Source organism: Candidatus Tectomicrobia bacterium (assembly GCA_016192135.1).
GTDB lineage: Bacteria > UBA8248 > UBA8248 > UBA8248 > UBA8248 > 2-12-FULL-69-37.
Window position 1 is genome coordinate 54,507 of record JACPUR010000013.1, and the last position, 115,343, is coordinate 169,849.

Here is a 115,343-nt window from a genome sequence, read left to right on the forward strand (position 1 = left end):
TCCACCCGGGCGGTGGGGCGGAGCTGGGCGTAGATGAGGGCCGTGCGGGCCTCGTCGCGCACCTTCGCCTCGGGGTGGCCCAGCAGGTGAAGGCCCGCCGCCGCGTCGCCGAGAAAACCCGTCACCAGGATCTGATCCCCGAGGCGGGCGCCGGAGCGGAGGAGGAGCCGGTCGCGCTCCACCGTCCCAACCATGAAGATGTCGATGAAGAAGGGCCCCTCGGTCCGGCTGACGTTGCCGCCGAGGACGGCGACTCCCCACCGCCCCGCCCGGGCGTTGATCCCCTCGTACACCTCGTCGAGGAAGGCGACGGGCGTGTCGGCGCGCACCCCGAGCGAGATGAGGGCGTAGCGGGGCGTCCCTCCCATCGCGGCCACGTCGCTCGCGTTCACCGCGAGGGCCTTCTGCCCCACCGAGATGCCCGACGCCCCCTCCGGGAAGTGCACCCCCTGGACCTGCACGTCGCAGGTCATCACCCAGCACCGGCCCTCCCCCGCCTCCACCACGGCGGCGTCGTCGCCGTTGCCCACGACGATGTCCGGCCCCGCCGAGGCGGCGAGCTTGCGGCGCAGCCGGCCGATCAGGGCGAACTCCCCCATCCCGCCCGCCGCGCCCTCCGGAGGCCCCGTCACCCGCGCGCCTCCTCGATGCGCCGGCGGATCTCGCGGGCCGCGCGGCCGGGATCGGGCGCGCCCATCACCGCCCCGATCACCGCCACCCCCCGCGCCCCCGCCGCGATGACGGGGGCGAGGTTCTCCGCCGTGACGCCCCCGATGCCGGCCGCCGGCACCCCGCCCGCCCGGGCGAGCACCTCCCGCAGCCCCTCGGGCCCGATGGGGGCCCGGGCGCCGGGCTTGCTGCCCGTGGGGTATACGGGGCCTACGCCGATATAGTCCGCCCCCTCCGCCGCGGCGCGCTCCGCCCACTCGGGGCGCCCGGCCGAGACGCCGAAGCCCAGCCTGCCTCCCGCAACGGCCTTCGCCCGCGGGAGCGGGAGATCCTCCTGCCCCAGGTGGACCCCCGCCGCCCCGCACGCCAGCGCCACGTCGAGCCGGTCGTTGATCGTCAGGGCGCAGCCCGTGCCCTCCAGCGCGGCGCGCAGCGCGTCCGCCAGGCGGAGGAACTCCGCCCCTCCGGCGTCCTTCTCCCGGAGCTGGATGAGGGTGGCGCCCCCTTCCGCCGCGGCGCGCGCGGCGTCCGCGAGGGGCATGCCCGAGGCCCGGGCGAGGATGGCCCGGTCGGTGATGACGATGAGGGTGGGATCGAGCGGCACGGCGCGCCTCCGGGCGCGGGGGAAGGGGCCTTTCCGGGGCCCCGCCGGGCTCCCTTGAGAGGGACGGCCCGGGACACTACACTGCCTCCGCCGCATCGCCGCACCAGGAGGGCCGATATGGCCGCGCCCGATCCGAGCGTCCTCCCGCCGGCCCCTCCATTGTTAGGGGAAGAGGCGCCCGCCGCGCAAGCCGGGCCCGTGGAGACGTGGGCCTGGGAGTGGCGCCTTGCCGTCCCGCCCGGGCGCCTCTGGCCCTTCGCCTCCGACACCGACCGCCTGAACCGCCTGGCGGGCCTGCCCCCCGTCCGCTACCGCTTCGAGCCCCGGCCCGGGGGAGGCTCCCGCACCCTGGCGGAGATGCGCCTCCTCTTCGGGCTCGTCCGGCTTCGCTACGAGGAGACTCCCTTCGAGTGGGTCCTGAACCGCCGCTACGCCGTGCGCCGCACCTTCGCGCGGGGGCCCCTGCGGGAGTATGTCGCGGCCAGCGAGCTTCATCCGGAGGGGGAGGGCACCCGCCTCGTCCAGACCGTGGCCTTCCGGCTTCGCTGGCCGCTTCTCCGTCCCCTGCTTCCCCTGGTTGAAGCGCATGTGCGGAGGCGGTTCGGCCGCGCCCTGGCGCGGGCCGCCGGGGAAGCCGCCGGCCCGCCCCCCGTAGGCCGCCGGGAAGACTCCGCCACCGAAGAAAGAGTCCTCCGGCTGCTGGCGGCCGCCCGTCCCCCCGTCGAGGGGGAGCCCGCGCGCCTGCTGGCCCGCCACGTCGCCTCCGCGCCCGACGGCGAGGTGCGCCTCATCCGCCCCTTCGCCCTGGCGCGGCGCCACGGCCGCCCCCGCGCCGAGATGCTCGAGGCCTGCCTGGCGGGGGTCGAGACGGGGGCGCTCAACCTGACCTGGGCCGTCCTGTGCCCCCACTGCCGGGGCGCCCAGCAGCGCGCGGGCTCCCTCGCCGAGCTCGAGCGGGAGAGCTACTGCCCCGCCTGCAACGTCCGCTTCGAGGCGCAGTTCGATCTCTCGGTCGAGGCGACCTTCTCCTCCGTCCCCTCCCTCCGCGCGGTGAAGGAGGAGACGTACTGCACGGGGTCACCCCAGAACACTCCCCACATCCTCCAGCAGATCCTCCTCCCCCCGGGGCGGGAGCGCGCGGAGGAGCTGGAGCTTCCGCCCGGCACCTACCGGCTCCGTTCCCCCCAGAGCGCCGGCTACGCCTCGCTGCGCCTCCACCCCGAGGGCCCGCCGGGCGGGAGGCCGCTGGAGGTCGAGGTCTTCCCCGGCGGCATCCGCCCCCCTCAGATCGACCTCGCCGCGGGCAGGCTCCTCTTCCGCTGCCGCAACCGGGGCGAGGCCGATGCCCTGCTCGTGCTCGAGCGCACCGCCTGGGCCGACGACGCGGCCACGGGAATCGATGTGGCCTTCTTCGAGCGCTACCGCCGGCTCTTCGGCGCGGACGCCTTCCGCCCGGGCGAGGGCCTGGCGGCCCACAACGTGACGCTTCTCTTCACGGACCTCAAGGGCTCGACCGCGATGTACGAGGCCATCGGGGACGCCCCGGCCTACGGGCGCGTGCGCGACCACTTCGGGATCCTGGAGGAGGCCATCCGGACGAACGGGGGCGGGCTGGTCAAGACCATCGGAGACGCGGTCATGGCCTCTTTCAAGACGCCGGGAGATGCCGTGCGCGCGGCGCTCGCGATGCACGCCGGGATCGGCCGCTGGAACGCGGAGCACGGCCGGGAGCCGCTCGTCCTCAAGATGGGGGCTCACGCGGGCCACGCCCTGGTCGTCACCTCGAACGGCCGGCTCGACTTCTTCGGCCGGATGGTGAACATCGCGGCCCGGGCGCAGGAGGCGAGCCAGGGCGGGGACATCGTCCTCACCCCGCCCGTGTACGAGGACCCGGAGGCCGCCCGGCTGCTCGCCGAGACCCCCCACCGGGCGGAAGCCCTTTCCCTGCCGCTCCGGGGAATCGAGGGCAGCTTCCTCCTGCGGCGCGTCCGGCCGCTGGGCGGATGAGGAGGTTTCTCCCTCCCCCTAGGTTTTTCACCGGATACGTCCGGCCCCCGCGCTTGTTCTATAGTTGATGAATTGCTTCGTCGAATGACGGGCGAACCATACCTTTCCCTCCAGAAAAGGAACCGGCCATGGGCTTCCAGCAGCGTCTTTCGCTTCTTTCCTACCTGGGGCTGATCCTCACCCTGGCGGCGGGGCTGATGCTTCTGGTCTCGGGGCCGGGGCACCGCCTGGGCCTATGGCACTGGCGGACGGGCTTCTGGCTGATGACCTGGGTGGGGACGGCCGGCATGTGGGGCGCCCTGATCTCGGTGGCGGGAGGCCTCTTCGCCATCATAGGTGCGCGGAAGAAGCGGACCGCCGCAGCCCTCGCGGGGGCGGTCATCGGCTTCTTCCTGATGGGATGGCCGACCCTCCGGCAGCAGCGGCTCGCCGCCAACCCGCGCATCCACGAGGTCTCGACCGACACGGAGAAGCCGCCCCAGTTCCAGGCCGCGCTGGACCTGCGCAAGAAGGCGGGTGCCGACAATCCGCCCGAGTACAACGCCAAGTTCGCCCCCCTGCAGAAGAAGGCCTTCCCGGACATCCAGCCGGCCTACCTCCAGGGCACCCCCAAGGAGGCCTTCGAGCGGGCCCTCGCCGCCGCCCGGGGCATGGGGTGGGAGATCGTGGCCTCCGACCCCGAGTCGGGCCGCATCGAGGCCGTCGCCACCACCTTCTGGTACGGCTTCAAGGACGACGTGATCATCCGCGTCCAGCGGGAGGGGGAACGCAACCGGGTGGACGTGCGCTCCAAATCCCGGGTGGGGGGCAGCGACTTCGGCACCAACGCCAAGCGCGTGCGCGCCTACCTCAAGGCGCTGGGGGGGAAGAAATCTTGATTGAGGCCGTGAACAACGATGCCTCCGCCAAAATCCGGCCAAATGGGCAGAGGACGAATACAATACCGCCCACGTCTAATGTGCACATGTAGGGGCAGGGCTCGTCCCTGCCCTGGGTGAGAAGCGGATCTTTTCCAACTGACCGTCATTCGACCGCGGCGACCGCCAGCCCTATCTATCTCAGCCGTGAGACGGCGTGCGGGTCATTGCCAAAGGCCTACACGCCCCCCCGAAAAAAGCACCGCCGACGCTCCCCGCACGGAGCATCGGCGGACTTACCGAAAACGCCCCGCCCCCGAAAGGGAGGTGCGAAATCGGACACCCGGAATCTACCCCACCAATCGCGCGAGGGTTTTATCCGGTTCCGCCAATGTTAAATTATTTTCCGGCGGGGGAACGGGACTCGGGGAGAGGCTGGCAGCCCCTTGATTTTACCGAACTTGCGCGGCCGGCGGGCCCCGGCCGCCGCCTTCCCCGCCCCCGTCTAGTAGTCGGGCCGCATGGCCAGGCCGAGCCGCTCGGCGAGGCCCTGGAGGAGGCTGGCGAGGCGGGCGCGGTCGCTCCCGATGGATTTGACCGAGATGCCCATGTTCCACTTCCCGGCGCTCCCGCGCGCCCAGACGACCTCGGCCACGCAGTTGCGGAACACCTCGTCCCCGGCCTGGATGGAACAGACGAAGGTTTCGCCCATCTCGGGCCTCCGGGCGCTCGTCACGCAGAACCCTCCGGCGCTCACGTCGTCGGGGATGAACGGAAGCTCGGACACCGAGGGCGCGTCGATCACCACCGGGATCCGGTGCCTCCCGTGCTCCCGCCTCTCCTCTCCGGCGCTCATGGCGAACCTCCTCTCCGGACGGGGGCATCATACCCCGCCGGCTGGATATCGTCCTCCGGGCGCTCCCGCCGCCGCCCCGGCTTCCCGCGGCTCGAGGGAAAGATGGGCGTCATGAGCTCCCTCGCCCGTTAGCTCTCTCGCATGGCGGAAAAAAAAACACAAAACCGCGCCCGGCGGGGGCGGGCGGAGCCATCCGGGAGGCTCAGCGGGCCTTGCGGTCCTGCCCCCGGCGGATGGGGATGACGGGGGCCGGGCGGGCGGGGGGACGGGCGGGACGGCCGCGGCGCTGGAAGAGGGAAGCCGCGATCGAGAGCGCGCCGGCCGCGGCGCGCGACGCGAACCATCCGGCGGCGCGCAGGCCGTCCCCCACGGCGCGGAATGCCTCCTCCCCGCCCCGGCCGCCCAGGGAGGCCCAGCGCGAGGTTGTATCCTTGGCCGCGCCCAGGGGGCGCAACACCTGCCGGACGACCTGGAGGGCCGCCCACCGGAGGAAGACGAGGAACAGGCCCGACAGCAGGATGAAGACGATGAGCACCTGGAGGCCGCGGACGGGGTCGTCCACCATCATCACGCTCAGGCCGCCGATGCCGTAGAAGGCCAGGCCCACCAGGGCGAGCGAGACGGCGATGGCGCCTCCCGAGCGCGCCATCAAACGCAGGAGCAGCATCTCCATTTTCCTCCGCGGTGCGGGAATGCCCCTGACAGGGGAGTGAAAGCATACGCCAAAACGCCGGGCGCTCCAATCCTCATTTCGGCCGGGCGGCCTTGGAAGATGATGAATGGCGGAAAATGACGCGATTTGCGCGAAATTGGCGCGATTTGGTGCAAGTGGCCGCGCGGCCGGATGGAGTATGCTTCCTCCGGGGCGCCGGGCTTCGCCGGGGGGCGGCGCGATTCCCTTTGGTTCGAGGAAAACGCCGATTTTCGAAAATTCCGGCGATTTCCGGGGAATTACGGGGAATTCCGATGTTTTTCCCGCCGGATTGACGCCCCCGGCCGGTTTGTGGTCTTTCTCCCCCCTGGGGAAACCGAACCGCTACACCCGCTACCCGAGGGAACCCCGGCCGTGCTCGACATCCGCCGTATCCGCACCGACCCCGAGGCCCTCGCCCGCGCCCTTGCCCGGCGCGGGGGGGCGGTGGACCTCGCCCCCCTCCTCGAGGCGGACGCCCGGCGCCGCGACCTGACCCACGAGGTCGAGAGCCGGGTGGCCGAGTCGCGCAGGCGGAGCAAGGAGATCGGGGAGCTCAAGCGCAAGGGCGCCTCGGACGACGAGATGCGGGCCTTCCTGGCCGAGAATCAGCGGCTGGCGGAGGAGATCAAGGCGCGCCAGGGGCGGCTGGCGGAGGCGGAGCGGCAGGTGGAGGATATCCTCCTCGGCATCCCCAACACGCCCCATGAGAGCACGCCCGACGGCCGCTCCTCGGAGGACAACCCCGTCGTCCGCGCCTGGGGGGAGAAGCCGAGGTTCTCCTTCGCCCCCAAGGCCCACGACGAGCTGGGGGCGGCGCTCGGCATCCTCGACCTGAAGCGGGCGGCCAAGATCGCGGGCGCGCGCTTCGCCCTCTACCGGGGGGCGGGGGCCCTGCTGGAGCGGGCGCTCATCAACTTCATGCTCGATCTCCACACCCGGGAGCACGGCTACACCGAATGGCTGCCCCCCTTCATGGTGAACCGGCAGTCCATGACGGGGACGGGCCAGCTTCCCAAGTTCGAGCAGGACCTCTTCCGGGTGGACGACGGGCGCTACTTCCTCATCCCGACGGCGGAGGTGCCCGTCACGAACATCCACCGCGAGGAGGTGCTGGAGGGGGCGGAGCTCCCGCTCAAGTACACCGCCTACACCCCCTGCTTCCGGAGCGAAGCGGGCTCCTACGGGCAGGACACGCGGGGCATCATCCGCCAGCACCAGTTCAACAAGGTGGAGCTGGTCAAGTTCGCGCGGCCGGAGGAGAGCTACGCGGAGCTGGAGTCCCTCACCCGGGACGCCGAGGAAGTGCTCCGGCGCCTGGGCCTCCCCTACCGGGTGTCCGCCCTTTGCGCGGGGGACCTGGGCTTCGCCTCCGCCAAGACCTACGACCTCGAGGTGTGGCTTCCTTCGCAGGAAACCTTCCGGGAGATCTCCTCGTGCAGCAACTTCGAGGACTTCCAGGCCCGGCGCGCCCAGATCCGCTTCCGGCCGGAACCGGGGGCCAAGCCCGAACTGGTCCATACCCTGAACGGCTCGGGCCTCGCCGTGGGGCGCACGGTGGTGGCCATCCTGGAGAATTTCCAGGGGGAGGACGGCTCGGTCGCCATCCCCGGGGCGCTCCGGCCCTACATGGGGGGGTTGGAGGCCATCCGGAAGGCGTAGGCCCGCGCTTCCCCCCCTGCCCGGAGGGCATGGGGGCCGCCCGGCGCATGGGGAGTTCGGGATGGCGGAGAGGGAGGGATTCGAACCCTCGGAGCCGGTCTCCCAGCTCACTCGCTTAGCAGGCGAGTGCCTTCAGCCGCTCGGCCACCTCTCCGCGATAGGCTGTGCCGCCCCGGAAGGAACACCCCGGGGCCTTCCTGCAGCTTGGTGGATATCGCCCTTCTTCGCCAAGGCTGATCTCGCTTCGGCTTGCCTTGACGTAAGCCAGCCGAAGCTCGAAGAGGGAAGGCTGGCGGAGGGAGAGGGATTCGAACCCCCGGAGCTTTCGCTCAGCGGTTTTCAAGACCGCCGCCTTCGACCGCTCGGCCATCCCTCCGCGCTTCGAGCGAGGAAGGAGGTGGGATTCTAGCATGGCTCCCCGCCCGGGGCGAAAGGCGGGGGATCGAGGAACCGTCCGGGGACGCGCCCGGGGGCCGGGTCCCCTCCTACTCCACCACCCACAGGTCGCGGCGGTTCGGGATGAGGCGCTCGTGGCCGCGCTCCGTCACCACCAGGCTGTACTCGAGCTGGAAGCCGCCGTAGCCCATCTCGTAGTAGGGGACCTCCACGTTGATCACCATCCCGGGCTCGATGACAAGCGCGTTCCCCCGCATGAGGTCCGGCACGCGGGGCTCGATCCCGATGCCATGGCCGAGATCGGAGCGGAGGACGTCGTAGCCCTTGATGCCCCGCCCCGCGACCGTCTCCACGCCGGCCCGCCAGACGTCCTCGTAGGTCGCGCCGGGGCGGACTTTCTCCAGGGCGGCCTCCATGCCGGCGGTGATGGTGGCGTAGATCTCGCGCTGGCGCGGCGTGGGAGGCCCCAGCACGGCGACGCCGCCCGTGTCCGCATGATAGTGGTCCAGGACCATGCCCGCGTCGAAGCGGTAGGTGTCCCCCTTCCGGAGCCTGTAGGCGCCGGACTGGAAGAAGTCCCCCGCCCTGCGGCCCCCGGCCGAGTTCCAGAACTCGATCGCGCCGCCCCGGCGGGCCACCGCCTCGCTGTAGACCTGGAGAAGTTCCGCTTCGCTGACGCCCTCGCGAAGCCGGGCCATCACTTCGGCGACGGCCTCCTCGTTGGCCTGGGCGGCGCGGCGGAGGCGGGCCAGCTCCTCCTCGGTCTTGATGAGCTCGATCTCCTGCCAGATGGCCCGCGCCGGGCGGAAATCCGCCTTCGGACAGGCGGCCCTGAGCTCCGCATCCAGGCCGACGTTCAGCCCGCTCTCGTCCAGGCCGATGGTCCCCCCGCTCAGCCCTCTGGCGTCCAGCGCGCGCGCGAGGAGCTCCGGCAGGGAGCGGGCGTTTCGGGCCTTGTCCTTGAGAATGGCGAGCAGGCACTCCTCGTCCGGGTCGGGCCGCAGGTCCTCCGGCCAGGTGATCTTGGAGGTGCCATAGGTCCAGATCTCCGGCATCCACATCTCTTGCCGCCGCTCCGCCAAGTAGGACGCCTCCCCGATGGACGCCAGGAGGGCCGCCCGGGAGGCATCGCGCGGCAGAAGGGCGAGGACCTCCTTGTCCTCGTAGATGCGGGGGGTGTGCCCGCCGTAATTGGAGGCGTAGGTGACGTGATTGGGATGGGTGGCAATCAGGGCGTCGAGTCCGTGCCTCTCCATCAGGGCGATTGCGCGGGGCTTGTTCAGAAGCATCGCGGCTCCTTCCGGGGTGGACAGGATGGCTGGGGGCGCTCCCTGGCCGGGGGGCGCGCCCTGGATGCGGTTCCCGAAATCTACCCGAACCCGCGGGGATTCCGCCAACCCCGCGGGGCTCGGCGGGCTTTCCCGGGGCTGGCAGGCGCCCCCCAAAGCCCGTACAATGCGGCCGCGCATTTCCTTCGGGAAAGGGGATGCGCGGCCGCCCGCCGCACCGGCGCCCCGTTCTTTCTCTCCCATGCCGCCGCTTCCCCGATCACGGAGGCAATCGAATGAGGCTGTTCCTGGCGCTCGTCCTCACGCTCGTGGCCGCGGCCGCGGGCGCCCAGGGGCTCAAGGTGGAGAACCCGGCCCATCCGGTGGCCGTCATCAAGACCAGCCAAGGGGACATCCACCTGGAGCTCTTCCCCCAGGAGGCCCCCCAGACGGTCGAAAACTTCGTCGGGCTGGCGGAGGGCACCAAGGAGTTCACGGACGCGAAGACGGGCCAGAAGGCGAAGCGGCCCTTCTACGACGGGCTGGTCTTTCATCGCGTGATGAAGGACTTCATGATCCAGGGCGGGGACCCCAACGGCAACGGCACGGGCGGGCCGGGCTACCGGCTCAAGGACGAGATCAACGCCGACGCGCTGGGCCTCGGGAAGATAAGCGCCGTCGACAAGGAGGGGAACCTGCACCCTCACCTCCTCGTGCGCTCCCAGGAGGACTTCAACCAGATGATCCTCATCCCCCTCCTGCGCAAGCTGAAGATCGCCAAGCAGGAGGAGTTCGAGAAGCGGAAGGACGAGATTCAGAAGGAGCTGAACCAGCTTACCATCAAGGCCACCTACGAGAACATGGGCTACCAGTACAGCCCGAAGCTCAAGTCGCGGCAGCCCTCCAAGGGCGTCATCGCCATGGCCAACGCCGGCCCGGACACCAACGGCTCGCAGTTCTTCATCAACCTGGCCGACACCCCCTGGCTCGCCGGCAAGCACACCGTCTTCGGCAAGGTGGTCCAGGGGATGGAGGTGGTGGAGAAGATCGGGGCGGTGGAGGTCGGCCCGAACAGCGCCCCGAAGCAGGAGGTGAAGATTCTCTCCGTGCGCGTCAAGAAATAGGGGCGGAAGCCGGGAGCGCGCCCTTCGTCATCCGCCCGCTCATCCAGGAGAATCTTCGTGAAGCGGCGGGTCCTGCTGGTGGATGACGAGGAAGACGCCCTGGATATCCTGTCGGATATCATCTCCAGGATGGGTTACGAGGTCCACACCGCCGCCACCGGCCGGTTGGCGCTGGAGAAAGCCGGGCAAGCCAAGCCTGATCTGATGCTCCTGGATCTGCAGATGCCGGACATGAACGGGTTCGAGGTGCTGAAGGCGATCCGGGAGGCCGGCATGGACTTCCCCGTCGTGATGCTGACGGCCCGCCGCGAGGAGCAGGCGGTGGAAGCGGCCCGCGCTCTCGGCGTCTCGACATACCTTACGAAGCCCGTCCAATTCGGCGAGATCAAGAGAGTCCTCGCCTCCGCGCTCGGGGAGGCTTCCTGAGCCCGCCGCGCATCTCCCGCCGGCCCTCCCGCGAGCGGGGGAGCGCCCCCCGTCCTTACCGGCGGGAGGCTGCCTTCCGCAGGGAGGCGAGTTGCGCCCGGGCGCTCTCGGCCGCCTGCGCGTCCCCCATCTCCGCATAGACGACTGCGAGGTTCTCGAGGGCGAGAGCGATGGCCGGAGCATCCGGCTTGGGCTGCCGTTGGAGGATCGCGAGCGAACGGCGGAAGAGCGAGACCGCCTCGGCATAATCGCGTTCGGCGAAGCGCAGGCCGGCGAGGTTGGCCAGGGCCGCGGCGGCCTCGGGACCCGCCTCTCCGGGGTGCTTCTCGAAGATCGCCACGGCCCGACGGTAGAAGGGCTCCGCCTCCCGGAGCCTCTCCCGGGACTCATGGAGCCAGCCCAGGTTGTTCAGGACCATCGCCACGTGGGGGTGATTCTCTCCGTCCGCCCGCTCGTAGATCCGGAGCGAGTCCCGGAGGAGGCGCTCCGCCTCCCCCGCCTCCTTCTGGGCGAGGCGGATCATGGCGAGGTCGTTCAAGATGGAGCCCACCAGGGGGTGGCCCGGCCCGAGCTTGCGCCGGTAGTCCTCCAGCACCTCCTCCCCCAGCGCGAATGCCTTGACGAGCTCGCGGCTCTGGTAGAGCCGTACCACCACCGTGTGGGCGGGGGAGGGAGAAAAGTGCGCCCCGGGGCCGTCGGCCTGCGCCGAAGGCGCCGTCAGGGCGGCCATGAGAACCGCAGCCCCCAGCCGCCGCAGGATCATCGGGCGTCTCCGGAAGCCGGGGCCCCGGAACATCCGGGGCCCCGGAAGAAGATTTTACTTCACACTCTTGGCGAGGAGGGACACCGCGTCGGTGGCCTTCTTCATGGAGTCGGTATGGCCGGCCGGCTTCTTCTCCGCGACCGCCTTCTTGTGGGCGGCCTCGGCCTCGTCGAGGAGCTTCACGGCCTCGGCCTTGTCCTTCCCCTGCGCCTTGGCGGCCAGGGTGCGGCCGGCGCCGATCAGCTTGGGGCACGCGAACGCCAGGGCGTTCGGCGCCGTGAAGCCGACGACGAGGGCCGCCAGTGCGGCGATTCGAAGCATGCGCTGAACCATCGGATTGCCTCCTGTGTCTCTGGGCCCCAGGGAGGCGGACTCCCCGGCGGTCCGTGGCTATGCAGACGCCGCATCCCCGTGACGCGGCCGTTCTTTCGGCTCGCGTAGATAACACGAGAGGGCGGGCAAAGGTTCTCTGCGGGGGGAAAACCGTTCCCGGGAGGGGCGGCTTCCGGGGTGCGGGCCGGGCAAGAGGACTTTTGGAGCAAATCCTCTTCACATCTCCCGCCGGCCCTCCAGGGAGCGGGAAAGCGTCATCTCGTCCGCGTACTCCAAGTGGCTCCCCATCGGCAGGCCGTGGGCGAGCTGGGTCACCCGCACCCCCATCGGCTTCAGGAGGCTCGCGAGATAGAGGGAGGTCCCCTCCCCCGCCATGTTCGGGTTGAGGGCCAGGATGACCTCCTTCACCTGCTGGGCCTTCACCCGCTCGACGAGCTGGGCCACCGTCAGGTCCTCCGCCTCAACGCCCTCGAGCGGCGAGATCACCCCCATCAGGACATGAAAGCGCCCCCGGAAGCCTCCCGCGCGCTCGACCGCGAACACGTCGGCCGGCTCCTCGACCACGCAGAGGACGGAGGGGTCGCGGTCCCCGCACACCCGGCAGCCGGTCCCGCCCGCCTCCCCCTCGACCAGCATGGAGCAGGTGGGGCACAGCCGGACCCGCTCGCCGAGCGCGCCCAGGGCGGAGGCGATCCGGCGCGCGGCCTCGGGGTCCTTGGTGAGGAGGTGAAAGACAATCCGCTGGGCGCTCTTGGGGCCGACGCCCGGCAGGCGGCGGAAGGCCTCGATGCAGGCCTCGATGGCGGGGAACCGGCTCAGCGGCAAGGTCGTCCTCCGCGGGCGCGGGCCCGCCCTCCCTTCACCGCCACAACGAGAAGGCCAGCGCCAGGAACAGCAGGCCGGCCGCCGCCGCGGCCGCGACGGCCAGGCCGCCCCGCCCCAGGTCCGGCCGGTGCCCGCAGCGCGGGCAGCGGTGATGCAGGAAGACTTCGCGGGGACCGCGGAAGCCGCAGCGGCCGCACAGGGCCGTCTCGAGCCGGGCCCCGCACGTCGGGCAAACGGGCTCCCCCGCCAGCACGGGCTTGCCGCAGCGCCCGCACTGGAGACCCGAGGAGGCGTGGCGGGCCATGCGAAGCCGCGCCGGCTACATCATCCCGGGGATGGAGAGACCCCCGGTGATCTTCTTCATCTCCTCGGCCATCATTTCCCGGCCCTTCTTCACCGCCTCGTTGCAGGCGGCGCGGACGAGGTCCTCCAGCATCTCGACGTCCTCCGGGTCCACCACCTGCTTCTCGATCTTGATGGAGAGGATCTCGCCCTGGCCGTTCGCCGCCACGGTGACCATGCCTCCGCCCGAGGACGCCTCGACCCGCCGGGCCGCCATTTCCTCCTGGACCTTCTGCATCCGGTCCTGCATCTGCCGGGCCTGCTTCATCAGGTTTCCGATACCGCCTTTGAACATCAGTCCTCTCCCTGGAAGTCCTCCGCCGCCCGGGGAACCCCCGCGCGGCGGCCCCGGTATGGCCGGTCGTCCACGATCTGGCCGTTGAAAAGGTCCACCACCTCCTGGATCGCCGCCTGCTCCTCCTTCCGCCGCGCGTCGTCCCGGGCCGGCTCCGCCGCCGGGGCGACGGGGGAGGGCGCCTCGACCGCTATCCGCACGGGCCAGGGGGCGTGCCGCGCGAAATGCGCCTCGATGAGGGGCAGCGTGTCCCGGACCAGGTCGATGGTCTGGGCGTGGCCGTTGGCGGGCGCGACCCGGAGGCGCAGCCGCCCCGGACCCTCGAACTCCAGCTGCGCGCCCTTGAACAGCACCTGGCGGGCGGGTTTGAGCGAGTCGACCGCTTCTCCCCATATCCGCCTCGCCTCGGCCGGGTCCCATTCCGGGGAAGCCACGGCGGCGGCCCGCTCGCGCGGAGCGCGCGCGGGGGCGTCCGCCCCCCCCGGCGCGGGATGGGGCTCCGGCCCCGCGGCGGGGGCCGGGGGCCGGGATTCCTCCGCCCGGAAGGCGGGGGGCGGCGGGGGCGGCGGGGGGGCCTGGGGACGGGCGGCGCCGCCGGGGACTAGGGACTCCAGACGCTCCATCAGGCGCCCCAGGTCGGCCAGCGGCTCGATTTGGCACATCCGCAGGAGGGCGAGCTCGAGGGTCATGCGGGGATGGTCCGAGCCCCGGAGCTCCGCCTCCGCCCGCTGGAGGATGGCGTAGGCCTGGTGCGTCTCGGCGAAGGAGAGCCTCCCGGCGATCTCCCGCCGGGCCTCCATCTCCTCGGGGCCGGCGTCGAAGAGCTCCTCCCCCTCCCCCGCCGCCTGGAGCACCATGCAGTCGCGCAGGAACTCGAGCAAGTTCGCGCAGAAGAACCTCAGGTCGTGCCCCGCCTCGAAGATGCCGGCCAGCCCGGCGAGCGCGGCCCGGGCGTCGCGGGCGGCAACGGCGGAGGCGATGCTCTGGTAGACCTCGGACGAGGGGACCCCCAGCACCTCCTCCGCCGCCTGGGCCGTGAGCGTTCCCTCGCCGGAGTAGGCGAGCGCCTGGTCCAGGATGGACTGGGCGTCCCGCATGCTGCCCTCCCCCATCCGGGCGATTAGGCGCAGGGCCCCCTCCTCGGCCTTGATCTTCTGCTCCTTCACGATGCGGGCGAGCTGGGCCGCCACCTGGCCCAGGGAGATGCGGCGGAACTCGAAGACCTGGCACCGGCTGAGGATGGTGTCCGGCACCTTTTGGAGCTCCGTCGTCGCGAAGATGAAGGCCACGTGGGGAGGCGGCTCCTCGACCGTCTTTAATAGGGCATTGAACGCCGGCCCTGTGATCTGGTGCACCTCGTCGATGATGATGACCTTGTAGCGGCCGCGCAGGGGCCGGAACTGGAGCTTCTCCTGGAGCTCGCGCACGTTGTCGATGCCCCTGTAGGTGGCCCCGTCGATCTCCAGGATGTCCGGGTGGGCGCCGCGGGCGATCTCCTGGCAGGAGCCGCAGGCGTTGCAGGGCTCCGGCACGGGCTTGTCCGAGGACTCGCAGTTGAGGGCCTTGGCGAGGATGCGGGCGGTGGTGGTCTTGCCCACCCCCCGGGTGCCGCTGAAGAGATAGGCGGCCGCCACCCGGCCCGCCGCCAGCCCGTTCGAGAGGGTGCGGCGGACGTGGTCCTGCCCGATCAGCTCCTCGAACCGCTGGGGCCGCCATTTGCGGGCGCTGCCGATGAAGGCCATGGAGGGAAGCCCTCGGGGAGGGGGACACGGGCCCCGCCAGAGGGCCCGCCCCCGGCCGAGCCTGCCGCCCGGGGGGCGGAGCAAAGGCGCGCGGCGCGGTCGACCGGCCAGGCGACCTCGTGGCACCCGGGAGTATCTGCTTACCGCTGCTTCCTTCCGGATCTGACGGAGTTCACAGGCTCCCGCCGCACGAGACCCGGCCGGCCGGCCGCGCCGCGCGCCCATCCACATACTACCCCGCCCCCATTCCTTTGGAAAGGGGCGGATTCCCGCGTGATTTCTCTTGAAAATCGGCCCAAAACCCCTCTTCGCGGCGCGTTTCGGGAGCGGTATGATGAGGTGGAATCTCCCGAAAACCTCCCCAGGAGCCGCCATGCCCGCCCTCCGCCCGCTTCTGTCCGGATTCGGCGCCGTCGGCCTCGTCCTCGCCTTTTCTTCTCCGGCCCGGGGCGCCGATCAGGCCTGGAACATCCCGTTCTCGCAGGAGTTCGAAGGAGCCGGGATCGAGTGGACGCTGTCGCCCATCCCGACCCGGGGGGCCGCCCTCAACCTCCTCGTGGGCCGCCCCCGGGGGGAGGCGCGGGGGGCCGTCCTCTTGTTCCCGGGAGGGCACGGCGCCGGGATGTTCCGCGAGCGATGGGACGGTTTCTGGCTGGGGGGCAACTTCCTGGTGCGGAACGCTCCCCGCTTCGCAAAAGAGGGCTTCCTGGCCGCGGTCGTGGACGCCCCCTCGGACCACGCCTCGGGCATGAGCGACGCCTTCCGGACCAGCCCGGAACACCTGGCGGACGCCGAGGCCGCCGCGAACCATCTGGCAAAAGCGGGGGTCAAGGACATCTTCCTCGTCGGCACGAGCCGGGGGACGCTTTCCGTGGCCTACCTCGCCACCCGCATCAAGCACCCGGCCGTGAAGGGTTTTGTCCTCAGCTCGAGCATGAACTCCATCTCGAACTTCCCGCTGGAGGAGATCGCCCTGCCCACCCTGGTCGTCCACCACGCGCAGGACGAATGCAGGGCGACCGCCTATTCGGCGGCCCAGGCGGCCTATGGCCGCCTCAAGGCCCCCCGCAAGCACTTCGTCACCGTCTCGGGCGGGGACACCCCCGTCTCCGGGCCCTGCGAGGCCCGGAGCGCGCACGGCTATCTGGGGAAAGAGCGCGAGGTGATCGGCGCCATCGTCCGGTGGCTCAAGGGAGAGGCGGCACCCGCGCGGATCGATCCGTGACTCAGCGCGCGGCCCCGACCAAGCGCCGGACGCCCTCGACGACATCCTCTTTCTGCGGGATGTGGAGCTTTTCCAGCCTGGGCGAGTAGGGGACCGGCGTCTCCTTGCCGCAGACGCGCGCGATGGGCGCGTCGAGGTAGTCGAAGGCCTCCTCGCCCGCGATGGCCGCCATCTCGGCCCCCCATCCGCAGCGCCGGACGGCCTCGTGCGCGATGAGGAGCCTGCCCGTCTTCCGGATCGAGGCGAGGATCGTCTCCTTGTCGAGCGGGAAGAGGGTGCGCGGGTCCACCACCTCGCAGCCGATTCCCTCCTTCGCCAGCTCTTCCGCCGCCTGGAGGCACTTCGTCACCATGGAGGACGTGGCCACGATGGTGGCGTCCCGCCCCTCCCGCTTCACCTCGGCCACGCCGAGCGGGATGGTGTATTCCCCCTCCGGCACCGGGCCCTTCACCGTGTAGAGCCCCCGGTGCTCGATGAAGATGACCGGGTCGTTGTCCCGGATCGCGCTCTTGAGCAGGCCCTTCGCGTCCTTGGGGGTCGAGGGCATCACCACCTTGAGGCCCGGGACGTGGACGAACCAGGCCTCCAGGCTCTGGGAGTGCTGGGCGGCGGCGCTGCTGCCCCCTCCCCCGTGCATCCGGATGACGAGGCTCGTCCGCGCCTTTCCCCCGAACATGTAGCGCACCTTGGCCACCTGGTTCACGATCTGGTTCATGGCCACGGTGGCGAAGTCGATGAAGTGCAGCTCGGCCACCGGCCGCAGGCCCACCAGCGCCGCCCCCAGGGCCGCGCCCACGATGGCCTCCTCGGCGATGGGGGTGTTGCGGATCCGCTCGGGGCCGTGCTTCTCGAGCAGGCCGAGGGTGGCCTTGAAGGAGCCGCCGAACTGGGCGATGTCCTCCCCGAGGACGAAGACGTCCCCGTCCCGCGCCATCTCCTCGTCGAGGGCCTCGACCAGGGCCTCGCGGAACATGATCTCGCGCATGGGAATCTCTCTCCCGGCTCAGAGGACTTTTTCGTAGACGTCCGCCATCAGGTCGGAGGGCTCGGGGGGCGGGCTCTTCCGGGCGAACTCGACCGCCTCGTCCAGCTCCTTCCGGACGCGTGCATCGAGCGCCTCGTCCTCCCTCCCGGCGAGCCACTTCCGTTTCTTGAGGAAGGCGGCGAAGGCGGGGATGGGATCGCGCTTCTTCCACTTGGGGAGCTCCCGGTCGTGCCCGTACACCGTCCCCGGGTCCCCCAGGTAATGCCCCCAGAAGCGGAAGGTCTTGGCCTCGATGAGGCTGGGGCCCTCCCCCGCGCGGGCGCGGCGGATGGCCTCGCCGGCCGTCTCGTGCACCGCGAGGGCGTCCATCCCGTCCACGACGATGCCGGGGATCCCGTAGGCCTTGGCCCGCTCGGCCACGTCCCGGACGCTCTGGTGGACCGCCTGGGGGGTGCTCTGGGCGTAGCCGTTGTTCTCGCAGACGAAGACGGCCGGGAGGCGCCAAGTGGCGGCCAGGTTGATGCCCTCGTGGAAGGCCCCAATGTTCGTGGCGCCGTCCCCGAAGAAGCTGACGGCGACTTCCTTCCTCTTCTTCAGCTTGAGGCCCAGGGCCGCGCCCGCCGCGATGGGGATGCCGCCCCCCACGATGCCGCTCGCCCCGAGGGCACCCAGGTCCTGGTCGGCGATGTGCAGGGAGCCGCCCTTCCCCTTGCAGCAGCCGGTCGAGCGCGCGTAGAGCTCGGCCATCATGCCCTTGAAACCGAGCCCCTTGGCGATCATGTGGCCGTGGCCCCGGTGGGTGGAGGTGATCAGGTCCCGCTCGCCCAGGTGGGCGCAGACCCCCGCCGCGACGGCCTCTTCCCCGATGTAGGGATGGATGAAGCCGGGCAGCTCGCCCGCCTGGAAGACCTCGATGGCGCGCTCCTCGAACCGGCGGATGCGGAGCATCGTCTCGTAGATCCAGAGCGCCTTCTCCCGCGTCAGTCCACCCATGCGCTGAACCTCCCCCTCTCGCGGCCGGAACGGCCGCCCTCCCCGTCATGGCACGATGCCGGGATTCTGCCAGAACCGGGGAAGCCCTCCAATCCGCGTCCGCCGGGGACGCGGGTGCCCAGCGGCGGGAAAATGCGGTAATTTTCCGGCGGAATAGGAAGATTGCGGTGAACCGTTTGGCGCGGCAAAGGCCGAGGGAGAAGAGGATGGACGAAGCCCGGGACCGCATCGTGGCCCATATCGATCACGACCCGGACGCGGAGGCGCGCATCCGGCGGGCCACGGAAGTACGAAAGGCGCTGGGGATCTTCGGCCGGGACGGCCAGGACCCGCCGGGATTCTGGCGGTTCGCGCCCGTGCACGCCCAGGCCATGTTCGAGTACTGCCACGGCATCGTCTGGGGCGGGCCCCTCCTGGGCCTGAAGGAGCGTGTGGTAGTCGTCCTGAGCGCGCTGGCGGCCCTCCAGGCGGAGGACGAGGTGGAGTGGCACGTCCGCGCGGCCCTCAACCTGGGCTGGACGCGCGAGGAGATCGTCGAGATGCTCACCCAGCTCTCCCCCTACATCGGGATCCCGAGGGCGAACCTGGCCTTCAAGGCGGCGCTGCGGGCCTTCGAGAAGGCGGGCTGCGCCATCGAGGCGGCGCCCGGGCCCGAGGACGCGGAGGCCGAGGCGGCGGGCGACCGGATGCTCTCCCAGGTGGACCTGCACCCCGGCATCAAGGAGCGCATCCAGAGGGCGCTCGCGGTGCGCCAGAAGATCGGGATCTACGGGACGGGCGGGCAGGCCGACGACGGCCTCTACCGCATCTCCCGCGCCCACAACCATTCCATCCTCGAATCCTGCTTCGGGATGGTCTGGAACACGCCCCTGCTCGGCATGAAGGCGCGGGAGCTCCTCGTCATCGCGGCCTCCACCGCGAACCAGTGCGACAACGAGCTGGAGTGGCACGTGCGCAGCGCCCTGAAGGCGGGGCTCACCCGTGAGGAGATCGTCGAGTCCATCGCCCAGTGCTCTCCCTACATCGGGCTCTCCAAGACCAACCAGGGGCTGCGGGCGGCGAGGCGGGCCTTCCAGGCGCTGGACGCGCGGGGCGCATAAGAGAGAGGGCCGCCCCTCCCGGGGCGGCCCTCTCTTTGTTTCGTTGTGCCCGGGCCCCTCCCCTCCCTACTTCGCGGGGATGACGGGCAGCAGGAGGTAGGAGGGCCGGTCGGGCCCGGCGTGCAAGGTGACCTTCTTTCCGAACACCTCCGCCGGGCGGTCCCTCGGGTGGTCGTGGCGGAAGGGCCCCACCCCGGAATAAACCCGCCCCCGGACCGGCATCGGCGGATGCTCGAAGCCGGGCCACACGTAGTCCCGGCCCCGCACGCCCAGCCCGATCCGGCAGCCCTGGGGCACGACGATGCTCGTCGGCCAGATCTCCACGTCCAGCTCGTACACCTGGCCCGGCTTTAGGGGCTGGACCTCGTCGTGGGCGTGGCAGGGCCGGTAGGGGAGGCTGCGCTTCTTGTCGAGCTTGCGGCGCGAGGCCCGCAGCCAGCCGTGGCCCACGGCGGTATGGGGGTCGTTCGAACCCTGGAAGGTGATCTCCCGCAAGTCCGGGGTGAACAGGCGCAGGACGAGGAAGATGTCGGCGTCCTCGGTTTCGGAGGAGACGAACAGCTTGGCCGCCGCGGGGCCGGTGATCTCCGTCTCCTTCCCGAACGGCTCGGTCAGGAAGGTGAGGCCGTCCCCCAGGGCCTCGTAAGCCGCCTTGGCGTTGCCGGAGGGCTTGGCGGCCGAGAGGCCGAAACCGTCCGGGTGGAGGTGGTACTTCGTCCACTTCGTCCGGGCGAGGGGCCACTCGCCCTCGGCCCTCTGGACGAACTTCTCGCCGGGGTGGCGCACCTGGAGCTGCACCCGGGGCTGCTTCTCCCAGCCGTTCCTCTCGCCCTTGAGGAAGTGGCCGAAGAATTTCTTCTGAAGCTCCACGCCGTAGTCCGTGTAGAAGTGGGTGAAGTGATCGAGGCCGTGCATCTCGAGCCATTTCTGCTTCGTGCCCGCGGCGAGGAAGCCCTCGGTGTTGCCCCTGGGATGGAGGCCCACCCCTCCCCAGTTGCCCGCCGAGAGGAGCGGCACGCTGATCTTCGAGTAGTCGGGGATCCGGGCCTTCCAGTAGTCGTCGAGCAGGGGATGGCCGAGGAGGTCCCTGCCGAAGTCGCACCGGTTGGCGCCGAGCTCCTCCTCGGTGAGGGTTTCGGGCCCCTCGGCCCATTCCCCGTTCATGCGGCTGCGGTCCCCCCGCGCCCCCCGGCCGTGCTGGCGCGAGAGCACGGTGTCGCGGTACCAGGTGTCGCCGAACTGGGAATAGATGCCGCCGTGGTAGGCGAAGTCGCGGTAGAGGTCGGCCGCCCCCTCCCACACGCACATCGCAGCCAGGTGGGGGGGCTGGAGCGCGGCCACCTGCCACTGGTTCATCCCGTAGTACGAGATTCCGTTCAACCCCACCTTCCCGGTGCTCCAGGGCTGCTTCCCCGCCCATTCGATGCAGTCGTAGAAGTCCTTCGTCTCACGGGGCGACCATATCTCCATGAAGCCCGGGGAGCGCCCCGCCCCGCGCGAGTCCACCCGCACGCAGGCGTAGCCGTCGGGCACCCATTTCTCCGGGTCCACCAGCTCCCAGTTCTGGTACTTGTTCGACGAGCCCGAGAGGGAGAGCGGGTGCTTCTCGTTCAGGACTTTCCACTGGGCGGGATAGCCGTCCTGGAAGTGGAGCCACTTGGCGTAGGGGCCGTAGGAAAGGATGACGGGGAATTTCCCTTTTCCGTCGGGCCGGTAGACGTCGCAGCGCAGGATGAGGCCGTCGTCCATCCGGATGGGAACGTCCCAGTCGATCCGCATCCCGTCGCGCACTTCGCTCTTGAAGGTGTCCATATGCCCTCCCCGGAGATTCAGGCCCCTGGCGTCTGTCGATTCGATGATGGCGAGTGAGCGGGGGGCTTCCGCGGGCTCCCGCCGCATCCCCCCTTCGCCGAAAGACAATCATGAAGACGGATGGTGGTCAACGAGCAGGGGGCTTCCCCATCCGGCATCCGGGAGCCGCCGGGGAAGGCTCGATGCGAAGCGGGGCTTTCAGGGGACCGTCGCGAGGAAAGCGGTGTATCCCTCCCGGCGCAGCCGGTCGAGCATTGCCCGGGCCTCGCTCGCCTCCCGGAAGCCCTGAAGCTGCACGTGGAAAGACCGGCCAGGGCCATCGGCGGAGGCCACCACGCGGATATCCTTCCACCGCGCCCGGAAATTCATCGAGAACCTGCGCGCGTCTTCCTCCCGGCCGAATTTGCCGAGCATGACCACCCACCGCTGCGCCCCGGCCGGAGGAACCCGAAGCGGGGTTAATCGCACGGGAGCCACTCCCGCCTCGACCATGCCCAGTTTCTCGGCGGACGCCCGCGACAGATCGATCACGCGCCCCTCGATGAACGGCCCCCTGTCGTTGATGCGGACGCTGACCGCGCGCCCGTCGTCCAGCCGCTCGACCCGCACGATGGTATGGAAGGGGAGGGTGCGATGGGCCGCGGTCATCATGTGCATGTCGAACCGCTCGCCGTTGGCCGTCCTCTGGCCGTGATGGGGACGGCCGTACCAGGAGGCGAGGCCGGAAAGCTCATGCTCCGGAGAAGAGCGGGAGTAAGGCTCCGGCCGGGACGCGCATCCGCTCGCCGCCATTCCCAGCAGGAGGAGCCAGATCCGCCAGCGCAGCGCTCTTCCCTCCCGGGGACCCGAGGCCATCGCCTATACACTCACTCCCTTCTGGACCAGAATCTCCCGGTAGCCTCCCTTCAAGAGGCAGAAGTCCAGGACGCGAAAGCCGGAGAATACCTCCATGATCTCGGCGTTCTTGTAGGGGTGCCGCTCCGGACGCCCCGCGCCTCCCGGCAGAGGTTCGATGCGATCCTGATCGAGAATCCGGAAACCCTTGCAGGAACCCGCCCCGCCGGGCCGGAGGCCCCCGAATAGGGACAGGATCATCCCGCCCGGCTCCAGCATGCGGTGGAGGAGCTTCACGAGTTCCCCAGCCCAGGCCGGGGGCATATGGTCGAGGCTGTCCCAGCAGATGACGCCATGGACCGACCGCGGCGGGTATTCCAGCCCGGCCAGGACCTTCCGCCAGCCCTCGGCGGCGAGGGCATCGGCATCGGGCGAGCCCGCGCCGGGAGGCGCGGGGAGCTCCCGCTCCCCCAGGAAATCGTTTACCAAGACCCGGCAGCCCTGGCTTCCGAGAAAGAAGATGTTGCCGCCGTTGACGCGCCCCAGGTCCAGGACCGCCGGGCGGGGAAAGCGCGCCAGGACATCCACGAAGACCTTCAGGGACTTTATCGCCCAGGCGCCCGGCCCGTCCGCGGCGGCGCCCGGTCCGGGATCCGCCGGGGCCTCCGGCCTGAAGGCCTTCTTCAGCAGGAAAAGCTCATTCGGGATGCTGTTCTTGTGGCTATAAAGATTCCGGAACCGCTCCACCTCACGCCCCCGGTCAGTTCTTCACGGCCCCTTCCAAGGGACGGTGGGCGCCGTTCTCCCCCTTCGGCTGAAGCTGGACCGGCTCGCGATCCTTCTTCTCCTTCCCGGCCGGCGCCGCGCGCTCGCCCGTCATGTCCACCGAGCCCTTGAACTTGCCGCCGTCGGCAATGGCCAGCCGGGGCGCGCGGATGTCCCCGACCACGGAGCCGGACTCCATGATCTCCACCCGCTCCTTGGCGTTGAGGTTCCCCTCCAGGCGCCCGATGACGGTGATCTTCTTGGCCTCGACGTCGGCCGTGAGATTGCCGCCTTCGCCGATCACCAGGTGATGGTCCTTGAGGTCGACGTGTCCCTCCACCCGCCCTTCGATGATCAGGTCCTCGCCTCCGCTGAGCTCGCCGCGGATGACGATGGTCTTGCCGATCTTGGCCTGCGGCGCCTGCTTCTCCGCCCGGCCCCTTTCCACAACCGGCGCCGCCGCGGCGGGCGAGGAATGCTGCTCCAGTTCTTTCTCGCGGCTGAATATGCTCATGGCCTTCTCCCGAGTTTGAGTTCACTGACCGGATGCGGATAAGAATTCGAACAAAGCCTAGCACACTCAGGAGAGTACCTGACGGAAAAGACGGGGAGATCCATGGTAAATGCAAAGGATTTTTACCGCTTTCGCTTTTTGCGACGAATCTTATGTAAATGTTGCGTCAATGAAGCGTTAATATCTGTCCCAGCGCACCACTCGCGCCGCTCTCGCGGCGCGCTCGATACTCAAAGGCGGCGTTCATGATTACGGCTCTCGACTATGGAATCTTGTTCCTCTATTTCGCCGGGATGATCGCGCTGTCGGTCTTCCTCGGCCGCCGGTACGCCGGCCGGAAGGATTACTTCCTCGGGGGCCAGCGCATCCCGGACTGGGCCATCGCCGCCTCCATCATGGCCACCCAGGCCAGCGTCATCAGCATGATCAGCGCCCCCGCCTTCGTGGCCGTGCGCCCGGGCGGAGGCCTCATTTGGATTCAGTACGAGTTCGCCCTCCCGCTCGCCATGATCCTCGTGATGGCGGTCCTCGCCCCCTACTTCTACAGGGCCAAGATCATCACCGTGTACGAGTACCTGGAGCGCCGCTTCGACGCCCGCACGCGGGCCGTGTTCAGCCTGGTGTTCCAGCTCAGCCGCGCCCTGGCCACGGGGGTCGCCATCTATGCCGCGGCGATCCTGCTGTCCATCATCCTGGACACCCCGCTGTGGGCCTCCATCCTGCTGATGGGGTCCATCTCGATCGTCTACACGACCATCGGCGGCATCTCGGCCGACATCTGGAGCGACGTGATCCAGCTCGTCCTCCTTTGGGCGGGGACGTTCGTCGTCCTGTGGTTTGCCGTCGCGGCGGGCGGGGGCTGGACGGAGGTGATCGCCCACATCCCGGCCGAGCGGTTCCGCGCGGTGGACTTCGCCTCGCATGGAATCGGCGACGGCAGGACGTTCGGCTTCTGGCCGATGGTGCTGGGAGGTTTTTTCCTCTACGCCTCCTACTACGGATGCGACCAGAGCCAGATTCAAAGGGTGCTATGCGCGGAATCGGAGCGGAAGGCGCGCCGCGCCCTGTGGCTGAACGGGCTGTGGCGCTTCCCGCTGGTGCTCTCCTACTGCCTGGTGGGCCTGGTCATGGCCGGCTTCGTGGTGAAGGAGCCCACCTTCACGGCCTCCATCCCGGAGGACCACCTCGACTACATGATCCCCCTCTTCATCAAGCACTACGTCCCGCCGGGCCTGACGGGGCTCATCCTGGCGGGGATGTTCGCCGCGGTCATGTCCAGCATCGATTCCGCCTTCAACTCCCTCTCGGCCGCCAGCGTCCAGGACGTCTACGTCCGCTACGTCAACCCCAGCGCCACGGAACGCCAGTGCCTCTTCTGGTCGCGCGCCGCCACGGCCATCTGGGGCGTCCTGTGCACGGGGCTCGCCTTTTGGGTGGGGAACCTGGCCCCGACGGTCATCGAGGGGATCAACAAGATCGGCTCCGCCTTCTACGGGCCGACGCTCGCCGCCTTCTTGGTCGCGATTCTCAGCCGGCGGGCGACGGGGAACGGTGTGGTCTGGGGGCTTGCGTGCGGGGTGGGGCTGAACATCGTCCTGTGGGCCGGGTACGACGATTCCGTCTCCTGGCTATGGTGGAACGCCATCGGCTGCGCCGTCACGGTGGCCGTCGCCTCCCTGCCGGCCTTCAGAGGGCCGGGGCTCCCGCCCGCCCAGGCGGACCAGCTGACGATGAGCTGGGCGGAGATGCGGAAGGGCTTCTGGGAGGAACGGGCCATGTACGGGTCCCTGGCCTTTTACTTCCTGCTCATCATCCTCGTCTCATACGGCCTGTGGTTCCTGCAGCCCGGACCGGGCCGGTAGCCTGGGTGGGCCTGCATTGTGCCGGCGCGGCCGCCGTTTCATGTGAACGAAGCCTCTACCTGCCGGCCCCACTTCTCGCCGCTCTCCCAGCGGTCGATGAGATAGTCCTTGTGTGTCTCGAAGACCTCGGCCTGCTCCTCCACCAGGGTCTCGGCCTCCCGGCTGCTCATTTTCTGGGTGTGCGCGACGAAGGAACCCACGCGGGCGTAGTAGAGCGGGCTCATCAAGTCCACGAGCTTGAAGTGGTGATCGGGCAGGTGGTGGAAGACGGCGGCGAAGTCGTAGAGGATTCGCACCCAGACCTCATCCGGCAAGACGAAATTCCGGACGTTGCGGACGCGCGCCAGATGGTGAAGCAGCTTGAAGCTCTCCGGATCGATCAAGTCCCGCCACGTGCTCTTGAAGAGATGGAAACCCGTCTGGTAGGCGGAGATGAGCTTGCTCAGGCTGGCCTGGACCGCCTCGGGCTCCTGCGCCCACAGGTCCACCTGCCCGAAGGAATCCACGGGCTGGCTCCCCCGGATTTTTTTCCAGATGTGCTCGCTCACGCCCATTATGCGGAAGAGCGTGATCACGACCTGCCGGAACATGAAGCCCAGGTCCGTCGCCGGATCCTTGGCGTCATGCACCTTGAGGCCCAGATTGGCTTGGCAGATCTTGAAGCCTTGGGTGATGGCCATCGTGGTCATCCAGATGTCGATTCCGTAGCGGGCGACGTCGGTGTCCCACACGTCCTGCTCGGAATAATAGCGGGCCAGGGTGTCGCGGAAGCCGAAGTCGCCCCCGATCGGCTGGCGGATGCGCTTGCCGTACAACGCGCGGGTGAGGCTGTAGACGATGTTGTTCGTGATGGTCCCGTCATACTTGCTGCGGGCGTAGTTCGGCGCGACGAAGTCGTAGCCCTTGACGAGCATGGGATCGAGCAGATAGCGGATCCAGTCCGGGGTGATGCTCCTCAGGTCCGAGTCGAACACCACGCAACCCTGGGCGCCGAGCCTCTGGACCGCCTCGAAAATGAGCCGGAAGGCGGAGCCCTTGCCGCCGGGCCCGCGGTAGATGGTGACGATCAGCTCTTGCCAGGGAGCGAGCTCGACCTCACGGGCGACCTCCCGGGTGTCGTCGGTGGAGCCGCCGTCCGAGACGATGATCACGGCCCGGAGGCTCTTGTCGTATTCCTTGAGGCCCTTGCTGGCGGTGGAAACGACGTGGGCGATCGTGTCCACGTTGTTGAAGCAGGGGATGCCGATCACGACATCCGCCTTGCCTATCTGTTCCATCCTGCGCGCGACCGGAGGCCTCATCGCGGAATGTATCTTGCCGAATTTGCCCATTCGCCCCTCTCGCTGCGATTAACTTCCGGACAATAAAGGCTCCAGGTTCAATTCGCGGAACAAATCCTCCACGCCGGCCTTCCAGCCGGCGGGGCCGGGCGCGGGAGCCACCCGGACGCCGGGCACCGCGGCGAGCTCGGGCCTGAGCCCCTCTTTCGCGGGAATGGCGACGGCGCGGTCCGCCCAGCGCAGGAGCGGTAAATCGTTCGGGCCGTCCCCGATCCCTATCGTGAGGACGCCGCCGGTCTTCCGCCGGTACATGTCCGCGAGGCGGGCCGCCGCCGTTCCTTTATCGAAGGATCCCGTCAGGTGGTGAAACCGCCCCCCCCGGGCGTAGCGGAGCCCCTTGGAGCCCGCCCACTCCCGGACGGGGGCCAAGTCCTCCGCCGCCGTCCCGCCGGTCCGGATGAACGGAACGCTGGCCCGGCGATCCCGCATCCTGGGAATCCAGCCGGCCGGCAGCGAGGTCAGCCTCTGGAGCTCGGCGTCGTCCATCTCGAAATATGCGCGCAGAGGAAGGGCCAGCGCCCGCCGCATCTCAAGGAACGCCTCCCGGAGCGCCTCCACAGGCGGCCCGAGGGTTTGTACGCTGTAGCCCCCCTCCTCCCGGGAGCCGTCCGGCGCATCCGGGAAAAGGCCGGCCGGGCAGAAGAGGACGCCTCCCCCCTCGGCGATGAACGGATCGGCCAGGCCGAGGTTTGTTACGTAACCTTCGATCTCGGCGCCGGTCTTCGAAGAGGTGAGGATGAGGGCGGCGCCGCTCTTCCGCAGGTCCTGGGCGGTCTTGCGCGCCTCATCCATTCCGTAGGTGTCATGGTCGAGGAGTGAGCCGTCGAGGTCTGAAAAAACCAGGATTTTCCGCAAGTCGCATGAACTCCAGCGATAAAAAACAAGGCGGAGGCCGGATTTTCCACGAATGGGCGTCCAGCTTTCGCTTCCATGAGTGTAAAAAAAGTTTCCCGCCCCTGTAAAGACACCTTCTTGCGCTATTTGTTTGGATATCCTAGAATTCGCCCCGTCTTTAGCCCCGGGGCATGGCCTTTCCGGGGCATGGCCTTTCCGGGGCGCTCCTGGCCCACCGCCTTTTAAATACATGATCCGGCGCGACTGCCTGCTGCATATCAAAGCCGGTCCTTTATCTCCGCTGCCCAACGATGAGAGAACTCCCATGGCAGATTTCTTCCAGAACGGCGTCATCACCACCCTGAATAAAATCCGCACCGATAATGTGGAAAGGCTGGAGGCGCAGTTGCGCCGCTTCAATGAGGTCAGTCCCATCTCCTTGCTGCTCCCCTGCCTCTACAGCGAACTGGAAGGTCCCGCCCTCCGGAATATCGTGGACGTCCTCTCGAAGGTGGATTACCTCGACGAGATCGTGGTGGTGCTGGGCCGTGCGCACACCTCCGAGTTCCTCCATGCCATCGATTTCTTCTCCCCGCTCCGCAATTGCACGATCCTCTGGCTGGACAGTCCTCGGATGAAGGCGATCTTCAAGCTTCTCGACGAGAACGAGATCCAGGTGAACATACCGGGAAAGGGACAGGCGGTCTGGATCGGCATCGGCTACATCCTGGGCAAACGCCGGGCCGACACCATCGTCCTTCACGATTGCGACATCCTGACCTACGACAGCGGGTTCATCGCCCGGCTGTGCTATCCGATCGCCAACCCGAGCTTCGATTACGAGTTCACCAAGGGCTTCTACGCGCGGGCCTCGAACCGCCTGAACGGGCGGGCTTCCCGGCTGCTCGTCAACCCGCTGAGCCGGGCCCTCCGCCACCACGCGGGCCAGGGAGGGAAGCATCCCTTCCTCGACTACCTGGACAGCTTCCGTTATGCGCTGGCCGGGGAGATGGCCATCCGGCGCGAACTGGCCCGCATCAATCGCATCCCCATGGATTGGGGCCTTGAAGTGGGCACCTTGGCGGAAGTCTTCCGCAACTCCTCGACCAAGCGCGTCTGCCAGGTGGAAGTATGCGACGTCTATGACCACAAGCATCAGGACCTCTCCGCGGACGATCCGGGGGGCGGTCTCTTCCGCATGAGCATCGACATCACCCGTTCCATCCTCTACACCCTGGCGTCGGAGGGCGTCTCCTTCTCGGCCGGCTTCATCCGCTCCCTGACGGCCGCCTATCTCCGGAACGCGCAGGACGCCATCGTCCACTACCACGCGGTGGCGAGCTACAACGGCTTCCAGTTCGACCGCCATGCCGAAGAGACGGCGATCGAAACCTTCGCGGAGGGAATCAAGATCGCCTGCGAGGTTTTCCTGCAGGAACCTCTGGAGTCCCCACAGGCGCCCAATTGGAACCGGGTGGCCGCGGCGGTCCCCGGCCTCATGGGCCAACTCGTCCAGGCGGTCGCGGAAGACAACGCCAATCCCAGCGTGGAGATATTGACCGGGGAATTGAAGGAGCGGGTGTGAACCCGGCCGCGGCCCCATCGGCGCGGCGAAAAGGGGGATCGGTCCGTGCCCAAACGCTTGAAAAAGAGCCGCAACCTCTATAGATTCATTGCGGGACGCCGGCCGCGCGGTTCCTTCTGAGCCGTCCGGGGCGGCTGCCGCCACGCTTCTTTTCTTTTCGTTCCTGACCGCCTCCTTCCAGAGTCTCGCCGTGATGGCCAAACAATCCGTCCGGCCCCTTCCGGCCGGACATGCATAGCCGCTCGAGTGCCACGGGATTCTTCCAGGCCGGAAGAAACTGCTGGCGCGTGGAAGAAGCCTCGCGCGTCGCCTTCCTCGTCGACGCCGCGGCCTATTTCTCCGCCTTCGCATCGGCCGTGAGGCGGGCGAGCCGGTCCATCCTCATCTGCGGATGGGACATCAACAGCCAAGTGGAACTCCTCCGGAACGGCGAGGACAACGGCGGCTTTCCCAGCCGAGTGGGGCCCTTCCTCGACGCCGTCGTGGCCAGGAATCCCGATCTCCACGCGCACATACTGACGTGGGATTTCGCCATGCTGTACGCGCTCGACCGGGAGTTCTTTCCCGTTTTCCGGCTGGATTGGAGCACCCACCGCCGCATTCACTTCCAGCTGGACGGCACCCACTGCCTTGGCGCCTGCCATCACCAGAAAATCGTTGTGATCGACGACGCCGTCGCCTTCGTCGGGGGTATCGACCTCGCGCAGGACCGATGGGATACGCCGGAGCATCTCCCCAACGATCCGCGGCGGGTAACCCCGGGCGGCGTTCCTTACCCGCCCAAGCACGACGTCCAAATCATGGTGGAAGGCCCGCCCGCCGCCGCGCTTGGAGCGCTCGTGCGGGAGCGCTGGATGCGGGCGACCGGCGCCACCATCGCGGAGCCGGTCCCCGCCGCAAGCTCCAGGAGAGACATTTGGCCCTCGGCCTTTCCTCCCGGCATGGAGAATGTCCCCGTCGCCATCGCCCGCACCTATCCTGAATTCAAGTGCTGGCCGAAGGTGCGCGAGGTGGAGGCGCTGTATCTCGATTCCATCCGGGCGGCGCGCCGGGCGATATACGTCGAAAACCAGTATTTCAACTCATTCGCCGTCGGAGAGGCGCTGGAGAAAAGGCTCCGCGAGCCGGACGGGCCCGAGATCCTCCTGCTGCAATCCAAGGAAATCACGGGCTGGCTCGAGGGGACGACGATGGGGACCCTCCGGGCCAGGCTCATCCGGCGCCTCAGGGAGGCGGACCGGTTCGGCCGCTTCCACGTGTGTTATTCCGCCCTCCCGGACCCGGCCGTAGACCTGACGATTCACTCCAAGCTGATGGTGGTGGACGACTTCCTGGTGCGAGTGGGCTCATCCAACCTGAACAACCGCTCCATGGGCTTGGATTCGGAATGCGACCTCTGCATCGTCGCCGAGGACGAGCGGACCCGGAAGGCCATCGCCGGCATCCGCAACCGGCTTCTCGGAGAGCACCTGGGGGTCCCTCCGGAGAAGGTGGAGGAAACCTACCGATCGAGCGGCTCCTTGGCTTTCACCGCGGCCGCCTTGGGCGGGGAGAACCGGCGCCTCGTTCCCCTCGAGGTGAAGGCCGACGAATGGCTGGACACCGCGCTGCCCTCGTCGGTGGATCCGGAGCGGCCGGTATCGACGGATGAGCTGCTCGAATGGTTTCTGCCGAAAGATGAGGAAGGCAAGGCGGCTTATCCCCTGATCGGGTTCGGCGCCGCCGTGGCTGTCATGCTTGCCCTGGCCGTGGCCTGGCGGGTCACCCCGATGAGCGAGTGGCTGACCGTCGAGGCCCTCGCCGGCTGGACGGCCTATTTCAGGGCCGGCCTGCCCGAACTCCTCCTGATTCCGGCCCTGTTCGTCCTCGGGAGCCTGGTCATGTTCCCGGTGACCATCATCGTCGCCATGCTTCCCCTTATTTTCGATCCGCTCTCCAGCCTCCTCTATTCATTCATGGGCATCCTGGCGAGCGCCTCGGCGACCTATGCCGCCGGCCGCTTTCTGGGCCGGGACGCGGTGCGGAAGATGGGGCGTACGAAATTGAACCGCCTGAGCCGGGTGCTCGCCAATCAAAGCTTCACCACGATGAGCATCGTCCGCCTGATTCCCCTGGCGCCCTATTCGGTGGTCAACATGGTCGCGGGGGCCTCCCGCGTGCCGTTCGGATCGTTCCTGCTCGCATCGCTGGTCGGCATGTCCCCGGGCATCCTCGCCGCCACCCTCTTTTCGAACCAGCTGAAATCCGCCTGGAACAACCCCGGCCCGGGAAGCCTCCTCATGCTCGTCTTCATCGTGGCGGCCACGGCGGCCGGGAGCGTTTGGCTGCACCGGAGGCTCAGGCCGCAGCTTGAATCCTCCGGGGCCGGCGATGGGAGAGGCGCGTGAGGAGGGAGCACGGCTGCTTCTCCATCTCCTCCTACAACATCCACCGGTGCATCGGAAGCGACGGCGGAATGGACCCGGGGCGGATATCCCAGGTGATTGGCGAGATGGATTGCGACATCGTCGGCCTGCAGGAGGTGGACTCGCATCGAACGGACGGGGGCCTCTCGTATCAGATGGATTATCTGTCGGACGCGACCGGCCTCGTGGCCATCCCCGGACCCACCATCCAGACCCAGGACCGGCACTACGGGAACGTGCTGCTGTCCGCCCATCCCGTCCTGGACGTCCGGCGCCTGGATCTGAGCGTCCGGGGAAGGGAGAACCGCGGGGCCCTCGATGTCGATGTGGAAATTCACGGCCGGCGGGTCCGGGTGGTGGTCACCCACTTCGGCCTTTTCGGCACGGAGCGCCGGCAGCAGACCGCGCGCCTGCTGGAGTACCTTGGGACGGCCTGCTGCGGGATGTGCGTCCTGCTGGGCGACATCAATAACTGGCTCCCGTTCGGCCCGATGTCGCACCGCCTGAACTTCCACTTCGGGCGCACGCCGCTGCAGAGGACCTATCCCGCCTGGCTCCCCATCCTGGGCCTGGACCGAATCTGGGTGAGCCCGCCGCGGGCGCTCCTGGACATCAGTGTGCACCGCTCACGGCTCGCGCGGATGGCCTCGGATCACCTTCCGCTGAAGGCCGTCATCCGGGCGCTGTGACGCGGGAAGCGGGGATAGCGAATGCGTGAGGCGGCGAGGACAGGAGACATGAACGGATGAGCCCGCGCCGGAGCGCCCGAGCCGCTCCTCCCCGACGCATGAAAGCCCCGGCTCTCCCTCCGGGCGCCACCTACCGCATCCAGTTCAACCGCCGCTTCACCCTCGACGATGCCGTTCGAATCTGCCCTTACTTGCGGGAACTCGGCATCACCCACCTGTACGCCTCCCCCATCTTCGCCGCCCGCCCGGGAAGCGGGCACGGATACGACGTCATCGATTTCTCCTCCGTCAATCCAGAGCTGGGGGGCGAAAAGAGCCTCCGCCGCCTCGTCCGGGCGCTCGCGAAACGGGACATGAGCCTCCTGCTGGATATCGTCCCCAACCACATGTGCATCGCCCACGAGGGAAACCTTTGGTGGCAGGACGTCCTTGAGAACGGCCGCTCCTCCTCCTACGCCGAGTTTTTCGCCATCGAATGGGAGCCCCCCCAGAAGGAGCTCCGCCGGCGCGCCCTGCTTCCCGTCCTCGGGGCCTCGCTCCAAGAGGTGCTGCGGAATCGGGAGATCAGGCTTTTCTTCGGCGGCGGAAGCCTTTGGGCGCGTTACTACACCTCCCGCTTTCCGCTTGCGCCGGACACCTGGCCGCCCATTCTCGATCTGGCGGCCAGTAAGAGCCGGGCGACCCGCGGCGCCCGATTCCTGCAGGGCCTGAGCCGCATGCTGTCCCGGCTTCCCGATCACTGGAGCGGGCATCCGGAAGAGGCGAGGAAGCGCCGGGACGAGGCCGCCCGCGTCAAGCGGCGGCTCGGGGCGATCACGCGGCGCGGAGGCGCCCTTCTTCGGGCCCTGGAAGCCGCGCTGGAGGAGATCAATTCGGCGAAAGGCCGCCGCCTGCTCGCCTCGATTCTCGAGTCCCAGCCTTACCGGCTGGAGTTCTGGCGGGAGGGGCACCGCAGGATCAACTACCGCCGGTTCTTCGACATCAATGAGCTGGCGGGCCTGAGAGTGGAGCGCCCGGAGGTGTTCGAGGCCGTCCACGGCCTCGTCCTCCGGCTGATGCGCGCGGGGTGGGTGCAGGCCCTCCGGGTGGATCACGTGGACGGCCTCTACGACCCGGAGAAGTACCTTCGCGACCTTCGGCGCGCCATCCGGGCCGGCCGCCGAGCAGGCCCCCAGCGCAATCCTTTCATCCTCGTTGAAAAGATCCTCGCGAGGGACGAAACCCTGCCTCCGCGCTGGCCTGTCCAGGGCACCACCGGCTACGAATTCCTGAACCTGCTGAACGGCGTTTTCGTGGCGGCGGAGGATGGGGATGCCCTCCGGCGCATCTACGCGCGGTACGCGGGGGAGAGGCGCCCCTTCGGGAAAATCGTGCGCGAGAGCAAGAAGCATGTGATCGAAGCCTCCTTCGGAAGCGATGTGAACCGCCTCGCCCGCCTGCTGAATGAGGCGATTTCGGGCCATTCGAAGCGCCTCGGCCTCTCCCAGCTGGAAAAGGCGCTGTCCGAGCTCCTCGCCGCCTTCAGGGTCTACCGTACCTACGGGCGCGGCGGAAAGCTTTCGGCCGTGGACGCCCGCCGGGTGCGCGAGGCGGTGCGGGACGCCCAGGCCCATAATTCCCGCCAACGCGGTGTCCTCGCCCGCATCGGAAAGCTCTTGCTCGGCGAAGAGCGCCGGGCCGACCCTTCCCTGCGGAGGGAGTTCCTCCTGCGCTTCCAGCAGCTGAGCGGGCCGGTCATGGCCAAGGGCTACGAGGATACGGCCCTCTACCGCTACTACCCCCTCGCCTCGCTGAACGAGGTGGGCGGGGAGCCGGACCGGTTCGGCGGGCCGCTGGAGGAGTTCCACCGGGAGAATCTCAGCCGCCTTCGCCGCTTCCCCCATGGGCTCTCCGCCACCAGCACGCATGACACCAAGCGGAGCGAGGACGTGCGGGCCCGGCTCGACGTGCTCTCCGAGATTCCGGAGGAGTGGGAGGAGACCATCCGGCGCTGGCGGACCCTCAACCGGAGGTGGAAATGCCGGATAAAGGGCGCGGAAACCCCCGCCCCGGACGACGAGTACCTCCTGTATCAGACCTTGGCGGGGGCATGGCCCTGCGAATCCATGGACGAAGTGGTGCGGTGCGAGTTCACCGGTCGCATCCAGGCGTACACGCAGAAGGCCCTCCGGGAGGCCAAGCGGCGCACCAGCTGGCTCAATCCGGACGAGTGCTACGAGGAGGCGGTCCGGAGCTTCATCTCCGCCATCCTGAAGCGCGGCCGAGGGAACCTGTTCCTGGAAGAATTCCAGGAGTTCATGGCGCGCATCATTCGGCCCGGCCTCTATAACTCCCTCTCCCAGACCCTCCTCAAGATCGCCTCGCCGGGGGTGCCGGATTTCTACCAAGGCTGCGAATCCTTGAGTTTCTCCCTCGTCGATCCCGACAACCGCAGGCCTGTGGATTTCACCCGCCTTCAGCGCGTCCTCGCCCGCATCCGCGGCGCCGCCGATTACGCTGCGCTGGCCGGGAGGCTGGCCCGGGCGCCGGAGGACGGCCGCGCCAAGCTTTTCGTGACCTGCCGGGCGCTCGAGGCCCGGCGGAGGCACTCCGGCCTCTTCGCACGGGGCGCATATCTTGCCGTCAAGGCCGCCGGCAGGCGGAAGGGGCATGTGGTCGCTTTCGCGCGGACGAAGGGGAAAAAAGTCTTCGTAGCGGCGGCGGGGCATTTTTTCGTACAACTGGATGCAGCGCGCCGACCGCCGGTGGGGGAGGACGCCTGGGAGGATACCGCCCTGCGCCTCGGCCGGAGGCTCGGCTCGTCCCGCTGGAGGGACTGCCTTACGGGAGAGGAATGCAAGGCCGCCGGCGCCGGCCTCCCCTTGGCGGAGGTTTTCTCCCGGATGCCGGTCGCCCTGCTGGAGCGGATTTCGTAGTGCTGCGAATGGGAGTCATTCGTCTTCATCATTGCACCGCAAGAAAACGAGGAATCGCTCCATGAGCGACGCTCATAAGCCGCTCGGCGCAACCTGCCTGGGAGACGGCCGGTGCGAATTTTGTCTCTGGGCTCCGGCCGTGGAGCGGGTGGAGGTCCGGCTCGTGGGGCCGGACGACCGCATCCTTCGGCTTTTCCGGGAGGAGAACGGCTACCACCACGTCATCGCCGAGGGGGTGCAGCCGGGCGCGCGGTATCTCTACCGCCTGGACGGCGAGAAGGAGCGGCCCGACCCCGCCTCGCGCTTCCAGCCCGAGGGCGTCCACGGACCCTCGGAGGTGACGGACGCCTCCTTCGCCTGGACGGATGCCGGGTGGAAGGGCATCCCCCTGGGCGACTACATCCTCTATGAGCTCCACGTGGGGACTTTCTCCGGCGAGGGCACCTTCGGCGCGGTCATCCCCTTCCTGGACGGGCTGAAGGAACTGGGCGTCACCGCCGTCGAGATCATGCCTGTCGCGCAGTTCCCGGGAGAGCGGAACTGGGGCTATGACGGCGTCTATCCCTTCGCCGTCCAGAACTCCTACGGGGGCCCCGAGGGGCTGAAGCGCCTGGTCGACGCCTGCCACGCCCGGGGGCTCGCCGCCGTCCTCGACGTCGTCTACAACCACCTCGGCCCGGAGGGGAACTACACCCGGGACTTCTCCCCCCTCTATTTCAATCCGGCCTACCACACGCCATGGGGCGCCGCGCTCAACTTCGACGGGCCGGGGAGCGACGAGGTGCGCCGCTTCTTCATCGAGAACGCCCTGTACTGGGTCCGGGACTTCCGCTTCGACGCCCTGCGCCTGGACGCCGTCCACGCCATCCTGGACACCTCCGCCCGTCCCTTCCTGGAGGAGCTGGGCGAGGCCGTCCACCGGCAGGGGGAGGCCGAAGGCCGGAAAATCTATCTCATGCCCGAGAGCGACCAGAACGACCCCCGGCTCGTGACGCCCCGGGAGGAGGGAGGCCATGGGCTGGACGCGGTGTGGACGGATGACTTCCACCACGCCTTGCACGCCGCGCTCACGGGGGAGCGCGGGGGTTACTACGCCGACTTCGGCCGCCTGGCGGACCTCGCCAAGGCCTTCCGGGAAGGCTTCGTGCACTCTGGCGGCTACTCGCGCTACCGCAAGCGCCGGCACGGAAGGAGCGCCCGCCATCTCCCCGCCTTTCGCCACGTCGTCTGCGCCCAGAACCACGACCAGGTGGGCAACCGGATGCGGGGGGAGCGCCTGAGCGCCCTCGTCCCCTTCGAGAAACTCAAGATGGCGGCGGGGCTCGTGCTGCTCTCGCCCTTTCTCCCTCTCCTGTTCATGGGGGAGGAGTACGGGGAGACCGCTCCCTTCCTCTATTTCGTCAGCCATACGGATTCCGGCCTCATCGAAGCGGTCCGGAAGGGCCGGGCGGAGGAGTTCTCCTCCTTCGGCTGGCGGGAGACGCCACCCGACCCGCAGGGCGAGGCGGCCTTCCTGCGCTCGAAGCTCCAACACCGCCTCATGGACGAGGACATGCACAAGAAGCTGCGCGAATTCCACCGGGCCCTCATCAGGCTTCGGCGCGGGTCCCCCGCCTTGTCCCGCCTCCGCAAGGAAGACCTGGAAATCCAAGCGTTCGAGGAGCGGAAGGTGCTGCTCCTCCGCCGCCGGGGCGGGGGAGAGGAGGCGGCGGCCGTCTTTCATTTCGGCGAATCGGAAGGCTCGTTTCCCCTCCCCGGCGGCCCTTGGACAAAGAAGCTCGCCTCCGCCGACGCCCGGTGGGGAGGGCACGGGACGAAGATGGCCGACGGGGACATCGCCCGGGAAGGCGAAGGGCTGGGCCTCCCGCCCCACTCGTTCTTCCTTTTCACCAAAAGCCTTGCGTAGCACCTAGGGCCTCGGGAGCGCGGCCTCTCCCGCGCCGGAGACGGGCGGGTTTGTCGCTGGCGGGGATTTTCCTTAATATTCCTTCTCCATCCGGCCTCCGGGGAACCTCATCTCTCCCGCAGCCGCGCGGGGGCGAGGCCGCGGAATCGCCTGGAAACCTTTCGATCGGAGGCTATTGCCCATGGCCCGGTTCCACTTCGGTTACCTCCTCCCCACCCGCGGCGTGGTCGTCCAGGCGAAGGGAGCGGGAGCGGACTGCCGCCCCATCTTCGACCTCGCCCGGAAGGCCGAGGCGCTGGGGCTGGATTCGGTCTGGCTCGGGGACAGCGTCCTGGCCAAGCCGCGCCTGGAGAGCTACACCACCTGGGCGGCCGTCCTGGCCTCCACGAAGCGGGTGAAGGTGGGGACGGCCGTCCTCCTGGCCGCTCTGCGCCACCCGGTGATGCTCGCCCAGGCGCTCAGCACCCTCGACTGCATGGCGCCCGGGCGCGTGCTCCCCGGCCTGGGCGTGGGGAGGCCGGACCTCAAGTTCGAGTTCGAGACCTTGGGAGTGCCCATCAACGAGCGCGCGCGCCGCTTCACCGAGACGGTGGAGATCCTCAAGCTCCTCCTCCGCGATCCCAAGGCGGACTACGAAGGGAGGCATTTCTCCTTCAAGGGCGTCGAGCTGGAACCCCGGCCCATGACTCCGGGCGGCCCGCCCATCTGGATATCGAGCAACCTCGTGGAATCGGGCCTGAAGCGCGTGGCGCGCCTGGCCGACGGCTGGATCACCAACTCCATCACGGCCGGCCTCTACCGGCAATGCTGGGAGAAGATTCTCGCCTACGCCGGCGAGGCGGGCCGCCGGGCCGAGGCGGAGCGGATGCCCCAGTGCCTCTACGTGACCATGAACATCAATCCGGACGCGAAGAAGGCCGAGCGAGAGTGCGGGGAGTTCCTCTCCAAGTACTACCACAAGACCTTCGAGGAAGTGCGCAAGCAGCTCCTCGTCGTGATGGGGGACGGGCCCCGGGTCGAGGCGGAGCTCCGGGGCTACATCGAGGCCGGTGCGACCGTCTTCGTCGTCCGCTTCGCCGGCGGCAGCCAGGAGGAACAGCTCGAGAACTTCGTCTCGGAGCTCCTCCCCCGGCTCAATTAACCTCGCCCTCCGCGCGTTTCGCGGACAGGGAGGCGCCGATGGTCATCGAGAGCGGAACGGGCGTCTCCAAGGAGGAGATAGAGGGCCGCCTCGCCCGGGCGCGGGAGCGCATGCGCTCCCAGGGGCTCGGCATCCTCCTCGTCATCGGCCGCTCCTTCTACGACCGGATGGGGAGCCTGGCCTATCTCACGAACCACTTCCCCCCCTTCCCGCCGGGCGCCTTCAGCGAGAAGGTCCGGGGCATGGGCCACGGGTTGCTCGTCCTGCCCCTCGAGGCGGAGCCCGTCCTCTTCGTCGATCACCGCAACTTCCGCCGGGAGATGGTCCACATCCCGGACGTGCGCCCCGAGAGCAACATTTCCCTCGCCTGCGCGAATCAGCTCAAGAGGCTCGGCGCGGAGAAAAGCCGGGTCGGCATCGCGGGCGAGGACATCATGCCCGCCACCATGTACCGGGACCTGACCGGGGCGCTGCCCGAAGCCAAATTCGAGAACGCGAACGAGCTGGTGGACGGCCTGCGGGCCTCCAAGAGCCCGGCCGAGGTGGATTACCTGCGGGGGGCGGCCCGCATCGTCGAGGCGGGCTACGCGGCCATCTTCGCGGCCATCCGGCCCGGCGCCCGCGAGAGCGACCTCTGCGCCGAGGGCCACGCGGCGGGGATGCGGGCGGGGGCGGACTTCGTGCGCTACGTGCGGGTGCACAGCGGCCCCTGGGCGAGCTGGGGCTCGCGCTGGCCCCAGGCCACCCAGCGCCGCCTGGAGCCGGGGGACGTCATCCGCTTCGACTACGTGGGGGCGTTCGAGGGCTACGGCTTCGACGTGAACCGGACGGCCGTCGTGCCCGGCAAGAAGCTCGATCCCAAGGTCGAGGCCATGATCGAGCTGTGCGCCGCGGCCACCGAGGCGGCAGTCGCCACGGTGCGGGCGGGCGCCAGCGCGGCGGACGTTCACCGCGCCGCTTCGCATTTCCTGGACCAGAACGCGGGGGGCGCGGGCCGGTATCTCTATCCGATGGCCGGGCACGGCATCGGCCTGGAGACGGTGGAAGCCCCTCTCATCCAGCCGGACAACGGCGCCCGCCTCGCGCCGGGGATGGTGCTCTGCGTCGAGCCCACCTTCAACCTGCCCGAGGTGGGGGGCGCCAACGTCGAGCAGATGGTGCTCGTCCAGGAGGGCGGATGCGAGGTGCTGACGAAGACCCCCACCCGCCCCTGGCGGAAATGAGGCCGAAGGCTCCTCCAGAGGAAGCCCGCCATGACGTTCGATGTCCTCGTCATCGGCGGGGGCCTGAACGGCCTCGCCTCCCTCAACCACCTCCGCCGCCTCGGCGTCCGCAGGCTGGGCCTCATCGAGCGCTTCCGCCTCGGCCATGACCGGGGCAGCTCCCACGGCCAGGCCCGCATCACCCGGAGCACCTACGCCTCCCCCCTGTACGCCCGCCTGATGCACCTCCTCCACGAGGAGGAATGGCCCCGCCTGGAGCGGGAGGCGGGGGAGCGGCTCGTCCATCCCTGCCCCGGCTGCTTCTTCGGCCCCCCCGGCGAGGCGCTGGAGAAATACAAGCGCGCCGTCCTCCAGGCGCAGGCCCGCGTGGAGTGGCTCACGCCCGCCGAGGGCCGCAGGCGCTTCCCCCAGTTCCGCTTCGAGGATGCCGAGGGCATTCTCCTCGACCACACCGCGGGGGTGGTCGCCGCCGACGACGCCATCGCGGCCTTGATCCGTCTCGCCCGCGGCGGCGGGGCCCAGATCATGGAGGAGACGGAGGTCCTCTCCATCGACGCCTCGCGCCAGCCCCTCGAAGTGGCGACGGAGCGGGGGGTGTTCCGCGCCGAGCGGCTCATCGTGACAGCGGGGGCGTGGGTGGGGCGGCTCCTGCCCTTTCTCCGGCCCCGCCTCAAGGCCGCCCGGCAGACCGTCGGATATTTCGAGCCGGCGGGCGCTCGGGCGGACTACGGGATCGGCCGGTTCCCGGTCTGGCTCTACATCGCGGACGGCGAGAACGGCCATTACTACGGCATGCCCGAGTTCGGCCGGCCCGGAATCAAGGCCGCCCGCCACCTCGCCCAGGGCATCGACGACAACCCGGACGCCGCCCCCGCGCATCCCGATCCCGCGCGCATTGAGGAGCTTTGGGGGTTCCTGCGCGCCCAGCTCGCCGCCGTCCCGCGCCGGCTCCTGGCGTGGGAGCACTGCCTTTACACGAACACCGAGACGGAGGATTTCATCCTGGACCTCCACCCCGGAAATCCGCTCGTCGCCGTCGGCGCGGGCTTCTCCGGGCACGGCTTCAAGTTCGGGCCATTCACGGGCCGGGTGCTGGCCGAGCTCGTCCTGCACGGCAAGACGTCCATCCCGGAGTTCGAGGAGGCGAGGGGCGAGTTTTCCATCCACCGGCCCCGATGAGGCCCGCCGGCGCGAGGACCGGCCGGTCGCTCGGACCGGTGCGAGAAGCGCCGCTTTGGGTTTGGAGGCCGATTTTGCTAAAATAATTTCTTCAGCTTCTGCTTCGCCCAGGTAACGCCAGGGAAACAATCCTCTGGTAATTTTGCTTATCTCCGACTCTTCCCCACGCGCTCCGGCGGACGGGAAGGAACGGTTCTTCCCCTCGGCTCGATGAGGCCCAGATGAAGAAGTTCCTCCATCCGGTCGCCCTGCTGGCCATCCTCTGGTCCCTTCTCCAGCTCTACTGGGCGGTGTTCGGGATGTCGCACGTTCTCCTCGTCCGGCCCATCCACCTGAGCTTCGCCCTGGCCCTCGTGTTCCTGACCACGCCGGCCTGGAAGGAGGCGAAGACAGGCGCCTGGGACTATGCCCTCGCCCTCACCGCCCTCGCCTCGGCCGGCATGTACGCGGCGGAGTGGGATTTTCTGAACAACCGCATCCGTGATGTGGACCCGGTGCCCCTGCGCTACCTCATCGCGGGCGTCCTGTACCTTCTCCTCACCCTCGAAGCCTCCCGGAGGTCCCTGGGCTGGGGGGTCACGTCGATCGCCCTGGCGGCCCTGGCCTATAACTTCCTCGGCCACTTCATCCCGGGCAACTTCGGCCACCGGTCCGTTCAGTTCGCCCCCTTCGTGGAGTTCCAGACGATGGGGGTGGAAGGGCTGTTCGGCGTCCCCCTGGGCGTGAGCGCCGAGGTGGTCTTTTACTTCGTGCTGTTCTCGGCGGCGCTGGAGATCTCGGGTGGGGGGCGCCTGTTCATCGACATGGCCGTGAGGCTCACGGGCCCCTACCGCGGCGGCCCCGCCAAGGCCGCGATCGTGAGCAGCGGCCTCATGGGCACCATCAGCGGGAGCGCCACCGCCAACGTGGTGGGGACGGGGGTGTTCACCATCCCCCTCATGAAGCGGCTCGGCTTCGCGCCGCATTACGCGGGCGCGGTCGAGGCGGTCGCCTCCACGGGCGGGCAGATCATGCCCCCCATCATGGGCGCCGCCGCGTTCATCCTCGCCGACATGACGGGAATCCCCTACCTGAGTGTGGCCGCCGCCGCGGCCATCCCCGCCGTCATCTACTATCTTTCCCTCTTCTTCATGGTGGACCTCGAGGCGCGGAAGAGGGGGCTTGCCGGGATGCGCCGGAGCGAGCTACCCCTGCTGCGCGGAATCCTTCTCGAGCGCGGGCTGCTCTTGCTCCCCATCATCTTGATCGTGGGCTATATGGTGGCGGGCTACACCCTGATGTGGTCGGCGACCTCGGCGGCGATCGGGGTGGTGGTTCTGAGCTGGGTGCGCCGCGCCACCCGGATGGGACCCGTCAAGATCATCGAAACCCTCGAATCCGCCGCCCGGATGGCCATTCCCGTCGCCATTCCCTGCGCGGTGGCCGGAATCATCGTCGGAGTGCTCGTGGACACCGGCCTGGGGCTCAAGTTCTCGGGCCTCATCGTGGACGTCGCGGCCGGCCGGCTCCTGCCGGCGCTCCTCCTGGTGATGGTCGCCTGCATCATCATGGGCATGGGCATGCCCACCTCGGCGGCCTACATCATGGCGGCCACCCTCATGGGGCCGGCGTTCGAGAAGATGGGGCTCCTCCCCATCGCGGGACACTTGTTCATCTTCTACTTCGCGATTCTCTCCATGGTGACCCCTCCCGTGGCGCTCGCCTCCTACGTCGCGGCGGGGATCGCGGACTCGGGCCTCTCGGAGACCGGCTGGAAGGCCTTCCAGCTCTCCTTCGCGGCCTTCCTCGTCCCCTTCGCTTTCGCCTACAATCCGGCCATGCTGCTCGAGGGTCCGCTGACCGAGACACTGTGGGTGACCGCCACCTGCGCTTTGGGGGTGTTCGCCTTGGCCGCCGCCGTGACCGGCTATCTGGCCGGCCCGGCGGCCGGGTGGGAGCGCGCGGCTTTCCTGGCGGGCGCGATCGGGCTAATCGTCCCGGAGAAGACGACCGACTTGCTGGGGCTGGCGCTGCTCCTGTTGAGCGGCTGGATCCACGTCCACCGCGTCAGGCGGGCCGCCCCGGCGGGACACCGGATGGAACATCCCAAGGCGGCTCCCGCGCAGGAGCCGAGGTGAAGAATCCCGCCGCCGGCTCCGGCGGGAGGCTATGGCCACGGCCCGGCCGCGCCGGTTGCCGGGCCGGGCGGAACACCCATTCAGGAGGGGTTGTCGTCATGACGCAAAAAGCATGGAAGCGCCTTTTCGTGCTCCTGGCGGTTCTCGCTCTCTGCCTCGCCGGCTCCGGCCGATCGGAAGCCGCCAAGCGCATCCAGCTCGGGAGCTGGAACCCGGGGAGCGGCTGGTACATCTACGCCGCGGCGATGGCGAACATCATCAACAACGCCAACGTGGGAGTTCAGATGGACGCGCTCGCGAAGGGCGGCGCCATCGGAAATCCCATCAACGTGAGCGAAGGCAAGTATGACGCCGCCCTCACCTTCAGCATCGCGGCCAACTGGGCCTATCAGGGGAAGGTGGCCTACAAGAAGGCCTACAAGAACCTTCGGGGCCTCATCGGCGGAATGGACGAGTACTACCTCGGAATCGTCACGACCAATCCGAAGGTGCAGAAGATCAGCGACATCAAGGACAAGAAGATTCCCGTCCACTACGTGACCGTCCCCCGCGGGGGCCTAGGCCAATGGGCCACGGAGGCCATGCTCGAAGCCCACGGCATCAAGTTCGACGACATCAAGAAGTGGGGGGGCTCGGTCACCCACACCGGCTTCAACGTCATCACGAGCCGGATCAAGGACGGCCAGGCCGACATGTTCAGCCACACCGTCAACCCCGGGCACCCGTCCCTGACCCAGATTGCCATCGAGAAGAAGGGCCAGCTCCGCTTCCTCGGCGTCAACGACTCCGTGCGGAACCAGCTCATGAAGATCGGCTTCCTCAAGGAGACCATGCCCGCCAACACCTTCCCCGGGCAGACCCAGCCGCTCCCCACCTTCGGCTTCACGACATCCATGAACGTCGCGGCCTCGATGGACAACGAGACCGCCTACATCATCGTCAAGACGCTCATCGATCGAATCGGCGAGCTGCGGGCTTCCCACAAGGGGCTGAAGACCTTCAAGCCCGAGAAGACGGCCTGGCAAGAGGACCAGATGGGAACCCCCATCCACCCGGGCGCCGCGCGATACTACAAGGAAAAGGGCTGGCTGAAGTAGCCCCGGCGGAAGCCCGGCCTCCCCGCCCCGGGGCGGGGAGGCCGGGCGACTTTCCCTCACAGGAGGCGAGATGGGCTACCGGTTCGTGGATCTGACCCTGGTCATGGATCCGAAAGACACCTACGTCCAATTCCCCCGCGACGAGATTTACGGCAAGCCCGCGCCAGGCACCACCATCACGCCCATCGCCACCCTGGACGTGGATCACATCGCCAACTTCCGGTTCGAGACCACCACCCAGAGCTACACCCATTACGACGCTCCCGCGCACTTCTACCACGACGGCCTGAAGAACCACGAGGTGCCGCTCGACCATCTCTGCGGGGAGGCGTGCGTCATCAAGATACCGGGCAAGGGGCCGTCGGACACGGTGTCGGCGAAGGACCTCGAGGCGGCGGGGGTCGGGGTGCGGCCGGGGGACATCGCCATCGTGAGCACGGAGTGGACCGACCGCGCCTGGGGCTCGCGCGATTTCTGGGAGCACATGATCTACCTCACCACCGACGCCGCCGACTGGCTCATCGGGAAGGGCATCAAGGCCCTCGTGCAGGACTTCATGACCTGCGACTCGCCTCTCTACCCCCCTCCCGAGCGGAAATGGCCGGCGCCCGACTGGAGCCCCAATCACATCAAGTTCCTGAGCCGCGGGATCTGCCTCATCGAGTGGTGCACCAACATCGGCGCCATCCGGAAGGAGCGGGTCCTGCTCGTGACCGGGGCGCTCAAGCTCAAGGACACCGAGGGCGCGCCCGCCCGGGTGATCGCCATCGAGGAAGTCGAGGGCTCTCCCTCGCGCGAAGGCCTTCCCCCCCTTCCCCCGCTCGAGAATCCCTACAAGGACCGGGGCGCCTGGGCGAAGGGCGGCGGCGCGCGGCGCGCCGCGGGGGCGTGAGCATGGCCGATCAGAGCCTGCGCGGCTTCCTCCGCATGGTGGAGCGGGATTTCCCGGAGGAATTCATCCGCATCCGGGAGCCGGTGAGCCGGAGGCTGGACATCACCTCCACCGTGTTCGAGTTCGAGCGCGCGGGGCGCCAGCCGGTGCTCGTGTTCGACCGCGTGGAGGGCTTCGACATCCCCGTCGTCACCAACATCGCCGCGAACCGCCGGCTCCTCGCGGCGGCCCTCGGCGTGAAGCCGGACGCGCTCCCGGCGGCCTACCGCGAGCGGTGCCAGAACTACATTCCGGTCGAGGTGGTGCCCGACGCCCCCTGGAAGGCGGTGGTCCTCGAAGGGGACGAGGTGGACCTGACCCGACTGCCCATTCCCATCCATTTCGAGGTGGACGCCGCGCCCTACATCACGGCCGGGCAGCTCGTGGCCCGGGATCCGGAGACCGGGGTCGACACCACGGGCTTCCACCGGCTCATGCTGAAGGGCAAGAACCGCCTGGGGCTCTCTCTTCACTCCCGCCGCCGCATGTACGAGTTCCACCGGCGGGCGGAGAGCCGGGGGGAGCCGCTGCCGGCCGCCATCACTCTCGGCATCCATCCCATCCACTACATGGGCTCGATGGCCTACCACTACCCACCCGGCGTCCGGAAGTACGAGATCATCGGCGCCCTCTTCGGCGAGCCCTACCGCGTCTCTCCCTGCGGAATCCCGGGGATCGAGGTCCCCGAGGGGGCCGAGATCGTCCTCGAGGGCGAGATATTGAACGAGGTGCGGGAGCCCGAGGGCCCCTTCAGCGAGTTCACCGGCTACGCCTCCTACCGCAGCACCGAGAACGTCTTCGTGGTCAAACGCATCCAGATGCGCAAGGACGCCATGTTCCACAGCGTGGCCTCCGGCATGTCGGGGGACCATCTCCTCGTCTCGACGGTGAGCCGGGAGGCCGAGATCCTGAACACCCTGCGGCGGAACATGCCGAACGTGCGGTCGGTCCACGTCCCCCTCATCACGGCGGGGGCGCTCATGGCCGTCATCTCGATGAAAAAGACGGCCGAGGGCCAGCCCCAGCAGGCCATCATGGCCGCCCTGGGGACGGAGTTCTACTGCAAGTGCGTCATCGTGGTGGACGAGGACGTGGACATCTTCAACCTGTCGGACGTGATGTGGGCCGTCATCACCCGCACCCGGGCGGAGAAGGACATCATCTTCATCCCCGGCGCGATGGGCGCCATCCTCGACCCGACGTCCGACCCCGAGACCCACACCCTTACCAAGGTCGGGATCGACGCCACCAAGCCGGCGGGCCGGGACTTCGCCGAGCGGCTCACCATCTCCGAGGAGCAGCGCGCCCGGGTCCAGCGGATCCTGGAGGGCACCGGGGTGCGCTTCTAGGGTGTGCAATCCAGACACGTTGTTCCCTCCCGGAGGGGCCGGTTTTCTCACACTCTCCCCTTGGGAGAGGGCGGAACATCCAAGCGGCAGGCCGCTTGGGTGCTCCGGGTGAGGGATGATTCTCGGCGGCGTAGCCTCCCCTCACCCCTTCCCCTCTCCCGGAGGGAGAGGGGGGCAAAGCCCAGCGAACGTCTGTTGAGGAAGGGTGCCCCTGTGAACGACTTGCTTAGACTTCACTTCTAGGGAAGGAGCGGGGCCATGCCTGAGCGGAAGGTGAAGCTGTGGGTCCTCCTCCCCACCCGGGGGGTGCTGCTCTGGAACAGGGGAGTGCCCGAGGTGGGACCCATCGTGGATCTGGCCGTCCGGGCGGAGGAGCTGGGCTACGACTCCGTCTTCGTGGGGGATTCCGTCCTCGCCAAGCCCCGGCTCGAGGCTCTCTCCGTTCTCTCGGCTCTGGCGGTCAAGACCCGGCGGGTGAAGCTGGGGACCGCCGTCTTCCTCCCCTGCCTCCGGAACCCGGTGTTCCTCGCCTATCAGGTGGCGACGCTCGACGTGATCAGCGGCGGCCGGGTCATCCTGGGGGTGGGCATCGGCCCCCCCAAGCCCCAGGAGTGCGAGCACGAGTTCGAGACCCTGGGGGTGCCCTTCCGCAAGCGGATGTTCTACCTCCAGGAGCACATGACCCTCATGCGGAGGCTCTGGAGCGAGGACCACATCACCTTCGAGGGGAAGTACTACCGGTGCAAGGACGTGACCCTGGAGCCCAAGCCCATCCAGCGGGTTGTCCCGATGTGGATTGCCTCGGCCACGGTGGAGACGGCCTGGCGGCGCGTCGCCCGCTTCGGGGACGGCTGGTTCCCCAACCGGGTGACGCCGGAGGAGTTCCGGGCCACCTGGGCCAAGATCGAGGCCGAGGCGCGCTCCCTCGGGCGCGACCCGGGCGTCCCTGCCTGGTACATGACCACCTGCCTCGACGACAGCAAGGAGAAGGCGATGAAGAACGGGGAGGAGTTCCTCCTCGCCTACTACTACACCCCCTTCTGGGGGGACAGCATCGAGAAGTGGGGGGTGTACGGCACGGCGGAGGACCTGACCCGCCGCATCAACGCCTTCATCGAGGCGGGCGCCCGGCACATCTCGCTCCGCTTCACCCATAAGGACCAGATGGGCCAGCTCGAGCGGTTCACCAGGGAAGTCCTGCCGAATCTGAAGCTGGATTGAAAAGAGCCCGCCTCCGTTAGTCCTTCAGCCAGGCATCGAGGTCGATCTCCTCCGCCCCCGGGATGCGGAGGGAGCGGAAGCTCGTCTCCAGGGTCCCGAGGGGGACGGTGGCGTCCATCCCCATCTTGGCGGTCACCCCCTCGTGCGCGGAGGGGTCCAGCCGGCTCCCCCAGGCCCCGGGTACGACGACCAGGTCCTTGTCCGCCTGGAAGCGCGTGGCCAGGGCCCAGTCCACCATGGCGGGGTCGTGGGGGTCGATGTCCCGGTCCACGGCGATGGCGTGCTTGACGTCGTAGTGGGCGGCCAGGGCGGCCAGGAGGGCGCTCTTGGGCTCCCCCTCGTTCCGCTTGTCCAGCTGGACCACGCAGTGGTAGCGCCCGGCGCCCGAGAGAGGGAGCGCCACGTCGGTCACCGAGGGCACCGCCCGCTGCAGGTCCCGGAGGAGCCCCGCCTCGCGCGGCACCGCCCCCATGAGCAGGTGGTCCCGGCCCGCGGGCAGGATGGAGTAGAAGAGGGCCCCCTCCCGCATCGAGACGGCCCGCACCCGCAGCACCTCGCGCTCCCCGGCCGGGCTGTAGTAGCGGGGGAACTCCCCGAAGGGCCCCTCCCGGCGGCGCTCCCCAGCCGGGATCTCCCCCTCGATGACGATCTCCGCCTGGGCCGGCACTGGGATGCCCGACCACGGGGCCGGGACCACCTCGACCGCCTCCCCGCACAGGCCCCCGGCGATCTCCAGTTCGTCCTCCCCTGGGGAGAGAACCAGCTGGCTCGCCACCAGGAGAAGGGGATCGAGCCCCACCGCCACCGCCACCTTGAGCGCCTCGCCCCGCTCCCCGGCCCGGCGGATCATCCCCTTCAGGTGGCGTGGGAGGACGAGGAGGCCGAAGAGGTCCCTTTCAAGGCAGTGCATCCGGTGGATGGAGACGTTGCCCGCCCCGGTGTCCGGGTCGCGGGCGAAGAAGACGCCGGCCGAGATGTAGGGGCCGCCGTCCATCTCGTGATAGGTGGGGAGGGGGAGCGACTTCCTCACGTCGATGCCCCGCGTCTGGACGTTCCGCAGGAAGGGCGCATCGGCGGCGGGGCGGGGCGGGATGCGGACCTCCTGGCGCCGCTGGAGCTCGGGGAGGAGCCGGCCAGGCGGGACGCCCATCGCCTCGGCGTACCACTCCCGGCGGGCGCAGATGTTCGCCAGGACCGGCATGGGCGGGCCGTCCGTCGCCTCGAACAGCACGGCCCGCTCGCCGTCCAGCCTCTGGGAGAGGGCCGCCATCTCGTGGCGCAGGCTGACCCGCTTCCGCACCCGGAGGAGGCGGCCGGACGCGTCCAGCCGCTCCAGCCAGTCGCGGAGGCCGCGGACGGGCGTCATTTGACGCCGCCCTCGGACTTCGCCGCCTCGATGGCCTCCAGCACCCGCTCGGGCGTGAAGGGAAGGGTGCGGATGCGGGCGCCGGTGGCGTGGAAGATGGCGTTGGCGATGGCCGCCGCGGTGGGGTTGATCGCCGTCTCCGCGAGGCCCTTGGCCCCGTAGGGGCCGTGCGGGTCGATGGTCTCGAAGAACTGGTGCTCGACGGGCGGCGCGTCCAGGGAGGTGGCGATCAGGTAGTCGTGGAAGTTGGCCCCCCGGATGCGGCCGTCCCGGGGGGAGAGCCCCTCCATCAGGCAGAAGCTCATGGCCTGCACCGCTCCCCCCTCCACCTGGCCCTCGGAGCCCAACCGGTTGATGACCCGCCCGGGATCATGCCCCGCCGTCACCCGCAGCACCGTCACGATGCCGGTCTCGAGGTCCACCTCGACCTCGGCGGCGTGGGTGGCGAAGGAGTAGGTGGTGGAGGGGTTGCCGTACTTCTTCTTGTCCAGGACCTCCCCTCCGGCGAGCCAGGTGCCCCTTCCCTGGATCAAGCCCCCCGCCGCCTGCACCACCTCCTTCACGGTGGTCCGCCGGCCGGGGAACCCCTTGACGGCGATCTCCCGGCCCTCGACCGCGAGCTGCTCGGGCGCCGCCTCGAGCACCTCGCCCGCCGCCGCCAGCAGCGCCTGGCGGGCGTCCGCCGCCGCGATCTTGACGGCATTCCCGCCGATGAGGGTGATCCGGCTCGCGAAGGCCCCGAAGCCGAAGGGCATGCATCCCGTGTCGGTCGGGGGGACGTCGAAGTCCTCGACGGGGAGCCCCAGCTCCTCGGCGGCGATGTAGGCCATGACGCTCGCGGAGCCCTGCCCCAGGTCGGACTCCCCGGTCCATATCTCGACCTTTCCGTCCTCCTTGATGCGGACGATCCCGCTTGAGGGCTCGGTGTCGTCCGGCCCGAGCTCGACAGCGAACCCCTTGTTGCCCGAGACGTGGATGGTGCTCGCCATCCCCACCCCCCGGCCCCGCCCGCCCCGCTTCCGCTTCTCCGCCCAGCCGATGGCCCCGGCGGCGTAGCGGGCGGCGTCGGCCACTCCGCAGCTCGCGATCTTCCAGCCGTGGAGGGTGACGTCCCCTTTCTCGACATAGTTCCGGAGCCGCAGCTCGAGGGGGTCCATTCCCAGGCCCGCGGCCACGTTGTCGAGATGGCTCTCCCAGGCGAAGGTGGCCTGGACGTTGCCGAAGCCGCGCATCTGGCCCGAGGGGCAGACGTTCGTGTAGACGAGCCGCGCGTCGATGTCCACGGCGGGGGTGCGGTAGAGGTTGTCCGTCCGCAGCGCGACCGAGCTCATGATGGCCGGGGAGAGGGAGCTGTACGCCCCGTTCTCGGCCACGATCTCGACCCGCTTGGCGAGCAGCTTCCCGTCCTCGCGGAAGGCGGACTGGAGGCGGAAGTGGACCGGCATGCGCGGGCGCATGCTGATCAAATCCTCGCCCAGGGAAAGGAGGAAGCTCACCGGCTTCCCGGCCGCCCGGCTGAGCATGGCCGCGAGGAGGGCGGCTTTCACGTCGAGTTTCCCGCCGAAGGCGCCGCCGGGTTTGGTCTGGATCACGCGGAACTTCTCCGGCGCGATGCCCATGACGGGGGATAGCATGAAGGTGCGGATGACGAACACCGACTGCAAGCAGCCCCATACGGTGATCTCATCGCCGGGGCGCCACTCCGCGGCGCAACCCGTCGGCTCGATGTAGGCCTGGTGGGCGAGATGGGTGTGGAACTCGTCCTCGAAGCGGGCGTCCGCCGCCTCGAAGGCGGCATCCACCTCTCCCCGGGCGACGTGGAACTGGCTGGCGATGTTCCCGGGAATCGCCTCGTGGACGAGCGGAGCGCCCCTGCTGAGCGCGGCGAAGGGGTCCGTGACGGCCGGCAGGGGCTCGTACTCGACCTGGATGAGAGAAAGAGCCTCGCGGGCGGTGTCCTCGTCCACGGCGGCCACGGCGGCCACCTCATCCCCGATGTAGCGGACTTTCTCCCGGCAGAAGGCCGTCTCGTCCTTGTGGTTGATGCCGAAGCGGGCAGCTGGGGTGTTCTCCCGGGAGAGGACGGCGTGGACCCCCGGCAGGTGCTCCGCCTTGGAGGCGTCCACCCGGAGGATGCGAGCGTGGGGATGGGGGCTCCGCAGCGCCATGCCCGTCAGCATCCCGGGCAGGCGGAGGTCGGCGGCGAACTGGGTCGCCCCGGTCGCCTTCTCCACGCCGTCCACGAAGGGAAGGCGGGCGCCCACCACCCGCGTCTCGACCCGCTCCGTCATTCGCGCATCTCCTCGGCGGCGGCCGCGATCGCCTCGAATAGCTTCTGGTAGCCCGTGCAGCGGCACAGGTTCCCCGCCAGCCCCCGCCGGATGTCCTCGAACGACGGCGAGGGATTCCTGTCCAGGAGGGCCTTGGCCGCCACCACGATCCCCGGGGTGCAGAAGCCGCACTGCACCCCGCCCTTCTCCACGATCTGGCGCTGGATGGGGTGGAGGTTCGCCTCCGTTCCGATCCCGCGAACCGTGACAATCTCGCAGCCATCCGCCTGGGCGGCGAAAACCAGGCAGGCATTCACCGCCTCCCCGTCCAGGAGAACGGCGCAGGCCCCGCAGTCCCCCGCCTCGCAGCTCGTCTTCACCTCCACATGGCCCAGGTCGCGGAGAACGCGCAGGAGGGTGTCCTGCCCCCGGACGGAGGCCCGCCGGGCCTCCCCGTTCACCCGGAACGTGACTTCATACCTCTCCACCGGATGCTCTCCCCATGCCCGCTATCGCTCCGGAAGGCCCGCCGCCCGCCGCAGCAGGCGCCGGACCAGCACCTCGCACATGCGCTTGCGGTATTGGGCGGAGGCGCGCACGTCGTCGATGGGCCGGGCCTCCTCCCGGGCGGCGGCCGCGGCGACCCCGATTTCGGCTTCCCCCAGCGCCCGGCCCCGCAGCGCGGCCTCGGCCGCCGCGGAGCGGTAGGGGACGGGCGCCACCGCCCCCATGCCGATGCCCGCCTGGCGGCAGGTTTCCCCTTCCATCCAGAGCGCCACGGCCGCGCTCACCACCGAGATGGCCATCGCGCGCCGGAGCTGGAGCTTTTCATAGGCCGAGCGCCCGCTCGGCCCGAGGGGCCGGAGGGACACGGCGCAGAGAAGCTCCCCGGGCCGGATGGCCGTCTTGCGGTAGCCGAGGAAGAAGTCCTGCAGGAGCACCCGCCGGCCGCCCTGGGCGGACCGGAGCTCGGCCTCGCCGTCTTGGGCCAGGAGGGGCGGGGCCAGGTCGGCCGCCGGGGAGGCGTCGAGCAGGTTGCCCCCGATCGTCGCTCGGTTGCGGACCAGGGGGCCCGCGAACTCGAAGGCGCTCGCGCAGAGCGGCGGAGCCTCGCGGCGGATGAGTTCGGACTCGAGCAGATCGGTGACCGTCGTCAGCGCGCCGATCCGGAGGCGCCCCTCCCGCTCCTCGATGAAGCGGAGCTCCCGCAGCCGGCTGATGTCCACCGCGACGGCGGCGCTCCTGCGGCCGAAGAGGATGTCCGGCACCAGGTTCGTGCCCCCGGCCACGAAGGCCGCGCCGGGGGCCTGGGCCGCCTGGAGGGCCTCCTCGACAGAAGAAGCGCGGACGTAATCCACCTCGGACGATCCTTTCCTTCCGGACGCCTCGCGGCAGGCGGCCTGCGCCCACGGGCCTAGCGGACGATCTCCCAGCCCGCCGAGTACCGATCCAGCTCGGCCGCGCTGTAGGGGTCCACCTCGTGATCCCGCTCGGGGATCTCGACGTGCTTCTCCTCCCCGCAGAGCGCGGTGGTGAAATAACGCTGGCCGGTGTCGTTGATGTTCGTGACGATGTGCCGGAGCTCCGGGTGGGCGCGGGCGGCCTTGATGGCGGCGGCCACGTTGCAGCCCGAAGATATGCCGCAGAAGATCCCCTCCTCGCGGGCGAGGCGCCGCGCCATGTCCAGGGACTCCTGCGTCGTGGTGGTCACGATCCCGCTCAGGAGAGAGAGGTCCAGCGCGCGCGGCACGAACCCGTCCCCGATGCCCTCGATGCCGTGCGGGCCCCAGCCACGGCGGCTGAGCAGCGGGCACTCCTCGGGCTCGACCGCGAAGAGAAGCACTCTGGGATTCCGTTCCCGGACGTACTTCCCCACTCCGCTCACCCAGCCTCCCGTCCCTTGGGAAGCCACCACGGCGTCCACCCGGCCGTCGAGCTGCTCCCAGAGCTCCGGTCCCGTGGTCAGGTAGTGCGCCTCGTTGTTGTCGAGGTTGTCGAACTGGGCGGGGACCCAGTACTCGTCCGTGTTCGAGGCGCGGATCTCCTGGAGCTTCTCGAGCGAGAGGTCCACGTCACTCTCCCCGCCCGGAGTGAAAACGAGCTCCGCCCCGTAGGCCCGCATGAGCTTCTTCCGCTCGTCGCTCATGCCCTCGGGCATCACCACCACGCAGGGGTACCCCTTCACCGCCGCCACGAAGGCGCAGGCGATGCCCGCGTTCCCCGTCGAGCACTCCAGCAGGGTCATGCCGGGGCGGAGCTCCCCGCGCTCCTCGGCCTTGGTGATCATGTTGTAGTAGATGCGGTCCTTCAGGCTGCCCGAGGGGGAGTACCACTCGATCTTGGCGAAGATCGAGGGGCCGAGGCCCTCCGCCACGCGCCCGAGGCGGACGAGCGGCGTCCCGCCGATGGTGTCGAACATGTTCTCGCTGTACCGCCGGAACGAGTCCCACGGCCTGCGCTTCAGCCCCACCGTCAGCCTCCTCCCCCCGGCGGTCATCCTTTGAGGCGGGGGATGATCTCCTTCGCCACCATCTCGACCTGCTCCATCTCGTACTTATAAGGGACGAAGATGATTCGGTCGACGCCCGTCGCCACGTGCGCCCGGAGCTGCCGCACGCATTCGTCCACCGTCCCCATGACGGCGCTCGCGGCGGTGGACTCGCTCCAGTCGGCGTAGTCCCACTCCGTGCGGAGCCATTCGTTCATCGGCCCCTCCACCTCGGCCCGGGATTTTCCGATCATGATGGGGAGCTGATTCGTGCTTTCGAGGGCGTCCGGGTCCCTGCCCGCCTCGCGGGCGAACTTTCGGACCTTCTCCCACGACTTCGTGAAGCTCTCGGGGGTATAGAAGTAGGTCAGCCAGCCGTCGCCCTTCGTGCCCGCCCGCTTGAGCACCCGGTCCACGTAGCCCCCGATGAGCATCTTGGGCCGGGGCCGCTGGGCGGGCTTGGGGAACATCACCGAGTTGCGCAGGTTGTGGGGCGGGAGCTCTGCCCGCACCATGTCCTCCTGCCAGAGCCGGGTCATGATCTCGAGGTTCTGGTCCATGATGGCCCCGCGTTTCTCGAAGGGCACCCCGACGGCGTCGAACTCGCGCTTGTACCAGCCGGAGGCCAAGCCGAGGATGAGACGGCCGTTCGAGATGAGGTCGATGCTCGAGAGCTGCTTCGCCAGCACGACCGGGTTGCGCAGGGGGAGCACCAGCACCCCCGTGCCCAGCTTGATCCGGCTCGTCCGGGCGGCCACGGCGGTGAGCAGGGAGAGCGACTCGATGATCGGGAAGTGCGGCTCCACGCCGAGGAGGATATGATCCCATACCCACACCGACTCGAACCCCAGCTCCTCCATCCGGACGCCGTACTCGATGAGCTTCCGGGCGTCGGGTAGCTGGGGAAAGGCGGTGAAGTTCCGCATGGCGATTCCGTATTCCACGCCGCGCCCGGGCATTGGGCCTCCTTGCCGTTATTCCGCGCCACACCAATCGCAGATCGAGAGGACGAGGGTCTTGGTGGCGTCGATCAGGTCGTCCACGGCCACCCATTCGTTGTTGGCGTGCATCTGCGTGGTGGGCCCTGGGCCGAAGATGACGGTCGGGATCTTGCCGACTCCGCTGAGGAAACGGATGTCCGCCGCGCCCTGCCGGCCCGAGATCTCGGGCTCCTGGCCGGTGACCTCCCTGTAGCTCCGGGCTACGGTGCGGACGATGGGGTGGTCCGGCGGGATGGCCGCCGCCTCGGCGTAGTAGCCGACGAAGTGCACCTCGGGAGGATGATTCTTCATCCAGGGGTCGGCCTGAGCGGCCCGGGCGACCTGATCCACGAGGCTCCGTTTGGCGGCGGCGTGGTCCTCCCCAGGGACCGTGGCCATGCTCCCCTTGAGGAGGCAGGTGTCGGGGAAAGCGCTGGGGAAGCTCCCGGCCTCGAAGGAGCCGATCATGCAGGGGATGGCGTCGATGATCTTGGGATAGAGAGGGTGGGAGACGGTCTCGAGGCGTTTCTTCTCCAGATCGGCCACCGCCTGGACGATCTTGTAGCCCAACTCGATGGCGTTGACGCCCTCGTAGCGGCGCTGGATGCCGGCGGGCTTGCCCTTGATGCGGACCTCGAACCAGATCCGCCCGATGCTGCCGGGCTGGACGGCGTTGCCGCTCGTCTCGCAGCAGATGCCGGCGTCCGCCCGGTAGCCACGCAGGATGGTGTCCAGGGTGCCGTGGCCGCTCAGTTCCTCGTCCACCACGATATCGAGAATCACGTCCCCCTTGGGCCGGAGCCCTGACGCGATGAAGCACTCGGCGGCGGCGATGATGGCGGCCACCCCGCTCTTCATGTCCGAGGCGCCCCGGCCGTAGAGCCGGCCGTCCACGATCTCGGCCCCCAGGGGATCGTGGTCCCAGGCCTCGCGGGGGCCGTTGGGGACGGTGTCGGTGTGCCCGTTCAGGAGGAGGGATTTTCCCCCGCCCGTTCCCTTGATGACTCCAACCACGTTGGGCCTTCCCTCGTAGCCGCGGGTGACGGGGACGTACTCGGGGTGCTTCTTGAGGGCCTCCCAGTCCGGCTCCCAGACGTCGACCTTCAACCCCATCGCGCGCAGGCGGTCCGCCACGAAGCGCTGGACCTCGCCCTCCTCCCCCGTCACGCTCGGGATGCGGACGAGCGCCTGGAGGAGCTCGACGATGCGGCCGCGCCGCGCGTCCACCTCGGCCAGGAGCCTCCGCTTCGCTTCCGCGCTCATGTCCTCTCCGCGGCGGTCAAGCGGTGTAGACGCCATCGGGGTCGAGGCGGCGGAGGGCGGCCAGCTCCTCCGCCGTCGGAGGATTGGTGAACCCCGCATCGGGACCGACCGGCAGCTCGAATCCCGTGTTCGCCTGGACCTGATCCGGCGTCACGCCCGGGTGGAGGGCCTCCACCTTCATCCGGCCCGTCTTCTCGTCGAAGTCCAGCAGGGCCAGGTCGGTCACGACCTTGTACATCCCGCCCGCGATGAGGCCGGAGTCCTTCCGGCTGGTGCCTCCCCGGAGGGAGCCCGGGCTGGTGATGAAATCCACCTTCTCGACGAAGCGGCGCTTCTCCTGGGGCATCGCCACGATCATCTTGGCCAGGCTCGCGATGTCGTTCCCGCCGCCCGTGCCCGGGAGCCGCACCTGCGGATCGTCCGCCGGGCCGATGAAGGAGCTGTTCAGGTTGCCGAACTGGTCAATCTGCGCCCCGCCCATGAAGCCCACGTCCACGTAGCCCCGCTGGAGAAGAAGGAGCACCTCGGTGATGCCCACCAGCATGTTCGCCCGGCGGGTGCAGCGCTGCTCGTTGGTGGTGGGGGGAAGCTGGCCCGGCACGATGTGCGGTCCGATGGTGCCCCCCTCGAAGAGGATGGTGAGGCCTGGGGCGTGCAGGCGCTGGGCCAGCGTCGCGGCCAGGAGGGGGATGCCGACTCCGGCGAAGACCACCTGGCCCTCCTCCAGGAGGCGGGCGCTCATCACGCACAGGAGTTCGGAGGCGGTGTAGGGCTTCACCTCAGTCGGCATAGATGCTCCTCCCCCGCCGCGTGGCGTCGAGCAGCGGCTCGAGCCCCACGAGGTTCAGGTACTCGGTCCAATTCTTGGGACCGTAGTAGAACCGGTCGAGGTATTCCTTCACGCCCTTCTCGGGGTCCTTGCGGGTGAGCTCGGCGTAGAAGTCCATGTGGGTGAAGAGGGGCTCGTAGGCGCCGAAGCACTCGTGGGGGGCGCACCCGTAGGGCGCCTCCACCACGGCGTCCACCGCGAAAAAGGGGATCTTGGTCTGGTCCGGGGCGCGGCGGATCTGGTCGTTCGAGACGATGCGCTCCGCGGTGATGATCACCCGGTTGGCCGCCATAGCGATGTCGGTGTCCATGAAGAGCAGCCCGTCGATCTGGGCGTTGCCGTAGGGGTCGCACCGCTGAACGTGGATGAGAGCCACGTCCGGGTTGAGCGCGGGGACGAGCAGGAGCTTTTCCCCGGTGAAGGGGCAGGTCATCTCGCGCAGGTCCGGGAGCCTGCCGGCCACGTCCGAGCCCATCATGGAGCGCATCGGCATGAAGGGGATGCCCATGGCGCCCGCCCGGTAGCGCAGCCCGATGGACATGTGGCTCCACTCCTCGAACCGGGCCCGCTTGCTCTCGGTGTAGGCGCGCATCACCCGGGAGACGCCCCAGACGATGCCCTGGCTGAACCAGCTCGTGAGGATGTGGCGGCTGGCGCCCGAGGCGAAGAGGAGGTCGCCCTCGGTCGAGACGATGCTCCGCGAGACGGCGAGATCCTTCCGACCCGCCCGGATGAGGGCCCAGATCATCGCCATGGGGGTGCGGGAGGCGGTCGAGCCCCCCAGGGCGACGTGCTCCCCATCCCGGACGAGGGCGGCGGCCTCCTCGAGGGACATGACCTTCTCGCGGAGGCTGCGGTCCCGGGCCTGGGTCCGCCGGCGAAGCTCGAGGTAGGGGATGGTCACGCGAAACCTCGCTGGGCCGGAGCGGAAAATTCCGCCGAAAGCGGTCTATTGCTGGGAAGAAGTCCGGCGCAAGGATATCGTAATCAGGCCCGGATGAATGCACAATGGCAGAAAAAACAAGGGCAATCATTGATTTCCATAATAAATCGAGAAATAATGTCTAGGCAGAGGGCCGAGCAGGAAAGTAGATAACTATTTGTTTTTAAAAGTTTACTAGGAAAACGTTGAATGCTGAACCTGAGGCAGCTCGAGTACTTCTATTACGTTTCGAAATATGGCGGGTTTACCCAGGCCGCCCGGCGGCTTCCTTTTTCCATCCAGCAGCCGGCGTTGAGCGTGAAGGTGAAGGCGCTCGAGGAGAACTTGGGGGTCAAGCTGTACCAAGTCATCGGCCGCCGGTTCCGGCTCACCCCCGCCGGGGAGCAGCTCTACGGCGCCATCGTCCCCTTTTTCGAGTCCCTCGACGGGCTCGAACGGCACCTCAAGGGCGAGGAGCGGGGGCGGCTGATCATCGCCGAGGCGGCTCCCATGCTCATCCTGAAGGACCGCCGGGATGTATTCTCGCTCTTTCGGGCGCGCCATCCGGGGGTCCAGCTCTCCATCCTGGAGCGGCCTTGGGCCACCCTCCTGAACGGCGTGCTCGAGGGGGAGGTGGACATCGCCTTCGGCTCGGCTCCCGAGCTCCGCGGCGGCATCTCCTTCGAGGAGTGGACCGAAACGGATTACCTTCTCCTATGTCCCGCCGGCCACCCCTTGAGCGGCTCGTCCGCTCCGGCCTTGGCCGACATCGCCGCGCACCCTCTCGTCCTGCTCGACCGGGGAACCGCCGATCGCCACCACATCGAGTCCCGCTTCGCGGAACACAGGCTCAGCCCCAGGGTCGCCCTGGAGACATCCTCGTACAACCTCATCAATGACGCCGTCGAGGACGGCTTGGGCCTCGCCATCGTCAATGCCCTGTGGCCGCGGCCACCATCGGCCGCACCATTGGCGACCTCGAACGTCTCGCATCTCTTCGGCAAGAAGCAGATCGGGCTGTTCCGGCTGACCAGCCGTTACGTTCCCCCCTATGTCAGGTCATTCCTGTCCATTCTGCGGGAAGCCGGGGAATGAGCAAACAAAGGATTCCCGGGTCGCCCCGGGAATCCTTTGAACCGGTTCTCAGGCCAGGTTGGACAGGACGCTAGGCGTTCGCGTTCACTTTCTCCGCCACCTGGGTGAGTTTCTCGTCCGCATGCTTTTCCTCGCCCAGATTCTTTTTCAGATAATCCACCGCATCATCAAAGCCGAGCAATTCGCCCCAGGTGCACAAGGTCCCATACGTGGCGATCTCATAGTGCTCCACTTTCTGGGCCGCCGCGATCAGCAGGGCATCCGACACCTCGGACTCGGCATTGGCTTCAATGATCTCCTCGCCCTCCTTCAACAATCCCTTGATTCCCTCGCACTCATGCGCCCTGACACTTTCCTGCAACGACCCCAGGGCGCTTTCGATGCGCTGTACGTGCTCTTGCGTCTCCTTATGATGCTTCTCGAAAGCCTTTTTCAGATCGGAACTGGACGCCGCCTTCGTCATCTTGGGAAGCGCCTTGAGAATCTGCTTTTCCGCGCTGAGCGTATCGCGCAACTCGAACACGAAAGCATCCTGCAGATCGTTGAATGTCGCCGCCATTTCATTCGCTCCCTTCCGATTGGGGTCCAACGAAAAGTCAGGCATGAGGTGCCGCCGTTATGGCTCAATATGGAAGCCGTGGGCGGTTTTTCAACACGAATTTCGAACCAATGGAAACAGGGAAATTCCCCGATCGCCATCCGGCTCGCGCCCGTGAAGCGCCGGCCGCGCTCCTCCTTTCATCAGGCTTACGTGAAAAATCATGCCTTTGGGCCGAATAACCCTGCGGGGCCAAACAACCCTGGGGCGATCTTGATGTCCTGAATGCGCGGGTCACGGAAAATCGACTTTTTCTTGAAATTTTTTGGAAGCAGACAATGAAAATTTCGACGACCGAAGCGAAAATCCCCTTCTTTTTTAGTTCCTTCCGCGAAAATCCCGCGATTCACTTCTTTTTTTGTTCTGCCGGGGCCCGTTCCCCCTCAAATGCGCTCTCTTCGTGTGCGGGCGAGCCTCCCGGGCGGAGGCGCCTCCGCTTCAAGCTTTTCGGCGACGGCGCCCGGACAGATCCGGGACCAAGCGGCCCTGGAACGATGCGCCGGAGCCGCATGAGCATTCAGCTGATGGGTGCCGTAGGGGCGGTCTCGCTGGTGACCATCGGGATTTTCGCCTGGGTCAGCATCACCACTCAACGGGACCAGTTCGTCGACGAGACGATCCGCAGCGCCTCCCAATTCAGCGATACGTAAAGAGAAGCACCCGCCACGCCCCTATGGGGAGGAGTGGCTCCTGCGGGTGAGGGTCCCGAGGCTGAAGGCCAACCGGGCAAGCCTCATGTCAGGCGATCTGGCGCAACGGTGGATGGAGGGGATTTGCGAGGAACTCGGCGGCCGGCTCTCTCCGGAACTCGGCCTTCTCTCCCAGGACAGCGGCACGCCGGTCGAGGGCGTGGCGCAGGGCACCGAGCCGTCGGATGGGGACCGGGTGCGGGAAAATTCCTCCTGACCTCCTAGGCCTTGGAAAAGGGGGCCTTCTCGCGGTGGAAGCGTGACGGAGGAAGGGATCAGAACCAGCTCCACAGGAGACCCTCCGGCAGCGGCATTTTGAGGACCCAGTCCATCAGCCCGTGGACAAACAAGAAACCGCTGCCCGAGAGGGCGAGGCTGAGGCCCCAGCCCTCACGTGCGCCCGCTTTCAGGTAAAGGAACATGACCAGCAAAACGCCGAACGCGAAGCCCAGGAACCAGATGCCGGCGAGCAAGCCGACAATCCAGCCCCAGATGGCCAAGGTGCGGCGCGCACTCACGTCCGGCGTCGGCTCGGCGCCGGCGTGAGCCATGCTCTCTAGACTTTCACGGCCTTTCCGGCCGGTGAGGTCGAGACCGAACTGAACCAGCGCCATCAAAAACCCCGGACCCCCGATGATCCAGGGAAACAGGCCGGCCCGGCCCGGGAAATCCAGGCTCATCCAGAGGCCGGTCGCGAAAAAGAGCGCCAGGAAAAGACTGAACGCCGCCTCCGGCGTGAAGCGCAGCCCTGTCCGCCCGTCCTGCGTGGCCCCCGGATTTTCGGAAACCCGCGCGAACCTTGGGAAGTAGGAATCCCGGAACCGCCGTTGAAAGCGCCATTTCTGGAAGGCCGGATAAAGAATGCCCGCCAGCATGAGGACGAACAGGACCATCACCCCCGGACGCGTCATCCACTCCCATCCATAGCTGCTCAGGGAAAGGAACAGCCGGTTCTCGGCCAGCGGCCCCAGCACAAGGCCCAGGAGAAGGGGGGGCCGGGGCCAATCGAGCTTCACCATGGCCCAGCCCACTGCGCCGAAAATCAGCATGACCGCCATGTCCTCGAAGGCGTTCTTCTCGGCGAACGCCCCCAGGTAAATGAGAAACAGGATGAAGGGGATGAGCAGGCTCCCCCGAACGAAGGTGATCTTGGCGAGATGCTCCAGGAAGAGGAAGCAAATGCCCACCGTGATCAAGTTCGAGATCACGATGAGCCAGACCATGGAAAAGGTCAGGCTCAGGTGGCCGCCGTTGGCCTCCGGGATCAGCATGGGAGGGCCCGGGACCAGGCCCTGGATCAGAAAGGCGCCGAGAAGGATGGCCGTGCTCAGGCTTCCGGGAACCCCGAAGGCGACGGTCGGCACCAAGGCTCCGCCCAGCGTGGCGTTGTTCGCCGCCCCCGGCCCGAGAACCCCCTCGATGGCCCCCTTGCCCATCCGGCTCTTGTCGGCCACGCTCTGGGCGGCGTGGGCGTAGGCCGCCCATTGGGAAACGGAGCCGCCCATGCCCGGTATGACGCCGATATAGGTCCCGATGGCACTGCACCGGAGGACGAGCCACCCGTGCCGGAAGGTGTCCTTCACACCCTCCATTACCCCTCCCAGCTTCTCCGCGTCGCGCCGTGCGATGCTCGTTCCCTGGACGGCGAGATCGATGGTTTCCGGGATGGCGAACAGCCCGAGGGTGACGGGGAGCAGGCCCACCCCGTCCCAGAGGAAAAGCTGGGAAAAGGTATAGCGCTCGATGGAGGCGGTCGCCTCCAGCCCCACCATGGCGAGAAGGAAGCCGGCGGCGCCGGCGATGAGCCCCTTGAGGACGGTCCGGCCCGAGAGGGCGGCGATCATGGTGGTGCCGAGGATGGCGAACATGAAGAGCTCGGGCGAGCCCACGGAGAGGACGAGGGGCTGCACGATCGGGATGGCGAGAGCCAGGGCGAATGCGCCGAAGAGCGCGCCGATCAGCGAGCTCATCAGCACCGCGCCCAGGGCGCGGCCCGCCTCGCCGTTCTTCGCCATGGGATGCCCGTCCACGACCGTCGCCGACGCCGTCCCCTCCCCGGGCACGCCGAAGAGAATCGAGGTGATATCTCCGGTGGTGGCGGTGACGGAGACCATGCCGAGGAGGAACGAGAAGGCCTCGACCGGCGTCATCCGGAAGATGAAGGGGAGCATCAGGGCGAGGGTCGTGGGCCCCCCCAGGCCGGGAAGAATCCCGACCGCGAACCCCACGGCGATGCCGATGAGCATGAGGCCGAACGCCGGCCAGCCGAATACCTGTGTGAAGCCGGTCAACGAGGCTTGTAGGATCTCGCCCATCGGCGGCGCATCCCCGGAGAAAACGCGGGCGGCGCCCCATCCCTGGAGCGCCGCCCGGCGGAAAGTTTCAGGCTATTTCTTCTTGCCCGAGAAGACCGCCTTGAGCTTCGCCGCGAGCTCCGGCTTCATCGAGAGGAGAGCATTGAAGTTCTCCTTCACCTGCTCCGACGTCAGCGGGTCGGTATCGAGTTTCGCCTTCTCCGCTTCGGCGAGGAAATCCTTGTCCTTCGTGGCTTGAACGAATGCCTTGCGAAGGATCTCCACCTTGTCCTTGGGCGTCTTCGGCGGGAAGGTGAAGTAGCGGTTCACCATGCCGGGCGCGGCGATGCCGAGCCGGATGAGCTGCTTCGCCTCGTCGGTCTTGGCGAGGTCCAGGGCAAGGGGGATGTTCGGGAGGTCCTCCACCTTCTTCAGATGGGTCTGGAGGACCGGGACGATGTCCCCGCTCTTGATCTGCGCCGCCCAGGTGGATTTGATGGAATCCCAGGCGAAGCAGGTGCCGTCCACCTCGCCGCCGTCCACCGCCAGCCGGATCTTCGAGGTCCCCGTGTATCCGGGCACATGCTGGAGAGGCAGGCCCAGGGCCGCGTGGAGGACCAGGGGAACGTCGTGGGCGCTCGAGCCCGGGCTGGTGCCGCCCACCTTGACCGGCTTCGGCGAGGACCGCCACTTCTCCAGGTTCGTGATGCCGCTCTTCTTCGAGAAGACGCAGACGGTCTTGTAGGGCGCCGGAGAGCCGATGACCTCGAACTGGCGCACATCGAACTGAACGCCCTTGCGCCCGAGGAGCTGCCCCATCACCGTGGCCCCGCTCACCATGCCGATGGTCAACCCGTCCGGCTTGGCCGCCTTGGCGATATGATTGGCGGCCTTTAGGCTGCCCGCCCCCGGCATGTTCTCGACGACCAGGGTGGGCTTCCCGGGGATGTACTTGCCCAGATGGCGGGCCAGGGTGCGGGCCTGGACGTCGAACCCGCCGCCCGCGTCGAACCCCACGATGACCCGGATGGTCTTGCCGGCGTAGAAATCCGCCGCCTGGGCCGGAGCGCCCGCGGAAGCGGCCAGAAGCGACAAGAGGAGCGCCCCGACGAACCGTCCCAAGGAGTTCCAACTCATGCTTTTCTCCTTCTCAAGAAATCCGCGCCGGGCGGCCTCGCGCCGGCCCTGGCGGCTGGGACGCCGTCCAGGCGGCTCGGATTTCCGCCGCAGCTTCCGCAAAACCTACCAAACGAACGTTTCGTCCAGATGACGGACTAGCTCTTCTTTCGCGCCGGGGGCGCGGCCGCAAGGGACGAACCGGAGAGGCAGTGCCTCCCGACGGAGTCCTGCCATATCTCGCCGCGGACATGGAGCACGCCCATCGCCCGCGCCACAGCCGGGAAGCCCTCCTCCTCGAAGCGCTCCGCCACCTGCGCGAAATACATGGGCTCCTTCTCGAGGGCGGCCCGGATGCGCCCGGCCAGGGCCTCGACCCCGGCCTTCGTCCACTCGCCCGGCCGGGAGGCGGAGGGCTCCGCACTTCCGTTCAGATAATCTTCGAGCTTCAGGTGCTCCGAATGCGCGTAGGTGATGCGGTGATAGCGCTCGCGGGGCACGTCCACGGGGATGGTCGCGTCGATGCCGCACTTGGCCGTGGTGGGGATCCAGCCCGGGGTGGGGGGCAGGCTGGGGTCGAGCGGCTTGGAGCGGGCGTTCGAGATGATCACGAGGTCACGGTCGGCCTGGACGCGCGTGGCGATGGCCCATTCCACGTCCATCGGGTCGAACACGTCGATGTCGTCGTCCACGACCACCACATGCTTCATGTCGCCGATCGAGAGGGCGGCCATGATGGCGTTCTTCCCGTCCCCCGCCTGGCCCTTGATGGCGATAACGGCGTGCCAGTGGCAGCAGCCGCCGGGCGTCACATTGATGGCCTTCGCCTGGACGCCCGCCTCCTTCAGCGCGCGCCGGAGCATGGCCTGGAAGCCGTGCTCCTTCAGCCAGATGTTCTCCCATGGCATGTGGAGCGCGTAGTAGATGGCGTCCCTGCGGCGGGAGATCGCCTTCACCCGCACATAGGGGTTCCAGTGGAGCCCGCCCATGAGGCGGGTGAACTCGCCGAAGCGGCCCTCGGGCTTGGTCCACCCGGTGGGCAGGATCTCCGCCTCGAGCACGATTTCGCTGTCCGCGATGCAGGGCACGTCCACAGTCTCGCAGGGTGCGAGCCGCACCGCCTCGCCCCGTATGCCTCCGGCGATGCCCATCTCGTCCGTCCCGATGGGGGCCTTGTAGAGGGAGGCGATCATCTCGATGGGATGGGTGCCGATGTTGATGGAGATGGGGAGGGGGCGGTTCTCGGCGAGCGCCCGCTCGGCGTACCGCCTCAGGTTGTTCGGGGTGACGATGTCGATGCCGGTGAGATTCCGCTCCTTCACCTGGAAGCGGTAGGTCCCGGCGTTGAGGCCGTGCTCGGGGTCCACCGCGAGGGTCACGCCGGCGGTGATCATGGGGCCGCCGTCGAAGACGGAGCAGATGGGGACGGGAAGGCTGAACAGGTCCACTTCGTCCCCCTCCATGAACACTTCCCGCTCGGCCCCGGCCTCGATGAGCGCCGGCGGAATGGGATTGTCGAGCGCCTGGCGAAGCTTGTGTTCCGTCTCGGAGTAATCGCATTTCATGGAGATGGCGATGCGCTTGCGGCTGTTCGTCAGCCCGGAGAGGACCGGCATGTCGTACCCGATCACCTTGTGGAACAAGAGCGCCTTGGGCGATTTGTCCACCAGGGCGGCGATGTAGCGGATATCCACGGGCTTGTGGATCTCGACGAGCTCCCCCGCGGCGCGGAGGTCATCGAGAAAGCTGCGGAGGCCGGACATGGAGCCAATCTCCCAACGGTGAATGCCAGAAGGGCAGCCTGGGTGACGGGGATTCGCAAGTGATTCCAGGGGCAAACGATAATCTGTGACGATGGAAAACTGTAGCATTTCTCGCCGGGCGGTTCAACGACACGCAATCCCGCCGGGAGAGGGCGGCCGAGGGCTACTTCGCCTTTTCCCCGAAAGGCATCTCGAGCCCCAGGCCCTTCTCGTTCGCCAGCCGGTAGATCCAATGGCCTATCCCGGCGTCGAGGATGCCCATGCCCGGAGACTCGTACAGGAGGATTTCATCGGTGCTCCGCCGGCCGGGCTTCTTGCCCGCCACGACATCGCAGAACTCGGCCGCGACGTCCTCGGGCTTGAACCTGCCGCTGGCCAGGAGGCCGGGGAAAGGCATCCGGGGCGGGGTGTCCCCGAGCACCTGCTCGGAGCCCGAGAGGAACACCCGCGAGCGCAGCACCGTCTCCTCGTCGAACTCCCCCGGGGCCAGCGACATGAACAGCACGCCCGGCTCCAGCCAGCTCCCCTCGAAGACGATGGTGTTCCCCGTGGTGGCCGTGATCATGATGTCGGCCCCCCTGACGGCCTCCCGGCCCGAGGCCGCGGGCGCCACCTCGATGGAAAGCTCCCGCTCCATCTCTTTCCGGAAGTCCCGCACGTTCTCGGGATTGCGGCTATATACCTGCACGCGCCGAATGGGCCGGACGGCCCGGACGGCCCGAGTCATGCCGCGCGCGTAGCGCCCCGTGCCGATGATGCCCAGGGTGCTCGACTCCGGGCGGGAGAGATACTTGGCGGCGACGCCGTAGGGCGCGGCGGTGCGGATGGCGTGGAGGTGGTAATCGGAAATGATCGCCACCATCTCCATGTCTTCCCAGGCGAACAGGCAGATGATCTCCGAGCGGTTGGTCCCCTTGTAGCCGGAATAGACGCGGACCGCGGCCACTCCCATGTCCGGGACCATCCCCGGCAGGATCCGGATGTTATGCCAGAGATGCCCCGGGAACTTCGGATGCGCCATCGTGTAGCGCTTCAGATGGTAGGTGCTGCCCTCGGATTGCTGCCGGAGCACCTCTTCGACGACCTCGACCGATTCGAGGCCCGCATCGCGGCCCTCCAGCACCTGGATGACATCGTTTTCCGAGAGTATTCGCATCCGCATCTCCCCGCGGGCCGCTTCAGCCGAGCCGAGTCCGCCGTTCCGGATCCTGATCTTGAATGTACGCGGGACGGGACGGCATCTTCTTCCTTGTCCGGCGGAAGATCAATGGGCCTGTGCGCGCCCGGCGCGGCATGCGCGATCCGCCCCGCGCGCGTTGAATCGGCGGCGGAGAGTGCCTAGAATCCCGCCCGGGGCCCTTTCAACCTCTGGGACAACCGCATGCCGAAGCTCGACTACGAAGCGCTGGGATTCCGTTCGGGGCTGGAAGTCCATTACCAGCTCCTGACGGATCGGAAGCTCTTCTGCAGCTGCCCCGCCGGGCGGTACTCCACCCGCTTCGACGCCGAGATCCTCCGCCACATGCGGCCCACTCTCTCCGAGTTGGGCGAGTACGATGGCACCGCGCTGATGGAGTTCAAGACCCGCAAGGAGGTCGTCTACCAGATCCGCAACGACTCGGTCTGCACATACGAGATGGACGACACGCCCCCCTTCCCGCCGGATCCGCATGCGGTCGATACCGCCCTGGAGGTCGCCCTCCTGCTCGGCTGCAGCGTCGTGGGCGAGATCCACATCACCCGGAAGCAATACCTGGACGGCAGCATCCCCACCGGCTTCCAGCGCACAGCCATCGTAGGGGTCGAGGGGAAGATTGTCCTTTTCTCCGGACAGGAGCTCCCGGTCGTCCAGGTCAGCTTCGAGGAGGATTCCTGCCGGGAGGTGAAGGACGAGGGGCACCGGATCGTCTTCCGGACCGACCGGCTGGGGATGCCCCTGGTGGAAGTGGTGACCTACCCGGAGATGCGGTCCCCCCGCGAGGTCGCCGAGGCGGGACGGCGGATCGGCCAGCTCCTGCGCTCCACGGGCAAGGTGAGGCGCGGGCTCGGCTCCGTGCGCCAGGACGTGAACGTGAGCATCGAGGGCGCCCCCCGTATCGAGATCAAGGGCGTCCCCCGCCTCCAGGCCTTCGAGCGCCTCACGCACAACGAGGCCCTGCGCCAGAAGGGCCTCCTCGAGATCCGGGAGCGGCTCCGGGGGCGCGGCCTGAGCGCCGATAAGCTGAACGTCACGTCCGTCCCCGCCCCGCCGGAATCGCTGGACCACCCCGTCCTCCAGAAGGCCCTCGGCCAGGGGAAAAAGGCGCGGGTAGTCCGCATCGCGGGCTTCGGGGACGTGATGGCCTGGCCCCTCCAGGAGGATCCCCGCGGGGAGGAGGTCCCCTTCCTGCGGGAGCTGACGGGCCGCGTCCGGGTCATCGCTTGCTTGGACGCGCCGCCCATCCTTTTCTGCCGGGAGGCCCATGACCCCCGCCATCCGGAGCGGCTGGGCGGCCCCTGCTGGGAGGCGGCGGCCCGGGCGGCCGGCGCCGCGCCCGGCGACGCCCTGCTGATCGCCTGGGGAACGGACGGGGATCTCGACACCGCCGTCCAGGAGATCGCCATACGTTGCCGGGAGGCGGCCGAGGGCATCCCGCAGGAGACGCGCCAGGCGCTGAAGGACGGCACCACCGATTTCGAGCGCATCCTGCCCGGGCCCGACCGGATGTACCCGGACACGGACCTCCCCCTCATTCCGGTCGAAGAGGAGCGCCTGGCCCGCCTCGAGGCGGAACTGCCGGTCACGCCCTGGCGGTGGGAGGAGGATTTCCGCGCCTGGAAGATTCCCGAGGACGCCATCGAGGCCTTGGTCGATTCCCCCCGCGCCCATCTGCTGGACCGGATCGTCCGGGAGACGGGGGCGCCCCCCGTCCTCGCCGCCACCGCCCTCACCCGCGATGCCAAGGCGCTCGGCAGGCGGAAGATCGACCTCGGCCGCTTGGGAGAAGACCGGTGGGTGGACCTCTTCCGCTCGCTGCAGGCGGGAACCTTCGGCCGGGAGGCCATCCCCGTCCTGCTAGAGGCGCTGGCCGCCTCTCCTGGCCTGACGGCCGCTCAAGCCGCCGAACAAGCCGGGCTCCGCGTGCTGGCGGACAGCGAACTGGGCGAGATTGTGGACGAGGCCATCGCCGCGCATGGGGAAGACCCCATGCACAACCCCGGCGAGGCTAACCGGCTCAGGTACTTGATGGGGCTTCTCATGAAGCGGGTGAGAGGAAAGCGGGACGGGAATGAGATTCTCGCCCTTCTCCAGAAGAGGTGGAAGGCGAGCCGGCCCTCGGCCTAATGATTACTTCAAGTACCGCCCGAGGGCGCTGTCCACCTCGGGCAGCCCTCCCTGGAGCACCAGATATCCGTTGGGCGGCTCGCGGTCGGTCATGTCGTCCGAGATCCGCGTCAGCATGATCCGGTTTACTTCCTCGATGTCCTTCGTCTGCCCGAGCGCCCAGCCGAGCTTCACGTAGGCGACCTCCGGCAGCATGTTCGCGAGCGGGACGACGCCGCGCGCCATCATGTCGCGCCCCGTGTCGTATACGTACATCTGCGCGTATCCCCAGAGGGTCTGGACGGTCATGTACATGGGGACCCCGGCCTTCTGGGCCTTCTCCAGAGCCGGATAGAGCGGCTTGTTGACGTGGCCGAGCCCCGTGCCGGCGATGACGATGCCCTTGTAGCCGTTGTCGATGAGCGCCTCCAGGACGTCGGGCTGCATGTTCGGGTAGTAGTAGAGAATCGCGACTTTCTCCTCGAATCGCGTCTCGAGCTTCACGCTCCGGTCCCGCCGCCTCGGTTTCCAGTCCGGCTTGATGGGGGTGACGGTATCGCCCTGCACCCGGGCCAGCGGAACGTCGCTCAGCGTCCGGAAAGTGGAGCGGTAGCTGCTGTGCATCTTCCGCACCCGGACGCCCCGGTGCAGGAGGCCGTACAGGTCGCTCGTGGGACCGAACATGCAGACCATCACTTCGGCGATGGGGCCCCTCGCCGCCGCGTTCGTCGCATGGATGAGATTGAGGGCGGCGTCGGAGCTGGGCCTGTCGCTGGACCGCTGCGAGCCCACCATCACGATCGGCACGGGCGGGTCCTGCACCATAAAAGTGAGGGCCGCGGCGGTGTAGTGCATGGTGTCGGTGCCGTGACCCACGACGATGCCGTCCACGCCGCTCTCGATCTCGCGCGCGATGGCCCGGGCCGTCCCGACCCAATGCTCGGGGCCGATGTTCTCGCTGAACACGCCGTACAGCTTGATGGTCTTGAGGTTGCAGATGTCGGCGAGCTCAGGCACGGCGCCGTACAATTCCCCCGGGGAGAAGGCGGGGATGACGGCGCCCGTCCGGTAGTCCAGCCGGCTGGCGATGGTTCCCCCGGTGCCGAGGAGGGTCACGTTCGGCTTCGCCGAATCGAAGGGGAACTCCTTCTCGGGAATCTGGTAATGGGCCTCCCGCCGCCCGATCTCCCGGATGGCCAGGACGTTGTCCGCCTTGATACCGACGTTGTAGCCGGTCACGAGCTTCAGGACGATGTGCTTATCATCCGCCGTCTCGGAGCGCGGAAGAACGATTCCACGGAACTTGCCGCGCGTCGTCTCGGCCTCGACCTCGCTCCAGACGCTGGCCTGGAACGACTTGAGCACCTCCCGGGCGCGGCCGCGGTAGCCCTTCAGGGAATCCGGCGGGGTCGCATTCATCGTCGCCTCCGCGGGGCCAGAGGAACGGTCGCAGGCCCTGCCATATCCGAAATCGCATGACACACCGCCGAACATACGTCATGCCGGCAAGGGAAGGCAATTCAAGGAGGAACCGATTTTCGCCACGAGGCCGGGGATTCGATGAAAAATGTGGAGGTTGGTCAGGCGGTAGATCGTCCTAATTCTCGCTTCAGGTGCGCTCAGCGGGCGCCGGTCAGCTCGCGTTCCGCCTTCGGGTAGGGGCAATGGCGGCATGCGCAATCGCAGCAGTACCCGCGTTCGATATGATGGGCCGCGGTGAAAACAGATTCGCCCGTGACCGGATCCGTGTATGCCGCGGCGCCTTGGCTCATGGCCTCCTGATGCGCCCTCCGGATGAGCTCTCTCTGCTCCGGAGACAGCAGCCTCCGCCGCCCGCGCATGCCTGTTCCTCCCGAATCGATCCTCGTCTCAACCGCCCCTGGCGCTTTGCCAGATGGGGCAAATGCAGCGTCGAGGTGCAACCCGGATGCCGGAGAAGAGCAGAGCGTGAGAAATAGGGGTAAACGGCTCTGAAATGACCGAATTTGTCATTCTTTTTGTAAATTGCCCAGCCGCAGGATGCCTTTTCCGATAACCGGCCACCAATTTGCGGCAGGGAAAACTGACTCAGTGTCTCCCGCCAGATTCGCATTTTTGTCACTATTTCAGATATGTCCATCCTTTGACTGATAATTTTCCTGCGGCCTTGTCCGCCTTTTTGGGATGGCCTTATTTTGTGGATTGGAGCACCATCGGGCGCCCTTGCCCGCTCGTTGCATCAGGTGGTCCCCGGCGGAGGAGATCGAGGTGCCAGGGCTTGATCATCAGCCATTCGATATCGCCATCGTGGGGGGCGGCCCGGCCGGGAGCGCCGCGGCGGCCGCACTGGCACGGCGAGGCTGGAACGTTCTCCTGCTGGAGAAATCTCCTGCTCCCGCGCCCAAGATTTGCGGCGAGTTCGTCTGCCCGCGGGCCCTGGAGATCATCGAGGAGATTGGCGCCCTTTCCGAAATCGAGGCGGAACCCCACCGCCAAGTGGCCGGCATGCTCCTGTCCACGCCGAGAGGCCTTCACATCGAGACAAGCTTCCCCGCCTATGGGGGGGCCCTCTCCGTCCGGCGGCTTGGCTTGTCCATGCCCCGCAACCGCTTCGACGGAATCCTGCTGGAGAACGCGCGGCGCCAGGGCGCCGATATCCGCCTCGGTACCCGGCTCTCTGGCATCCGCATGGAGCGCGGCGGAGCTGTGCTAACCCTCGCCGCAAGCCATGGAAGGACCGCCTTCCAGGCGCGGGCACGGCTGGTCATCGGGGCGGACGGGCGCGCCTCCTCCGTTTCCCGGCTGATGGGGCTCTCTCTCCCCCCGCGCGGCCGGGTGCGCGCGGTGGCGCACACCTACTTCGAGGGAGTCCGGGGGATGGGGGAACGCGGAGAGATGCATATCCTTCCGGGCGGCGCCTATTGCGCTCTCGACCAAACCCCGGCGGGACTCTGCAACGTCTCCTACGTGGACGATCTGGAAGCCCTTCGGCCGTGGCGGCGGGAGGAGGCGCTCCTGCGGGAGGCGTTCGGCCGGAATCCCCTCCTGCGAGAGAGATTTTCGAGCGCGAAACGCGCACGGCCGATCCGCGTGCTGGCCCCGCTCCAGGTCAGGTCGAAGCGCCCCGTTGCGGACCGGGTGATGCTCGTCGGCGATGCCGCCGGATTCTACGACCCCTTCACGGGGGAAGGCATCTATGCCGCCCTCCGGACGGCCATGATGGCAGCCGAAGTGGCGGACGAAGCCCTGGCCGGCGACCGGCTCTCCGTCCGGACTTTGGCGCGGTACGAATCGATGCGGGCGAAATGGATGGGGCCCAAGCTGCTCGTCTGGCGGTTCTTCCAGTCTCTCATTCGGCGCGATCGGCTGGTCGAACGCTTCGGGCGGGAGTTGGCCCGCCACCCCGAAATCGGGGATCTCCTGGTGGGGCTGACGGGGAATTACGTGCCCCCGCGCGCCCTGCTCCAGCCTTCGGTGCTGGCCCGGCTCGTGGCCGGGCTGGTGCCGTTCGCTTCTTTTTTCCCGTAGCGGCCCGGCATATCCCGCTGGGCGCTCGCCTGAAAGGAAAGCCATGCAGACGATGCGGAAGCGGAGCGCGTGGCGGTGCGCCGTGTTTTTCGCTTTCGCCCTCCTCGCAGCCTCCTCCGCCTCGGCGGCCTCATCCACCCCGTTGCCGCGGGGGACATTCGCCGTCATCCCCGCCCGGAGCGACGTGCGGGCCCGGGTCAGTTCCACTCTTCATGACTTCGATGTCGAAGCGAAGGTATACCGGGGCGAGGCGGTGATTTCCCGCGATTCGGGCAATCCCGTTCAGCTTTTCGTCGAATTTCGCGTCAAGGAGATGGTTTCGGGGAACTTTATGCGGGACCAAGTGATGCGGAGCGATGTCTTCGAAGACGCAAGATACCCCCTCGTCCGATTCCGATCCGAAAAGATTTCTTTGGCGGGGACCGGCCCCGAGGGCTCTCTCCGCTTCCAGGCGGAGGGAACGCTCAACATGCATGGCGTGGAGAAGAACCAGATAATTTCCATCTTCGTTTCTCCGGGCGGGGACCGTATCCTCGCCCGGGCGGAGTTCCCGCTCCGCATCTCGGACTATGGGATGAAAGTTCCCTCTCCCCTCCCCTTCCTCCACACGGAGGACGTGGTGAAGGTCACGGTCCGGATCGTCCTCCATCCCGGCGGGGATTGAGCCCGGCGCTTCGGCCCGGTTTTTCCGGTTTCCGCGCCCCTGGCGCCGGGGCCCGCTAAATATCCTCGACCAGCTCCCACAGCGTCCCCATGGTGCTCTTCGGCTGGATGAACGCGACCAGATGGCCGCCGAAGCCGGGCCTGGACTTCTCGTCGATCATCTGGAAGCCCTGCGCCTTCATCTGGGCGATGACTCCCTCGATGTTTTTCACGTCGTAAGCCACATGGTGAAGCCCCTCGCCGCGTTCCCGGATGAACCTGGCAAGGCTGGTGTCGTCCCGGAGGGGGGAGATGGGTTCGATGAGGTCCCCTCCCAGATCCATCATGGCGAGGTCCGCGCCGCCGTCCCGGCTCTTTTCCCGCGCGAGCAGCTTGGCCCCCATCTTCTGGTAGAGCGCGATGGCGGCATCCATGTCTTTCACAGCGATACCGATGTGGTGGATCTTGTTGAACATTGCGGTCTCCTGAGAGAGGCGGGCGGCCGGTCCGGCGTCATTCTGCCGCCGGCGGCCCAGGCGCGGCCGGATCGCTGTGGGAGAAGACTATCCCGTCATCGTCGCCCCATCGACCGAAATGATGGAACCACTCATGAAATCGTTCTCCGGGGACATAAGGAATACGACCGTAGCGGCTATGTGCTCGGGGTCGCCGAAGCGGCCGAGGGAGATCCCCCTCAGGCGCGTCTCCCTGTAATCCGGCTCCTCCGCCAGTTTCGCCTTCACGCGGCCGCTCGCCACGAGGCCGGGGGCGATGCAATTCACCTGTATCCCATAGGGGCCCAGCTCCATGGCCAGGCTCCGGGTGAAGAGCTCGAGCGCCGCCTTGGTGCCGCAGTAGAGGGTTCGCGCGGGCCGGGCATGATGGCCCGAGACCGAGCCCATCATGAGGATGTGGCCGCTCCGCTGGGGGATCATTCGCTTGGCCGCCTCTCGGCCGGCGAAGTAGAAGGATTTCGTGTTCACCTCGAACATGACGTCGATTTCCTCGTCCGTGACCTCGACGAGTGGCTTGAAGTTTCGTGTGCCCACGCAGTTGACGAGGATGTCGAGGCCGCCCAGGAAGGCGGCGCCCTCCGCGACAGCCGTTCCTCCTTGCCGCGAATCGCTGAAGTCATACCCCTTTCCATCCGCGCGAACGCCATGCGCCCGGCATCGCGCGGCTATCTCCTCGCGGGCTTGGGCGTTGGCTCCGCCCACCACCCAGACGTCCGCCCCTTCGGCCGCGAGCCGAAGGGCGATGGCGGCGCCCATGCCGGAGGAGGCACCCGTCACGACAGCCCGCTTCCCTTCCACTTTTCTTGGCATCGGCGAGGATTCCCCATTGAGGTTATGAATAGGCCCGACGGCCTTCCCTGTGGGAGGGAACTCTAGCAGAAAAACGCGGCGCGTCCGACATCCCGGCCCCATTTCTCGCGTGGCCCGCTCCGGCCCCCCGTTCCAGCCGCCGCCGGCGAAAGCACTCCAAAATGAATGTCTCTCCTGCATGAAAAAACGACCCGCCTCGTTCAGGGAGGCGGCGGTTTTTTCCCCGCGAGAACTAGGGATTAAAAACCTGAACTTCAGGAGAGTCCGCAAGCGCGCGCGCACTGCAACAAGCCACATTTCCTTCGGGGCCGCGCGGTCCCCGCCAGACGAGCCGTCATAACGCTGATGCTCTCGAATTTTCAGAATCGAGCCCGCCGCCTAGGACCACGGGCCCACCTTCCGCCATATTGGAAACAGGCGCGGCCGAGCGGCCAGCTTCGTAGAAGAGTTCGCCCCACGGATTCCGGCGGACACACAGCCCCGATTCCAAAGCACTTCCTGATTTCAAAGCACTTCCTGAGGAGGACCCCCAAATGCCAACGACAGCAGACCTGACAGTGGCGGGAATGCCCTTCACATTCTTCTTCGCCTCTGTCCTTGCCGGCATCGCCTTGGCCATCGGATTCCAGCTGCTGTTTACCCACTTGATGGCCGCCATCGGCCTCTCCGCGGCCAGCGCCGCCACCGATCCGGATGGAGCGCCGTTTTCACGAAACGGTGAAAATACGTATTACGAGAATCTGCGCAGGATTAACGCGATGTTCGGATTCTGGACATTGGTGACCGCCAGCATCTCCCTGTTCGGCGCCGTCTGGCTCGCCGTGGCGATGAATCCCTTTTTCTCGTGGATTCACGGAGTGGTCATCGGCTTGGTCGTATGGTCCGTGTCCTATCTCATCAGCGTCGGCATTGAGTGGAAGGTCGGCACTTCCATGCTCAGCATGATCGCGGGTGTCGCCCGGAGCAGCTTCCAGGCGCTCGCCGGGCTGACCAGCAGCGTTTTCGGGAGAAGCGAGGCCCGCAAGACGGCACGGACGGCGGACGCCATCGCCGCCTCGGTGCGGCAGGAGCTTTTCGGCAAGATGGACGTGCGACGCGAGTTGTACAGGTTCATTCGCGAGCTCCGGCCCGACATGCGCGATTTTCGCAAGGAGCTGGAGAGGCTGCTGGACGGGGTGGAGATCATCACAGTAATCCCGGAGGACGATAGATCCCGGATGGTCGCCACCGTCCGGACGGGGCCCCTGACCAGGGAAAAGGCGCGGACAGTGGCCTCGAGCCTCAAGAATCTCATCGGCGTCGCCAGGCAAGAAGCGGGCAGCGACAAGGCGCGGCACGAGAAAGTGGCCGACAGCCTGATGCGCGCGGCCGGCTTGTCTCCCAGAGAGGCCGAGGAAGCGCGGCACCGGCTGGAGGAATATCTCCGCCAGACGGGCAAGGAAGAGTTGAACCCCGAGGCCATCAAGCACGACCTCGAGAGAATGTTCCAGGACCCCAGGCGCGGCACCGAGATCCTGCGGGCGCGGCTGTCGCAGATCGATCGGAACACCGCCACTGCGGTGGTCGCCCAGCGGATGGACATGACCGAGGAGGAGGCGCGGAGAAAAGTCGACGCCTTCATGTCCACCATCGACAGCCTGCTGGGACGCTCGCGGGACGGCGGGAGCGGCCAGAACGGCTATACCGCGGCGAAGAGGCGCGCGCTGGATCAGATCGAGTCGTTCCTGGCCTCGCTGGACCAGCCGTCGGAACATCTCGACCCCGAGGCCGTGCGGGCGGAATTTGAGCTCCTCCTGTCGCAGCCGCTAGAGGGAGCGAAGGCCCTCTACCACCGGGCAAGGCAACTGGACGACGAGGAGCTTAAGACGCTGCTCTCGAGCAATCCCTACATCGCCCGGGAGGATATGGACCGGCTGCACAAGAAGTTCATCGAGACGCGGGACCAGATGGCGGCCAAGTTCGAGCAGATGCAGAAGGAGGTCGAGAAACGTACCGAGCAGCTCCGGCAGGAGACCCTCTACCACACGGATCAGATCCGCAAGACATTCTCGTCCGCCACGTGGTGGCTGTTCGGCACGGCGGTGGCGAGCGGGGTCGCGGCCGTCTTCGCGGGATACCTCGCGGCCACGATGTAAGCCGCCCAAAGCGGGCCGCACGCAGAACGACAAGCCCCCCTTCGCCGGGGGGCTTGTTTTTTGGGAATGCACCGGCCGCCGCCTCAGGGCAGGGGCACCACCGCTTCGATTTCGACCAGGAAGTCCGGATCGGCCAGAGCCGAGACAACCAGGAGGGTGTTCGCGGGGCGGTCCTCCTTGAAGAACTCCTGGCGCACCCGGCCCACCTCGTCGCGGTACTTGATGTCCGTGATGAAGACGGTGGTCTTAGCCACATCCTCCATCCGGCCGCCAGCGCCCTCGATCACCTGCTTCATGTTTTCGAGAATTTGCCGGGTCTGCCCCGCCGCGTCGCCTCTGCAAACGATGTTTCCCTCCTTGTCACGGGAGGTCTGCCCCGCCACGTAGAGGGTGCGGCCCGCCTCGGCGATGACGCCGTGGGAGTAGGTCTTCCCGCGCGGAACGAAGACGTCGGGCGGCTGATATGCGATTCGTCGCATCGGGTCCTCCACGTCATGGGAAAAGTATCGTTTGCGTCGAGAGTGGCTAGTTCCGGCCTCATCCTTCAACTCCTGCCGGCAATGCGCCAAAGCTGGGGATTTTTAACCCCGGCTCCTCCCCCTCAGCCTCTTCAGCACCTCCTCCGTCGTGAGGACATGGCAGAAGACCTGGTCCATCACGGCCAGGGCCATGTCGTGGAAATCCTGCCGAAGCGATGCGCACGCGTCCGAGGCAAGGATTACCCCGTAACCCCGGTCGTAGGCGTCACGGACGGTGGTCTCTACGCAATAGTTCGTGTGAACGCCGCAGCAAATCAGGCTCCGGATGCCCATGTAGCGGAGCATCTGGTCGATCTGGGTCGAAGTGAACGCACTGGTCGAGCTTTTGGTGAGGACGATTTCGTCCGGCCGGCGGGCAAGCTCCTCGAGAATTTCGATGTCGCGGGAATCCGGCGGCGCGTGGAAGCCCTTCTCCCGGTAGCTGGGGCTCAGGTCCCGGCCGTCCCGCGTCAGAGAGCCGATGCGGGTGTAGATGATTTCGAGCCCTTCGGCTCGGCAAGCGTCGAGGAGTTTCCGGGCGTTCGTGACGACGCCCGGGAGCTGACTCACGAAATACGCGCAGACATCCCCCTTCCCCTCGCGGCGCATCCGCCCGTAGATGCCGTGGTCGGGGCTGGCGTCGAGATACTGGAGATCGATGAGCAAAAGGGCGGTTTCGGCGGGATCGAGCCTGACCTCGCTCATCGGAGGAAAGCGGTTTTTGGATTCCCGAAAGTCCATGGGATGAGCTCCTTCAAGCGGAAAGCGCGATGGGGTGGAGGCCGCCGTCATTTCGGGGCGTCTCCGGCCCGGTCCGCCAGCTCCTCCAGAGCGGCAACGACCCGGTCGGGTGTCTCCACTGGCAGCATGTGCCCGGCCCCCTGGATCATCTCCAGCGCCGAATTCCGCAACTTCCCGTGCAGGGCGGCCATCGCGTCGGGGGCGACCAGCTTGTCCTCCGTCCCCCCGATGACCGTGCAGGGGCACTCGATTTCGCCCAGCCAAGGCGTCATGTCCTCGCGCCGCCGCATGGCGTCGTTGAGCAGGGCGACGCTGGCCGGGTCCTGGGAGGCGAAGTTCTGGAACGTTTCTTCGACGATGCGAGGGTTCGCCGCCGCGAAGCCGGGAGAGAACAGCCGCTTGACGTAATCCCGTGCCATGGGCGAGGTCCCCTCCTTGAGGACCAGGCGGTTCTGCTCCAGCCGCTCGGCTTGCTTCTCCGGGCTGTCGGCCGAGGCCCGCGTCCCGACGAAGCCGGCGGCGCTCACCTTACCAGGATGCCGGCGCAGCAGTTGAAGGAGTACGTATCCGCCCATCGAGAAGCCGGCCGCGGCCGCCGCCCGGACGCCCAGTGCATCGAGGAGAGCGGCGGCGTCATCCGCCAGCTGCGCCATTGTGATGGGGGAGCCGGGATCGGGATGCCTCGACCCGCCCATCCCCCTCAGATCGGGGATGAGCAGCCGGTATCTCTCCTTCAGACTCTCCGCCGGGGGCCGCCAGACCGTGTGATCGCGGGCGAAGCCGTGCAGCAGGAGCAGGGGCGGCCCGCTCCCCTGCTCCTCGAAGGCGATGTCCATTCCATTGGCGCGCACCGTTCTCAACCGAGCATCCTCCCGGCCGGAATTGCGCTCCGGCTCCACTCCATGGCGGCGCTTCACCGCCCGCGGGAAAAAGAGGCCGCCTCGCACAGATCGGGCCTTCCTCTCCCCAGACGCGATCCCAAGCGTGCGGGGGCGGATATTACCCTCAAACTCGCGAAATATCACTCGCTCCAGGCCCTCCGGTAGCCGAGACATCGCCCGCCGATCGCGTTATGCTGGCGTCATCATCCGCGTTCCACAGGAGAACCCGCATGTTCAACGTCGGGGTGGACATCGGCGGCACCTTCACCGATGTGGCCGTGGTCCGGGAGGGCGAGCGAACCATACTCGGGAAGGCACCAACCACGCCGGAAGATTTCCTCGTGGGCGTGATAGACGCGCTCGAGGATGCGGCCCGCCAGATGGGCCTCTCCCTGGGCGCCTTGTTGAGCGAGGCCCGGCTCCTCGCCCACGGCACCACCATCACCTCGAACGTGCTCTGGACCCGCTCGGGGCCGCCCGTGGGTCTCCTCGCCACGCGGGGATTCGCGGACCAGCTCCTCATCATGCGCGGCATCGGGCGGGTGGCGGGGCTTTCCCTCGCCGAGCGGCGGCACTACCGCGCCACGGACAAGCCCGAGCCCCTCGTCCCGCGCAAGCGCATCCGCGAGCTGGCCGAGCGGGTGGATTCCACGGGGGCGGCGCTCGTGCCCCTGGACGAGGCCGAGGCGCGCGAGCGGATCCGGGACCTCGTCGAGCGGGAGGGCGTCGAGGCGCTCGCCGTGGGCCTCCTGTGGTCCTTCCGCAATCCCGCGCACGAGCGCCGAGTGGCGGCTCTAGCGGAACGGGAGTTCCCGGGCTTGCGGGTGAGCCTCTCCTCTGAAGTGTCGGGCCGGCTGGGGGAATACGAGCGCACGGCCACGGCGGTGCTCAACGCCTACGTGGGCGGGGCCATGGAAGGCTATCTCGAACGCCTCACCGGACGTCTGAGAGAGGAGGGCCTCCGGCAGCTTCCCCTCGTCGTCCAATCGAACGGAGGCCTCACTCCGGCGGGGGAGGTAATCCCCGTCCGCACCATCGAGAGCGGACCCGCCGCGGGGGTGGTAGGGGCGGCGCGCTTGGCGGAGGAGCTGGGCCGCCCCAACCTCATCGCCACCGATGTGGGCGGCACCACTTTCAAGGTCGCCCTCATCCAGGAGGGCCGCTGGGAGCTCGCAGCCGAGACTGTGCTCACCCAGTACCACGTGCACGTCCCGATGGTGGATCTGGTGTCGATCGGGGCGGGCGGGGGCTCCATCGCCTGGGAGGACGAGGGACGCCTGCGCGTGGGTCCGCGCTCGGCGGGGGCGGTGCCGGGTCCCGCCTGCTACGGGACGGGAGGCTTGGAGCCCACCGTGACGGACGCCGATCTCCTGCTCGGGACGCTCAATCCGCGGAATTTCCTGGGCGGCCGAATCAAGCTCGACCCCGAGGCCGCGCGCGCGGCTTTCGCCCGGGGTGTGGCCCCCCGCTTCTTCGACGGAGACTCCATTCAGGCGGCGGCGGGGGTACGCGCGATCATCGACGCCCAAATGGCCGATCTCATCCGCCGGGAGACGCTCGAACGCGGCCGCGATCCGGGGGATTTCGCCCTGATCGCTTATGGCGGGGCGGGCCCTGTACACGCCCACGCCTACGCAGCCGAGGCGGGCATCTTCGAGATCATCGTGCCCTACCAGGCCACAGTGCTGAGCGCCTATGGCGCGGCGGCGGGCGGGATGCGCTACACGGTGGAGCGGTCCCTCACGGTGCGCCTTCCGGGCGGGGCCGGGGCCGCCGCGGAGGTCTTCGCCGACCTCGAGGCCGAGGGGTCGCGCCGCCTCGCCCGCGCTGGGGTGGGCGAGGGGAGCGGGCGCTTTGAGCGGTGGGCGGCGATGCGGTGGCGGCGCCAAGTGCACAGCCTGGCGGTGCCCTTCCCGCCCGGCCCCGTGACCGAGGAATCCCTGGCCAGGGCGCGGGCGGATTTCGCCGCCGAGTACGCCTCCCGCTACGGAGAGGGCTCCGCCTACACCGAGGCGGGGGTGGAGATCGCCCGCTTCTGGATCAACGCGCTGGGACCCGCCATGCCCGCCGCCCCGGCCTCCCCGCCCGCCCCGAAGAAGGCCGCCGTCCCGGCCGGAAGGCGCCCGGTCCACTGGGGCGGGGGCTTTGTCGAGACGGCCATCTATGATGGCCCCCGCTTGCCGGAGGGGGCCATCATAGATGGCCCCGCCGTGATCGAGCATCCGGGAACGGCCATTGCCCTTCCCCTCGGCGCCCGCGCGGTCGTGGACTCGGCGGGGCACACTCACATCCGGCTGGAGGCGCGATGAACCCCGTCCAGTTCGAGGTCATCTGGCACCGCATCCTTCAGCTCGCCGACGAGATGGGCATTCACTACCTGCGCTGCTCGGGCAGCCAGACGGTGGTGACCGGGAACGACGGCGCGACGGCGGTCATGCTCCCCGACACGAGCCTGGTGGCCATCGGCCCTTATATCGCCACCCAGTCGAACGTCCTCCCCCTCATCGTGCAGAGCGTCCAGCGGATGTGCGCGGAGAACCCGGGCATCGGCGAGGGCGACGTCTTCATCTGCAACGACCCCTACTGCGGGGCGATCCACCATGCTGACGTGGCGGTGGTGGCCCCGGTCTTCGCCGAGGGGAAGTTAATCGCCTGGCTGGGCGTGAGCGGCCACCAGCTCGACATCGGCGGCATGGAGGCGGGAGGCTTCGCCATCCACGCGGTGGACACGCACCAGGAGGGCCTCCGCATCCCGCCCGTCAAGATCGTCGAGCGGGGGAGGCTTCGCGAGGACATCTTCCGCTGGGTAATCAACCAGGTGCGCGACCCCCTGGTGGGTCTCGACGTGAAGGCCCAGCTCGCGGCCATCGCGGTGGGGGAGCGGGGGCTCAAGGCGCTGGCGCGGCGCTACGGGGAGGCGGTCGGGGAGGTGATGCGCGGCAGCATCGACTACGTGGAGCGGCGCTTCCGCGAGCGGCTCAGGAGCCTGCCTGACGGGGAGTGGAAGGAAGTCCAGTTCATCGATCACGACGGCCACGCGCCCGATATCTACCGCATCGAGCTCAAGCTGACCAAGAAAGGGGACCGGCTCATCTTCGACTACACCGGCACCAGCCGGAACGCCCGGGGGCTCATCAACAGCGCCTATTCGGGGCTCCTGGCCGGGGTGCTGTGCGGCACCTACATCCAGCTCGCTTACGACCTCCCCTGGAACAAGGGGATCCACAACTGCATCGAGATCGTCACGGAGAGCGGGACGGTGAACAACTGCGCCTATCCCGCGCCCTGCTCGATGGCCACCATCTCGGCGGTCATCGTCACCATCGATACGGTCTTCGGCGCCATCGGGCGGATGCTCCTTGCCAGTGAAGAGCTGCGCGGGGAGGCCATGGCGATGTGGACGGGCTCCTCGATGGGCCCCATCGTGGCCGGCACCTCCCAGCACGGCCATCCCTTCGTCTACACCGAGATGAGCCACTTCGCCGGAGGCGGCGGGGCGCGCACCGGCAGGGACGGGGTGGACACCGGCGGGATTGTCTTCAACACCACCCCCAACGTCTCGAACGTGGAGGAGATCGAGAACGATTTTCCCCTGCTCTACCTCTTCCGCCGCCACCTCTCGGATTCGGGCGGGCCGGGCAAGTTCCGGGGCGGCATGTCGGCCGAGCTCGCCTACGTGGCCTGGCGGGCGCCCGAGGGCCGGCTCGAGGGAAGCTTCGCGGGGACGGGGGGCGAGATGCCCAACGCCATTGGCCTCTCGGGGGGCCTCCCCGGCGCGGCCATCCGTCTCATCGGAATTTCCGAAAGCGGGGTGCACGACGCCCTGGAGCGGGGGGAGATGCCGCCCTCGCGCCTGGAGGACATCCCGGGCCGCCGGAAGGCTCTCCCGGTCAAGCACCCCCGGCGCGCCTTCGGGCGCAACGAGGTCTGGTACCACAACTGGCAAGGCGCGGCGGGCTACGGCGACCCCATCGAACGCTCCCCGGAGGCGGTGCGCCGCGACCTGGAGGGCGGGGCCGTCTCCCCCGCCTGCGCCCGGGACGTCTACGGCATCGTCCTCACCCCGGACGGGAGGGTGGACAAGGCCGGCACGCGGGCCCAGCGGGAGGAGCTGCGGCGCCTTCGGCTGGGCGGCCGCGCTCCGCGCCCGATGGGCTTCGAGCCTCCCGTCGGGGCGCGCCGCATCGGCGAGGCGCTCTGGCTGGCCGGGGGCCGGACGCTCTGCGGGCGCTGCGGGGAGGCGCTCGGGACGGCGGCCGAGCCCCTCAAGGCGGCGCGGGTGATTTCCGGACCGACCGAAGAGGCGGGCCCGGTGCGGGGGGAGATGTACCAGGCGCTCTACGGGCGGCGGCTTTTCTCGCTGCGGCGCGAAGTGTGCCCGGGCTGCGGGGTCCAGCACGAGGCCCGGGTGATAATGGAGGGGGCCCCGCTGCCTTACGTCAGGCTCGAGGAGGATTAAGAGGAGCCGCTTCCCCGCCTTGCCCGTTTCCGGCCGCGAAGTATCTGATTTTGTCCGGGTCGAGCCGCACGAAGACGGCCGCCCCGATCTCGTAGGGAGCGTCCTTCGGCGCCTGCGCCCGGAGCATCGTACCGCCCACCTGGATGCGGTAGTCGAGGAAGGAACCGAGGAACGACCGGTCCCTCACCACCCCAGGCAGCGTGTTGGGCGCCTCGCCCTCCCTCCCATGCAGGAGCTGGATGTCCTCGGGCCGGATGTTGAGGGTGACCTCCGCCCCGGCGGCAGGGCGCCCCGAGGCGCCGCCCGCGGGCGCGACCTCGACCCGCCCCATTCCTTCCACCTCCACGGCGGCGCCCGCGCCCGTGCAGGGCCCGGCCAGGCGTCCGCGCAGGAAATTGGTCAGCCCCACGAAGCCTGCGACGAAGGGGGTCGCGGAGCGGATGTAGATGTCATCAGGGGGGCCGATCTGCTCGATGAGGCCGTGGTTCATCACCACGATGCGGTCCGCGATGACCATGGCCTCGCTCTGGTCATGGGTGACGTAGAGCATGGTGATGCCCAGCCGGCGCTGGATTGCCTTCAGCTCGAAACGCATCTCCTCGCGGAGGGTGGCGTCGAGGTTGCTGAGGGGCTCGTCCAGCAGGAGGATAGAGGGGGAGATGACCAGCGAGCGCGCCAGCGAGACCCGCTGCTGCTGGCCGCCGCTCAGCTCCCCGGGGTAGCGGCTCCCCAGGCCCGAGAGCTGCACCACCGCGAGCATCTCGTTCACTCGGGTTTCGATCTCCCGCTTGGGAACGCGGCGGAGCTTCAGGCCGTAGGCCACGTTCTCGAACACCGTCCGGTGGGGCCAGACGGCGTAGCTCTGGAACACCAGGGCGACGCCCCGCTGGTGGGGCGGCAACGAGCTCACCGTGCTGGCGACCGGCTTCCCATCGATGAGGATGCGCCCGCCGTCCGGCCGCAGGAAGCCCGCCACCATCCGCAGCGTAGTGGTCTTGCCGCAGCCGCTCGGGCCGAGCAGGACCACACACTCTCCTCCCGCCACCGCGAAGGACACCCCCCGCACCGCGGCGAAGTCGCCATAAGATTTCCTCACCTCATCGAGGATGAGTTTCCCGGCCATTCTAGCGGCTCCTCAGACCGGCCCGCGAAAGCATCCGCTGGGAGGCGGTGGTGAGCGCTAAGCCACCCGCGATTACGAGGGTCGAGAGGGCGGCCATGGGGGGGAAGAGGTTCTCCTCCGAGAGCTCGTAGATGGACACCGCGATCACCTCGTTCCCCCCCGAGTAGAGCAAGATCGAAGAGCTGAGCTCGCGAACCATGATCACGAAGACGGTGATTGCCCCCGCCACCAGGCCAGCGCGGAGGAGGGGGAGGTCCACGTCGAACAGCGCCCGGACGGAGGAGGCGCCGACCGTCATGGCCGCTTCGGAGAGATCCTTCCCGATCTGACGGAAGGCCCCGCGCGCCAGCATGAAGACGAGGGGCGTCCCCTTCACCGTGTAGGCGATGAGGAGAATCCAGACGGTCCCGTAGAGATGCGCCGGGGCACCGCCAAACGCGAAGATGAGCCCGGCCGCGAGGGCGATCCCCGGGAAGCTGAACGAGAGGAGCACCAGGAGGGTCAGGAATTCCCGCCCGGGAAGGTCCGTCCTCGCCACGATCCAGGCCAGGACGAGCGCCACCACGGCCGAGAGCATGGCGGCAGCGGCGGCGAGGAAGAAGCTGTTCTTAAGCCCCGCCCGGGTGAGATCGGAGTCGAACAGGACGAACCAGAAGTTCTGGAGGCTCAGGTTCGCGGCCGTCAGGGGCATGCCGAATACCTTGACGAGCGAGATGGCGAGCAGGGTGACGAAGGGAAGGACGATGGTCACGCCGAGCACGAGCAGAGCGTAGCCCCCCAGGAGGTAGCGCCACCTCCCCAGATCCAGCCGGTTCGGATGGGAGGCCGCCCCGGCGATGGTCACGAACTGCCGGCGCCGAAGCATGCGGCGCTGGAGGCCCAGAACGGCGATGGTCACCAGGATCATGGGCACCGCGACGGCGGCGGCGAGCTCGAACTTGGGCGGGGCGGAGAAGAGGGTGTAGATGCGGGTGGCCATCGTATAGAAGTGGAAGGGCATCCCGATCATGGCCGGCGCTCCGAAGATCGCGATGGAATCCAGGAAGATGAGAATGCACCCGGCGAGTATCCCCGGCAGCACCAGGGGCAGCGTGGTGGAGAGGACGGTGCGCAGCTTGGAGGCCCCTAGCATGTCCGAGGCCTCCTCCAGCGCCGGATCCATGTTCTCGAGGGCCGTCACCGTGCTGAAGTAGACGAAGGGATAGAGGTGGGCCGAGAGCACGAAAACGAGCCCTTGGATGGAAAAGATGTTCATGGGGCTCGACTCGAGCCCGAGGAGGTCCCGGAGAAATACATTGATGTACCCCGCGCGGGGCCCGAGAAGGATGATCCAGGCCACCGCGCTCAGGAAGGAGGGGGTGGTGAAGGAAACCACCACCATGAGTGGAACGAATCGACGGAAGGGCATGTTCGTCCGCGCCACGCCCCAGGCCAGCGGCACCCCCATCACCAGGGAGATGCCGACGCAGCCGGCTCCCACCCAGACCGAGTTCACCAGGGAGCTCAGGATCTCCCGGTCGGTGAACACCTGGATATGGTTGGCGAGAGTGAAACTTCCGCCCGGCGACTGGAAGCTCCGGGCGAAGAGGATGCCCAAGGGGTACACGACGAGCGCGGCGAGCACAGCCGCCGCGGCGAGAAAGAGTGCAAGCCGCCCCTTCTCCCCGCGAAGGGCCCCAAGCCATGAATGCCGTGCAGCCATGCCTTCGCCGGACATCCCGGGCCCGCCGCCGCTACTGGGTCATGATCTTCTTGAAATTCTCGGTGATGCTCTTCTTCTCTTTCTCCCATTTCCCGAAATCGATGGGCATGAAATTCAGATCGGTCAGGGCGGGGTTGCCCTTCGGAGACTTAACGTCCGTCCGGGCCGAATAGAAGGCCTCGGGAATCTGGGTCAGGAACTCCTGGTTCTCCACGGAGGTGTAGTAGCTCAAGAAAAGCTTGCCCGCGTTGGGGTTGGGGGCTCCCTTCGTCAGCCCGGCGTAATGGACGTAGAGGATGGGCCCCTCCTTCGGGAAAACGATCTCGAAGGGCTGGCCCTGGTTCACCTGCGCATGCAGGTAGAAGGACAAGGCGAGGGCCGCGACTGGAGCCTCCTTGGTGGACATCATCTTGGGCGTGGCCCCAATGCTCTGGGTCATAAGGGGCTTGTTGGCGGCGAGCTTCTTATAGTAGTCCCAACCGAACTTGTCCTTGAGGACCATGATCGTCATGCCAGTCGAGCCCGAATAGGCGGGGTCGGAGTGGCCGAGCATGCCCTTCCACTTGGGATCCGTGAGGTCCTGCCACGATTTGGGGCCCTGGTCGGACGGCACCACCGCCTTGTTGAAGCCGAACACGATCATGAGAGGGAACAGCGGCAAGAGCACGCCCTTGGGATCCCGGAAGCGCTTGTCGAACTTGTCCTCCCACGGCACGTTGAAGTCCGCGAACCGGCCCTCGTCGCGCCACTTGAAGAGGATGGCCGGGTCGGAGAACGAGATAGCGTCCGACCGCTGGATGCCCGCCTGCTTCTCCGCCTCGACCATCTGAATGATCTGGTTCGTCCCCTTCCGGACGAGCGTGACCGGGATGCCGAACTTTTGCGTGAAATTCTTGGTGATCTTGAGAGACACCTCGCGTGACATCGAGGTGTAGTAGACGACCTTCCCCTCCTTCTTCGCCGCGGCGACCAGCTTGGGATCGTACTGCTCGGCCGCGCACGCGCTCGGCGAAAAAGCCGGGAGCGCCGCCGCGGCCCAAATAACAGCGAGGAGGACGGCGATTCGGTGCCTCATGAACATTCTCCTTCTTCTCGGGTGACTCTCTTTTCGGTCAGATGTAGTGCGACGCGCCGCCGTCCACTTCCACCGTGACGCCGGTGACGAAGCTGGCGCGCCCGGAGGCGAGGAAGACCACCACATTGGCCACTTCCTCCGGGGTGCCCAGGCGGCCCAGCACCGAAACGCGCTCCCGGTTGCGCTTCGCCTCCTCGACGGAGATGCCGAGACGCTCCGCGATCCAGCCGATGCGCTCCGGCATCCCCTCGGTGAAGATCGGTCCGGGGCATACGTTGTTCACGAGGACGCCGTGCTTCCCTCCCTCGTGCGCGAGCGTCTTGGTGAAGCTGTTCAGGGCCGCCTTCGTCAAGGAGGTGGCCATGTCGCCCGGTAGGTGGACCTGCTTTCCGGCCAGGCCGGTGATGTTGATGACGCGCCCCCCGCCGTTCCGGGTGAGGTAGGGCCAGGCGGCCCGCGAGCCGCGGATGGCGCTCATCACGTTGCGGTCGATCTCCTTTTGCCAGTCCGCGTCCGATATCTCGGCGATCCCGGCCAGCTTGATTTGCCCCACGTTGTTCACCAAGATGTCGAGGCCGCCCATGGCCTCGGCCGCCTGCTTCACGACGCGTTCGCAATCCTCGCTCCGGCTCATGTCCGCGCCGAAACTGAAGACCTGCGCTCCCGTTTCTTTTTGGATTTTCTCGGCCGCCTGCCGGAGCGGTCCAGGACGCCGGGCGCAGATGGCCACCTGGGCGCCCTCCGCCGCCAGCCCCAGCGCGCAGGCGCGCCCGATGCCCTCGCTGCTCCCCGTGACAAGGGCGCGCTTGCCCCTCAAGCCCAGATCCATGCCGTCCCCTCCGGTCGACCGGCCTCGCCCGATTTCATTTTGGATGGGCCCACCATAGCACAAACCATGGGACGCCGGAATCGGAGCTCCCGAGATTAGGCGCCGCCCGCCTTTTTTCGGATTCGCAAGAATAAAGGACCCATGCTCCCTCCTCCCCCGCCACTTGGAGGCACGGGGGGAGAACGGAAGTTCCATGAACTGGATCGCCGAAGCCTAAGCGGATGCGTCAGGCGAGGTGGGGTGCCGTCCGTTTCGGGTCGGCCGCATTAAACCCCTGCTGGACGGCCGCCGAAATCAAATCGACCACTGCCAGGCTCGTCTCCATCGGGAGGCCATCCACGCTCGTCCCCACCCAGCCCTCGATACCGTCCACCAGTCCGGCCGAGGCCGCCGCCTCCAGGAGACGGCGTTCCCGCGCAGAGGTATGCAAGAGGGCGCCGTTGCCCGTCAGCATCGCGAGGCATCCGGCCAGGGCGGCGGCGCCCCAATTGGAGACGTCCGCAATCAGGGCCACCTCCGCCGCCGTGCGAGGCGCCGTCCCGCCCCCGCAGGGGCAGCGGCACTGCTTCCCGAAGGGGAGGTTCTCCCGGATCACTTCCGCGAAAGCGCCCAGGCCCGACTCGTTCCCCGCATCCCCGATGGCGACGGTGAGAACCCCCCGCCGTTTGGCTTCCTCGATCAGGAAGTCCGCCTTCGCCATGGGCGCGGTGATGTCCTCGCCGCGAAGGCTGTGGATCACCCCTTTATCGTTCATCCCCCCCTTCTCGATTACCACGACGGCGGCCGGCCGGTACTCGTCCAGGAGCTCAGCCGCCCGGGCCTTCGCCGCTTCCATCCCGGAAGGAAAACCCATGACCCCCGCGACGTGGACCGACCCGAGGGATCTTATGCCTCTCTGAGCGGCGGCCCCGTCCAGGGCCCTGAGGCCCGAGGCCTCCACCACAATCCGCATCGAGGGCAGGAGCGGCTCCTCGAAAAGCAGGAGCGGCACCGCCCGGAAGCCCTCGTGCAAGGCTCGGGCGATGACGGCGGCGCCCGGGGGGCCGTCCGTCTCGGCGATGCCGGAGTCGACCATGGGCCGGTTCGGCCAGCCCGAGCACACCACCGCCACCCGGCCCGGCTCGCCGAAGGCCCGGGCCAGCCGCTCGGCCGCCAGCAAGGTCGGCGAGCCTCCGTAGAGGTCGCGGGCGGCGCGGTACAGCAGAGGCACGCGCCGCTTGTCCGGAAGATCGGAGGTGACTAGCTGATCGATCCGCTCCGCGGTGCGCGCCAGGATTCCCCTCTCGATGGCCAAGGTGACACCTCCGCCCGAAACGCCGAAAAAAACCGATTTTCTTGCCGACAGCCGGGTCCTATCATAGACTACGCTAGAGACGTGTTGGAACCTTGCGCCGAAACTTTCCCCGCCGAGGCCGACGTGAGCCCTTTCACCCTCCAGCTGGCCGAACGGGTGGCCTCCCTCCGGCTGGAAGGCGTGCCGCGCCCCGTCCTCACCCATGCCCGGCTGTGCGTCCTGGACGCCTTGGGGTGCGCCCTCCGAGGCAGCCGCGAGCCGGCCGCTCGCTTGGTCCGGGCGCTCGCGGAGCGGGAGGGCGGGAGCCCCGCCGCCTCCGTCTGGGGATGTCCGCTCAGGACTGGCAGCCTGCAAGCCTCCCTTCTCAACGCGGTCTCGGCACATGCCCTCGATTTCGACGACACCCACCAAGGCGTCCCCGTCCATGCGACCGCGGCCGTGCTGCCCGCGGCCTTCGCGGCGGCGGAGCTGGCCCGGGGGACAATCGGGGACCTGCTGACGGGATATGTGGCAGGGGCGGAAACCGCCATCCGCGCGGGGCTGGCGCTCGGGCGCTCCCACGTCGCCGGGGGCTGGCATCCGACCGGCACGGTGGGGACCCTGGGGGCCGCGGCCGGCGCCGCGCGCGTCCTGGGCCTGCCGCCCGAAAAGGCCGCCCAGGCGCTGGGGCTCGCCGCGACCCAGGCGGCTGGCTTCATGAAGGCGGTCACGGGCACGATGGCCAAGCCGCTCAACGCAGGAAAGGCCGCGATGAACGGCCTCATGGCCGCTCTCCTCGCCCAGGGCGGATTCACCGGCCCCGCCGACATCCTGGCGGCCGGCTCGGACTTCGCCACGGCCTTCAGTGAGGGCTACGACCCAGCCAGGCTTCCCTTCGGCGGAGCCCATGGCTGGGAAGTTTCGAACATCGCCATCAAGCTCTTCGCGTGCTGCTCCCTGGCACAGGCGGCGCTCGAGGCCGGGCGGGCCATCCGGCGAGAACACCGCCTGGACAAGAATCTCATCTCGGAAGCCGAACTCCGGGCGAACCCCCGGCAGATGGAGGTGGCGGGTATTCCCCGCCCCCGCACCGGCTCCGAGTCCAAGTTCAGCCTCGCCTACTGCGCGGCGGTGGGCCTGGGAGGCGGAACGGGCGGGCCCGGCGACTTCGAGGACGAGTCGCTTCTGTCGCCGGCGGTCATGGCGCTGATGGAGAGGATGAGTGTGCGGAGCGACCCGGCCCTCTCGGAAGTGTCGGCGCGAATCCGGGTGAGGACGGCGGGGGGGGAGACGCTCGAGAAATTCGTCGAGGTCGCCCGTGGAAATTCCGGCAACCCCGCGTCGGCGGAGGAAGTGCAGGAGAAATTTCGGTCCCTGGCGGAACCCGTGGCGGGCGAGGCGGCGGAGCGGATTATTACGCTGGTCCTAGAGGATGATTCCCTGCGGTTTCCCGTGAAAGTGCTGGCGGAGGCGCTGGCCGCACCCACGCGGGGATGAGCAATCTAGCCTTCCTTCACCACCAGCTTCTCCAGCTTGTCCGCCGCCTTGAGGCCGTGTCCGGTGACGGGGATGGCCACCGTCTCTCCGGCGCCGATCTTCTTCTCTTTCACCAGGATCTCGAGCCCGGCGAAGGGCACCGCGCTCGTCGGCTCCATCAGCACGCCTCGGCGGGCGAAGTGCCGGAGGACGGGCGGGAGCGCCTCGTCCTCCACCACCAGCACCTCGCCCCCCGTCTCGCGCACCGCCGCCGCCATCTGCCTCCAGCGGACGGGCCTGGTGATGCTGATCCCCTCCGCCAGGGTGGGCCGGGCCTCGATCGCCGGGATGGCCTTCAGGTCCCCGCGCCATATCTCGCGCAGGGGGGCGCACCGCGCGGCCTGGGCCGCATAGATGCGGGGCATCCGGTCGATGTAGCCGGCGGCGAAGAGCTCACCGAAGCCCTTGTGCGCGCCGATGAGCATGGAGCCGTGCCCGGCGGGGACGACCACGGTGTCCGGCGCCCGCCCCCCGAGCTGCTCCCACACCTCGAAGGCCCAGGTCTTGGTCCCGTGGTTGAACCAGCAGTTCCAGAAATGGCTGGCGTAGAAGCGGGACTCCGCGGCCCGCATGGCCGCGTCCGTGGTCGCTTGGCGGGGGCCGGGAATCTTGACCAGCCTAGCCCCGTAGGCCGCGATCTGGGCGCACTTGGCGGGGGAGGTATCCTCGGGGACGTACATGTCGCAGGCGATCCCCGCGCGTCCCGTGTAGGCGGCGATGGCGGCGGCCGCGTTGCCCGAGGAATCCCCCAGGACCTCCCGGACGCCCCACTCGCGCACCTTGCTGATCAGCAGCGTCGCCCCACGGTCCTTAAAAGAGCCGGTTGGAAAAAGAAAGTCGAGCTTGCAGAGCACCTCGCGCCCGGCGAAGGGGAGGGCCACCAGGGGCGTCATCCCCTCATCCAGGCTGACGATGCTCCGGTCATCCTCGATGGGGAGCGCTTCGCGGTACCGCCAGAGGCCGGCCCTCCGGCGGCTCAGCCCTTCGCGGGGGAAGATCCCCTTCACGTCCACGTCGAGGGGCGCGCCGCACTCGCACCGCCAGCGAGGCGTGTCCGCGGGGAATTCTTGGGTGCAATCGATGCAGCGGAGGATGAACAAGGACATGAGGGCGCTCAGGCCCCCGCGGGGGCTTTCGCGTTCTTGCGCCACCGCGCCGCCGAGCCGTCCGGCAGCTCCTCGACCTCGAACAGCCGGCCGAAGCCCTGGACGCGGTCCCTCAGGCCGATGCGCCGCAGGGCCGCCCAGAAGGAAGCCTGGTTCGCGGTCACGACCGGGACCCCCAGGTCGCGCTCGAGCTGGCCGGCCACGTCGATGGCGCGCATCTGGGTGCAGGAGATGAACAGCCCGTTCGCCTTCCCGGTATAGGCCTTGCGGGCCAGCCGGTAGATGGACTCCGGCGAGTTGTCGGCGTGGGCCCACACGCTCGGCTGGTCGAAGGTCTCCAGCGAGACGACCTCGATGCCGTTCCCCTCGAAGAAGGCGCGCAGGCGCTCGTTCACCACGTCCGGGTAGGGGGTGGCCACCGCCATCCGCTCGAATCCCAGCACCTGCATCGCTTCGAGGCAGGCGGTCGTGGTGGTCAGCGCGGGGACCCCCGCCAGCTTCTCGATGCGGCGGATGATCTCCACGTCGTGCCCCACCCCCTCGACGAAGCTCCCGCTCGTGCACCCGTAGACCATGACGCCCACCCGCGCGTGGGCGAGGGGCACGACGGCCGCCTCCAGGTGCTTCAGCGCTTCGTGGAGCACCTCCACCGAGGATTCGAGCTTCTCTCCCCAATAGACGCGGCTCGCGTGGACCGCGACGCCGCTGGGGGCCATCCGGAAGAAATCGGGCTCGTTGGTGTTGTTCCCCGAGGGCACCAAGAGGCCGATGCGCCCGCGCCATCCGTACATGATCACCTCCGCTCGAAGTTCATGCCGATTCTATCCGCGGCGCGCGGGAACGGCAAGACGCGAAGCCCTGGACGCCTAATCCGCCGGCGGGGGCACGAACCCGTAGTGCGCCATCAGGCGCCCGGCCTCTTCCCGGGTGCGGGCGCGGGCCAGGGGAGCCTCGCTCGCCAGGGCCTTGAGCAGCACCCGCGCCGCGGCGCCCGTCGCCGCCGTCAAATCCTCCCGGCCCACCTTGTCGGCCGTATCCGCCGGGGAGAGGTGGAAGCCGCAGTTCGAGTCCTTCTCGTTCAACCCCGCTAGGAGGCGCACGGCGGGGACGCCCCTCGCCACGTAGTTCGCATGGTCGGAGTTGTTCGCCACCCAATCGCTCACCTCGCATCGCGCCGGCTCGTCCCGCAGCGCCTCGCGCGCCCAGTCGGCCAGGTCGGAGAAGCCGTTGCACAGGAAGGTGAGCTTCGAGCTCCCCGCCACCACGTCCAGGTTGAGGTTGAGCGCGATGCGGGCAATCTCCTCCTCCCGAAGGCCGCCCACGTACGCCCGCGAGCCCTGGAGCCCCCATTCCTCCACGGTGTAGAAGTGAACCTCCAGATCGTTGGCGAAGCGGCCCCGATGGGGGACGAGGAGCCGGGCGAGCTCGAGCGCGGCGGCGCAGCCCGTCGCGTTGTCGAGGGCCGACTCCCCGCAGTTGTGGCCGTCGTAGTGGGCGCTGAGGATGACCTTCCGTCCCCCGCCCCGGCCCGGGAGCGAGGCGACGAGGTTGGCCGCCCGGGCGGGGGACGTCTCCACTTGGACGTCAAGATGAACCTTGCCTCCGAGGCGGCGCAGGAGCATGCCGTCCTCCCGCGACACGCCAATCGCCGGGATGGGCGAGCCCGCGGGGGTGGTGGAGCCCGTCACCGGGAAGCAACCCGGGCGCGAATTGACGAGGATGAAGGCCGCCGCCCCTCGCTCCACGGCGGGGAGGAACTTGCGCCTGCGGTGAAGGGAGGTCACCGAAAAAGAGTACTCGGCGTCCGCCAGCACGGCCCGCCCGCGCACCGAGCCCCCCGCGCGGCGGTAGCCCTCGTCGTCCCCCCGTCCCAGGTCCACGATCTCGAGCTCCACCCCGCCGGGTGGGGTGGGGGCGCTGTGGACCAGCGGCAGGGGCCGGAAGGCCCGTCCCGGCGGAGCCGCCGGATGCGAGAGCTCGCACCGGAGGCACTGCCAGCCGGTATAGCCGAATTCCCAATACCGGACATCCTCGAGGCTCGCCTCCCGGAGGCGCCGCTCCAGGAAATCCGCCGCCGCGGCCTCGGAGGGCGTGCCGCAGAAGCGGGGGCCCAAATCGCAAATCTCATGGAAGGCGCGCCACAGGCCAGGGCCCGTCCGGATCCGGCCGGCGATTTCCGTCAGGATCTGATCAATCGAGGTGGACACAAGTCCCTCCCTATCCCGCGCGCTCCCGCAGACGAGGGTTCAGCGCCTCATTGATTCCGTCCCCCATCAGGTTGAAAGCGAGGACGGTCAGGAAGATGGCCGTGCCGGGAAAGACGGACAGCCACCATCCCTGATGAAGATAACCCTGCGCCCCGTACAGCATGGAGCCCCAGCTGATGAGGTTCGGATCCCCGAGGCCGAAGAAGCTCAAGGACGCCTCGAGGAGGATGGCCTGGGCGACGTCGAGCGATCCGGCCACCACGGCGGGGGCCAGGGCGTTGGGGAGGATCTGCTGGAAGCACAATCCCAAGTCCCCCATGCCGGTGGCCCGCGCCGCCTCGATGAACTCACGCTGCTTGAGGGAGAGGAACTCCGCCCGGATGAGCCGGGCCGTCGGGGGCCAGCTCAGCACCCCGATGACGAAGATGACTTTCCCCAGGCCCGCGCCGAAGAGGGAGATGATGATGAGGGCGAGGAAGAAGCGGGGCATGATCTGGAACAGTTCGGTCATGCGCATCAGGAAGGCGTCCGCCCGCCCGCCGTAGAAGCCCGCCGCCGCGCCTACGGTGATGCCGATGGAACTCGAAGTGACCGCGGCCAGGAAACCGACCGTCAGGGAGACGCGCGTCCCATGCAGGATTCCACTCCAGATGTCGCGCCCCTGGTTGTCCGTCCCGAACCAGTAGTCCCGCCCGGGCGGGGCGAAGGCGTCCCCTCCCACCCGCAGGGGGTCTCCCACGGCCAGCCAGGGAGCGAGGAGCCCGATCAAAATCAGCCCCAGCACCCATAGGCCCCCCGCGGCCGCGGCGCGGTTGCGGAGGAACCTCCGGACGAAGCCCTGCACGGCCTTCTCCCTCAGAGCCTCACGCGAGGATCCAGATAAGCGTAGGCGATGTCGGTCAATAGATTGACGACGACGATGCCCGCGCAAACGACCAGGAAGATGCCCATGATCACGGGATAGTCCCGCGAGGTGATCGAGTCGTAGAGGAGCCGCCCGATGCCCGGCCACGCGAAGACAGTCTCGACCAGCGCTGAACCCGCCAGCAGGAAACCGAAGTTGAAGCCGATGGCGGTGACGATGGGGATCAGGCTGTTCCGGAGGGCGTGGAGGTAGACGATCCGCCTCTCCGAGACGCCCTTGGCGCGGGCGGTGACGATGTACTCGCGCCGGAGGACCTCGAGCATGCTGGCCCGCGCGATGCGGCTGTTCAGGGCCAGGAACCGCGCGCCGAGGGCGAGGGCCGGGAGAATCAGGTGGACCGCGACGCTCAGCGCCCGGCCCCATCCGCCCGGTTCCGCCCGCAGGGAGACCATTCCCTGGGCCGGGAGCCAGCGCAGCTCCAGGGCGAAGCCGAGGATGAGGAGCTGCCCCAGCCAGAAGACCGGCATGGAGAAACCGGCCAGCGAAATCACACTGGTGAGGTTGTCGAGCCAGGAATACGGCCGCCGCGAGGCGAGGACTCCCAGGGCGACCCCCAGGATGGCCGCGAGGACGAGCGCCGTGCCCGACAGGAGGAGGGTGGCGGGCAGGCGCTCCAAAATCAGCCCCAGCACCGGCTGGCGGTTGGCGAACGAGAAGCCGAGGTCGCCCCGGAAGAGGCGGCCCATATAGATGAAGAGCTGTTCCCAGAGGGGGCGGTCGAGCCCGAAGTCGACCTTGAGGCGGGCGACGTACTCCGGCGGGGCGGGAAAGTCCCCCACCAGGACGTTGATCGGGTCGCCGGGGGCGAGGTGGATGATGGTGAAGTTCACCACCACGACCGCGAACAGCAAGGGGACGGCGTGGAGCGCACGCCGGAGGATGAACTGGGGAAGCGTGGCCGAGGCTCTATCCATATCGGGGCGCCGCTCCTCGATTCCGGAGGCCGCGCCCTAGGGCTTCTCCCGCCCCCCCGTCATCCACGCTTCCTCCCATCCCTCGTAGGGAGTCCGGGCCCGCCAGAGTCCCCTGAACTTGGCGCCGGCCACGTCCACCTCGCTCCGCTCGAATAGGATGGCGGAGGGGATGTCCTGGATGAGAATCTTGGACGCCTCCTGGTAGAACTCTCCCCTATTCTTCAGGCTGGCCGCGGTCGCGCCCTTGCCGAAGAGCTCGTCCACCCGTGGATTGCCGTACCAGGTCGGATTCACGAAGACCGACCGGCTCTGGTTCGTGGCGTAGATCCGGACGAGGCCGACGGGGTCGCCCGCCGAGGTGTAGGTCTGGAGCGTCACGTCGTAGTCCCGCTTGCCGAAGGCCAGGTCCTGCATGACGGCCCGCTCGACCCCCACCAGGTTCACTTTCACGCCGACGTCGGCCCAGTTGCTCCGCAGGATCTGCGAGGTGGGCGGGAGCAGCGGGTGGCTCGACATGTAGACCACGGTCAGGGCGAAGCGGGTGCCGTCCCCCTTCCTCGGATGACCCGCCTCGTCGAGCAGCCGATTCGCCTTGGCCGGGTCGTAGGGATAGGCCTTGCGGTAGTCCGCCTCGGGAGTGACGAGCCACGGGAAGCGGGAGTCGAAGGGGGTGCTCGCCTCGTTGCCCAGGCCGAAGTCGGCGCGTTCGACCATGAGCTTGCGGTTCAGGGCCATGTACAGGGCGCGCCGCACGCGCACGTCGTCCAGGGGCTTTCGCTGCAAGTTGAAATGGATGGTCGCGTTGCCCGGCGTGTCGGTGTCCTTCCGGAACCGGAACTCCTTCCGCTTCGAGAGGCGCTGGAACTGCTGCTTGGGGAAAAAATAGCTCGCAATGAAGTCCACCTCCCCCGCCTCGAGCGCCAGAACGCGGGCCGGGGTATCCGGGATGACCTTGAGGATGACGCGGTCGAGATAGGGCTTCCCCTTCTTGAAGTAGTTCGGGTTGCGCGCCAGGGCGATGTGGCTCCCCGAGACGGACTCCTGGAACATGAAGGGCCCCGTCCCCACCGGCTTGAGCCTCTGGGGGCTCTTCAGCACGTCCTGCCCTTCCCAGAGATGCTTCGGGAGGATGCCGGACTCCGGGCAGGTCATCGACGTCAGGAAGGGCCCGAAGGGCCGCTTGAGCTTGATTACGACGGTGTGGGGGCCGGGCGTGTCGACGGATCCCACATTGGCCATGACGAGCCGGGCGCGGGGATGGAACTTCGCCACCACCTGCTCCAGGGTGAACTTCACATCGGCTGACGTAAAAGGCTTGCCGTCGTGGAAGCGCACGTTCCGCTCGAGATGGAAGGTGTAGGTCAGGCCGTCCGGGCTGGCTTCCCAGGACTTGGCGAGGTCGGGCCCGAAGCTCCCGTCCCTCCGGGACGCCAAGAGACCGCTGTACACCTTGCAGCCGACGCTGTGGATGTGGACACCGGTGGTGAGGATGGGGACGAAGTGATCCGGGCTGGGCGCGATGGCCTGGATGAGCGTGCCGCCGTACCGCGGCTTCTCCTGGGCCGAGGATGCGCCGGCCGCCGCGTGGGACACCGCTCCGCCGAGAAGGGCGGTAATGAGAAAAGGCATCAACCGTCGAAGGATCGCCATGGGCATTCTCCGCGCGGGGAGGAAGGCATCGTCGATGTCGGAGGAAATGGAAACCGCATGAAATGTATCACCCTTCTTCGGCGGGGGTCAACGTTCGGCGGATCGCCTTGTGGGCCCAAACCCAAGTCGATACTGTGAAAAACGAGGGCGGCGAGCCGCCCGCACCCATCCCGTGCGAGGAGAGCCATCATGTCTGACGGAAAGCGCCCGATCATCGCCAACGTCGATCGGCTGAACCAGCTCATGGATCGCGACGGCTATGACGCCCTCGTCCTCCGCTCCGGTAAGAACTTCACCTATCTCGCCGGTTTATCCTACCCCGGCACTCTCGGGAGGCACCTGGATTTCCCGGACTCCCCGAGGGGGGTGCTCGTCGTCTGGCCGCGGAGGGGGGAACCCGTGATGGTGCTGAACCCGACCGCCGCCCCGCTCGCGGAGCGCGACTCCTGGCTCTCCCGCATCGAGATCTACGGCTCCTACGCGGAGTCTCCCTTCGCCAAGGCGGCCGGGATCCTCAAGGAGATGGGCGCCGCGGACGGGAAGATAGGCTTCGAGAAGACCTACATCAGCGCGGCGGACTGGGAGGAGATCCCCAAGCTCCTGCCCCGCGCCGCGCTCTCCGACTGCACGGCGATGATGGACGAGGTCCGGTGGATCAAGACGCCGGGCGAGGTCACCCTCATCCGGGAGGCCGCGGACATCCTGGACGAAGCCTACCTCGAGGCCTTCGCCTCCCTCCGCCCGGGAGAAACCGAGCGCGAGGTCCACAGCCGCATCGTGGCGGGCTGCATCCGGCGCGGGGCCCAGTGGGCCCATGGGATGCTGAACCCCCTCCGGAACACCGTCATCTACGGGGGCGAGGGCGATTTCCCGTTCGAGAGGGGAGACATCATCCGCAATGACTACGTCTCCTACTACCTGGGCTACCCGGGCCATCAGTCGCGCGTCGCCGTCCTGGGCCCGCCGTCCGGCGAGCAAAAGCGCATCTACAAGATTGTCCTGGATATCTACCGGGCGGTAATCGTCCGGTGCCGGCCGGGAGCGAAATCGAGCGACCTGTATGCGTATGCATCAGAGCGGTTCCGGGACAAGGGCTACAAGCAGCGCCTCAACATCGTGGGCCACAGCGTCGGGGCATGGTGGCATCAGCAGGAGCCGCATATGGTTCCGGGCTGCCACACGCCCCTCGAATCGGGGATGGTCGTCGCCCTCGAGCCCCACGCCGACTTCTGGCACATCCAGGACATGCTGCTCATCACCGAGGACGAGCCGGAGCTCCTCACGGCCCGCATCCCGACCGACGAGATGCTCGTGGCGGGGTAGACCGGCCAAGGCTCACCTCTTCAGCTCCAGCAAAAATGCCGATATGTTTACAAAATAAGTCATTTAAATTCAATTTATTACATGCAGAATGGGCGGCGTCTACCACTTGCGAGGCAGGAGGGATTGTCCAATAATTCAGACAGTCCTATCCTATTTAGAAGGCCGGGCACGAGCCTGCGCTGGATACGAAGCCCGCTTCTTTTTTTCGAGGAGGGACCTCCCCAAATGTTTCCTCTGCTGACTGCATTTTTCGCCGCACTGGCCATCCTGCTCACCCCTCCGGCGGGCCATGCCGCGAAAAAGGGCGGCACCCTCAAGATCGGCATCGAAGGCGAGGCTCCCGACCTGGACATGATCGGGCCCAACTTCATCCGCAAGATCTACCGCGAGACGATCGGAAACGGGCTCGTGAAGCTGGATGAGAACTTCAACATCGTGGGCGACGCGGCGAAGAGCTGGGAGGTCTCCGGGGACGGCCGCGTCATCACCTTCAAGCTACACCCCGGCGGGACCTACCACGACGGCACCCCCTTGGATGCAGAGTCGGTCAAGTGGAACCTCGACATCATCAACGGCAAGGCCTTCCCAAAGTGGGTCCAGGAGCGCCGGAAGAAGGAGCCGAAGTACAAGTACCGCAACCACTGGATCAGCTACCTTTTCCACATTGAAAAGGTGGTGGTGGTGGACAAGTACACCCTCCGGGTCCATCAGAAGGACGTCGGAAAGGCCCAGACGCTCGACGCCATGGCCAGCGCCTTCGACCGCTTCGTCCTCGTCTCCCCAAAGGCCTACGACGACGTCGAGCAGTTCCGACGGAAGCCGGTCATGAGCGGCCCCTTCAAGTTCGTCGAGTGGAAGCGCAACCAGCACTTCTTCGCGGAGCGCCACAAGGGCTACTTCGACAAGGATCTCCCGCACGTCGACCGGCTCGAGTTCTACTACATGCCGGACGCGAACCAGCGGATGAATGCCCTCGCCGCCGGCCAGATCGACATCATCAACAATCTCCCCCTTCCGCTCTACGAGACGGCGAAGAAGACGACGGGAGTGGCCGTGCATTCCGGCCCCGCCACCACCAACTACGCCTTCCCCTTCAACGTTCAGATGGACCCCTGGAAGGACGTCCGCGTCCGCAAGGCCATCTCCTGCTTCGGCGTGGACCGCGCCCAGATCGTCAATACCGCCCTGCGCGGCCTCGGCAAGCCGTGGGTAGGCTACACACCCGCAGGCGCCAAAGACGCGCTCGACCTGAACGCCGAGTGCCCCTACGACCCGGAGCGGTCCAGGAAGCTCCTGGCCGAAGCGGGCTACGGGCCGGGCAAACCGCTGAAGTTCGCCATGGTCACGAACAACTCCGATCCGGCCCACCTCGAGGTGGCCCAGTCGCTCAAGTCCCAGTTCGCCAAGATCGGCGCCGACATGGACATCCAGATCGTGGACTACGCCACCTGGAACCGCGCTTTCGTGGTGCAGCGCAGAACCCAAATCACGCTTCAGAACACCCTTTCGGGCCGCAGCGTCAACACCCAGTCCCACACCATCCATACGAAGTCGGGGATCGACTACTACAACCTTAAGGACCCGAAGGTGGACGAGCTGCTCGATGCCTGGCGGTCCACCATCGACCCGAGGAAGCAGCTCGAGATCAGCCATCGGATTCAGCGCTACATGGTGGAGCAGGCCTACTACCCCAATCTCGCCAGCTTCCCGTTCATCCAGGCTGCCCGCTCGGACGTGAAGGGCTTCAAGAATCTGGGCAAGCTGATCCTTGATTACAGCGGAGTCTGGCTGGACCGCTAGGCGGCAGGCAATAATGAAATAAAGGCACCCAGGCGCCCGCCTCCTTTCCTGGGGGGCTGGCGCCTGGGCCGTCGACACGGCTGCAATGCTTCTTCGAATCCCCTTCCCGCCCGGGCACATCCCAAGGGCGCTCCGGGGTGCTTCTGGGAGCGAAACCTGGGCCCCCCGGCTTGTGGGCGGCCCGCCGGCTTCACCGGCTGGCGGCGAGTTTCTTTTGCGTCTCCTCAAGGGCGGCCCGGAACGCGCGGCTCACCTTGCCGATGCGCCGGGTGAACACCATGCCCACGCGGGCGAAGGCGGGGTAGACGGGCGCGCCGGCCTCATCCAGAGGCAGCCGCAACAGGCCCATGGCCCGATCCCCGGCCAGCTCGATGAGGGACTCACCCGCCATCGACAGCTTCCAGGGGCGGAGAGAGGGGAGGATCAGGAGGTCCACCCTCTGCCTGAGTCTCGCCAGCGCCTCGCCCGCCCGCTCGGCCATCTCCTCCACCGATTCGCGGGCCTCGAGACGCAGGGAGATCACCTTCACCCCCAGGCGGCCGAAGAACGCGCGGACGAATCGCTCGGCCTCCCGGGGCAGCAAGCCCTCGGGCAGAGCGACACGGCGGGTCCGCCGCCCGAGGCCGGCCTCGGCCAGGAAGCGGGCCTCCCGGAAGAGTTCCTCCTTGAGGCGCCGGAGGAAGCCGCGGTTGCGGCGGCTCCACTCGCGGACGTAGCGCCGGCCCTCCAGCCGCAGAAGCGTGACCCACTTGTCCCCGTGGAGGGCGCTGGCCGCGACCCGGCCCAGCGAATAGAACTTGCGGAAGGCACGCAAGGTCTCCCGCTGGAGCTCGTAGGGGGTGAGCAGCCGGGGCTCGAAGGTGACGTAGTGGCCGTCGAAGAGGCCCCAATTCTCGGTGCGGATCCGCGCCTCGGCCTGAAGCCCCTCGGTCAGCACCGTGCCCGGGATGGGAGTGAGGATCATGAACTGGATGGTGTCGATGTCGAACCGCTTGGCGAGGCGCACGGTGGTCCGAACGCTCTCGGCGTCGTCGGCGTCCGAGCCCACAACGAACATGCCGTGCACCTTGATGCCGTGGCGGTGGAAGACCTCCATGCTCCGCTGGATGCGCTCCACCTCCATCCGCTTGTTGTAGAGGGCCAGGGTGCGCGGATTGAAGCTCTCGAAGCCGACGTAGACGTTGAAGCAGAGGCTCTCGCGCATGAGATCGAGGAGATCCAGGTCGTCCGTCACCTCGGAGCGGACCTGGGCCGACCAGCGCATGTCGAGGCCCTCCTCGATCTTCCGGCGGAGAATTTCCTTGGTGCGCCTGCGGTTCACCGCGAAGTTGTCGTCGCAGAAGAAGACGTAGTCACGGTCCCGGTAGAGGCTCAATTCCTCGATGACGCGGCCGACGCTCGTGTAGCGGTAGCCTCGGCCCAGCATGGCGGTGACGGAGCAGAAGGTGCAGTCGTAGGGGCAGCCGCGGCTCGTCATGATGGAGGCGACGCAGCCCTCCCCCCAGCCGTGGACGAGGCGGAAATCGGGAATCGGAAGAGCGTCGAGGTCGCCAACGAAGGCTCGGTTGGGATTGTGGACATGGCTCCCCCGCCCCGAGCGGCCCCCCGTCCAGAACGAGAGGTTCGGAATGCCCAACGGGGAGCGCCCGCCCTTGAGGGCGTCGAGGAGATCGAGTAGGGGCCCCTCCCCCTCCCCCTTCACCACGAAATCGGCGTGGCCGAGCGCCTCGCCGGGCCGGAAGCTGGCGTGGGTGCCGCCCATCACGACGGGGATGCCAGCCGCCCGGCAGCGGTCCGCCCAGTCGTAGCCGCGGGGGGAGGTGTTGGTCAGGCTGGAAATTCCCACCACGTCGGCCGTGGCGAGATCGCGCTCGTCCACCGGGGCCACGTCCTCGCAGTAGACCTTGGCCTCGTAGCCCGCCCGCTGGAGAAGCGTGGCGAGGAGAACCGCCCCCGTGCGGGGAATATGCACCCGGCTGTAGACGTTCGGGCTTTCGCTCTTGGGCTCGATGAAGATGATCTTGCGGATTGGCCGCATGACGCCTCTCCTGACCGCTGGACGCAAACCGAGCCCGGACCCCCGAGGATCCCCCGCCGAAGCGTTCCGGCTTATTCAAACGAGATCCGGCGCTCAACGCTCCTTAAATTGGAAGGGGCCGCCGTATTTTTTCAGGATACGCTGGTAGTCGCCCTGATAGATGCGGTCGTATTCGGGAATCCAGGCGTCGAGGTCCCCCTCCCGCCAGTACTCGTAGTCGTAGGCATACTCGCTGGGCTCGGCCAGCTCCTTATAGAGGGCCGGGTAGCGCTCATAGATCTGGCCGGGGCGGCAGCCGATGGGCCGCCAGTTGGGGTCGTCGGGCTTGGAGAGGTTCTCCTCGTCGAAATTGCGCGTGCGCAGGTAGCGCAGACGCTCCATGTCGAGGTCGCAGATGAGGACGCCAGGCTCGGACATCGAGGCCTCCATGCGCTCGGGCCCCGCCACCACCGCCCCCGCCGACATCTGCGTCTTGTAGTTAAAGCCGTGCCCCACGTAGAGGTTCTGGCTGGAGAGGACGTAGAAGAGGTTCTCCGCCGCGCGGGCCCGGGCAACGCATTTCCAGGTGTCGGTGAAGCCGAACCCGGTCTGGCTGTGCCGGCCGTGAACGGGCGAGACGATGATCTCGGCTCCCCGCAGCATGAGCAGGCGCGGGAGCTCCGGCACCCAGAGCTCGCTGCAGATCTGGAGGCCGATCCGCCCCAGGTCGGTCTCGACGCAGCAGGGCCCCTTGCCGGGCAGAAGGTGGCCCTTGCCGCCGTAGAGGTAGGCGTTCAGGGGCGGAGTGTCGGGCTGCTGGCGCAGGTAGCAGGCGATCTCCTCCCCTTCGGGGCTGAGCAGGCGGAGCGTCAGCAGATGGGCGCCCGGAATTTTGCTCTCGGTCACGTTGCCCGCGATGACATACATTGCATGCTGCTTGGCCTTTTTTTTGAGCTCCTCGACGGGGTTGAAAGGGAACTTGGGGTTGTCGAGCGGCCCCGTCATCGGGCCCGGGTAACCTTCCGGGTAGAGCAGGAGCTGGGCCCCCTTGGCTGCCGCTTCGTCGGCATAGCGGATGGCGGCCTCCGCGTTCCTCCATTCTTCTTCACCGAAGTGGGACTCCGGCAGGACGATTCCCACACGGACATTCGCAGGTCTGGCCAACACGCTCCCTCCCCAAAAATAGAAATGCCGATATGGATATCCTATTATTCGACGTTTTACCTGTCAATTTGGAAGGTCCGTTACCTGTCACTTAAAAAGGAGATTTTGAGCGGGGCCGGGAACTTCGAAGGGAAAAGAGAAACTAAGTGCCACTTTTTGAAACTAGGCCTTATACCTTTTTCCCGGGTATTTCTTGATTTTTCCGGCTGTAATCCGACCTTTTCCGGCCAGAAATGGGAAAGTCCGCCGATCAGCCGATGCCCAGGAGCCGGCAAGCGGTGCCGCCCCGGATTGCCGCCCGCTCCTCCTCCGTGAGGCCCGGCACCGAAGCGACAAACCCCACGGGGTCGCTCTCCTTCACGGCGAAGGGATAGTCGGTCCCCATGAGCAGGCGGTCCGCCCCCACCGCGTCGGCGATATAGCGCACGGCCTCGGGCCGGTGGGTGATCGTGTCGAAAAACATCCCCTTCAGGTACTCGCTCGGAGGCCGATGGATGACACCCTGGCACTGGTGCAAGACGCGGAACCCATGGTCGAAGCGGCCCTGGATCCAGACGGCCATCCCCCCCGCGTGGGCGAGGCAGATGCGCAGGCCCGGGAAGCGGTCCAGCACCCCGGCGAAGATGAGCCGCCCGGCCGCCACGGTGGTGTCCACAAGAAAACCGATGAGGTTGAAGAGATAGTATTCCTTCATCCGCTCCCGACCCGGCGGGCTGACCGGATGGATGCAGACCAGCATCCCCAGCCTCTCCGCCGCCGCCCAGAAAGGGGCGAGAGAAGGATGATCCAGATCGCGCTCCCCCGCCCGGGCGCCGATCTCGACTGATCGCATGCCCAGCCCGTGGACGCGCTCGAGCTCGGCCGCCGCCGCCTCGGGATCTTGCAGGGGGACCGTGGCCATCGCCACGAAGCGGTCCGGGTGGCGCCGCTGGAGGGCCGCCGCCTCGTCGTTCAGCAGGCGGGAGGACTCGGCCCCTACCTGAGCCGGCAGGTCGTAATGGAAGAGGAACGGCGGCGGGGAAACCACCTGCCGGTCCAGGCCCTGCTTCCGGATATCGGCCAGCTTCACCTCCACGTCATGGAAGCCATCGAGCAGCGGGATGAGCCGGTTGTCCGCCGCGAGGGCGGGCCTGCCGGAGGGGAGCTTGTCCAGGCGGACGCCCAGGGGATTGTTCTTCTTCCCCACCCATTCGAGGTAGGCGGGGGGGATGTAATGGGTATGGAGGTCGACAATCATCCTTCCGCCTTTCCGCCGCCGCTAGTCCCGAGGGGGAGCCGCCATGGTGACTTGTTCCTGCCGCAGCTTCTTCCAGATGTGGGAGCGCAACTCCGCGAAGCGCGGCGTTCCGCGCACGTCGTACTCCCAGCGCGGGCGCGGGAGGTCGATCGCCAGGATCTCCTCGATGCGGCCCGGCCGCGCCGACATGACCACCACCCGGTCGGCCAGGTACACCGCCTCGTCGATGCTGTGGGTGATGAAGACGACGGTCTTCTTCGTCCGGCTCCAGATGCGGAGCAGCTCCTCCTGCATGAACTCGCGCGTCTGGGCGTCCAGCGCGCCGAAGGGCTCGTCCATCAGGATGACCGCCGGGTCGATGGCGAGCACCCGGGCGATGCCCACCCGCTGCTGCATTCCACCCGAGAGCTCGTGCGGGTAGTGCCGCTCGAAGCCCTTCAGGCCGACCATCTCGATCCACCGATCCACGATGAGCCGCTGCCTCTCGGCCGGTATCCCCGCGATCTCCAGGCCAATGGCCACGTTGCCGTACACCGAGCGCCAAGGAAGGAGCCCGAAGCTCTGGAATACCATCCCTCGGTCCTGCCCCGGCCCGGCGACCGAGCGGCCATCGATTCGGATCTCCCCCCGGTCGAAGGGGATGAGCCCGTCGATGATCCGGAGGAAGGTCGTCTTCCCGCAGCCGCTCGGGCCGACAATGCAGAGGAACTCCTGGTCCGCTACCTCGAGGCCGATGTCCTTCAGCACCTCGACGCGCGTCTGCTCGTCCGCGGCCTCCCGCTTGACGAACGCCTTGGAGAGGCCGCGGATGGAAATCTTGGCCTGCGGCAACGGACGCCTCCCTACTTCCGGCCGAGCTCCTTCAGAGCGTTCTGCAGGAATGTGTCATTGGTCTGCTTGTCGGTGAACTTGAATCCGGGCTTGAGGCCCATCTTCTTGGCGTCCTCGGGGGAATTCGCGATGAGCCAGTCGGCGCTCTTCTGAAGGGTCGCGCGCAGCGGGGCGCCGCCGTTCACCGGCCAGAGTTTGTACTTCACCAGGTCCTTGTAGCCCTTCTGGAACATGGCGTCGTCATTGTAGGGGGCCACCTTCTTCGCCTCCGCCGCGAATTTCTTGGGGTCGTCGTAGGCGAGGCGGATGCCCCGGAGGCCCGCCGTCACGAGCTTCTGGACCACGGCCGGGTTTTCCTTGATGAACTTGGACGTAGAGACCAGCATCGGCCCCACGAGATCGGGGGCGTCCTCGGAAAAGACCGAGACGACGTGGAACTTGCCCGTGTCCGTGGCCTCGTAGACGTCATTCAGGCCGACGACGGTGGCGTCGATGCGCCCGGCGACCAGGGCGGCGATGCGATTCTCCCCGCCCCGGATGTAGAGCATCTCGAAGTCGCTGCGCTTCATGCCCAGCTTGTTCGCATAGAAGTCGATGATCGAGGCGCTCAGCCCGGAGGTGTCGTGGGCGGCGACCTTCTTGCCCTTCAGCTCCTTGATGCTCTTGATGTCTTTCTTCGCGATGACCGCCCACACCATCCGCTGCTCCGCGACCGCCAGGGCGACCATGTCCCCGCCCTTGGCCACCGTCTGCGCGAAGAAGGAGAACACCTGATACCCGACGTTCTCCTTCCCCGACAGGAGGGCGCGCGCCACGTTCCCCTGCCCGCGAAGGACGACGGGTTCCACCTTGATGTCGTCCAGGTAGAGGTTCCAGCCCACGAGCATGGCCGCCTTCTCCATGTCGAGACCGGCGGGATACAGCACCCGCACCGTCCGCTTCGCCGCCTCCGCCAAGCCCGCGGGGACGGCGAGAACGCCGGCGAGAAAAAGGACCACCGCCATCTTGAGGAAGTGCCGGTTGACCGCTCTCATTTTTCCCTCCTGTGCGGAAGCCGGGCCGCCGGCCCGGCGCCGCCCGCGCGGGCTATCCCTCCGCCCCCGCGGGCGCCTTCGCCTCCATCCCGCTCCGGATGGTGCTGGACTCCTTCCATGGGAAGAGCCAGGTCTCGATCGCCTTGACAAGGCGGACCGAGCCCAGCCCGTAAATCACGATGACGATGACCACGGCGAACACCACATCGGTGCGAAACACCCCGCTGTAGGAGACGATCATGCCGCCCAGGCCCGTGGTGGCCAGGAGCAGCTCGGCGATGATCATCCCGCGGATGGCGCGGCCCAGCCCCAGCCGGATACCGGTCAGGATGAACGGCGCGGCCGCGGGGAGCACCACCTTCTGGAAGATCTGGCGCTGGCTCGCGCCCAGGGAGCGCACCGGTTCGATCAGGTCGTAGCGGACGTCGCGGACGCCCGAGAAGGTATTGATGACGACATCGAAGAAGCAGAACGAGAAGACCACGATCACGCGCGCCTCGATTCCGATCCCGAACCAGATGATGATGACCGGGATGAGAGCCGAGACGGGAGTCACGAAAAAGGCCGAGATATAGGGCTCGAAGAACCGCTCCACCGACTCAAACCGGCCCATGAACATGCCGAGCGGGATGCCGACGAGCACGGCGGCCGCGAAGCCCACCGCGAGCGCCTGCGCGCTCACCAAGGTGGCGAGGACGAGTTCCCCGGTCAACGTCACTTCGGCGAGCGCGGCGGCCACCTCAGTGGGCGGGGCCAGGAAAAGCTTCCCCAGTATCCGCCCCGCGATTTCCCAGAATGCCAGCGCGACGGCATAGGAAGCCGTCCGCACGAGGCGGGCGCGATTCCAGTAGCCCGGCGTGAGCGGAAGCCCTACCGTGCCCCGGCTGAGGGTAGTCAAAGAGAACCTCGCGGCGGCCCCTCCGGGGGCGCTTTCCCCGGCGGCCGGATGTGCGATCCATTGCATGGATATTGCGTTTATACTAAAGGCTCACGCGTCGAGCGTCAAGTTTTTCCCGGCGGAGGAAGCCCAGCGATGGCGCGGATCGTCGATCTCTCTCATCCCATCTTCACCGGGATGCCCGCGTGGGTGGAGATGGGGGGCACCTTCGGCTTGGCCAAGACCGTCGTTTCCGCCTGGGACGACTATGAGACGAGTGCCTACCTGCGCACCCACGGGCGGGAGCGCGAGCTCTTCAAGACCTGCTTCATCGTGATGAGCGACAACGGCGGCACGCATGTGGACGCGACCTATCACTTCGACCCCCTCGGCGAGAAGATCTCCGATGTGCCCCTCGGGCGCTTCTACGGCGATGCCGTCCTGCTGGACCTCACCCACCTGCGGCCCATCCGTTATGACCCTTACGAGCGCAAGGTGCTGGAGACGGAATGGATCACTCCGGAGGAGCTCGACCGCGGCCTCGCCAGGGCCGGCACCGAGATCCGCCCGGACGACATCGTGCTCCTGCGCACCGGGGCGGAGCGCCTCTGGCCCCGGAAGGAGTATCACCACTCGTTCGTGCCCATGCGCCTGGAGGCCTTGGACTGGCTCATCGACCGGGGCGTCAAGCTCTTCGGGATGGATCAGATCACCATCGACATCATCCCCGGCTATGACCTCCCCCACATGCACATGCGGAAGCGCTACTCGATGCACATGGAGAACTTGCGGAACCTGGGCGCGATCGGGCGCCCGCGCTTCCGTTTCGCGGGCTTCCCGATCAAGTGGGCGGGCGGGCCCTGCTCCCCCATCCGGGCGGTGGCCATCGTGGAGGATGAAGCGTGAGCCGCCTCTTCGACCTCTCCCACGAGGTGCCCCACGAGCCAACGTGGGCCGCCAGCCACACCTTCGGCCGCGGCGCGGTGCTGGCCTACAGCGCCCTCGCCGAAACCAAGCTCGCCCAGACCTCGCTCCTGGCCTTCAGCGACCACGTCTCCACCCACATCGACGCGCCCGCCCATTTCCACCCGGAAGGGAAAACCATCGACCGGATGCCTCCCGAGCTCTTCGTGGAGGCTCCGGCCGTCTGGCTGGATTGCTCGGGCGGCGGGGCGGGAAAACCAGTCGGGCCGGACGAGCTGGCGCGCGCCGCCGAGGAGCATTTCAAGCGGGGGGATGCCGTCCTCATCTACACGGGGTGCTCGCGCGAATGGGGGAAGCCCGGCTACCGCGCTTCGCTGCGGCCCTTGGAGCCCGCGGCGGCCGAGTGGCTGCTCGAAAGAGGCGTGAGACTCTTCGGGGTGGACGGGCCGGAGATCGACGACGACCCCATTCGCTGGCCCGCGCACATGCTCATGCGGCGGCACGAGTTCTACGTGATCGAGAACCTCGCCCTCTGGCCGGCCGTGGCGGAACTGCCCCGGCGCTTCCGGCTCATCGCCATGCCGCTGACCATCCAGGGAGGGACGGCCGCCCCAGCGCGGGTGGTGGCTGTGGCGGATTGAGCGCCGTCTGGCGACAAGGAGCGAATCCCCGCAGGGAGAACCTTGTAGGGGCGTTCCACCCGCCGTCGCGCCTTCGTGCGCCGTAGCGCTTCGGCGCGCAGCCCGCTTCGTCTCGGAGATGGGGCGGGGAGCTGGAGTCCCCCGGGCATCCCTTTTGGCCGAAAACGCCCAGTTTTTTGATCAAAAATCCCCCTTTTTTGATCGAAAACCGCCTTTTTTGGCAAGAAAATTTTCGCAAAAAAACGCCCTGAGCATGAAAGTGCGCGAAATTGCGGTAACTGGCCCCGGCCCGGGCGGAGGTATCTTAACCGAGGGGCGCTCCACGTCCGCGGGGGCGACCGGCCGGCCGCCCCTGCGGAACGGGCGCTCCGGATGCCCGTCGCGGGAAAGCCGCGCGAATTGAGGGAAAAAGCCCATGGTTTTGGCCGGGAGGAAAAAGGGGCGCAATCAAGTAACGGGTAATAACGCTTAGTAAGGGATAAAGAGGGGATAAAGCCCGCGCGGTGCGGTGCGGCCAGCCCCGCGGCCCGCGGCTCCCCGCCGAAGGGACGGCTAGTGCCGCTTAATGACGGATAAAGCACCCATAGAGGCCCCTCCGGCGGGGTTGACTGTCCCGCCCCCCTGCCCTTTCCGGCGGCTTCCGGGAAATTCCGGGGAATTCCGGGGAATTCAGAAGTTTCCAGCCCCAAAGCCTGTTTGGGGGCTCCAAGACCCTTCCGCGGCGGAGGCGGGGGCGGCACCGGTTTTGGGATAATTGCTAGGTCCCCGCCCACTCCAGGATCTCGAACCCGCCGAGGCGGTCCACCAGGTAGTAGAGCCCGTCCCTGTCCTGGAAGACATCGTTGCTCTGGGCCACCTCGTGGCCCTTGCCGGGAAGGGGGATGTAGTAGCCCAGCTCCTCGACCCGCCAGGGGTTGGAGATGTCGATCATCCGCAGGCCGCCGCCGAACCAAGTGACGGCGAACCGGGTCTGCTCCCCGTAAATCTGCTCCTGGGGCTGATGACACCCGTACCAGCACTTGGGATCGTAGGGCTGGTCGTCCTTGCGCGCCCGGTAGGTGGCGATGGGGACCGGCTTCGTCTCCTCCGTGGCGTCCACCACCCAGAAGAAGGCGTTGGGGACGGGCGCGAGGCGGTCGGATACCTCCTCATCGTTCACCAGGAGGATCTTCCGGCCCTTGATGGTGTAGGGGAGAGGCATGGCCGTGTGGGTGGGGCAGACGAAGGGCGGGCTCCAGTCCACGTGCACGATGGGCTTGGGCTTCGAGAGATCCGTGATGTCATGGATGTACCAGCCGTGGTGCCACCAGCCGCTGTAGAGCCGGTTTCCCAGCCGCATGGGATGGTGGCAGCGCACCCGCCTTCCCTCGGGCAGGGGCGCCTCCCCTCCCCCGACCCACTGCCCGGGCACCCACCAGAGAGCCGCATACTCGGGCTTCTCGGGATCCTTGAGATCGAGGACCCCCATGATGTTCCCCACGTAGCCCTCGGGCTCGGGGGAGCCGTAGCAGTAGCGCCCGTCGTAGGTGAAGCGGTGGTAGCCCCACTCCCCCGCCTCGACGAAGGCGATCTCGCGCGGGTTCCGCCGGTCCGAGATGTCGAAGATTTTCAGTCCCCCGCGCGGCTTGCCGGGGCCCTCGTAGAAGCGGAACTTCTCGTAGTTGACCAGCATCAGGTCCCCGTCCACCCGCACCTTGTGGGAGTGAATGTTGGGCGGCACCTCGAGCTGGCACACCACCTTGGGATTCTTCCGGTCGGAGATGTCCACGACGGTGGTGCCCGCCGGGGGGCGCATGTGGGCGAGGTAGGCGTAGTTCCCCTCCACCACCACCTGGCCCGCCCCCGGAAGCTCCATCCGGGCAATCGGGCGGAATCCCCTGTTCACTCCGAACGGGCCGTAGTCAGGCATCGGGCCTCCTTGAGGATGACGGCGCTCCGGCCCGGGCCTCCAGCCGGAAGAGCCGGGCGGCGTTTCCACCGAAGATCATGCGCTTGGCCGCCGCGTCCAGCTCCGTGCAGCGCTCGATCGTCTCCGCGGCCTGGCGCATGTTCTCCGCGCCGAAGAAGGGATCGTCGCTCCCGTAGAGGATGCGCTCCGCCCCCACCAAGCGAGCCACGTAGGCCAGCGGCTCGGGCCTGTAGCAGATCGCGTCGAGGTACATCCGGGCGAAATGATCGGCCGGGTCGCCCCACTCCCACTCCCCCGCGAACATCTTGAAGCCCCCACTGAGCCTCCCCCAGAGGAATGGGACGGTGCCCCCCAGGTGAGAGAGCATGACCTCGAGCCCGGGCAGCCGGGGCAGGATGCCGCTCTGAACCAGGCGGGCGGCCGCCAGCGTGGTGTCCATCACGAAGCCCACGGTGACGTCCAGCCGGTAGTCCCGCAGGCGCAGCCCCTCGGGGCCGGGACGCGGGATGGGGTGCAGGAAGATCGGGAGGCCAAGGTCGCAGACGGCCTCGTAGAAGGAAAAGAGGCGCGGAGAATCCACATCCTCGCTTCCAATCACCGAGGGCAGCATCACTCCCCGCGCACCGTCTTCGCGGACGGCCCGCTTCAGTTCCTCGACGGCCGCTTCCGTGTCCTGAAGGGGCACGGCCGCCAGGGCGGCGAATTTGCCCGGGTGGCGGCGCACGATCGTCGCGACCTCGTCGTTGTAGAGCTGGCAGAGTTCGCGGGCGAGCTCCGGTTCGGCCCAGTAGACCATGGGCGGGGCGAGCGAGAGCACCTGGGCGTCCACCCCCGACTCCGCCATCTGCCCGAGGCGGACGTCCACATCGTAGAAATCGGGCGTGTAGGTGTAGAACTCCCGGCCCCCGGCGTAGAAGACGCGGTCCGCCCCGGGCCTGGGACGCCGGATCTGGACGGGGTACTTATCCCCCAGCGCTTCGATCCGCCGGAGAAAGCGCTCCGGGAAAAGGTGCGCGTGGGCGTCGATGCGCATGGTGCCTCCCGTCAGCCCGCAGCCAGCATCCGGTACACGTTGCGCACGTTCCAAGGCATCCATTCCCGGTAGCGGGGCAACGACTCGTAGTCCCGCAGCGAGACGTTCCTCGCGGCCTCCTCCTCGCTCATCCCCTTCTTCCGCGCATCGGCCACGCCCCCCCGGAGCGCAGCGAGCATGTCACGTAAGTTATTGATTTCATTCATGGTGGCAGGTTTGCCGTGGCCCGGAACGACCGTGCGGGCGTCGAGGCGGGCCACCCTCTCCAGGCAATCGATCCAGCCGCCGATGTCGCCGTCCCCCAGCCAGGGGAAACGGCCCACGAACAGGAGATCTCCCACGAAGACGATGCCATCGTCGGGGAGATGGACGACGATGTCGCCGTCGCAGTGGGCCGGCCCCCAGTACTGGAGGACCACCCGGCGCTTCGGGAAATGGAACGTGAACTGGTCAGCGAAAGTGTGCCTCGGAGGGATGGGAACCACCGCGTCGTACTCGGGCGCGGCGATGCGCCCCTTGAACCAGTCCCAGGCGGGGTCGCCCGGGGGGATTAATTCGCTGATGTTGGGGCCGAACAGGTGGGCGATGCGCTTGCCGAAATCGGTGACGGTTTCTCCCGCCCCGCCGTCCGGCCCGAAGAGCTCGCGGAACTTGGCGAGGGTGATCTCGTGCGCCAGGACGGGCGTGTCCCCGGCGAAGACGATTCCCCCGCCGGTGTGGTCCAGATGGTAGTGGGTCAGGATGAGCCAGGGAAAGGGCTTGCGCGAAAGGGCCTCCAGCTCCGAGCGGAACCGCCGCGCGAGGGGGACGCTCTGCTGGGCGTCGATGACGAGGTAACCCTCCGGCGTCTCGACGGCTCCCGCGTTCGAGTCGCCTCCCGCCCCCACGAAGGCGTGCACGTCCTCGGCGAGGGTCACCAAGCGCGCTTTTTCAGGGCTCATTTTTCCTCTGCCTGGTGTCCGGAAAACGCGGAAGGCCGGAGATGGATCATCCTCCCGGCCGCTTTCATGACGGCGATACGTTGAATATTCCACCGAACGGACGCGATGGCAAACCTCCCCGCCCGCTTCATGCCGCTCCGGGAGACGGCCAAGCCTGCGGCCGCCGCCGCAGCGCAACCTTCTCGATCAGGGGTGTCAGGGAACGGCAGGCGCGAGGCCGGGGTTGTCGAGCCGGTTATTTGCAGGGGAGGAAGCGAACCACGGTTTCCATTTCTTCCAAGACTTGAGCCAGCTTGGCGAGAGCTTCATCCACGTCCGCTTCGGAGGTGAACGGGGAGAGGCTGAGGCGGACCGCGCAGTGGGCTTCCTCCTCGGAACGTCCCATGGCGAGGAGAACATGCGTGGGCTCGGGAGAGCCGGACTTGCAGGCCGAGCCCGAGGAAATGGCCACGCCGCGCTGGTCGAGGGCGATGACGAGCGACTCACCCCGCAGCCCGGGCAGCGTCATGTTGAGGGTGTTCGGGAGCCGGTCCACGGGATGGCCGTTCCGCCGGGCGCCGGGGACGATCCGGCGGATGCCCGCCTCGAGCCTGTCCCTGAGGCGGCGAATCTCCTCCGCCCGGCCGAGCCGGTCCGGGGCCAGCTCGGCCGCCTTCCCCATTCCCGCGATCTGGGGCACGTTCTCCGTCCCCGCCCGCAGTCCGCTCTCCTGCTGCCCCCCGTGGATGAGAGGCTCGATCTCCACCTCCTTGCGGACATACAGGACGCCCGCCCCCTTGGGGCCGTGGAACTTGTGGGCGGCGAGGCTCAGCAGATCCACCCCCAGCGCCTCGACATCCACCGGAATCTTGCCCGCGGCCTGCACCGCGTCCGTGTGGAAGAGCGCCCCGCGCTCGTGCGCGGCGGCGCACAACTCCCGGATGGGGAGGATCGTGCCCACCTCGTTGTTGGCCATCATCACGGATACGAGGGTCGTCCCCTCCCGGAGGGCGCTCCGCAGCCGATCCGAATCCAGGCTCCCGGTCCCGTCCACATCGAGATAGGTGACCTCGAAACCCATCCGTTCCAGAAAGCGGAAGGCCCCCAGGACGGAAGGATGCTCGATGGCGGTGGTGACGACATGGCGCCCCTGGTGCCAGCGGGAGAAGGCGGCCCCCTTGATGGCCAGGTTGTTCGACTCCGAGCCTCCCCCCGTGAAGATGATCCGCCGGGGATTCGCCCCGATAAGCGCGCCGACCTGGCGCCGGGCATGGGCGATCGCCTCGCGCGCCTGGCGCCCCGCGAGATGCAGGCTCGACGGGTTGCCGCAGCCGTCTCCCAGGTAGGGGAGCATAGTCTCTTTCACGGCATCATCCACTCGCGTGGTGGCGTTGTTGTCCAGGTAGATACGGCGGGCGGGGGCGGCCGGGACGGCAGCCGGCGTCATCGCGGAGGCATGATCGGCCTTCCCGTTCCGGCTCCCGCGCACGGCCTTCCCCCGCGCCTTGACGACCTCGCACAGGAGGGCCTTGTAGACCGGAAACCCGGATATTGCGTCATGGCGGGCGAGCGAGGTGAGCTCGTTCACGTTGGACGCCCGCCAGGCCTTGGGGCCGACCGGGCCGCCGCCCCCGAAGTTGCACTCGACCGCCCCCCGCGCGATGTCCTCGGTCACCCGCGCCCGGAAGCGCACCGCGCCCCTGCAGGTCCTCACCTCGACGGGGTCTCCCGTGCGGATGCCGCGCGGAGCGGCATCCTCGGGATGAATCTCGACCACCGGGCGCGGGCTCTCCCGCACCAGGCCGGGGACGCCGTGGTGCTGGGAGCGGAAGTCCGTCTGGAGGCGGGCGCCCGAATTGAAAATGAGGGGAAATTTCCCGGCCAGGGCCGGATCTCCGATGGGTCCCTCGGCGGGTTCGGTGTACTTGGGCAGGGGCTCGTGGCCGTGCTCTTCCAGGATCGTGGAATGGATCTCGAATTTACCGGTCGGCGTGTCGAACCCCGGCCGGCCGTCGGGGCGGAGGCCCCCCTTGCGCCACTTCTGGTATTCCAGCATCGGCGACGGGATGCGCACGGTGCCTCCCGCCTCGCGCACCTGCTCCAGGGTGAAGCCCGAGCCCTGAAGGACGAAGCGCAGGAGCGCCTCTTCGCTCTGGGGGTATTGGCCGCCATAGCCAAGGCGCCGGGCCAGCTCGGCCATGATGAGGTAGTCGTTCCGCGCCTCTCCCACGGGCTCGATGAGACGCTCCCGGAGCCGGAAGATGGGCCCGTAGACCATGTACGAATCGATCTCGAACATGGTGGTGGCGGGGAGGACGATGTCGGCGTAGGCGGCGTCGGCGGTGAGCTGGCGGTCGACGGTGACGAGAAAGTCCAGCCGGGAGAGGGTCTCCCGCCAAAGGCGGGTCTCGGGCCATGAGGTGAGGAGAGAGGCTCCATGCACGATGAGCGCCCGGATGCGGTAGGGATCGCCTTTCAGGACCGAATCCACCAGAGCGCCCGCGTGGAATTCCCCCCGGTAGCGCGTGTAGACGGGGAAGCGGTGCCGGTCTGCCGCGCGGGCGGGCGCAGGGTTCTCGACGTTGCAGGAGCGGTTGACGGGGAAATGGCTGTCCTGCATGGCGAGGACCAGCCCCCCCGGCACGTCGAGCTGCCCGGCCAAGGCCCACGCCGTGAGGACGGCCCGGATGGCCTGGACGCCGCTGTCCGAGTACTCGAGGCCAGTGTACATGACGGGGGCACACCCGTTGGCGCCGCATATTCTCCGGGCGAGCCGGCGGATGGTTTCGGCGGGCACCCCGGTGACCGGCTCCACGGCTTCGGGCTTGAAGTGCCACACGTACTCCCGCAACTCCGGGAACCCATGCGTCCAGTCGCGGGCGAAACCTTCGTCGTGAATCTCCTCCTCGATCATCACCTGGATGAGGCTCAGCGCCAGCGCCCCGTCCGTGCCCGGGCGGATCGGGATCCAGCGGGCCCCCGTGCTGACGGCGGTCTCGCTGCGGCGGGGGTCGATGACGACGACCTCGGCGCCCCGCTTGGCCGCGGCGAGAATGCGGTGCATGTCCAGGGGCGGCGAATCGGTGGCCGGATTGGCCCCCCAGACGACCACCATCTCCGCGTGCTCGATATCGGTGAACATGTTGATGAGCATCCGGCCCATTGTGACGTGGGGGGCGATGACGGCGAAGGAAACGTAGCACAGCGCCCCCACTCCCATGGTGTT

Annotated in this window: 96 protein-coding genes, 2 tRNA genes and 1 other RNA gene (2 of these 99 cut by a window edge); 35 read left to right on the plus strand and 64 right to left on the minus strand. The window is 67.8% G+C overall.

From position 1 onward, the window contains the following. A protein-coding gene (gene thiL, locus HYZ11_04410; GenBank protein MBI3126829.1) for a thiamine-phosphate kinase crosses the window boundary here: on the minus strand, positions 1-632 show its 5' portion. Its footprint begins 400 nt before the window's first position; only the first 632 of its 1,032 coding nucleotides appear in the window; it begins with the start codon at positions 630-632; its stop codon lies beyond the left edge, outside the window. Next, positions 629-1,273 (minus strand): thiamine phosphate synthase, encoded by a 645-nt coding sequence (gene thiE / locus HYZ11_04415; protein ID MBI3126830.1) that lies wholly within the window; start codon positions 1,271-1,273, stop codon positions 629-631. Before thiE ends, thiL begins: the two co-directional genes overlap by 4 nt. Positions 1,274-1,390: 117 nt before the next feature. Between thiE and HYZ11_04420 the strand changes: the two genes are divergently transcribed. Continuing rightward, positions 1,391-3,280 carry an SRPBCC family protein gene (locus HYZ11_04420; GenBank protein ID MBI3126831.1) on the plus strand — a complete coding sequence of 630 codons (1,890 nt, stop codon included), beginning with the start codon at positions 1,391-1,393 and terminating at the stop codon, positions 3,278-3,280. A gap of 128 nt (positions 3,281-3,408) precedes the next feature. Further along, complete coding sequence (locus tag HYZ11_04425) at positions 3,409-4,158, plus strand: DUF1499 domain-containing protein (protein ID MBI3126832.1); 750 nt, start codon at positions 3,409-3,411, stop codon at positions 4,156-4,158. A gap of 484 nt (positions 4,159-4,642) precedes the next feature. Here HYZ11_04425 and HYZ11_04430 read toward each other — a convergent pair whose 3' ends face one another. Both HYZ11_04430 and HYZ11_04435 read right to left on the minus strand, forming a co-directional pair. Next, complete coding sequence (locus tag HYZ11_04430; protein ID MBI3126833.1) at positions 4,643-4,993, minus strand: PilZ domain-containing protein; 351 nt, start codon at positions 4,991-4,993, stop codon at positions 4,643-4,645. 202 nt (positions 4,994-5,195) lie between these two features. Beyond that, a complete protein-coding gene (locus tag HYZ11_04435) occupies positions 5,196-5,660 on the minus strand; it encodes a hypothetical protein (protein MBI3126834.1) in 465 nt (154 codons plus the stop codon). A gap of 399 nt (positions 5,661-6,059) precedes the next feature. On the opposite strand from HYZ11_04435, the gene serS reads away from it, so the two are divergent. Continuing rightward, positions 6,060-7,346, plus strand: a complete 1,287-nt coding sequence (serS, locus tag HYZ11_04440) for a serine--tRNA ligase (GenBank protein MBI3126835.1) — start codon at positions 6,060-6,062, stop codon at positions 7,344-7,346. Positions 7,347-7,408: 62 nt separating this feature from the next. Here serS and HYZ11_04445 read toward each other — a convergent pair. The 3 genes from HYZ11_04445 to HYZ11_04455 form a co-directional block, all read right to left on the minus strand. Next, positions 7,409-7,500 (minus strand) — tRNA-Ser (locus tag HYZ11_04445). A 136-nt stretch (positions 7,501-7,636) separates the two neighbouring features. Then, a tRNA-Ser gene (locus HYZ11_04450) sits at positions 7,637-7,722 on the minus strand. A 109-nt stretch (positions 7,723-7,831) separates the two neighbouring features. Further along, a complete protein-coding gene (locus HYZ11_04455) occupies positions 7,832-9,031 on the minus strand; it encodes an aminopeptidase P family protein (protein ID MBI3126836.1) in 1,200 nt (399 codons plus the stop codon). Positions 9,032-9,306: 275 nt separating this feature from the next. Between HYZ11_04455 and HYZ11_04460 the strand changes: the two genes are divergently transcribed. Both HYZ11_04460 and HYZ11_04465 read left to right on the plus strand, forming a co-directional pair. Further along, a complete protein-coding gene (locus HYZ11_04460; GenBank protein ID MBI3126837.1) occupies positions 9,307-10,134 on the plus strand; it encodes a peptidylprolyl isomerase in 828 nt (275 codons plus the stop codon). Positions 10,135-10,191: 57 nt separating this feature from the next. Next, complete coding sequence (locus HYZ11_04465) at positions 10,192-10,560, plus strand: response regulator (protein MBI3126838.1); 369 nt, start codon at positions 10,192-10,194, stop codon at positions 10,558-10,560. Positions 10,561-10,615: 55 nt separating this feature from the next. Here HYZ11_04465 and HYZ11_04470 read toward each other — a convergent pair whose 3' ends face one another. The 7 genes from HYZ11_04470 to ffs all read right to left on the minus strand — a co-directional run bounded on the left by HYZ11_04470 (position 10,616) and on the right by ffs (position 15,062). Then, entirely contained in the window at positions 10,616-11,323 is a 708-nt protein-coding gene (locus tag HYZ11_04470; GenBank protein ID MBI3126839.1) for a tetratricopeptide repeat protein, read from the minus strand. 54 nt (positions 11,324-11,377) lie between these two features. After that, on the minus strand, positions 11,378-11,656 hold the full coding sequence (locus tag HYZ11_04475) for a hypothetical protein (protein MBI3126840.1): 279 nt from the start codon (positions 11,654-11,656) through the stop codon (positions 11,378-11,380). A 216-nt stretch (positions 11,657-11,872) separates the two neighbouring features. After that, entirely contained in the window at positions 11,873-12,475 is a 603-nt protein-coding gene (gene recR / locus HYZ11_04480) for a recombination protein RecR (protein MBI3126841.1), read from the minus strand. A 40-nt stretch (positions 12,476-12,515) separates the two neighbouring features. Beyond that, positions 12,516-12,785: a hypothetical protein gene (locus tag HYZ11_04485; GenBank protein MBI3126842.1), complete on the minus strand. Its 270-nt coding sequence runs from the start codon at positions 12,783-12,785 to the stop codon at positions 12,516-12,518. Positions 12,786-12,800: 15 nt separating this feature from the next. Beyond that, on the minus strand, positions 12,801-13,118 hold the full coding sequence (locus HYZ11_04490; GenBank protein ID MBI3126843.1) for a YbaB/EbfC family nucleoid-associated protein: 318 nt from the start codon (positions 13,116-13,118) through the stop codon (positions 12,801-12,803). Next, positions 13,118-14,860, minus strand: coding sequence for a DNA polymerase III subunit gamma/tau (dnaX, locus tag HYZ11_04495; protein MBI3126844.1), 1,743 nt, complete (start codon positions 14,858-14,860; stop codon positions 13,118-13,120). The genes HYZ11_04490 and dnaX overlap by 1 nt, the downstream gene beginning before the upstream one ends. A 102-nt stretch (positions 14,861-14,962) precedes the next feature. Next, positions 14,963-15,062, minus strand: an RNA gene (gene ffs, locus HYZ11_04500) — signal recognition particle sRNA small type. A 171-nt stretch (positions 15,063-15,233) separates the two neighbouring features. On the opposite strand from ffs, the gene HYZ11_04505 reads away from it, so the two are divergent. Further along, positions 15,234-16,085 carry an alpha/beta hydrolase gene (locus HYZ11_04505; GenBank protein ID MBI3126845.1) on the plus strand — a complete coding sequence of 284 codons (852 nt, stop codon included), beginning with the start codon at positions 15,234-15,236 and terminating at the stop codon, positions 16,083-16,085. A 1-nt stretch (position 16,086) separates the two neighbouring features. Here HYZ11_04505 and HYZ11_04510 read toward each other — a convergent pair whose 3' ends face one another. Next, positions 16,087-17,070, minus strand: coding sequence for an alpha-ketoacid dehydrogenase subunit beta (locus HYZ11_04510; protein ID MBI3126846.1), 984 nt, complete (start codon positions 17,068-17,070; stop codon positions 16,087-16,089). An 18-nt stretch (positions 17,071-17,088) separates the two neighbouring features. Further along, complete coding sequence (locus HYZ11_04515; protein ID MBI3126847.1) at positions 17,089-18,063, minus strand: thiamine pyrophosphate-dependent dehydrogenase E1 component subunit alpha; 975 nt, start codon at positions 18,061-18,063, stop codon at positions 17,089-17,091. Positions 18,064-18,269: 206 nt separating this feature from the next. On the opposite strand from HYZ11_04515, the gene HYZ11_04520 reads away from it, so the two are divergent. Beyond that, positions 18,270-19,163, plus strand: a complete 894-nt coding sequence (locus tag HYZ11_04520) for a carboxymuconolactone decarboxylase family protein (GenBank protein ID MBI3126848.1) — start codon at positions 18,270-18,272, stop codon at positions 19,161-19,163. A gap of 66 nt (positions 19,164-19,229) precedes the next feature. On the opposite strand, the gene HYZ11_04525 is transcribed toward HYZ11_04520, so the two are convergent. The 4 genes from HYZ11_04525 to HYZ11_04540 form a co-directional block, all read right to left on the minus strand. Next, a complete protein-coding gene (locus HYZ11_04525; GenBank protein ID MBI3126849.1) occupies positions 19,230-20,942 on the minus strand; it encodes a CocE/NonD family hydrolase in 1,713 nt (570 codons plus the stop codon). A gap of 231 nt (positions 20,943-21,173) precedes the next feature. Continuing rightward, positions 21,174-21,830, minus strand: a complete 657-nt coding sequence (locus tag HYZ11_04530; protein ID MBI3126850.1) for a septal ring lytic transglycosylase RlpA family protein — start codon at positions 21,828-21,830, stop codon at positions 21,174-21,176. A gap of 3 nt (positions 21,831-21,833) precedes the next feature. Next, complete coding sequence (locus HYZ11_04535; GenBank protein ID MBI3126851.1) at positions 21,834-22,556, minus strand: class I SAM-dependent methyltransferase; 723 nt, start codon at positions 22,554-22,556, stop codon at positions 21,834-21,836. 13 nt (positions 22,557-22,569) lie between these two features. After that, a complete protein-coding gene (locus tag HYZ11_04540) occupies positions 22,570-23,088 on the minus strand; it encodes a polymer-forming cytoskeletal protein (protein ID MBI3126852.1) in 519 nt (172 codons plus the stop codon). A gap of 245 nt (positions 23,089-23,333) precedes the next feature. Between HYZ11_04540 and HYZ11_04545 the strand changes: the two genes are divergently transcribed. Next, positions 23,334-24,950: a sodium:solute symporter gene (locus HYZ11_04545; GenBank protein ID MBI3126853.1), complete on the plus strand. Its 1,617-nt coding sequence runs from the start codon at positions 23,334-23,336 to the stop codon at positions 24,948-24,950. Positions 24,951-24,988: 38 nt separating this feature from the next. Here the strand turns inward: HYZ11_04545 and HYZ11_04550 are convergent, their stop codons facing one another. Together HYZ11_04550 and HYZ11_04555 are read right to left on the minus strand one after the other, a co-directional pair. Further along, the gene (locus HYZ11_04550) at positions 24,989-26,281 is read right to left on the minus strand and encodes a glycosyltransferase (GenBank protein MBI3126854.1); all 1,293 of its coding nucleotides are present in this window, start codon (positions 26,279-26,281) and stop codon (positions 24,989-24,991) included. 18 nt (positions 26,282-26,299) lie between these two features. Continuing rightward, positions 26,300-27,145, minus strand: coding sequence for an HAD hydrolase family protein (locus HYZ11_04555; protein MBI3126855.1), 846 nt, complete (start codon positions 27,143-27,145; stop codon positions 26,300-26,302). 304 nt (positions 27,146-27,449) lie between these two features. On the opposite strand from HYZ11_04555, the gene HYZ11_04560 reads away from it, so the two are divergent. The 13 genes from HYZ11_04560 to HYZ11_04620 all read left to right on the plus strand — a co-directional run bounded on the left by HYZ11_04560 (position 27,450) and on the right by HYZ11_04620 (position 46,882). Then, positions 27,450-28,709: a glycosyl transferase gene (locus HYZ11_04560; GenBank protein MBI3126856.1), complete on the plus strand. Its 1,260-nt coding sequence runs from the start codon at positions 27,450-27,452 to the stop codon at positions 28,707-28,709. Positions 28,710-28,996: 287 nt separating this feature from the next. Next, on the plus strand, positions 28,997-31,096 hold the full coding sequence (locus tag HYZ11_04565) for a VTT domain-containing protein (protein ID MBI3126857.1): 2,100 nt from the start codon (positions 28,997-28,999) through the stop codon (positions 31,094-31,096). Next, a complete protein-coding gene (locus HYZ11_04570) occupies positions 31,093-31,803 on the plus strand; it encodes an endonuclease/exonuclease/phosphatase family protein (protein MBI3126858.1) in 711 nt (236 codons plus the stop codon). The genes HYZ11_04565 and HYZ11_04570 overlap by 4 nt, the downstream gene beginning before the upstream one ends. A 56-nt stretch (positions 31,804-31,859) precedes the next feature. Then, positions 31,860-34,718 carry a malto-oligosyltrehalose synthase gene (gene treY / locus HYZ11_04575; protein MBI3126859.1) on the plus strand — a complete coding sequence of 953 codons (2,859 nt, stop codon included), beginning with the start codon at positions 31,860-31,862 and terminating at the stop codon, positions 34,716-34,718. Between the two features lie 61 nt (positions 34,719-34,779). After that, positions 34,780-36,624: a malto-oligosyltrehalose trehalohydrolase gene (treZ, locus tag HYZ11_04580; protein MBI3126860.1), complete on the plus strand. Its 1,845-nt coding sequence runs from the start codon at positions 34,780-34,782 to the stop codon at positions 36,622-36,624. Between the two features lie 181 nt (positions 36,625-36,805). Continuing rightward, on the plus strand, positions 36,806-37,765 hold the full coding sequence (locus HYZ11_04585) for an LLM class flavin-dependent oxidoreductase (protein MBI3126861.1): 960 nt from the start codon (positions 36,806-36,808) through the stop codon (positions 37,763-37,765). Positions 37,766-37,803: 38 nt separating this feature from the next. Further along, complete coding sequence (locus HYZ11_04590; GenBank protein ID MBI3126862.1) at positions 37,804-38,988, plus strand: aminopeptidase P family protein; 1,185 nt, start codon at positions 37,804-37,806, stop codon at positions 38,986-38,988. Between the two features lie 30 nt (positions 38,989-39,018). Further along, a complete protein-coding gene (solA, locus tag HYZ11_04595; protein MBI3126863.1) occupies positions 39,019-40,167 on the plus strand; it encodes an N-methyl-L-tryptophan oxidase in 1,149 nt (382 codons plus the stop codon). A 221-nt stretch (positions 40,168-40,388) separates the two neighbouring features. Then, positions 40,389-42,284, plus strand: a complete 1,896-nt coding sequence (locus tag HYZ11_04600) for a TRAP transporter fused permease subunit (GenBank protein MBI3126864.1) — start codon at positions 40,389-40,391, stop codon at positions 42,282-42,284. 98 nt (positions 42,285-42,382) lie between these two features. Further along, on the plus strand, positions 42,383-43,381 hold the full coding sequence (locus tag HYZ11_04605) for a TAXI family TRAP transporter solute-binding subunit (GenBank protein MBI3126865.1): 999 nt from the start codon (positions 42,383-42,385) through the stop codon (positions 43,379-43,381). Between the two features lie 70 nt (positions 43,382-43,451). Beyond that, positions 43,452-44,273: a cyclase family protein gene (locus HYZ11_04610; protein MBI3126866.1), complete on the plus strand. Its 822-nt coding sequence runs from the start codon at positions 43,452-43,454 to the stop codon at positions 44,271-44,273. 2 nt (positions 44,274-44,275) lie between these two features. Then, positions 44,276-45,661 (plus strand): UbiD family decarboxylase, encoded by a 1,386-nt coding sequence (locus HYZ11_04615; protein MBI3126867.1) that lies wholly within the window; start codon positions 44,276-44,278, stop codon positions 45,659-45,661. Between the two features lie 258 nt (positions 45,662-45,919). Then, on the plus strand, positions 45,920-46,882 hold the full coding sequence (locus HYZ11_04620; GenBank protein ID MBI3126868.1) for an LLM class flavin-dependent oxidoreductase: 963 nt from the start codon (positions 45,920-45,922) through the stop codon (positions 46,880-46,882). A 16-nt stretch (positions 46,883-46,898) separates the two neighbouring features. On the opposite strand, the gene HYZ11_04625 is transcribed toward HYZ11_04620, so the two are convergent. The 9 genes from HYZ11_04625 to HYZ11_04665 are packed head-to-tail and all read right to left on the minus strand — an operon-like array spanning position 46,899 to position 56,913. Next, on the minus strand, positions 46,899-48,248 hold the full coding sequence (locus HYZ11_04625) for a UbiD family decarboxylase (protein ID MBI3126869.1): 1,350 nt from the start codon (positions 48,246-48,248) through the stop codon (positions 46,899-46,901). Beyond that, positions 48,245-50,539: a xanthine dehydrogenase family protein molybdopterin-binding subunit gene (locus tag HYZ11_04630; GenBank protein ID MBI3126870.1), complete on the minus strand. Its 2,295-nt coding sequence runs from the start codon at positions 50,537-50,539 to the stop codon at positions 48,245-48,247. Before HYZ11_04630 ends, HYZ11_04625 begins: the two co-directional genes overlap by 4 nt. Further along, positions 50,536-51,006, minus strand: a complete 471-nt coding sequence (locus HYZ11_04635) for a (2Fe-2S)-binding protein (protein MBI3126871.1) — start codon at positions 51,004-51,006, stop codon at positions 50,536-50,538. Before HYZ11_04635 ends, HYZ11_04630 begins: the two co-directional genes overlap by 4 nt. 21 nt (positions 51,007-51,027) lie before the next feature. Next, positions 51,028-51,876: a xanthine dehydrogenase family protein subunit M gene (locus HYZ11_04640; GenBank protein MBI3126872.1), complete on the minus strand. Its 849-nt coding sequence runs from the start codon at positions 51,874-51,876 to the stop codon at positions 51,028-51,030. Between the two features lie 56 nt (positions 51,877-51,932). Further along, entirely contained in the window at positions 51,933-53,015 is a 1,083-nt protein-coding gene (locus HYZ11_04645) for a PLP-dependent cysteine synthase family protein (protein ID MBI3126873.1), read from the minus strand. Then, the gene (locus HYZ11_04650) at positions 53,012-53,965 is read right to left on the minus strand and encodes a TIGR03619 family F420-dependent LLM class oxidoreductase (GenBank protein ID MBI3126874.1); all 954 of its coding nucleotides are present in this window, start codon (positions 53,963-53,965) and stop codon (positions 53,012-53,014) included. The genes HYZ11_04645 and HYZ11_04650 overlap by 4 nt, the downstream gene beginning before the upstream one ends. Positions 53,966-53,980: 15 nt before the next feature. Beyond that, positions 53,981-55,249 carry an ArgE/DapE family deacylase gene (locus tag HYZ11_04655; protein ID MBI3126875.1) on the minus strand — a complete coding sequence of 423 codons (1,269 nt, stop codon included), beginning with the start codon at positions 55,247-55,249 and terminating at the stop codon, positions 53,981-53,983. 16 nt (positions 55,250-55,265) lie between these two features. Beyond that, entirely contained in the window at positions 55,266-56,039 is a 774-nt protein-coding gene (locus HYZ11_04660) for a 3-oxoadipate--succinyl-CoA transferase subunit B (protein ID MBI3126876.1), read from the minus strand. Continuing rightward, the gene (locus HYZ11_04665) at positions 56,029-56,913 is read right to left on the minus strand and encodes a CoA transferase subunit A (protein MBI3126877.1); all 885 of its coding nucleotides are present in this window, start codon (positions 56,911-56,913) and stop codon (positions 56,029-56,031) included. The genes HYZ11_04660 and HYZ11_04665 overlap by 11 nt, the downstream gene beginning before the upstream one ends. Before the next feature lie 297 nt (positions 56,914-57,210). On the opposite strand from HYZ11_04665, the gene HYZ11_04670 reads away from it, so the two are divergent. After that, the gene (locus HYZ11_04670) at positions 57,211-58,095 is read left to right on the plus strand and encodes a LysR family transcriptional regulator (GenBank protein ID MBI3126878.1); all 885 of its coding nucleotides are present in this window, start codon (positions 57,211-57,213) and stop codon (positions 58,093-58,095) included. A gap of 70 nt (positions 58,096-58,165) precedes the next feature. On the opposite strand, the gene HYZ11_04675 is transcribed toward HYZ11_04670, so the two are convergent. After that, on the minus strand, positions 58,166-58,654 hold the full coding sequence (locus tag HYZ11_04675) for a ferritin-like domain-containing protein (GenBank protein MBI3126879.1): 489 nt from the start codon (positions 58,652-58,654) through the stop codon (positions 58,166-58,168). Between the two features lie 548 nt (positions 58,655-59,202). Here HYZ11_04675 and HYZ11_04680 point away from each other — a divergent pair. Then, positions 59,203-59,343, plus strand: coding sequence for a hypothetical protein (locus HYZ11_04680; GenBank protein MBI3126880.1), 141 nt, complete (start codon positions 59,203-59,205; stop codon positions 59,341-59,343). A gap of 85 nt (positions 59,344-59,428) precedes the next feature. Further along, on the plus strand, positions 59,429-59,599 hold the full coding sequence (locus HYZ11_04685) for a hypothetical protein (protein ID MBI3126881.1): 171 nt from the start codon (positions 59,429-59,431) through the stop codon (positions 59,597-59,599). Between the two features lie 58 nt (positions 59,600-59,657). Here the strand turns inward: HYZ11_04685 and HYZ11_04690 are convergent, their stop codons facing one another. From HYZ11_04690 to HYZ11_04705, 4 genes are all read right to left on the minus strand, one after another. After that, a complete protein-coding gene (locus tag HYZ11_04690; protein ID MBI3126882.1) occupies positions 59,658-61,697 on the minus strand; it encodes a tripartite tricarboxylate transporter permease in 2,040 nt (679 codons plus the stop codon). Positions 61,698-61,769: 72 nt separating this feature from the next. After that, positions 61,770-62,813 (minus strand): hypothetical protein, encoded by a 1,044-nt coding sequence (locus HYZ11_04695; GenBank protein MBI3126883.1) that lies wholly within the window; start codon positions 62,811-62,813, stop codon positions 61,770-61,772. 137 nt (positions 62,814-62,950) lie between these two features. Beyond that, entirely contained in the window at positions 62,951-64,555 is a 1,605-nt protein-coding gene (locus HYZ11_04700; GenBank protein ID MBI3126884.1) for a UbiD family decarboxylase, read from the minus strand. A gap of 163 nt (positions 64,556-64,718) precedes the next feature. Beyond that, positions 64,719-65,711, minus strand: coding sequence for an ornithine cyclodeaminase family protein (locus tag HYZ11_04705; protein MBI3126885.1), 993 nt, complete (start codon positions 65,709-65,711; stop codon positions 64,719-64,721). Positions 65,712-65,936: 225 nt separating this feature from the next. On the opposite strand from HYZ11_04705, the gene HYZ11_04710 reads away from it, so the two are divergent. Beyond that, positions 65,937-67,880, plus strand: coding sequence for a Glu-tRNA(Gln) amidotransferase GatDE subunit E (locus HYZ11_04710; protein MBI3126886.1), 1,944 nt, complete (start codon positions 65,937-65,939; stop codon positions 67,878-67,880). A gap of 3 nt (positions 67,881-67,883) precedes the next feature. On the opposite strand, the gene gatD is transcribed toward HYZ11_04710, so the two are convergent. Both gatD and HYZ11_04720 read right to left on the minus strand, forming a co-directional pair. Further along, positions 67,884-69,278, minus strand: a complete 1,395-nt coding sequence (gene gatD, locus HYZ11_04715; protein MBI3126887.1) for a Glu-tRNA(Gln) amidotransferase subunit GatD — start codon at positions 69,276-69,278, stop codon at positions 67,884-67,886. A 200-nt stretch (positions 69,279-69,478) separates the two neighbouring features. Continuing rightward, positions 69,479-69,700 (minus strand): hypothetical protein, encoded by a 222-nt coding sequence (locus HYZ11_04720; protein MBI3126888.1) that lies wholly within the window; start codon positions 69,698-69,700, stop codon positions 69,479-69,481. Between the two features lie 406 nt (positions 69,701-70,106). Between HYZ11_04720 and HYZ11_04725 the strand changes: the two genes are divergently transcribed. Beyond that, entirely contained in the window at positions 70,107-71,366 is a 1,260-nt protein-coding gene (locus HYZ11_04725) for an NAD(P)/FAD-dependent oxidoreductase (GenBank protein MBI3126889.1), read from the plus strand. A gap of 43 nt (positions 71,367-71,409) precedes the next feature. Then, positions 71,410-72,030 carry a YceI family protein gene (locus HYZ11_04730; GenBank protein MBI3126890.1) on the plus strand — a complete coding sequence of 207 codons (621 nt, stop codon included), beginning with the start codon at positions 71,410-71,412 and terminating at the stop codon, positions 72,028-72,030. Between the two features lie 55 nt (positions 72,031-72,085). Here HYZ11_04730 and mce read toward each other — a convergent pair whose 3' ends face one another. Further along, the gene (mce, locus tag HYZ11_04735) at positions 72,086-72,484 is read right to left on the minus strand and encodes a methylmalonyl-CoA epimerase (GenBank protein MBI3126891.1); all 399 of its coding nucleotides are present in this window, start codon (positions 72,482-72,484) and stop codon (positions 72,086-72,088) included. An 87-nt stretch (positions 72,485-72,571) separates the two neighbouring features. Next, positions 72,572-73,333 carry an SDR family oxidoreductase gene (locus HYZ11_04740; GenBank protein ID MBI3126892.1) on the minus strand — a complete coding sequence of 254 codons (762 nt, stop codon included), beginning with the start codon at positions 73,331-73,333 and terminating at the stop codon, positions 72,572-72,574. 533 nt (positions 73,334-73,866) lie between these two features. Between HYZ11_04740 and HYZ11_04745 the strand changes: the two genes are divergently transcribed. Then, positions 73,867-75,468: a hypothetical protein gene (locus HYZ11_04745; protein ID MBI3126893.1), complete on the plus strand. Its 1,602-nt coding sequence runs from the start codon at positions 73,867-73,869 to the stop codon at positions 75,466-75,468. A gap of 83 nt (positions 75,469-75,551) precedes the next feature. Here HYZ11_04745 and HYZ11_04750 read toward each other — a convergent pair whose 3' ends face one another. The 3 genes from HYZ11_04750 to HYZ11_04760 form a co-directional block, all read right to left on the minus strand. Continuing rightward, positions 75,552-75,947 carry a RidA family protein gene (locus HYZ11_04750; protein ID MBI3126894.1) on the minus strand — a complete coding sequence of 132 codons (396 nt, stop codon included), beginning with the start codon at positions 75,945-75,947 and terminating at the stop codon, positions 75,552-75,554. Between the two features lie 102 nt (positions 75,948-76,049). After that, on the minus strand, positions 76,050-76,727 hold the full coding sequence (locus HYZ11_04755) for a cysteine hydrolase (GenBank protein MBI3126895.1): 678 nt from the start codon (positions 76,725-76,727) through the stop codon (positions 76,050-76,052). Positions 76,728-76,774: 47 nt separating this feature from the next. Beyond that, positions 76,775-77,587: an alpha/beta hydrolase gene (locus HYZ11_04760; GenBank protein MBI3126896.1), complete on the minus strand. Its 813-nt coding sequence runs from the start codon at positions 77,585-77,587 to the stop codon at positions 76,775-76,777. Between the two features lie 251 nt (positions 77,588-77,838). Here HYZ11_04760 and HYZ11_04765 point away from each other — a divergent pair, with 251 nt between their 5' ends. Continuing rightward, positions 77,839-79,917, plus strand: a complete 2,079-nt coding sequence (locus HYZ11_04765; GenBank protein ID MBI3126897.1) for a hydantoinase/oxoprolinase family protein — start codon at positions 77,839-77,841, stop codon at positions 79,915-79,917. Continuing rightward, positions 79,914-82,067, plus strand: coding sequence for a hydantoinase B/oxoprolinase family protein (locus HYZ11_04770; GenBank protein ID MBI3126898.1), 2,154 nt, complete (start codon positions 79,914-79,916; stop codon positions 82,065-82,067). Before HYZ11_04765 ends, HYZ11_04770 begins: the two co-directional genes overlap by 4 nt. Here HYZ11_04770 and HYZ11_04775 read toward each other — a convergent pair. From HYZ11_04775 to HYZ11_04795, 5 genes are all read right to left on the minus strand, one after another. After that, positions 82,048-83,190, minus strand: coding sequence for an ABC transporter ATP-binding protein (locus HYZ11_04775; protein MBI3126899.1), 1,143 nt, complete (start codon positions 83,188-83,190; stop codon positions 82,048-82,050). The two genes, HYZ11_04770 and HYZ11_04775, sit on opposite strands and share 20 nt — an antisense overlap. Before the next feature lies 1 nt (position 83,191). Next, positions 83,192-84,892, minus strand: a complete 1,701-nt coding sequence (locus tag HYZ11_04780; GenBank protein MBI3126900.1) for an iron ABC transporter permease — start codon at positions 84,890-84,892, stop codon at positions 83,192-83,194. A 31-nt stretch (positions 84,893-84,923) separates the two neighbouring features. Beyond that, on the minus strand, positions 84,924-85,967 hold the full coding sequence (locus HYZ11_04785) for an extracellular solute-binding protein (protein MBI3126901.1): 1,044 nt from the start codon (positions 85,965-85,967) through the stop codon (positions 84,924-84,926). Positions 85,968-86,004: 37 nt separating this feature from the next. Beyond that, on the minus strand, positions 86,005-86,796 hold the full coding sequence (locus tag HYZ11_04790) for an SDR family oxidoreductase (protein MBI3126902.1): 792 nt from the start codon (positions 86,794-86,796) through the stop codon (positions 86,005-86,007). 226 nt (positions 86,797-87,022) lie between these two features. Further along, positions 87,023-88,090: a DUF4392 domain-containing protein gene (locus tag HYZ11_04795; GenBank protein ID MBI3126903.1), complete on the minus strand. Its 1,068-nt coding sequence runs from the start codon at positions 88,088-88,090 to the stop codon at positions 87,023-87,025. A gap of 123 nt (positions 88,091-88,213) precedes the next feature. Between HYZ11_04795 and HYZ11_04800 the strand changes: the two genes are divergently transcribed. Continuing rightward, the gene (locus HYZ11_04800) at positions 88,214-89,566 is read left to right on the plus strand and encodes an MmgE/PrpD family protein (protein ID MBI3126904.1); all 1,353 of its coding nucleotides are present in this window, start codon (positions 88,214-88,216) and stop codon (positions 89,564-89,566) included. A gap of 5 nt (positions 89,567-89,571) precedes the next feature. Here HYZ11_04800 and HYZ11_04805 read toward each other — a convergent pair whose 3' ends face one another. The 6 genes from HYZ11_04805 to HYZ11_04830 form a co-directional block, all read right to left on the minus strand. Continuing rightward, entirely contained in the window at positions 89,572-90,711 is a 1,140-nt protein-coding gene (locus HYZ11_04805) for a threonine synthase (protein ID MBI3126905.1), read from the minus strand. Positions 90,712-90,719: 8 nt separating this feature from the next. Continuing rightward, positions 90,720-91,502, minus strand: a complete 783-nt coding sequence (locus HYZ11_04810) for a maleate cis-trans isomerase (GenBank protein ID MBI3126906.1) — start codon at positions 91,500-91,502, stop codon at positions 90,720-90,722. Positions 91,503-91,577: 75 nt separating this feature from the next. After that, the gene (locus HYZ11_04815; GenBank protein MBI3126907.1) at positions 91,578-92,918 is read right to left on the minus strand and encodes a M28 family peptidase; all 1,341 of its coding nucleotides are present in this window, start codon (positions 92,916-92,918) and stop codon (positions 91,578-91,580) included. 10 nt (positions 92,919-92,928) lie between these two features. Then, positions 92,929-93,762 (minus strand): ABC transporter permease, encoded by an 834-nt coding sequence (locus HYZ11_04820; GenBank protein ID MBI3126908.1) that lies wholly within the window; start codon positions 93,760-93,762, stop codon positions 92,929-92,931. A gap of 11 nt (positions 93,763-93,773) precedes the next feature. After that, positions 93,774-94,757 carry an ABC transporter permease gene (locus HYZ11_04825; protein MBI3126909.1) on the minus strand — a complete coding sequence of 328 codons (984 nt, stop codon included), beginning with the start codon at positions 94,755-94,757 and terminating at the stop codon, positions 93,774-93,776. Between the two features lie 36 nt (positions 94,758-94,793). Next, positions 94,794-96,407: a hypothetical protein gene (locus tag HYZ11_04830; protein MBI3126910.1), complete on the minus strand. Its 1,614-nt coding sequence runs from the start codon at positions 96,405-96,407 to the stop codon at positions 94,794-94,796. A 189-nt stretch (positions 96,408-96,596) separates the two neighbouring features. Here HYZ11_04830 and HYZ11_04835 point away from each other — a divergent pair, with 189 nt between their 5' ends. Continuing rightward, the gene (locus HYZ11_04835; GenBank protein ID MBI3126911.1) at positions 96,597-97,730 is read left to right on the plus strand and encodes an aminopeptidase P family protein; all 1,134 of its coding nucleotides are present in this window, start codon (positions 96,597-96,599) and stop codon (positions 97,728-97,730) included. A 225-nt stretch (positions 97,731-97,955) separates the two neighbouring features. Beyond that, a complete protein-coding gene (locus HYZ11_04840; protein ID MBI3126912.1) occupies positions 97,956-99,530 on the plus strand; it encodes an ABC transporter substrate-binding protein in 1,575 nt (524 codons plus the stop codon). Between the two features lie 190 nt (positions 99,531-99,720). On the opposite strand, the gene HYZ11_04845 is transcribed toward HYZ11_04840, so the two are convergent. From HYZ11_04845 to HYZ11_04870, 6 genes are all read right to left on the minus strand, one after another. Further along, complete coding sequence (locus tag HYZ11_04845; GenBank protein ID MBI3126913.1) at positions 99,721-101,568, minus strand: radical SAM protein; 1,848 nt, start codon at positions 101,566-101,568, stop codon at positions 99,721-99,723. Between the two features lie 93 nt (positions 101,569-101,661). Beyond that, positions 101,662-102,711: a carbon-nitrogen hydrolase family protein gene (locus HYZ11_04850; GenBank protein ID MBI3126914.1), complete on the minus strand. Its 1,050-nt coding sequence runs from the start codon at positions 102,709-102,711 to the stop codon at positions 101,662-101,664. Positions 102,712-102,961: 250 nt separating this feature from the next. Beyond that, positions 102,962-103,948: an amidohydrolase family protein gene (locus tag HYZ11_04855; protein ID MBI3126915.1), complete on the minus strand. Its 987-nt coding sequence runs from the start codon at positions 103,946-103,948 to the stop codon at positions 102,962-102,964. 21 nt (positions 103,949-103,969) lie between these two features. Continuing rightward, positions 103,970-104,779 (minus strand): ABC transporter ATP-binding protein, encoded by an 810-nt coding sequence (locus tag HYZ11_04860; GenBank protein MBI3126916.1) that lies wholly within the window; start codon positions 104,777-104,779, stop codon positions 103,970-103,972. 11 nt (positions 104,780-104,790) lie between these two features. After that, a complete protein-coding gene (locus HYZ11_04865; GenBank protein ID MBI3126917.1) occupies positions 104,791-105,813 on the minus strand; it encodes an ABC transporter substrate-binding protein in 1,023 nt (340 codons plus the stop codon). Positions 105,814-105,865: 52 nt separating this feature from the next. Then, positions 105,866-106,711, minus strand: coding sequence for an ABC transporter permease (locus HYZ11_04870; protein MBI3126918.1), 846 nt, complete (start codon positions 106,709-106,711; stop codon positions 105,866-105,868). Positions 106,712-106,846: 135 nt separating this feature from the next. Between HYZ11_04870 and HYZ11_04875 the strand changes: the two genes are divergently transcribed. Further along, a complete protein-coding gene (locus HYZ11_04875; protein ID MBI3126919.1) occupies positions 106,847-107,596 on the plus strand; it encodes a cyclase family protein in 750 nt (249 codons plus the stop codon). Next, positions 107,593-108,255 carry a cyclase family protein gene (locus tag HYZ11_04880; GenBank protein MBI3126920.1) on the plus strand — a complete coding sequence of 221 codons (663 nt, stop codon included), beginning with the start codon at positions 107,593-107,595 and terminating at the stop codon, positions 108,253-108,255. The genes HYZ11_04875 and HYZ11_04880 overlap by 4 nt, the downstream gene beginning before the upstream one ends. 757 nt (positions 108,256-109,012) lie before the next feature. On the opposite strand, the gene HYZ11_04885 is transcribed toward HYZ11_04880, so the two are convergent. The 4 genes from HYZ11_04885 to HYZ11_04900 form a co-directional block, all read right to left on the minus strand. Next, complete coding sequence (locus HYZ11_04885; GenBank protein ID MBI3126921.1) at positions 109,013-110,164, minus strand: hypothetical protein; 1,152 nt, start codon at positions 110,162-110,164, stop codon at positions 109,013-109,015. Beyond that, positions 110,157-111,197 carry an amidohydrolase gene (locus HYZ11_04890; GenBank protein ID MBI3126922.1) on the minus strand — a complete coding sequence of 347 codons (1,041 nt, stop codon included), beginning with the start codon at positions 111,195-111,197 and terminating at the stop codon, positions 110,157-110,159. Before HYZ11_04890 ends, HYZ11_04885 begins: the two co-directional genes overlap by 8 nt. Before the next feature lie 11 nt (positions 111,198-111,208). Continuing rightward, positions 111,209-112,138 carry an MBL fold metallo-hydrolase gene (locus HYZ11_04895; GenBank protein ID MBI3126923.1) on the minus strand — a complete coding sequence of 310 codons (930 nt, stop codon included), beginning with the start codon at positions 112,136-112,138 and terminating at the stop codon, positions 111,209-111,211. A 235-nt stretch (positions 112,139-112,373) separates the two neighbouring features. Next, positions 112,374-115,343, minus strand: the 3' portion of a protein-coding gene (locus HYZ11_04900; protein ID MBI3126924.1) for an aminotransferase class V-fold PLP-dependent enzyme. Its footprint extends 411 nt past the window's final position; only the last 2,970 of its 3,381 coding nucleotides appear in the window; the start codon falls outside the window, past its right edge; its stop codon occupies positions 112,374-112,376.

What these genes read in the sequence shown, in the direction of transcription:
- HYZ11_04425 (MBI3126832.1), top strand. Translation starts at nt 3,409, where the DNA reads ATGGGCTTCCAGCAGCGTCTTTCGCTTCTTTCCTACCTGGGGCTGATC.
- HYZ11_04695 (MBI3126883.1), bottom strand. Translation starts at nt 62,813, where the DNA reads ATGAGTTGGAACTCCTTGGGACGGTTCGTCGGGGCGCTCCTCTTGTCG.
- HYZ11_04610 (MBI3126866.1), top strand. Translation starts at nt 43,452, where the DNA reads ATGGGCTACCGGTTCGTGGATCTGACCCTGGTCATGGATCCGAAAGAC.
- HYZ11_04685 (MBI3126881.1), top strand. Translation starts at nt 59,429, where the DNA reads ATGTCAGGCGATCTGGCGCAACGGTGGATGGAGGGGATTTGCGAGGAA.
- solA (MBI3126863.1), top strand. Translation starts at nt 39,019, where the DNA reads ATGACGTTCGATGTCCTCGTCATCGGCGGGGGCCTGAACGGCCTCGCC.
- HYZ11_04460 (MBI3126837.1), top strand. Translation starts at nt 9,307, where the DNA reads ATGAGGCTGTTCCTGGCGCTCGTCCTCACGCTCGTGGCCGCGGCCGCG.
- HYZ11_04630 (MBI3126870.1), bottom strand. Translation starts at nt 50,539, where the DNA reads ATGACGGAGCGGGTCGAGACGCGGGTGGTGGGCGCCCGCCTTCCCTTC.
- HYZ11_04585 (MBI3126861.1), top strand. Translation starts at nt 36,806, where the DNA reads ATGGCCCGGTTCCACTTCGGTTACCTCCTCCCCACCCGCGGCGTGGTC.
- HYZ11_04650 (MBI3126874.1), bottom strand. Translation starts at nt 53,965, where the DNA reads ATGCCCGGGCGCGGCGTGGAATACGGAATCGCCATGCGGAACTTCACC.
- HYZ11_04485 (MBI3126842.1), bottom strand. Translation starts at nt 12,785, where the DNA reads ATGGCCCGCCACGCCTCCTCGGGTCTCCAGTGCGGGCGCTGCGGCAAG.
- HYZ11_04720 (MBI3126888.1), bottom strand. Translation starts at nt 69,700, where the DNA reads ATGCGCGGGCGGCGGAGGCTGCTGTCTCCGGAGCAGAGAGAGCTCATC.
- HYZ11_04775 (MBI3126899.1), bottom strand. Translation starts at nt 83,190, where the DNA reads ATGGCCGGGAAACTCATCCTCGATGAGGTGAGGAAATCTTATGGCGAC.
- HYZ11_04475 (MBI3126840.1), bottom strand. Translation starts at nt 11,656, where the DNA reads ATGGTTCAGCGCATGCTTCGAATCGCCGCACTGGCGGCCCTCGTCGTC.
- HYZ11_04835 (MBI3126911.1), top strand. Translation starts at nt 96,597, where the DNA reads ATGTCTGACGGAAAGCGCCCGATCATCGCCAACGTCGATCGGCTGAAC.
- HYZ11_04530 (MBI3126850.1), bottom strand. Translation starts at nt 21,830, where the DNA reads ATGGCCTCGGGTCCCCGGGAGGGAAGAGCGCTGCGCTGGCGGATCTGG.
- HYZ11_04665 (MBI3126877.1), bottom strand. Translation starts at nt 56,913, where the DNA reads ATGTCCCTCGAGGAGGCCGCCGCCCTCGTCCGGGATGGGGAGCACGTC.
- HYZ11_04430 (MBI3126833.1), bottom strand. Translation starts at nt 4,993, where the DNA reads ATGAGCGCCGGAGAGGAGAGGCGGGAGCACGGGAGGCACCGGATCCCG.
- HYZ11_04845 (MBI3126913.1), bottom strand. Translation starts at nt 101,568, where the DNA reads ATGCGGCCAATCCGCAAGATCATCTTCATCGAGCCCAAGAGCGAAAGC.
- HYZ11_04660 (MBI3126876.1), bottom strand. Translation starts at nt 56,039, where the DNA reads ATGCCGACTGAGGTGAAGCCCTACACCGCCTCCGAACTCCTGTGCGTG.
- HYZ11_04765 (MBI3126897.1), top strand. Translation starts at nt 77,839, where the DNA reads ATGTTCAACGTCGGGGTGGACATCGGCGGCACCTTCACCGATGTGGCC.
- HYZ11_04455 (MBI3126836.1), bottom strand. Translation starts at nt 9,031, where the DNA reads ATGCTTCTGAACAAGCCCCGCGCAATCGCCCTGATGGAGAGGCACGGA.
- HYZ11_04755 (MBI3126895.1), bottom strand. Translation starts at nt 76,727, where the DNA reads ATGGACTTTCGGGAATCCAAAAACCGCTTTCCTCCGATGAGCGAGGTC.
- HYZ11_04560 (MBI3126856.1), top strand. Translation starts at nt 27,450, where the DNA reads ATGGCAGATTTCTTCCAGAACGGCGTCATCACCACCCTGAATAAAATC.
- HYZ11_04875 (MBI3126919.1), top strand. Translation starts at nt 106,847, where the DNA reads ATGGCGCGGATCGTCGATCTCTCTCATCCCATCTTCACCGGGATGCCC.
- HYZ11_04420 (MBI3126831.1), top strand. Translation starts at nt 1,391, where the DNA reads ATGGCCGCGCCCGATCCGAGCGTCCTCCCGCCGGCCCCTCCATTGTTA.
- HYZ11_04865 (MBI3126917.1), bottom strand. Translation starts at nt 105,813, where the DNA reads ATGAGAGCGGTCAACCGGCACTTCCTCAAGATGGCGGTGGTCCTTTTT.
- HYZ11_04810 (MBI3126906.1), bottom strand. Translation starts at nt 91,502, where the DNA reads ATGTACGGATGGCGCGGGCGCATCGGCCTCTTGGTGCCCTCGGGGAAC.
- HYZ11_04705 (MBI3126885.1), bottom strand. Translation starts at nt 65,711, where the DNA reads ATGCGAATACTCTCGGAAAACGATGTCATCCAGGTGCTGGAGGGCCGC.
- HYZ11_04830 (MBI3126910.1), bottom strand. Translation starts at nt 96,407, where the DNA reads ATGGCGATCCTTCGACGGTTGATGCCTTTTCTCATTACCGCCCTTCTC.
- HYZ11_04785 (MBI3126901.1), bottom strand. Translation starts at nt 85,967, where the DNA reads ATGAGGCACCGAATCGCCGTCCTCCTCGCTGTTATTTGGGCCGCGGCG.
- HYZ11_04675 (MBI3126879.1), bottom strand. Translation starts at nt 58,654, where the DNA reads ATGGCGGCGACATTCAACGATCTGCAGGATGCTTTCGTGTTCGAGTTG.
- HYZ11_04510 (MBI3126846.1), bottom strand. Translation starts at nt 17,070, where the DNA reads ATGCGCGAGATCATGTTCCGCGAGGCCCTGGTCGAGGCCCTCGACGAG.
- HYZ11_04730 (MBI3126890.1), top strand. Translation starts at nt 71,410, where the DNA reads ATGCAGACGATGCGGAAGCGGAGCGCGTGGCGGTGCGCCGTGTTTTTC.
- HYZ11_04740 (MBI3126892.1), bottom strand. Translation starts at nt 73,333, where the DNA reads ATGCCAAGAAAAGTGGAAGGGAAGCGGGCTGTCGTGACGGGTGCCTCC.
- HYZ11_04645 (MBI3126873.1), bottom strand. Translation starts at nt 53,015, where the DNA reads ATGACCGCCGGGGGGAGGAGGCTGACGGTGGGGCTGAAGCGCAGGCCG.
- HYZ11_04890 (MBI3126922.1), bottom strand. Translation starts at nt 111,197, where the DNA reads ATGCGCATCGACGCCCACGCGCACCTTTTCCCGGAGCGCTTTCTCCGG.
- HYZ11_04805 (MBI3126905.1), bottom strand. Translation starts at nt 90,711, where the DNA reads ATGTCCTTGTTCATCCTCCGCTGCATCGATTGCACCCAAGAATTCCCC.
- HYZ11_04505 (MBI3126845.1), top strand. Translation starts at nt 15,234, where the DNA reads ATGCCCGCCCTCCGCCCGCTTCTGTCCGGATTCGGCGCCGTCGGCCTC.
- HYZ11_04435 (MBI3126834.1), bottom strand. Translation starts at nt 5,660, where the DNA reads ATGCTGCTCCTGCGTTTGATGGCGCGCTCGGGAGGCGCCATCGCCGTC.
- mce (MBI3126891.1), bottom strand. Translation starts at nt 72,484, where the DNA reads ATGTTCAACAAGATCCACCACATCGGTATCGCTGTGAAAGACATGGAT.
- HYZ11_04690 (MBI3126882.1), bottom strand. Translation starts at nt 61,697, where the DNA reads ATGGGCGAGATCCTACAAGCCTCGTTGACCGGCTTCACACAGGTATTC.
- HYZ11_04770 (MBI3126898.1), top strand. Translation starts at nt 79,914, where the DNA reads ATGAACCCCGTCCAGTTCGAGGTCATCTGGCACCGCATCCTTCAGCTC.
- HYZ11_04885 (MBI3126921.1), bottom strand. Translation starts at nt 110,164, where the DNA reads ATGCCTGACTACGGCCCGTTCGGAGTGAACAGGGGATTCCGCCCGATT.
- dnaX (MBI3126844.1), bottom strand. Translation starts at nt 14,860, where the DNA reads ATGGCCTTCATCGGCAGCGCCCGCAAATGGCGGCCCCAGCGGTTCGAG.
- HYZ11_04670 (MBI3126878.1), top strand. Translation starts at nt 57,211, where the DNA reads ATGCTGAACCTGAGGCAGCTCGAGTACTTCTATTACGTTTCGAAATAT.
- HYZ11_04515 (MBI3126847.1), bottom strand. Translation starts at nt 18,063, where the DNA reads ATGGGTGGACTGACGCGGGAGAAGGCGCTCTGGATCTACGAGACGATG.
- HYZ11_04655 (MBI3126875.1), bottom strand. Translation starts at nt 55,249, where the DNA reads ATGAGCGCGGAAGCGAAGCGGAGGCTCCTGGCCGAGGTGGACGCGCGG.
- HYZ11_04780 (MBI3126900.1), bottom strand. Translation starts at nt 84,892, where the DNA reads ATGGCTGCACGGCATTCATGGCTTGGGGCCCTTCGCGGGGAGAAGGGG.
- gatD (MBI3126887.1), bottom strand. Translation starts at nt 69,278, where the DNA reads ATGAATGCGACCCCGCCGGATTCCCTGAAGGGCTACCGCGGCCGCGCC.
- HYZ11_04550 (MBI3126854.1), bottom strand. Translation starts at nt 26,281, where the DNA reads ATGGGCAAATTCGGCAAGATACATTCCGCGATGAGGCCTCCGGTCGCG.
- HYZ11_04825 (MBI3126909.1), bottom strand. Translation starts at nt 94,757, where the DNA reads ATGGATAGAGCCTCGGCCACGCTTCCCCAGTTCATCCTCCGGCGTGCG.
- HYZ11_04710 (MBI3126886.1), top strand. Translation starts at nt 65,937, where the DNA reads ATGCCGAAGCTCGACTACGAAGCGCTGGGATTCCGTTCGGGGCTGGAA.
- HYZ11_04840 (MBI3126912.1), top strand. Translation starts at nt 97,956, where the DNA reads ATGTTTCCTCTGCTGACTGCATTTTTCGCCGCACTGGCCATCCTGCTC.
- HYZ11_04855 (MBI3126915.1), bottom strand. Translation starts at nt 103,948, where the DNA reads ATGATTGTCGACCTCCATACCCATTACATCCCCCCCGCCTACCTCGAA.
- treY (MBI3126859.1), top strand. Translation starts at nt 31,860, where the DNA reads ATGAGCCCGCGCCGGAGCGCCCGAGCCGCTCCTCCCCGACGCATGAAA.
- HYZ11_04540 (MBI3126852.1), bottom strand. Translation starts at nt 23,088, where the DNA reads ATGAGCATATTCAGCCGCGAGAAAGAACTGGAGCAGCATTCCTCGCCC.
- HYZ11_04615 (MBI3126867.1), top strand. Translation starts at nt 44,276, where the DNA reads ATGGCCGATCAGAGCCTGCGCGGCTTCCTCCGCATGGTGGAGCGGGAT.
- HYZ11_04750 (MBI3126894.1), bottom strand. Translation starts at nt 75,947, where the DNA reads ATGCGACGAATCGCATATCAGCCGCCCGACGTCTTCGTTCCGCGCGGG.
- HYZ11_04745 (MBI3126893.1), top strand. Translation starts at nt 73,867, where the DNA reads ATGCCAACGACAGCAGACCTGACAGTGGCGGGAATGCCCTTCACATTC.
- HYZ11_04625 (MBI3126869.1), bottom strand. Translation starts at nt 48,248, where the DNA reads ATGACGCCCGTCCGCGGCCTCCGCGACTGGCTGGAGCGGCTGGACGCG.
- HYZ11_04700 (MBI3126884.1), bottom strand. Translation starts at nt 64,555, where the DNA reads ATGTCCGGCCTCCGCAGCTTTCTCGATGACCTCCGCGCCGCGGGGGAG.
- treZ (MBI3126860.1), top strand. Translation starts at nt 34,780, where the DNA reads ATGAGCGACGCTCATAAGCCGCTCGGCGCAACCTGCCTGGGAGACGGC.
- HYZ11_04520 (MBI3126848.1), top strand. Translation starts at nt 18,270, where the DNA reads ATGGACGAAGCCCGGGACCGCATCGTGGCCCATATCGATCACGACCCG.
- HYZ11_04895 (MBI3126923.1), bottom strand. Translation starts at nt 112,138, where the DNA reads ATGAGCCCTGAAAAAGCGCGCTTGGTGACCCTCGCCGAGGACGTGCAC.
- HYZ11_04490 (MBI3126843.1), bottom strand. Translation starts at nt 13,118, where the DNA reads ATGTTCAAAGGCGGTATCGGAAACCTGATGAAGCAGGCCCGGCAGATG.
- HYZ11_04470 (MBI3126839.1), bottom strand. Translation starts at nt 11,323, where the DNA reads ATGATCCTGCGGCGGCTGGGGGCTGCGGTTCTCATGGCCGCCCTGACG.
- HYZ11_04525 (MBI3126849.1), bottom strand. Translation starts at nt 20,942, where the DNA reads ATGCGGATCGACTGGGACGTTCCCATCCGGATGGACGACGGCCTCATC.
- HYZ11_04590 (MBI3126862.1), top strand. Translation starts at nt 37,804, where the DNA reads ATGGTCATCGAGAGCGGAACGGGCGTCTCCAAGGAGGAGATAGAGGGC.
- HYZ11_04680 (MBI3126880.1), top strand. Translation starts at nt 59,203, where the DNA reads ATGAGCATTCAGCTGATGGGTGCCGTAGGGGCGGTCTCGCTGGTGACC.
- HYZ11_04620 (MBI3126868.1), top strand. Translation starts at nt 45,920, where the DNA reads ATGCCTGAGCGGAAGGTGAAGCTGTGGGTCCTCCTCCCCACCCGGGGG.
- HYZ11_04605 (MBI3126865.1), top strand. Translation starts at nt 42,383, where the DNA reads ATGACGCAAAAAGCATGGAAGCGCCTTTTCGTGCTCCTGGCGGTTCTC.
- HYZ11_04545 (MBI3126853.1), top strand. Translation starts at nt 23,334, where the DNA reads ATGATTACGGCTCTCGACTATGGAATCTTGTTCCTCTATTTCGCCGGG.
- HYZ11_04600 (MBI3126864.1), top strand. Translation starts at nt 40,389, where the DNA reads ATGAAGAAGTTCCTCCATCCGGTCGCCCTGCTGGCCATCCTCTGGTCC.
- HYZ11_04790 (MBI3126902.1), bottom strand. Translation starts at nt 86,796, where the DNA reads ATGGATCTGGGCTTGAGGGGCAAGCGCGCCCTTGTCACGGGGAGCAGC.